Annotated in this window: 102 protein-coding genes, 1 pseudogene and 1 CRISPR repeat array (2 of these 104 cut by a window edge); of the genes and pseudogenes, 47 read left to right on the top strand and 56 right to left on the bottom strand. The window is 67.4% G+C overall.

All coding sequences use genetic code 11. From position 1 onward, the window contains the following. The 4 genes in view from ASC91_RS24090 to ASC91_RS24075 are tightly spaced (at most 11 nt apart) and all read right to left on the bottom strand, a layout consistent with a single transcriptional unit that may run on beyond the window. Positions 1–425, bottom strand: the start of a protein-coding gene (locus ASC91_RS24090; protein ID WP_082532970.1) for a HupE/UreJ family protein. The gene continues 682 nt to the left of window position 1, outside the view; only the first 425 of its 1107 coding nucleotides appear in the window; the start codon lies at positions 423–425; the stop codon falls past the left edge of the window. Then, positions 422–1582 (bottom strand): hypothetical protein, encoded by a 1161-nt coding sequence (locus tag ASC91_RS24085; protein WP_056203188.1) that lies wholly within the window; start codon positions 1580–1582, stop codon positions 422–424. The genes ASC91_RS24090 and ASC91_RS24085 overlap by 4 nt, the downstream gene beginning before the upstream one ends. Continuing rightward, entirely contained in the window at positions 1579–1848 is a 270-nt protein-coding gene (locus ASC91_RS24080; protein ID WP_056203186.1) for a hypothetical protein, read from the bottom strand. Before ASC91_RS24080 ends, ASC91_RS24085 begins: the two co-directional genes overlap by 4 nt. 11 nt (positions 1849–1859) lie before the next feature. Continuing rightward, positions 1860–3392, bottom strand: coding sequence for a DUF4331 domain-containing protein (locus tag ASC91_RS24075; RefSeq protein WP_056203183.1), 1533 nt, complete (start codon positions 3390–3392; stop codon positions 1860–1862). Between the two features lie 139 nt (positions 3393–3531). Between ASC91_RS24075 and ASC91_RS24070 the strand changes: the two genes are divergently transcribed. Further along, complete coding sequence (locus tag ASC91_RS24070; RefSeq protein ID WP_056203180.1) at positions 3532–6870, top strand: S41 family peptidase; 3339 nt, start codon at positions 3532–3534, stop codon at positions 6868–6870. Between the two features lie 45 nt (positions 6871–6915). Here the strand turns inward: ASC91_RS24070 and ASC91_RS24065 are convergent, their stop codons facing one another. Together ASC91_RS24065 and tyrS are read right to left on the bottom strand one after the other, a co-directional pair. After that, the gene (locus ASC91_RS24065; protein ID WP_056203177.1) at positions 6916–7392 is read right to left on the bottom strand and encodes a DUF6622 family protein; all 477 of its coding nucleotides are present in this window, start codon (positions 7390–7392) and stop codon (positions 6916–6918) included. A 135-nt stretch (positions 7393–7527) separates the two neighbouring features. After that, the gene (tyrS, locus tag ASC91_RS24060; protein ID WP_056203175.1) at positions 7528–8754 is read right to left on the bottom strand and encodes a tyrosine--tRNA ligase; all 1227 of its coding nucleotides are present in this window, start codon (positions 8752–8754) and stop codon (positions 7528–7530) included. A 236-nt stretch (positions 8755–8990) separates the two neighbouring features. Here tyrS and ASC91_RS24055 point away from each other — a divergent pair, with 236 nt between their 5' ends. Both ASC91_RS24055 and ASC91_RS24050 read left to right on the top strand, forming a co-directional pair. Beyond that, on the top strand, positions 8991–10376 hold the full coding sequence (locus tag ASC91_RS24055) for a M23 family metallopeptidase (RefSeq protein ID WP_082532991.1): 1386 nt from the start codon (positions 8991–8993) through the stop codon (positions 10374–10376). Then, positions 10354–11469 (top strand): anhydro-N-acetylmuramic acid kinase, encoded by a 1116-nt coding sequence (locus tag ASC91_RS24050; RefSeq protein WP_056203170.1) that lies wholly within the window; start codon positions 10354–10356, stop codon positions 11467–11469. The genes ASC91_RS24055 and ASC91_RS24050 overlap by 23 nt, the downstream gene beginning before the upstream one ends. A 10-nt stretch (positions 11470–11479) precedes the next feature. Here the strand turns inward: ASC91_RS24050 and mdtD are convergent, their stop codons facing one another. From mdtD to rplM, 4 genes are all read right to left on the bottom strand, one after another. Further along, positions 11480–12898 (bottom strand): multidrug transporter subunit MdtD, encoded by a 1419-nt coding sequence (gene mdtD / locus ASC91_RS24045; protein ID WP_082532969.1) that lies wholly within the window; start codon positions 12896–12898, stop codon positions 11480–11482. 85 nt (positions 12899–12983) lie between these two features. Further along, positions 12984–13349: an iron-sulfur cluster insertion protein ErpA gene (erpA, locus tag ASC91_RS24040; RefSeq protein ID WP_056203164.1), complete on the bottom strand. Its 366-nt coding sequence runs from the start codon at positions 13347–13349 to the stop codon at positions 12984–12986. A gap of 99 nt (positions 13350–13448) precedes the next feature. Further along, positions 13449–13841: a 30S ribosomal protein S9 gene (gene rpsI, locus ASC91_RS24035; protein WP_056203161.1), complete on the bottom strand. Its 393-nt coding sequence runs from the start codon at positions 13839–13841 to the stop codon at positions 13449–13451. Between the two features lie 9 nt (positions 13842–13850). Beyond that, positions 13851–14279 (bottom strand): 50S ribosomal protein L13, encoded by a 429-nt coding sequence (gene rplM, locus ASC91_RS24030; protein WP_056203159.1) that lies wholly within the window; start codon positions 14277–14279, stop codon positions 13851–13853. 213 nt (positions 14280–14492) lie between these two features. On the opposite strand from rplM, the gene ASC91_RS24025 reads away from it, so the two are divergent. The 3 genes from ASC91_RS24025 to ASC91_RS24015 all read left to right on the top strand — a co-directional run bounded on the left by ASC91_RS24025 (position 14493) and on the right by ASC91_RS24015 (position 17386). Beyond that, positions 14493–15290: a GNAT family N-acetyltransferase gene (locus ASC91_RS24025; protein WP_082532968.1), complete on the top strand. Its 798-nt coding sequence runs from the start codon at positions 14493–14495 to the stop codon at positions 15288–15290. A gap of 159 nt (positions 15291–15449) precedes the next feature. Next, complete coding sequence (locus ASC91_RS24020) at positions 15450–16316, top strand: DUF2726 domain-containing protein (protein WP_056203154.1); 867 nt, start codon at positions 15450–15452, stop codon at positions 16314–16316. Between the two features lie 23 nt (positions 16317–16339). Next, complete coding sequence (locus ASC91_RS24015) at positions 16340–17386, top strand: serine/threonine protein kinase (protein ID WP_056203151.1); 1047 nt, start codon at positions 16340–16342, stop codon at positions 17384–17386. Between the two features lie 5 nt (positions 17387–17391). Here ASC91_RS24015 and ASC91_RS24010 read toward each other — a convergent pair whose 3' ends face one another. Beyond that, positions 17392–17772, bottom strand: coding sequence for a VOC family protein (locus tag ASC91_RS24010; RefSeq protein WP_056203148.1), 381 nt, complete (start codon positions 17770–17772; stop codon positions 17392–17394). A gap of 176 nt (positions 17773–17948) precedes the next feature. On the opposite strand from ASC91_RS24010, the gene ASC91_RS24005 reads away from it, so the two are divergent. From ASC91_RS24005 to ASC91_RS23935, 16 genes and pseudogenes are all read left to right on the top strand, one after another. Next, positions 17949–18767: a hypothetical protein gene (locus ASC91_RS24005; protein WP_056203145.1), complete on the top strand. Its 819-nt coding sequence runs from the start codon at positions 17949–17951 to the stop codon at positions 18765–18767. Continuing rightward, a complete protein-coding gene (locus ASC91_RS24000) occupies positions 18736–20112 on the top strand; it encodes a DNA polymerase Y family protein (RefSeq protein ID WP_056203143.1) in 1377 nt (458 codons plus the stop codon). The genes ASC91_RS24005 and ASC91_RS24000 overlap by 32 nt, the downstream gene beginning before the upstream one ends. Then, on the top strand, positions 20109–23450 hold the full coding sequence (locus ASC91_RS23995; RefSeq protein ID WP_235532081.1) for an error-prone DNA polymerase: 3342 nt from the start codon (positions 20109–20111) through the stop codon (positions 23448–23450). The genes ASC91_RS24000 and ASC91_RS23995 overlap by 4 nt, the downstream gene beginning before the upstream one ends. A 271-nt stretch (positions 23451–23721) precedes the next feature. After that, positions 23722–25152 (top strand): ATP-binding protein, encoded by a 1431-nt coding sequence (locus tag ASC91_RS23990; RefSeq protein WP_056203135.1) that lies wholly within the window; start codon positions 23722–23724, stop codon positions 25150–25152. Between the two features lie 26 nt (positions 25153–25178). After that, on the top strand, positions 25179–27404 hold the full coding sequence (locus tag ASC91_RS23985; protein ID WP_082532967.1) for a PAS domain-containing protein: 2226 nt from the start codon (positions 25179–25181) through the stop codon (positions 27402–27404). A gap of 299 nt (positions 27405–27703) precedes the next feature. Then, the gene (cas9, locus tag ASC91_RS23980) at positions 27704–30793 is read left to right on the top strand and encodes a type II CRISPR RNA-guided endonuclease Cas9 (protein WP_056203130.1); all 3090 of its coding nucleotides are present in this window, start codon (positions 27704–27706) and stop codon (positions 30791–30793) included. Positions 30794–30798: 5 nt separating this feature from the next. Then, positions 30799–31728 carry a type II CRISPR-associated endonuclease Cas1 gene (cas1, locus tag ASC91_RS23975; protein ID WP_056203125.1) on the top strand — a complete coding sequence of 310 codons (930 nt, stop codon included), beginning with the start codon at positions 30799–30801 and terminating at the stop codon, positions 31726–31728. 10 nt (positions 31729–31738) lie between these two features. After that, positions 31739–32065, top strand: coding sequence for a CRISPR-associated endonuclease Cas2 (gene cas2 / locus ASC91_RS23970; protein ID WP_200955328.1), 327 nt, complete (start codon positions 31739–31741; stop codon positions 32063–32065). Between the two features lie 70 nt (positions 32066–32135). Beyond that, positions 32136–34683: a CRISPR direct-repeat array (repeat unit 36 nt; unit sequence AGTCTAGATCGCTGGGAAATGCGCTCTGGCCGGAAC). 227 nt (positions 34684–34910) lie between these two features. Then, a complete protein-coding gene (msrP, locus tag ASC91_RS23965; RefSeq protein WP_056203118.1) occupies positions 34911–35885 on the top strand; it encodes a protein-methionine-sulfoxide reductase catalytic subunit MsrP in 975 nt (324 codons plus the stop codon). Further along, on the top strand, positions 35885–36511 hold the full coding sequence (locus ASC91_RS23960; RefSeq protein WP_056203115.1) for a sulfite oxidase heme-binding subunit YedZ: 627 nt from the start codon (positions 35885–35887) through the stop codon (positions 36509–36511). The genes msrP and ASC91_RS23960 overlap by 1 nt, the downstream gene beginning before the upstream one ends. A 25-nt stretch (positions 36512–36536) precedes the next feature. Next, positions 36537–37076, top strand: a pseudogene (locus ASC91_RS30495) (FAD-dependent oxidoreductase); the annotation flags it as partial. A gap of 312 nt (positions 37077–37388) precedes the next feature. Continuing rightward, on the top strand, positions 37389–37784 hold the full coding sequence (locus ASC91_RS30490) for a dihydroneopterin aldolase (protein ID WP_056203616.1): 396 nt from the start codon (positions 37389–37391) through the stop codon (positions 37782–37784). Positions 37785–37789: 5 nt separating this feature from the next. Continuing rightward, a complete protein-coding gene (gene ttcA, locus ASC91_RS23950; RefSeq protein WP_082532988.1) occupies positions 37790–38785 on the top strand; it encodes a tRNA 2-thiocytidine(32) synthetase TtcA in 996 nt (331 codons plus the stop codon). A gap of 61 nt (positions 38786–38846) precedes the next feature. Beyond that, a complete protein-coding gene (locus ASC91_RS23945; protein ID WP_056203113.1) occupies positions 38847–39470 on the top strand; it encodes a DUF4136 domain-containing protein in 624 nt (207 codons plus the stop codon). Positions 39471–39545: 75 nt separating this feature from the next. Further along, positions 39546–40925, top strand: coding sequence for a bifunctional UDP-N-acetylglucosamine diphosphorylase/glucosamine-1-phosphate N-acetyltransferase GlmU (gene glmU / locus ASC91_RS23940; RefSeq protein WP_056203109.1), 1380 nt, complete (start codon positions 39546–39548; stop codon positions 40923–40925). Between the two features lie 105 nt (positions 40926–41030). Continuing rightward, positions 41031–41459, top strand: coding sequence for a hypothetical protein (locus ASC91_RS23935; RefSeq protein ID WP_056203107.1), 429 nt, complete (start codon positions 41031–41033; stop codon positions 41457–41459). Between the two features lie 66 nt (positions 41460–41525). Here the strand turns inward: ASC91_RS23935 and ASC91_RS23930 are convergent, their stop codons facing one another. Together ASC91_RS23930 and ASC91_RS23925 are read right to left on the bottom strand one after the other, a co-directional pair. Next, positions 41526–42680 (bottom strand): BON domain-containing protein, encoded by a 1155-nt coding sequence (locus ASC91_RS23930; RefSeq protein WP_082532965.1) that lies wholly within the window; start codon positions 42678–42680, stop codon positions 41526–41528. A gap of 146 nt (positions 42681–42826) precedes the next feature. Further along, the gene (locus tag ASC91_RS23925; protein ID WP_056203102.1) at positions 42827–43681 is read right to left on the bottom strand and encodes a phytanoyl-CoA dioxygenase family protein; all 855 of its coding nucleotides are present in this window, start codon (positions 43679–43681) and stop codon (positions 42827–42829) included. A gap of 86 nt (positions 43682–43767) precedes the next feature. Here ASC91_RS23925 and ASC91_RS23920 point away from each other — a divergent pair, with 86 nt between their 5' ends. After that, the gene (locus tag ASC91_RS23920) at positions 43768–44295 is read left to right on the top strand and encodes an SRPBCC family protein (protein ID WP_056203099.1); all 528 of its coding nucleotides are present in this window, start codon (positions 43768–43770) and stop codon (positions 44293–44295) included. A 184-nt stretch (positions 44296–44479) separates the two neighbouring features. Here the strand turns inward: ASC91_RS23920 and ASC91_RS23915 are convergent, their stop codons facing one another. Beyond that, positions 44480–45406, bottom strand: coding sequence for a DMT family transporter (locus ASC91_RS23915; protein ID WP_082532987.1), 927 nt, complete (start codon positions 45404–45406; stop codon positions 44480–44482). A gap of 126 nt (positions 45407–45532) precedes the next feature. Here ASC91_RS23915 and ASC91_RS23910 point away from each other — a divergent pair, with 126 nt between their 5' ends. Further along, complete coding sequence (locus ASC91_RS23910) at positions 45533–45979, top strand: Lrp/AsnC family transcriptional regulator (RefSeq protein WP_056203092.1); 447 nt, start codon at positions 45533–45535, stop codon at positions 45977–45979. A 31-nt stretch (positions 45980–46010) separates the two neighbouring features. On the opposite strand, the gene ASC91_RS23905 is transcribed toward ASC91_RS23910, so the two are convergent. Beyond that, on the bottom strand, positions 46011–46715 hold the full coding sequence (locus ASC91_RS23905; protein WP_056203089.1) for a hypothetical protein: 705 nt from the start codon (positions 46713–46715) through the stop codon (positions 46011–46013). Positions 46716–46902: 187 nt separating this feature from the next. On the opposite strand from ASC91_RS23905, the gene ASC91_RS23900 reads away from it, so the two are divergent. The 4 genes from ASC91_RS23900 to ASC91_RS23885 are packed head-to-tail and all read left to right on the top strand — an operon-like array spanning position 46903 to position 49053. Then, positions 46903–47418, top strand: coding sequence for a hypothetical protein (locus tag ASC91_RS23900; RefSeq protein WP_056203086.1), 516 nt, complete (start codon positions 46903–46905; stop codon positions 47416–47418). Beyond that, on the top strand, positions 47415–48149 hold the full coding sequence (locus ASC91_RS23895; RefSeq protein WP_157282018.1) for a DUF4386 domain-containing protein: 735 nt from the start codon (positions 47415–47417) through the stop codon (positions 48147–48149). Before ASC91_RS23900 ends, ASC91_RS23895 begins: the two co-directional genes overlap by 4 nt. After that, the gene (locus tag ASC91_RS23890) at positions 48146–48616 is read left to right on the top strand and encodes a group II truncated hemoglobin (protein ID WP_056203082.1); all 471 of its coding nucleotides are present in this window, start codon (positions 48146–48148) and stop codon (positions 48614–48616) included. The genes ASC91_RS23895 and ASC91_RS23890 overlap by 4 nt, the downstream gene beginning before the upstream one ends. A 50-nt stretch (positions 48617–48666) precedes the next feature. Next, the gene (locus ASC91_RS23885) at positions 48667–49053 is read left to right on the top strand and encodes a VOC family protein (protein ID WP_056203078.1); all 387 of its coding nucleotides are present in this window, start codon (positions 48667–48669) and stop codon (positions 49051–49053) included. Between the two features lie 12 nt (positions 49054–49065). Here ASC91_RS23885 and ASC91_RS23880 read toward each other — a convergent pair whose 3' ends face one another. The 4 genes from ASC91_RS23880 to ASC91_RS23865 all read right to left on the bottom strand — a co-directional run bounded on the left by ASC91_RS23880 (position 49066) and on the right by ASC91_RS23865 (position 53576). Next, positions 49066–51303, bottom strand: coding sequence for a penicillin-binding protein 1A (locus tag ASC91_RS23880; protein WP_162247856.1), 2238 nt, complete (start codon positions 51301–51303; stop codon positions 49066–49068). A gap of 51 nt (positions 51304–51354) precedes the next feature. Beyond that, positions 51355–51795: a hypothetical protein gene (locus ASC91_RS23875; protein WP_056203074.1), complete on the bottom strand. Its 441-nt coding sequence runs from the start codon at positions 51793–51795 to the stop codon at positions 51355–51357. Between the two features lie 99 nt (positions 51796–51894). Next, the gene (locus ASC91_RS23870) at positions 51895–52731 is read right to left on the bottom strand and encodes an amidohydrolase family protein (RefSeq protein ID WP_056203073.1); all 837 of its coding nucleotides are present in this window, start codon (positions 52729–52731) and stop codon (positions 51895–51897) included. Beyond that, entirely contained in the window at positions 52731–53576 is an 846-nt protein-coding gene (locus ASC91_RS23865; protein ID WP_056203070.1) for a transposase, read from the bottom strand. The genes ASC91_RS23870 and ASC91_RS23865 overlap by 1 nt, the downstream gene beginning before the upstream one ends. Positions 53577–53651: 75 nt before the next feature. On the opposite strand from ASC91_RS23865, the gene ASC91_RS23860 reads away from it, so the two are divergent. The 3 genes from ASC91_RS23860 to ASC91_RS23850 all read left to right on the top strand — a co-directional run bounded on the left by ASC91_RS23860 (position 53652) and on the right by ASC91_RS23850 (position 54936). Then, the gene (locus ASC91_RS23860) at positions 53652–53891 is read left to right on the top strand and encodes a hypothetical protein (RefSeq protein WP_056203067.1); all 240 of its coding nucleotides are present in this window, start codon (positions 53652–53654) and stop codon (positions 53889–53891) included. A 25-nt stretch (positions 53892–53916) separates the two neighbouring features. Beyond that, on the top strand, positions 53917–54549 hold the full coding sequence (locus ASC91_RS23855) for a UPF0149 family protein (RefSeq protein WP_056203064.1): 633 nt from the start codon (positions 53917–53919) through the stop codon (positions 54547–54549). 63 nt (positions 54550–54612) lie between these two features. Next, positions 54613–54936, top strand: coding sequence for a hypothetical protein (locus ASC91_RS23850; protein ID WP_056203062.1), 324 nt, complete (start codon positions 54613–54615; stop codon positions 54934–54936). Here the strand turns inward: ASC91_RS23850 and ASC91_RS23845 are convergent. Continuing rightward, positions 54933–56735 carry an ABC transporter ATP-binding protein/permease gene (locus ASC91_RS23845; protein ID WP_056203058.1) on the bottom strand — a complete coding sequence of 601 codons (1803 nt, stop codon included), beginning with the start codon at positions 56733–56735 and terminating at the stop codon, positions 54933–54935. The two genes, ASC91_RS23850 and ASC91_RS23845, sit on opposite strands and share 4 nt — an antisense overlap. A gap of 167 nt (positions 56736–56902) precedes the next feature. Between ASC91_RS23845 and ASC91_RS23840 the strand changes: the two genes are divergently transcribed. Beyond that, positions 56903–58549: a PAS domain-containing methyl-accepting chemotaxis protein gene (locus ASC91_RS23840; protein ID WP_056203055.1), complete on the top strand. Its 1647-nt coding sequence runs from the start codon at positions 56903–56905 to the stop codon at positions 58547–58549. A gap of 37 nt (positions 58550–58586) precedes the next feature. Further along, the gene (locus ASC91_RS23835) at positions 58587–58988 is read left to right on the top strand and encodes an acyl-CoA thioesterase (RefSeq protein WP_056203053.1); all 402 of its coding nucleotides are present in this window, start codon (positions 58587–58589) and stop codon (positions 58986–58988) included. Positions 58989–59010: 22 nt separating this feature from the next. On the opposite strand, the gene ASC91_RS23830 is transcribed toward ASC91_RS23835, so the two are convergent. The 10 genes from ASC91_RS23830 to ASC91_RS23785 form a co-directional block, all read right to left on the bottom strand. Then, the gene (locus ASC91_RS23830) at positions 59011–60849 is read right to left on the bottom strand and encodes a rhamnogalacturonan lyase B N-terminal domain-containing protein (protein ID WP_056203050.1); all 1839 of its coding nucleotides are present in this window, start codon (positions 60847–60849) and stop codon (positions 59011–59013) included. Positions 60850–60951: 102 nt separating this feature from the next. Then, positions 60952–61605 (bottom strand): SGNH/GDSL hydrolase family protein, encoded by a 654-nt coding sequence (locus tag ASC91_RS23825; protein WP_056203048.1) that lies wholly within the window; start codon positions 61603–61605, stop codon positions 60952–60954. A gap of 71 nt (positions 61606–61676) precedes the next feature. Continuing rightward, complete coding sequence (locus ASC91_RS23820; RefSeq protein ID WP_056203045.1) at positions 61677–62441, bottom strand: enoyl-CoA hydratase; 765 nt, start codon at positions 62439–62441, stop codon at positions 61677–61679. Positions 62442–62685: 244 nt separating this feature from the next. Continuing rightward, complete coding sequence (locus ASC91_RS23815; protein ID WP_056203042.1) at positions 62686–63219, bottom strand: DUF1569 domain-containing protein; 534 nt, start codon at positions 63217–63219, stop codon at positions 62686–62688. Between the two features lie 3 nt (positions 63220–63222). Further along, the gene (locus ASC91_RS23810) at positions 63223–64437 is read right to left on the bottom strand and encodes an acetyl-CoA C-acyltransferase (protein WP_056203039.1); all 1215 of its coding nucleotides are present in this window, start codon (positions 64435–64437) and stop codon (positions 63223–63225) included. A 14-nt stretch (positions 64438–64451) separates the two neighbouring features. Continuing rightward, on the bottom strand, positions 64452–64943 hold the full coding sequence (locus ASC91_RS23805; RefSeq protein WP_235532080.1) for a DUF4442 domain-containing protein: 492 nt from the start codon (positions 64941–64943) through the stop codon (positions 64452–64454). Between the two features lie 63 nt (positions 64944–65006). Next, positions 65007–67403: a 3-hydroxyacyl-CoA dehydrogenase/enoyl-CoA hydratase family protein gene (locus ASC91_RS23800; RefSeq protein ID WP_056203033.1), complete on the bottom strand. Its 2397-nt coding sequence runs from the start codon at positions 67401–67403 to the stop codon at positions 65007–65009. Positions 67404–67577: 174 nt separating this feature from the next. Beyond that, a complete protein-coding gene (locus tag ASC91_RS23795; protein WP_056203610.1) occupies positions 67578–68003 on the bottom strand; it encodes a DUF2147 domain-containing protein in 426 nt (141 codons plus the stop codon). 29 nt (positions 68004–68032) lie between these two features. Continuing rightward, on the bottom strand, positions 68033–69823 hold the full coding sequence (locus tag ASC91_RS23790; protein ID WP_056203030.1) for an acyl-CoA dehydrogenase C-terminal domain-containing protein: 1791 nt from the start codon (positions 69821–69823) through the stop codon (positions 68033–68035). 40 nt (positions 69824–69863) lie between these two features. Beyond that, on the bottom strand, positions 69864–70577 hold the full coding sequence (locus tag ASC91_RS23785; protein WP_235532094.1) for a TetR/AcrR family transcriptional regulator: 714 nt from the start codon (positions 70575–70577) through the stop codon (positions 69864–69866). Positions 70578–70956: 379 nt separating this feature from the next. Between ASC91_RS23785 and ASC91_RS23780 the strand changes: the two genes are divergently transcribed. From ASC91_RS23780 to ASC91_RS23755, 6 genes are all read left to right on the top strand, one after another. Continuing rightward, positions 70957–71514: an HNH endonuclease gene (locus ASC91_RS23780; RefSeq protein WP_056203026.1), complete on the top strand. Its 558-nt coding sequence runs from the start codon at positions 70957–70959 to the stop codon at positions 71512–71514. A 115-nt stretch (positions 71515–71629) separates the two neighbouring features. Beyond that, a complete protein-coding gene (locus tag ASC91_RS23775; protein WP_235532079.1) occupies positions 71630–72121 on the top strand; it encodes a glycine zipper domain-containing protein in 492 nt (163 codons plus the stop codon). Positions 72122–72164: 43 nt separating this feature from the next. After that, positions 72165–72434 (top strand): hypothetical protein, encoded by a 270-nt coding sequence (locus ASC91_RS23770; RefSeq protein ID WP_056203023.1) that lies wholly within the window; start codon positions 72165–72167, stop codon positions 72432–72434. Continuing rightward, complete coding sequence (locus ASC91_RS23765; protein WP_056203020.1) at positions 72431–72913, top strand: hypothetical protein; 483 nt, start codon at positions 72431–72433, stop codon at positions 72911–72913. Before ASC91_RS23770 ends, ASC91_RS23765 begins: the two co-directional genes overlap by 4 nt. A 73-nt stretch (positions 72914–72986) precedes the next feature. Beyond that, on the top strand, positions 72987–73445 hold the full coding sequence (locus tag ASC91_RS23760) for a DUF1203 domain-containing protein (protein WP_056203017.1): 459 nt from the start codon (positions 72987–72989) through the stop codon (positions 73443–73445). A 96-nt stretch (positions 73446–73541) separates the two neighbouring features. After that, positions 73542–74126: a PEP-CTERM sorting domain-containing protein gene (locus tag ASC91_RS23755; protein WP_082532962.1), complete on the top strand. Its 585-nt coding sequence runs from the start codon at positions 73542–73544 to the stop codon at positions 74124–74126. On the opposite strand, the gene ASC91_RS23750 is transcribed toward ASC91_RS23755, so the two are convergent. Genes ASC91_RS23750 through ASC91_RS23730 form a run of 5 tightly spaced genes read right to left on the bottom strand, consistent with a single transcriptional unit; the run spans position 74123 to position 82456 of the window. Then, a complete protein-coding gene (locus tag ASC91_RS23750) occupies positions 74123–74878 on the bottom strand; it encodes a carbon-nitrogen hydrolase family protein (protein WP_056203011.1) in 756 nt (251 codons plus the stop codon). The two genes, ASC91_RS23755 and ASC91_RS23750, sit on opposite strands and share 4 nt — an antisense overlap. Beyond that, entirely contained in the window at positions 74875–76116 is a 1242-nt protein-coding gene (locus tag ASC91_RS23745) for a trans-acting enoyl reductase family protein (protein WP_056203010.1), read from the bottom strand. Before ASC91_RS23745 ends, ASC91_RS23750 begins: the two co-directional genes overlap by 4 nt. After that, positions 76113–76658 (bottom strand): GNAT family N-acetyltransferase, encoded by a 546-nt coding sequence (locus ASC91_RS23740; RefSeq protein ID WP_056203007.1) that lies wholly within the window; start codon positions 76656–76658, stop codon positions 76113–76115. The genes ASC91_RS23745 and ASC91_RS23740 overlap by 4 nt, the downstream gene beginning before the upstream one ends. A 58-nt stretch (positions 76659–76716) precedes the next feature. Beyond that, on the bottom strand, positions 76717–80403 hold the full coding sequence (locus ASC91_RS23735) for a M48 family metallopeptidase (RefSeq protein ID WP_056203004.1): 3687 nt from the start codon (positions 80401–80403) through the stop codon (positions 76717–76719). 58 nt (positions 80404–80461) lie between these two features. Beyond that, on the bottom strand, positions 80462–82456 hold the full coding sequence (locus ASC91_RS23730; protein WP_056203605.1) for an SDR family oxidoreductase: 1995 nt from the start codon (positions 82454–82456) through the stop codon (positions 80462–80464). A 205-nt stretch (positions 82457–82661) separates the two neighbouring features. On the opposite strand from ASC91_RS23730, the gene ASC91_RS23725 reads away from it, so the two are divergent. Then, positions 82662–83372: a phasin family protein gene (locus ASC91_RS23725; RefSeq protein WP_056203002.1), complete on the top strand. Its 711-nt coding sequence runs from the start codon at positions 82662–82664 to the stop codon at positions 83370–83372. A gap of 20 nt (positions 83373–83392) precedes the next feature. Further along, the gene (locus ASC91_RS23720; RefSeq protein ID WP_056202999.1) at positions 83393–84634 is read left to right on the top strand and encodes a patatin-like phospholipase family protein; all 1242 of its coding nucleotides are present in this window, start codon (positions 83393–83395) and stop codon (positions 84632–84634) included. Here ASC91_RS23720 and ubiM read toward each other — a convergent pair. From ubiM to ASC91_RS23695, 5 genes are all read right to left on the bottom strand, one after another. After that, positions 84631–85788: a 5-demethoxyubiquinol-8 5-hydroxylase UbiM gene (gene ubiM, locus ASC91_RS23715; protein WP_056202996.1), complete on the bottom strand. Its 1158-nt coding sequence runs from the start codon at positions 85786–85788 to the stop codon at positions 84631–84633. The two genes, ASC91_RS23720 and ubiM, sit on opposite strands and share 4 nt — an antisense overlap. Positions 85789–85834: 46 nt before the next feature. Beyond that, the gene (locus ASC91_RS23710) at positions 85835–87661 is read right to left on the bottom strand and encodes an ABC transporter ATP-binding protein (RefSeq protein WP_082532961.1); all 1827 of its coding nucleotides are present in this window, start codon (positions 87659–87661) and stop codon (positions 85835–85837) included. Next, complete coding sequence (locus tag ASC91_RS23705; protein WP_235532078.1) at positions 87609–89345, bottom strand: ABC transporter ATP-binding protein; 1737 nt, start codon at positions 89343–89345, stop codon at positions 87609–87611. The genes ASC91_RS23710 and ASC91_RS23705 overlap by 53 nt, the downstream gene beginning before the upstream one ends. Before the next feature lie 73 nt (positions 89346–89418). Further along, positions 89419–89688, bottom strand: coding sequence for a hypothetical protein (locus ASC91_RS23700; protein ID WP_056202991.1), 270 nt, complete (start codon positions 89686–89688; stop codon positions 89419–89421). After that, the gene (locus ASC91_RS23695) at positions 89688–91088 is read right to left on the bottom strand and encodes a sodium:solute symporter (RefSeq protein ID WP_056202988.1); all 1401 of its coding nucleotides are present in this window, start codon (positions 91086–91088) and stop codon (positions 89688–89690) included. Before ASC91_RS23695 ends, ASC91_RS23700 begins: the two co-directional genes overlap by 1 nt. Positions 91089–91193: 105 nt before the next feature. On the opposite strand from ASC91_RS23695, the gene ASC91_RS23690 reads away from it, so the two are divergent. After that, a complete protein-coding gene (locus ASC91_RS23690; protein WP_056202986.1) occupies positions 91194–94223 on the top strand; it encodes an ExeM/NucH family extracellular endonuclease in 3030 nt (1009 codons plus the stop codon). A gap of 20 nt (positions 94224–94243) precedes the next feature. Beyond that, a complete protein-coding gene (locus tag ASC91_RS30485; RefSeq protein WP_056202983.1) occupies positions 94244–94732 on the top strand; it encodes a PEPxxWA-CTERM sorting domain-containing protein in 489 nt (162 codons plus the stop codon). Between the two features lie 48 nt (positions 94733–94780). On the opposite strand, the gene ruvC is transcribed toward ASC91_RS30485, so the two are convergent. From ruvC to dusB, 12 genes are all read right to left on the bottom strand, one after another. Continuing rightward, entirely contained in the window at positions 94781–95329 is a 549-nt protein-coding gene (gene ruvC / locus ASC91_RS23680) for a crossover junction endodeoxyribonuclease RuvC (protein WP_056202980.1), read from the bottom strand. 139 nt (positions 95330–95468) lie between these two features. After that, on the bottom strand, positions 95469–96449 hold the full coding sequence (locus ASC91_RS23675) for a phosphatidate cytidylyltransferase (RefSeq protein ID WP_056202979.1): 981 nt from the start codon (positions 96447–96449) through the stop codon (positions 95469–95471). Further along, entirely contained in the window at positions 96449–97099 is a 651-nt protein-coding gene (locus tag ASC91_RS23670) for a 1-acyl-sn-glycerol-3-phosphate acyltransferase (protein ID WP_056202975.1), read from the bottom strand. The genes ASC91_RS23675 and ASC91_RS23670 overlap by 1 nt, the downstream gene beginning before the upstream one ends. 45 nt (positions 97100–97144) lie before the next feature. Beyond that, a complete protein-coding gene (locus ASC91_RS30715) occupies positions 97145–98032 on the bottom strand; it encodes a tetratricopeptide repeat protein (RefSeq protein ID WP_056202972.1) in 888 nt (295 codons plus the stop codon). A gap of 108 nt (positions 98033–98140) precedes the next feature. Further along, on the bottom strand, positions 98141–98530 hold the full coding sequence (locus ASC91_RS23660; protein ID WP_056202970.1) for a GFA family protein: 390 nt from the start codon (positions 98528–98530) through the stop codon (positions 98141–98143). A gap of 8 nt (positions 98531–98538) precedes the next feature. Next, a complete protein-coding gene (locus ASC91_RS23655; RefSeq protein WP_056202965.1) occupies positions 98539–99078 on the bottom strand; it encodes a GNAT family N-acetyltransferase in 540 nt (179 codons plus the stop codon). A 30-nt stretch (positions 99079–99108) separates the two neighbouring features. Continuing rightward, a complete protein-coding gene (locus ASC91_RS23650) occupies positions 99109–99396 on the bottom strand; it encodes an antibiotic biosynthesis monooxygenase (RefSeq protein ID WP_056202962.1) in 288 nt (95 codons plus the stop codon). A gap of 2 nt (positions 99397–99398) precedes the next feature. Then, positions 99399–101039: a GMC family oxidoreductase gene (locus tag ASC91_RS23645; protein ID WP_056202959.1), complete on the bottom strand. Its 1641-nt coding sequence runs from the start codon at positions 101037–101039 to the stop codon at positions 99399–99401. Positions 101040–101041: 2 nt separating this feature from the next. Next, entirely contained in the window at positions 101042–102451 is a 1410-nt protein-coding gene (locus tag ASC91_RS23640; RefSeq protein ID WP_056202956.1) for a coniferyl aldehyde dehydrogenase, read from the bottom strand. Between the two features lie 252 nt (positions 102452–102703). After that, positions 102704–104284 carry a bifunctional phosphoribosylaminoimidazolecarboxamide formyltransferase/IMP cyclohydrolase gene (gene purH / locus ASC91_RS23635; protein WP_056202954.1) on the bottom strand — a complete coding sequence of 527 codons (1581 nt, stop codon included), beginning with the start codon at positions 104282–104284 and terminating at the stop codon, positions 102704–102706. Between the two features lie 115 nt (positions 104285–104399). After that, on the bottom strand, positions 104400–104648 hold the full coding sequence (locus ASC91_RS23630; protein ID WP_056202949.1) for a helix-turn-helix domain-containing protein: 249 nt from the start codon (positions 104646–104648) through the stop codon (positions 104400–104402). 19 nt (positions 104649–104667) lie between these two features. Beyond that, on the bottom strand, positions 104668–105732 hold the full coding sequence (dusB, locus tag ASC91_RS23625) for a tRNA dihydrouridine synthase DusB (RefSeq protein WP_056202947.1): 1065 nt from the start codon (positions 105730–105732) through the stop codon (positions 104668–104670). A 63-nt stretch (positions 105733–105795) separates the two neighbouring features. On the opposite strand from dusB, the gene ASC91_RS23620 reads away from it, so the two are divergent. After that, on the top strand, positions 105796–106293 hold the full coding sequence (locus ASC91_RS23620; RefSeq protein ID WP_056203603.1) for a YqaA family protein: 498 nt from the start codon (positions 105796–105798) through the stop codon (positions 106291–106293). Between the two features lie 253 nt (positions 106294–106546). Next, positions 106547–108034 carry a carboxypeptidase M32 gene (locus ASC91_RS23615; protein WP_056202944.1) on the top strand — a complete coding sequence of 496 codons (1488 nt, stop codon included), beginning with the start codon at positions 106547–106549 and terminating at the stop codon, positions 108032–108034. A gap of 285 nt (positions 108035–108319) precedes the next feature. On the opposite strand, the gene ASC91_RS23610 is transcribed toward ASC91_RS23615, so the two are convergent. From ASC91_RS23610 to ASC91_RS23595, 4 genes are all read right to left on the bottom strand, one after another. After that, positions 108320–108505, bottom strand: a complete 186-nt coding sequence (locus tag ASC91_RS23610; protein WP_056202941.1) for a hypothetical protein — start codon at positions 108503–108505, stop codon at positions 108320–108322. Between the two features lie 13 nt (positions 108506–108518). Further along, complete coding sequence (gene lpxC, locus ASC91_RS23605; protein ID WP_056202938.1) at positions 108519–109454, bottom strand: UDP-3-O-acyl-N-acetylglucosamine deacetylase; 936 nt, start codon at positions 109452–109454, stop codon at positions 108519–108521. A gap of 18 nt (positions 109455–109472) precedes the next feature. Continuing rightward, complete coding sequence (locus tag ASC91_RS23600) at positions 109473–111434, bottom strand: sensor histidine kinase (protein WP_056202934.1); 1962 nt, start codon at positions 111432–111434, stop codon at positions 109473–109475. A gap of 102 nt (positions 111435–111536) precedes the next feature. After that, positions 111537–112100 (bottom strand): TetR/AcrR family transcriptional regulator, encoded by a 564-nt coding sequence (locus ASC91_RS23595; protein ID WP_056202931.1) that lies wholly within the window; start codon positions 112098–112100, stop codon positions 111537–111539. A gap of 115 nt (positions 112101–112215) precedes the next feature. Here ASC91_RS23595 and ASC91_RS23590 point away from each other — a divergent pair, with 115 nt between their 5' ends. Both ASC91_RS23590 and ASC91_RS23585 read left to right on the top strand, forming a co-directional pair. Then, the gene (locus ASC91_RS23590) at positions 112216–112911 is read left to right on the top strand and encodes an SDR family oxidoreductase (protein ID WP_056202927.1); all 696 of its coding nucleotides are present in this window, start codon (positions 112216–112218) and stop codon (positions 112909–112911) included. Between the two features lie 23 nt (positions 112912–112934). After that, positions 112935–113456, top strand: the 5' portion of a protein-coding gene (locus tag ASC91_RS23585; protein ID WP_056202924.1) for an alpha/beta fold hydrolase. Its footprint extends 303 nt past the window's final position; only the first 522 of its 825 coding nucleotides appear in the window; the start codon lies at positions 112935–112937; its stop codon lies off the right edge, out of view.

Below are 113456 nucleotides of genomic sequence, written 5' to 3'. Positions count from 1 at the left end.
CGGGCCAGGCCACGGTGGGCGGTGTCGGTGCTGGCAAAGAGGCGGTAGTCGATGTCGAGCTCATGCACGGCGGCGCGGCAGAGCCAGTGGCTGATGAGCACGGCGTGCATGCCGTCGCTGTGCTGGTCGAGCTGGGGTTGGGGACGGTCCTGCGGCGTGCAGGCCGCGCCATCGGCGGTGAAGCGCAGGCCGGCCATGGCCAGCGCTTCGATGTCGGGCCAGCGCTGGCGCACCTCGCCCCAGCTCAAGTTGCCGTCGCCATCGGCGTCCAGCGCCAGGTCGCGGTCCAGGTCGCGCAAGGCGATGTCCAGGCGCTGTTCGACCGCCGCACCTTCGACGCGGTAGACGAGATAGGCCTCGCTGGCCTGGTGGGCCTGGGCCACACCGCACAGCAGCAGCGCCAGCCACAACAAACAACGGATCACGGCGCGAAGCTCCGGTCAAAACGCCGATCAAGAGCGGCAAGGCGTGCATCCTGCCAGCCCTTGCCGCGCAGCACGCGCGCCAGTTCCTCACGCGTCGCATCGCCATCGCGCCCAGCGGCGAGGGCAGCGCGCAGCAGCAGCACCGCATCAACAGGCTCGCGCTGCATCGCCCAGTTCAGCCGGGCCAGGCGCAGGGCCTCGCGTGGCTGCTGCTCGACATCGAGGGCAAAGCGGGCCTGCTCGCGCGCATGCTTGCCCGATTCGCGGCGGTCGGCGGCGGCAAGGCGCTCGCGCATCAGGGCCGTCGGCGCCGACGCATCGCGGCCGAGCTGGCGCAAGGCGATGACCTGGCGCAACAGCAATGCATCGGCCTCTGCATCGGGGCTGCGTTCGACCAGCACGAGGGCCTCGGCCGCGCGCTGGCGGGCCAGCAGCCAGTCGGCCAGCGCGGCGCGCGTGTAGACCTCGTCCTCACCGGCCAGCGCGGCACGGTAGAGGGCAGGCGCGGTGGTCTCGTTGCCGAGGCGCTCGGCCAGCTCGGCACGCATCAGTGCAAGCCAGGGCGCGGTGGACCGGCCCGGGCTGAGCTGGGCCAGCGTTTGTGCCGCCACTTGGCCTTGGCCTGACAGGCTGGCCAGCTCGGCCAGACAGGCAGTTGCCGGCAGTGCGGCCAGGGGTTGAAGCTGTTCGCACAAGGTGCGAGCCTCGGTTAGTTCGGCGCGCAGCTGATGCAACGCGGCCGCGTCGAGCAGGGCCTGGGCGCGATGCTCCGGCGCGAGATCTTCGCGCGCCAACAGGCGGTGCAGCTCGGCCAGGGCAGGCTCGAACTCGTGCCGCGCCTGCAGAACGCGGGCGCGCAGCAGCACGGCATCGGCGGGTGCATCGGCCTGGTGCCACCACGGCGCCAGCGCGGCCTGTGCCGCGCCGAGCTCGCGCGGGTCGCCATGCACGCGGGCGCGCTGCAGCGCCGCGCGGGCGGTGGCTACGGCGAGCTGCAGCTGTGCTGGGTCGCGCGACAAGGCCGCACGGCGCTGGCGCTCGGCCGCGTCGATGCGGTAAGGCAGGCGCTGCACGATCTCGGCGTCGACCTTCGGGACGAAAGGTTCGGCCAAGACCGCCAGCGGGATTGCCAGCAGCAGCACGAGCAGGTGCTTCACAGGCTCACGGGCTCTTCGGTTTCGCTGACCGACACCGCCACCGTCGGCAGCGTCAGCGCCTCCGTGGTCTCGTCGTCGGTCTTCTGCGCCTTCAGGTAGCTCACCAGGGCGGCGGACGAGGCCACGGCGCTGTCGGGCACCGCGGTGGGGGCCGGCGGCGGTGGGGGCGGCGGGCTGATGATTTCAGTGTCGCTGTCACTGCCGCCGCAGGCGGCCAGCACGAGCACGGCGCCGGCGGCGACCGCGGCAGTCTTGCGGGTCAACATGGCGGCCCCTTTCACTTGGTGCCCGGGATGGGCGTGTTGAGGTAGGGGAAGCCGCTCAGCAGGGGCACGACAGCCTGATCGACCGCGTCATGCAGCTTGAAAGTCGTGGCACCCAGGGGCACCACGCTGGGCTTGCAGGCCGCGCCGAAGCCGAGCTTGTCGGTGTCGCCGTTGGCCACGCACAGGCCGCCCATGACGGCCACCAGCGAGATGTCGACGACGTCGTCCTTGGGCCGGCGGCCGTTGGGGTAGCCGGCGTTGTCGTTGCCTGCGGCGAGGATGTTGCCGACGATGCCCAAACGGTTTTGTTGAGCGAAGGGCACGGCCGCTATTGCCGTATTGAGGCGCAGCATCTCGGAGGCCGTGACCGTCTTCTGCTGGTTAACACCCTTGATGCCGGTCAGGAAGGTGGTGACCAGGTCGTTGCGCGGGAAGTTGGTCGGCGCGGTGTTGGGCAGGGCCAGCGCGATCTCCAGCAAGGCCGGCAGCGTCGGGTTGGTCACGTAGTCGGCGAACTGGCCGTCGTCCTTGGGCTTGGAGGAGTTGAACTTGTCCTTGTCCTTGAGGCCGATGACGACTTCATTCACCAGGGGCATGCCCAGGCGCGAGACCTGCACCCAGGCGCCGCCGGCCTTCTCGCTGGCCTGATGGCCCGAGCCCGGCTTGGGATCGAGCAGGCGGCCCTGGCGCAGGCTGGCCGTGGTCCAGCCGCCGATGACATCGTCGGTCGCGGATTTCAGGCAGTCCTTGTGCACCTCCAGCGCCAGCGTGGAGACGTTCTTGTCGTCGAGGGTGTTGGGCGCGGCATTGATCAGCGATGGGTCGGTGATGACGGAGACCGGCGCGTTGACCAGGTCGAAGATGGTGCCGAGGTTGACGGCAAACGGGTCCTGGCGCTGGCCGACGAAGACCTTGGCCGGCGTGCTGCAGCCGGGGATGGTGATGGGGTAGACATGCTTGGCCGCATAGCTCGCATAGTCGGCGATGGTCTTCTTGCCGATGTTGTCGACCGGCTTGTCGAACGTCGTCGCGCCGCTGGTGGCATGCGTGACCGCCTGGGCAGTACCGCTGCGGCGATCGCCGCGCACCACGGTCAGCGTGTAGCTCTCGTTGACCTGCAGGTTTGCGTCCTTGACGCTGGCCACCGCGCCCGACTGGATCAGCGGGATGCCGACCATCTTGCCGCCGACGCTTAAAGACGTGCCGGCACCGCTGTTGGACAGCGTGTTCTTGAAGCGGAACTGGAAGGTCAGGTGTTCCTTGGCATCGCCAACGTTGTCGACGTGGATCTCGTAGAGCGCGTTGGGGTCCATCGAGAAATAGTTCGGGCCGCCATAGCCGTCCTGCAGCGGCTGGTAGTTGGCGATCAGCGTCACGTAGCCGGCACGGCCGGTCTCGTAGCTGTTGAACATGTAGAAGTCCGTCGCGTCGACCTTGGGCACGGTCGTGATGAAGGGCGCTTCGCGGTGGCTGGAAGCCTGGGCGCCAACGGCCAGGCAGAGCAGCGCTGCGCCCACGGCGCTGCGGGTGAGACGAGCTTTCATCGGGGGCATCCTGTATGGCAATGCCGTCTTGGCATCTGAGCGCTGTTACGCGCTCAGAGGCTCTACGGATTCACCCGATGTGACGAATCGCCCTCCATTCCCCTAACAACACAATGGCGACCCTCATCAGGAGAGCCCCATGCCCCGCTTCCGTCTCGCCGCGCTCGCTGCGGTCCTGTGCGCCACGAGCGCCTGGGCCGGCACCAGCGGCTTCTATCGCCAGCCCACACTGGGTGGCGATGCCGTCTATCTCGTCGCCGAGGGCGACCTCTGGCGCGTCGGCACGCAGGGCGGCGAAGCCCAGCGGCTGACCACGCACAGCGGCCAGGAGACCCAGCCCGCCGTGTCGCCCGATGGGCAATGGCTGGCCTTCACGGCGCAGTACGACGGCGGCACCGAGATCTACCTGATGCCGGTGGCCGGCGGCCCGCCGAAGCGCCTGACCTGGGAAGGCGGCGGCATGCGCGTCTGGGGCTTCACGGCCGCCGGCGAAGTCCTCTACACCGGCTTGGACGCCCGTCCCGGCAGTCAGCTTTTCGCCATCGACGTGAAGACTGGCCAGCGCCGCCAACTGCCCGTCGGCGAGGCCAGCGACGCCGCGCTGAGCGCCGATGGCAAGACGCTCTATTTCACGCGCAGCGGCCTGCGCAGCGACAACGCCCGACAGTACCGCGGCGGCGCCATCGCGCGGCTGTGGTCGCTGGACTTGACGGACAAGGCGGAAGCAAAACCGCTGATCGCCGAGGGCAACAACGATCGCCGTCCCCTGCCCTACCGCAACGGTGGCGCGGAGCGCGTCGCCTTCCTGTCGGACCGCGAAGGCACGGTCAACATCTGGTCGGTCAATGCCCAAGGCGGTGACATGCGCCAGCACACCACGCACAAGGGCTGGGACATCCGCCACGCATCCATCGACGGCAGCCGTGTCGTCTATGCAGTGGGCGCGGACCTCTACCTCGTCGACCTCGCGCAGAGCGCGGGCGCGAAGAAGCTCGACATCAGCCTGGGCGGCGACTTCGACCAGCAGCGCGAGCGCTGGATCAAGAAGCCGCAGGACTTCCTGACCGACACATCCTTCGCCCCCAATGGCGAGCGCGTGCTGCTGGCCGCGCGCGGTCACCTCGCGACGCAGGGCGTGCAGCAGCTGCGCCGCGCTGAGCTGCCGCTGCCGGCCGACGGCAGCTGCAAGAAGGGTGAATTCAGCAGCGACAACAAGAGCGTCTTCGCCGTCTGCGACTTCAGCGGCGAGACCGAGATCTGGCGCTTCGCGGCCAATGGCACGGGTCAACCCGAACGCATCACCAGCGGCGCAACGACGCAGCGCCGCGACCTGCTCCCTTCGCCCGACGGCCGCTGGCTGGCGCATACCGACAAGGAAGGCGGCATCTGGCTGACCGACCTGAAGGCCAAGACAACACGCGAGATCGCTCGCAGCGCCCTTGGTGACGCGCCGCAGCTGCAGGGCTGGAGTCCCGATGGCCAGGCCCTGGCCTGGACGCTGTCGCTGCGCCATGCCGACCGCAGCCAGCTGCAGCTCTACAGCACGGCCGATGGCCGCACCCACACGCTGACCAGCGACCGCTACGACAGCGACAGCGCCACCTTCAGCCCGGACGGGCAATGGCTGTACTTCGCGTCCAACCGCAACTTCGCGACGACGGGCAATGGCAGCACATGGGGCGACCGCAACACCGGGCCGTTCTTCGGCTTCCGCGCCAAGCTCTACGCGCTGGCCCTGCAGACGGGCCTGCGCTCGCCGTTCGCGGCCAAGGACGAGCTGGAGTCGGTCACCGAGAAGAAGGCCGACGAGCAGCGCGCCGAGGACAAGAAGGCCACCGACAAGGAGCCGACCGAGCGCAAGCCTGATCCAAAGGACGACAAGAAGCCAGCCGCCGAGAAGAAGGGCAAGCCCGCCATCGTTTTCGAAGGCCTGGCCGAGCGCCTCCACGAGCTGCCCGTGACCGCCGGCAGCTACCGCGCGCTGCGCGCGGATGGCAAGCGCCTGTGGTTCCTGGATCGTGATCTGGACGGAAAGAGCCAGCTCAAGTCGGTTGGCATCGACAACCAGGGCGGCCCGGCCGAGATCCTGGCCAGCGACGTGCGCAACTACGACATCAGTGCCGACGGCAAGAAGCTGATGCTGGTGCGCAACCAGCCCGCGGGTGCGGCGCCGGAAATCCTCGTCGTCGACGCGGCGCCCAAGCTGCCGACTGAACTCGCCAAGCTGCAAGTGCGCTGGAGCGACTGGCAGATCGCCACGCAGCCGCGCGCCGAGTGGAAGCAGATGTTCGCCGACGCCTGGCGCATGCACCGCGACCACTTCTACGACAAGGCCATGCACGGCGTCGACTGGGTGGCCGTGCGCGCCAAGTACGAGCCACTGGTGGACCGTGTGACCGACCGCTTCGAGCTCGCCGAGCTGATGGCGCAGATGGTCAGCGAACTGGGCGCCCTGCACAGCCAGATCGGCGCCGGCGACACGCGGCTCGCGCCCGACGAGCCTGGCCTCGCGGGCCTCGGTGGGCGCTTCTCGCGCGCACCGGAGGGCTGGCGCATCGATGCGATCTATGCGCATGAGCAGGAGTTGCCATCCGAGGCACCGCCGCTGGCCGCGCCCGGTCTCAACCTGCAAGTGGGTGACGTCATCACGACCGTCAATGGCCGCCCCAGCGCCAGCGCGCCGCACATCCTGGAGCTGCTGCGCGGCCAGGCCGGCCGCCAGGTGCTGCTGGAGGTGAAACAGGCCAGCGGCAAGACGGTGCAGCGCATCGTCACGCCGGTGGCGCAGACGCGCGAAAACCAGCTGCGCTACAACGACTGGCGCGTCAGCCGCGCCCGCGCCGTTGAGCAGTCGGCCCAGGGCCGCATCGGCTACGTGCATCTGCGCGCGATGAGCGCGGCCGACATCGCCGATTTCGTGCGCGAGTTCTACGCTGCCAGCGACCGCGACGGCCTCATCATCGACGTGCGCTACAACAATGGCGGCAACATCGACAGCTGGATCCTGGAAAAGCTGCTGCGCCGCGCCTGGGCCTTCTGGCAACCGCGCTCGCCAGGCGGCGCGCCGGTCTACGCCAACATGCAGAACGTCTACCGCGGCCACACGGTGGTGCTGATGAACGAGGACACCTACAGCGACGGCGAGACCTTCGCCGAGGGCTTCAAGCGCCTCAAGCTGGGACCCGTCATTGGCAAGCGCAGCTCGGGGGCGGGCGTGTGGCTGTCGGACCAGAACCGCCTGATCGACAACGGCATCATGCGGGCCGCCGAGACGGGGCAGATCGACGCCGAGGGCCGCTTCCTGATCGAGGGCATCGGCGTGACGCCGGACATCGAGGTCGACAACCCGCCGCGGGCGACGGCGATGGGCCAGGACGCGCAGCTGGATGCGGCGCTGGCCGAGCTGAAGCGCCGGATTGCCGAGCAGCCGGTCCAGGTGGTGAAGCCGGGACCGTATCTGCGGCCGGTCAAGCCGTGAAAGCAAAGGGAGGCCGCGGCCTCCCTTTTTCATGGGCTTGAGAGATCAAGCGGCGCGGACGAAGCGATGCACCGCCGTGGCCCGGGCCGCGAAGGCACCGCTGAACAGGCCCAGGATCGCGCTCACCGCGGCGATGAACCAGAGCTCCTGCAGCACATGGGCGCCCATGCCGTTGGCGAAGCCCAGGCCGAACTTGGTCATGAAGATGCCGAGCATCAGGCCCAGCGGCACCCAGCTGCCGGGCATGCGCACGGCGGCGCCTTCCTTGGCCAGGCCGCGCGGTGCAAACAGCGGGCCACCGATGAAGACGGCAGCTGCAAAGGCCGTCGCCCAGGCCAGCACGGGAACCATGTGTGCGCCGAAGGCCGTCGTGACGCCATACAGCGACAGGGCCAGCATGGCCAGGGCGACCTTGGCGAGCATGCCGGGCTGGACGACACGGTCACGCGACTGGCGGTAGCCCAGCATGACGAGGCCGGCCAGGACGGCGAAGGGCCAGAAGGGGATGGAAGAAGCAGTCATTGGCGGCATCCGGTGGGTGTTGCGATGCCTGGACTGTGCGGATGCCTCGCCCTTGGGGCCAACGGCTTGCGACGAATGGACAGCGCGCGGCGGGAATCGCCAGCGAACGGTGGCGAACGGCCGCCCGCCGGGCGCTCAGCTCAGCACGACCCTCGCGAACTTGCGCTTGCCCACCTGCAGCACATGCTCGCCGGCGTCAAGCTTCAGCCCCTTGTCGGCGATGACTTCGCCGGCCCGGCGCACGCCGCCCTGCTCGACCATGCGCAGGCCTTCGCCTGTCGATGCGACAAGGCCGGCCCCCTTCAACACCTGGGCGATGCCCATGGGCGCGCCGCTCAACTGAACTTCAGGAATCTCGTCAGGAATGCCACCGCGGGCGCGATTGTTGAAGTCGGCTTCGGCCGCGTCCGCCGCCGCCGCGCTGTGGAAGCGCGCCGTGATCTCCTTGGCCAGCATGACCTTGGCGTCCTTCGGGTTGCGGCCACCCTCGACCTCGGCCTTCAGCGCGGCGATCTCGGCCAGGGACTTGAAGGACAGCAGCTCGAACCACTTCCACATCTGTACGTCGCTGATCGACAGGATCTTGGCGAACATCGTGTTCGGCGCCTCCGTGATGCCGATGTAGTTATTCTTTGACTTGGACATCTTCTCGACGCCGTCCAAGCCCTCCAGCAACGGCATGGTCAGGATGCACTGCGGCTCCTGGCCGTATTCCTGCTGCAGGTGGCGGCCCATCAGCAGGTTGAACTTCTGGTCGGTGCCACCCAGCTCCAGGTCGCTCTTCAGCGCCACCGAGTCGTAGCCCTGCATCAGCGGGTAGAGGAACTCGTGCACCGAGATCGGCGTCTGGGCCGCGAAGCGCTTGGTGAAGTCGTCGCGCTCCATCATGCGGGCGACCGTGTACTTGCTCGCCAGCTGGATCATGCCGGCCGCGCCCAGCGGCTCGCTCCACTCGGAGTTGTAGCGAATCTCGGTGCGCGCCGGGTCCAGCACCAGCCTGGCCTGGGCGTAGTAGGTCTCGGCGTTGGCCTGGATCTGTTCCTTGGTCAGCGGCGGGCGGGTGGCGTTGCGGCCGGACGGGTCGCCAATCAGCGAGGTGAAGTCGCCGATCAGGAAGATGACTTGGTGACCCAGGTCCTGCAATTGGCGCATCTTGTTCAAGACAACCGTGTGACCGACGTGGATGTCGGGCGCCGTCGGGTCCAGGCCCAGCTTGATACGCAGCGGCACACCGGTGGCGGCGGAGCGGGCCAGCTTCTTCGTCCACTCGGCCTCCGGCAGCAACTCGTCCACGCCGCGGCGCGTGACGGCCAGGGCTTCGAGGACAGCATCGGTGATGGGGAATTGCGGAGCGTCGGACATGGCGCATCGGCGCCCGGCAGCAAGCCGGGCGAAACGTTAAGTTATTGATCCATCGGGGTTAACCGGCATGCCAGGTAGGACAAAGCCGTTAGAATTCACCCTTCGTTTGGGGGTGTTGTTTCAACACAACCAATCCAGGGATTTTAAGGGCCGCCCACGAGCGGCCTCAGCGCTGAACCGGCTCGGCCGGGATTGCCCCAGCGACAACCCCGGGAATACCGAGAGTGACAGCGAGAGTGACTGTTAAGAACCGCCTGAAGCAAGTCCAAGCCAGCCTGCAGCACGCCGAGGCCTTTGCCGCCCGGCATCCGCGTGCGCTGACGGCCACCGTCGTCGGCCTGCTGAGTTGCTTCGCCGTGACCGCCTTCGGCATCGCGCCGCTGGCCCCTGACGCCGCCGAGCTGCCCAAGCGCACGTTGGTCGAGACCCTGGCCACGCCCGATGTGGAGAGTCAGCTCGAGGAGCTGGCCACGCACGCCGTCGGCCTGACCCGCGCCGAAGCCACTCGCTCCAGCGATACCCCTGACAGCCTGCTCAAGCGTGCCGGCGCCTTCGATCCGGCCGCCGCGGCCTTCCTGCGCACCGACCCGCTGGGCCGGCGCGTGCTGCAGGGCCGCGCCGGCAAGATGGTCCACCTGACAGCCGACGCCTCCGGCCAGGTGCAGAAGATCGTCATGCGCTTCCCGGCCGAAAAGGTCGAGCAGCAAGCAAGTCATTTCACCCGGTTGACGATCGAGCGCGTCGGCGGCCGCTTCACCGCCCGCACCGAAACGGCCCCGCTGCAGGCCCAGGTGGCCTTGGGCAGCGGCACCATCCGCACCTCGCTGTTCGCCGCCACCGACGACGCCAACATCCCCGACGCCATCGCTTCGCAGATGGCCGACATGTTCTCGGGCGACATCGACTTCCACCGCGAGCTGCGCAAGGGCGACCGCTTCAGCATCGTCTACGAGACGCTGACCGCCGACGGCGAGCCGGTCCCGTGGGACGGCGGCGTCGGCCGCCTGCTGGCCGGCGAGTTCACGAACAACGGCCGCACCTATTCGGCCGTCTATTTCAAGGACAACGCCACCGGCAAGAGCAGCTTCTTCGGCTTTGACGGCACGAGCAAGCGTCGCGCCTTCCTGGCCAGCCCGATGGAGTTCTCGCGCATCACCAGCGGCTTCGCGATGCGCTTCCATCCCATCATGCAGACCTGGCGCCAGCACAACGGTGTCGACTACGGTGCGCCGACCGGCACGGCCGTGCGGTCGGTGGGCGATGGCACGGTCGAAATGGCCGGCTGGCAGAACGGCTTTGGCAATGTCGTGCAGGTGCGCCACGCCGGCGACCGCAGCACGGTCTACGCTCACCTGAGCAAGATCGACGTGAAGAAGGGCCAGCGCATCGAACAGGGCATGAAGCTCGGTGCCGTCGGCTCGACCGGCTGGGCCACCGGCCCGCACCTGCACTTCGAGTTCCGCGTCGGTGGCCGCCACATGGACCCACGCACCATCGCTCGCGCCTCCGAGGCGATCACGCTGCCGAACTACGCCAAGTCGCAGTTCCTGCAGACCGTCGCCAGCGTCAAGACCCAACTGGCCGTGGCCGAGACCATGGATGGCGTCTCAGCCGCCGACTGAGCTCCGTCAGCTCTATATCGGGCTGATGTCGGGCACCTCGCTCGACGGCATTGATGGCGTCCTCTTCGACGCCGATGCGCTGGCCGTCACCGGCCATGTGCATGCCCCCTTCTCCCACGCGCTGCGCGACGAGTTGTTGGCACTGAACGCACCTGGCGGTAACGAGCTGCATCGCGCCGCCTTGGCTGCCAATGCGGTAGCCCGTGCCTATGCCGACGTCGTCTCGCAGTTGCTTGAAGCCACGGGCGTTCCACGCAAGCAGATTGCGGCGCTGGGCGCTCATGGCCAGACGGCGCGCCACCGCCCGGACGGCTTCGACGGCTACACGACGCAACTGCTGAACGGCGCCCTGCTGGCCGAGCAGGTCGGCATTGACGTCATCTGCGACCTGCGCAGCCGCGATGTGGCCGCGGGCGGCCAGGGCGCGCCACTGGTGCCGGCCTTCCACCGCGCCGTCTTCGGTGCAGCGCAGGCGGACGTGGCAGTGCTCAATCTCGGCGGCATCAGCAACCTCAGCCTGCTGCATGCCGACGGCCGCACCGGCGGCTTCGACTGCGGCCCGGCCAACTGCCTGATGGATGGCTGGATCGCCCGACATCGCGGCTTGGCCTATGACGCCGACGGCGCCTGGGCCGCGACGGGCAAGGTGCTTCCCGAACTGTTGGCGGCATTGCGGGCCGAACCCTGGTTCGCATTACCGCCGCCCAAGAGCACGGGGCGCGATCTCTTCCATCTGCGCTGGTTGGACGCGAAGCTGGCGCCCAGTCTCGCGCCGGAGGATGTGCAGGCGACGCTGCTGGAGCTCAGCGCTCGCTGCGTGTCCGACGCCCTGCACACCACCATGCCACAGGCCAAGCACTTGATCGCCTGCGGTGGCGGCGCCCTGAACGGCACGATGATGGGCCGCCTGGCGGCGCTGCTGCCCGGCGTGGCCGTGCAGACCAGCGCCGCGCACGGCCTGCCGGTCGACCAGGTCGAAGCGGCGGCCTTCGCCTGGCTGGCCCGGTGCTTTGTCGAGCGCCGGCCGGGCAATCTGCCTGCCGTCACCGGCGCAGCAGGCACGCGCCTGCTGGGGGCACTCTACCCCGCCTGACAGCGCGGGCTCAGCCCGGTTCGGGCGGGTCCTGCTGCTTGATCGCCAGCGCCACGTGGCTGTCGCCCGATTCGAGCTGGCCGAAGATGCCAGCCGAGGCCATCGTGATCAGGGCCATGCAGACAAAGGTGGCGCGAAAGGCCTGCAGCGTCTGCACACCGTCCATGCCGAAGTGCGCTGTGAAGGCCGCCAGCACCGCGCCCGCCGCGGCCACACCCATGCCCATGGCCAGCATCTGCACCATGGACAGCAGGCTGTTGCCACTGCTCGCGTTGTCGGGCTCGAGATCCTTCAGCGTCAGCGTGTTCATCGCGGTGAACTGCATCGAGTTGACGGCGCCAAAGAGTGCCAGTTGCACGACAGTCACCACCAGCGGCTGCCCAGGCGTGGCGAAGCCGAAGCTCGCCATCGTCAGCCCGACCAGCAAGGTGTTGACGACCAGCACACGCCGGTAGCCGTGGCGCCGGATGAGCGGTGTCGTCACGCGCTTCATCGACATGCTGGCCAGGGCCACGGGCAACATCATCATGCCGGCCTGGGCGGGCGAATAGCCCATGGTCACCTGCAGCAGCAGCGGGATCAGGAAGGGCATGCAGGAGCTGCCCAGGCGCGAGAACAGATTGCCGAGCAGGCCGATGCGCAGCGCACCGATGCGAAACAGCCGGGGCGAAAACAGCGGGTCGGGCCGGCGCAGGGCATGCAGCCAGTAGGTCGTCAGGCTGGCCAGCCCGAAGATCATCAACATCAGTACCGAAGCCTGGCGCAAGCCCAGGCCCGACAGGCCGTCCAGCGCCAGCGAGACCGCGGCCATGCCGAAGGCCAGCAGCAGATAGCCCGTCAGATCAAAGCGCCCGACCGCGACCGGCGCAGGTGCTGGCATGTAGCGCAACGTGGCCAAGGCGCCGATGAGGCCGACCGGCAGGTTGATCAGAAAGATCCAGTGCCAGGACGCCGCCTGCACCAGCCAGCCGCCCAGCGTTGGGCCGATCAGCGGGCCGACCAAGCCGGGAATGGCAACGAAGCTCATCGCCTGCAGGAAGCGCTCGCGCGGGAAGGTGCGCAGCACGACCAGGCGTCCGACCGGCAGCAGCAGCGCGCCACCAGCGCCTTGCACGACACGCGCGGCGACCAGGGCGTCCAGGCTGGGCGCCAACGCGCACAGCACCGAGCCGATCACGAAGAGGACGATTGCGCCGACGTAGATGCGGCGCGTGCCGAAGCGGTCCGCCACCCAGCCCGTGGCCGGGATCAGCATGGCCATCGTCAGCGAATAGGCGACGACGACGGACTGCATGCGCAGCGGGCTTTCGCCCAGGCTGCGCGCCATTGCCGGCAGCGCCGTGTTGACGATGGTGGCGTCCAGCGTCTGCATGAAGAAGCCGAGGGCCACCAGCCACAGCAGCATGCGCTGCTTGCGTTCCTGATCCATGTCGGGAGACGGCAAGGGAGGTGCCATGGGTCGGCAATGAAAAAGCCGCCCGGAGGCGGCTTGTCAGCGAGGGTTGAGCGAAGGCTCAGACCGAGAAGGAGGAGCCGCAGCCGCAGGTCGTCGTGGCGTTCGGGTTCTTGATGACGAACTGGGCGCCCTGCAGGTCTTCCTTGTAGTCGATCTCGGCACCCATCAGGTATTGCAGGCTCATCGAGTCGATCAGCAGCGTGACGCCATTCTTCTGCATCTGCGTGTCGTCGTCGTTGACGGCCTCGTCGAAGGTGAAGCCGTACTGGAAGCCGGAGCAACCACCACCCTGCACGAAAACGCGCAGCTTCAGGTCCGGGTTGCCTTCCTCGGCCACCAAGTCGCGCACCTTGTCGGCGGCGCTGTCGGTGAACACCAGGGGCACGGGAATGTCAGTGACGGGGGTATCAAGCACGGCGCTCATGGCGAGGCTCCTGTGAATCTGTCCAGAGACGAATATGGGGATTGTCCGCGCAAAAACAAAAGGCCGCTCGAAGCGGCCTTTTGTGTCGATGCGCAGCAATTAACGCTTGCTGAACTGCTTCCTGCGACGGGCGCCGTGCAGACCGACCTTCTTACGCTCGACTTCACGCGCGTCACGCGTGACGAAGCCGGCGCGGCTCAGTTCGGGCTTCAGGGCTGCGTCGTAGTCGATCAGCGCGCGGGTGATGCCCAGGCGCAGAGCGCCGGCTTGACCCGATTCGCCACCGCCGTGCACGTTCACCTTGATGTCGAAGGCTTCACCATTGTTCGTCAGCAGCAGGGGCTGCTTGGCGATCATGATGGACGTCTGACGACCAAAGTAAGCGTCGATGGCCTTGCCATTGACGATGATCTGGCCCGTGCCCTTCTTCATGAAGACGCGAGCGACCGACGACTTGCGACGGCCCGTACCGTAATTCCAGTTTCCGATCATGGCCGTTCCTTAGATCTCGAGAGCCTTGGGCTGCTGGGCGGTATGCGGGTGCGTCGGGCCTGCGTAGACCTTCAGCTTCTTGACCATGGCGTAACCGAGCGGGCCCTTGGGCAGCATGCCCTTGACGGCCTTTTCCAGCGCGCGGCCGGGGTGCTTGGCTTGCATGTCCTTGAACTTCGTGGCGTAGATGCCGCCGGGGAAGCCGCTGTGACGGTAGTACACCTTGTCGGTGGCCTTGTTGCCCGTGACACGGAGCTTTTCGGCATTGACGATGACGATGAAATCACCGGTATCCACGTGAGGCGTGTAAATGGCCTTGTGCTTGCCGCGCAAACGGAGTGCCACTTCGCTGGCAACACGTCCGAGCACCTTGTCGGTGGCGTCAATCACAAACCACTCGTGCGTCACTTCGGCCGGCTTGGCGCTGAAGGTCTTCATGAGAGTGCTTTCGCTGCGCCGGCTTCAAACTGCTGAAACCGGCAATAGATGGCTGAACTTCGACCGGTCTCGGTGCTTGTGTCTGATGCACAGCCTCTCAACACGGCTCTTTCCCGCAGCCTTTTGACGGAAAAGCCCACGAGTGTAGCAGTGCGGCCGATGGTTTGAAAAGGACCGAGGCGTTAACCTTGCCATACCTTTGCAGTGCCCGCCATGCCCAAGCCCCCGTCCGCCGCCTCTCCTCCCCTCGCCGAAGCCGCGGCGGGCGAGGGCCATGAGCTGTCGGCCTTCGGCCTCGACCCGATTGCGCCGGCAGCCGCCCCGGCCGAACCGGCAGGCCCGCTGGCCAAGGCCCGGGCTGCATTGGAGCTCCTTTCCACCTGGGTGCCAATTCGCTCACTCGCGCGCCGCCACCGCCATCGCATCATTGACCACCTGCTGGCGCTGGAGCCGCAGGACCGTTACTTGCGCTTCGGGTACCCGGCTTCGGACGAGCAGATTCGCAAATACGCCCTCAGCATCGACTTTGCCCGCGACGAGGTGCTGGGCATCTTCAACCGCCGCCTGCACCTGATCGCCCTGGCCCATCTGGCCTATGGGCAACCGATGCCGGATGAGCCCAGCCGCACGATGGCCGAGTTCGGCGTCTCCGTGCTGCCGCAGTCGCGCGGCCGGGGCCTGGGACGGCGGCTTTTCGACGCCGCGGGCTTGCATGCCCGCAACCGGGGTATCGACACCCTGTTCATCCACGCACTGAGCGAAAACCGTCCCATGCTGCGCATTGCGGCAGCGGCTGGCGCCATCGTCGAGCGCGACGGCAGCGAATCCGCGGCCTATCTGCGCCTGCCACCCGAATCATTCAGCTCCCAGGTCGAGCAGGCACTGGAGCGGCATCTGGGCGAGCTGGATTTCCAGTTCAAGCGCCAGGCTCAAGTGCTGAGTGGATTTGTCGACAGCGTTGCCGAGGTCAAAGCCCATTTCGAATCTCCCGGGCGCGCCGCCAAGGAATAAATGACGGGCTAACGGCCGTTTTCCCAGGCATGCTCCCCCTCAGGCCCGGGGGAATCGGGACTAGCGAGTAATTCCTTTTAGGGACGTTGCGCTACATTGCCCGACCATTGCGCCGCGAGAAAACAAGGTCGGCGTCATCCGCCGAAATCCCTTCAGGGTATGCCGTACGCCATTTATTGGATCGCCGCGCTGGCTGTTTGCGTCCTGGGTCTGGCCATCAGCCTGATCTGGGCGCTGCGCCGACCTGCGTACGCCAATAAAGGCTTGCCGGCGGAGTGGTCACTCACGGCGCGGCCTGTATTCACGACCGACGAGCGCCGTGTCTTCCGGCTGCTGCGCGAGGCCCTGCCCCACCACGTCGTGCTGTCCAAGCTGCCGCTGGTGCGGTTTTGCCAGCCGACCGAGGCCAAGGAAGTGCGCTACTGGTTCGACCTGCTCGGCGCCTCGCATGTGACCTTCGCGGTCTGCAGCCCCAATGGTCGCGTGCTGGCCGCCATCGACCTCGAGGGCGAGCGCGGCGTTACGCCGCGCAGCCTGCAGATCAAGCATGCCGTGCTCTCCGCCTGCCGCGTGCGTTATTTGCGCTGCGCGATGGACCAGCTGCCCAGCGTCGCCGAGCTGCAGCTTTTGGTGCCCCAGAGCAGCAATTCACGCGGCCCGCTCCCCGCACCGGCAGCCACATCGACGCCGCCGCGCCGCCGCATGGGCAGCAGCGAGGACGAATTCGGCAGCGACTGGGGGCAGTTCTCCCAGCCTCTGCCGCTGTGGCAGGACGCTGGCGTCTTCAGTGGCGGCAATGACGGCTATGGGGACCGAGAGCGCGACCGCCATCCGCGCATGCCGGCCCAGCCCGCCGCGCCGCATCCACAGCGCCGTCTGTCCTCACGCAACCTCGACCCGGCGCGCTACAACCCGCGCAATCTGCCGGTGCTCGATGACGCCGACGAGGAGGCCATGATGGACGACATCGTCGGCGTCGTCGTCGATGCGCCGCGCTACGCCACCCAGCGTCCCCGTCGGAGTTGATTGCAACCGGCGACACTCGCCGGATGCATGACGCGACCCCTGATCTCAGTTTCGGCGACCTGACGCCGGAGTTCATGCTCGACGCCCTGGACGCCGCCGGCCTGCGTGCCGACGGCCGGCTGCTGCAGCTCAACTCCTTCGAGAACCGCGTGCTGATGCTGCACCTGGAGGACGGCGGCGCGGCTGTCGCCAAGTTCTACCGCCCGGCGCGCTGGAGCGATGCGCAGATCCTGGAAGAACACGATTTCGCCACCGAGCTCGCCGCCGCCGAGGTGCCCGTCGCGGCGCCGTGGACGCTAGAGGGCGGCTCCACCCTTTTCCACTATCAGGGCCAGCGCCTGGCCGTCACGCCGCGCCAGGGTGGGCGCGGGCCGGAGCTGGAAGACCCCGAAGTGCTGCGCTGGATCGGCCGGCTACTGGCTCGCCTGCACGGCGTCGGCCGCCAAAAGCCCTTTGCCGAACGCCTGGCCTGGGCCAGCGCCGCGCCCGCCCAGGCCGCACGCGATTGGCTGATGGGCAACGACGCCATCCCGCCCGAGATCGCACCCGCCTGGGACGAGGCCGCACGCCGCTGCATTGATGCCATCCAGGCCGCCTTTGACAGCCTGCCCGACTTGCAGTTGACACGCCTGCATGGCGACTGCCATCCCGGCAACATCCTCTGGACGCCTGACCGCGGGCCGCACTTCGTCGACCTCGACGACGCCGTCAATGGCCCGGTGGTGCAGGACCTGTGGATGCTGTTGCCCGGCGAGCCCGATGCTGCACGCAGCCTGCTCAACGCCGTGCTCGATGGCTACGAGCAGATCGCCGAATTCGATGATCGCGAACTGCGCCTGATCGAACCGTTGCGAACAATGCGCATGATCCACCACAGCGCCTGGCTGGCTCGCCGCTGGGGCGACCCGGCCTTCCCTCTCGCCTTCCCCTGGTTTGGCACGCCCAACTATTGGCTGGACCAAGTGGCCAAGCTGAGGGAACAGCTGGAAGCGATGCGGCCCAAGGGCAGCACCCCGACGCTGGCCCGTGACGAGGACGAGGTCAACTTCGATGGCGACGGCTTCGCCTGATTCGCTCAGGGCAGTGGGCTCGTCAACACCACGGCATAGCCATCGGGGTCGCGCAGCCAGAACTCCCAGTTGCCGTTCTGGCTCCAGCGCTTCGGCCTGACGACGTCGACATCCAGCGCTGTCGCCCGCTCCACGGCGGCGTCGAAGTCAGCCAGCTCGAACCACAGCAGCACGCCGTTGCCATAGGGGCGCAACTCGACGTCGCCAAGAGGCCCATGATCGTGATCGACCTCCCAGCGGTGCAACTGCAGCAGCAAATGGCCGTCGGGCGCGTTCAGGCGTTCGTATTCGTCGCCGCCGTGGCCGCTGTGGCACTCCAGCAAGCGCTGATACCAGCGGCTGCTGGCGGACACGTCATGGACGCAGATCAGCGGGGCGAGTTGCATGGCGGCTCTCCAGGAACGCCGTGAAATGCTAGCGCCAAGGTGGGGTCGATTGCCAGAAAATACTGGATATCCATACAGTCTTGTGATCTCATTCAAGCTCCGGATTCTTCCCCCGACCTGCCTGTTTCCTGGCCATGTTGTCCGCTTCTCTCGCCTCCTGTGTCCCTTGCGCTGCCTTGCGGCCCCCGCTCGTCCCCCTGCCGCTGGACGACGCCCGGCTGCAGGGGTGGCTGTGGCGCGGCAGCAGCCTGAGCACCGCCGCCGATCCGACGCTGGCCAGCGGTTTTGCGGCGCTGGACGCCGAACTGCCCGGCGGCGGCTGGCCGCTGCGGGCAGTCACCGAGTTGCTGACATCGCAGCCCGGCGTGCTGGAGTGGCGGCTGCTGGCGCCGGCTCTGCGCGGCTGGTGGGCGGCCCAGGCCCTGCCGGCGGCCGCTCCCGGCCGTCGCGGACGCGTGGTCACGTCGGCGCTGCGTTCGCTGCTGCTCATCAACCCGCCCCACACGCCCCATCTGCCGGGCCTGCAGGCCCTGGGCCTGCCACCCTCGGCACTGATCTGGGTGGAGGCCAGCACGCCGGCTCAAGCGCTCTGGGCCGCCGAGCAGGCCATCAAGTCGCGCGTGGCCGTGCTGGCCTGGCTGCCCGAGGCGCGGCCGGAGCAGATCCGGCGCCTGCAGGTCAATGCGCTGAGTTCCGATGCGCCGGCCTTCCTGATGCGGCCGGAGCGCGTGCAGCAGCAGTCCTCGGCCGCGCCGCTGCGCCTGATCGTGCAGCCGGGCGAGGGCTGGGACCTGGCCGTGCACCTGCTCAAGCGCCGCGGGCCCGCGCACGAGGGCTGGCTTGAACTGCCCGCCGTGCCCGGCGCGGTGGAACCGCTGCTGACTGCCGCCAAGCGCAAGCCCCTGCCTGCCCCCATGCCGGAGCCCGCGCCGGCTCCGGCCAGCCCTCCGATGGAGCGCCCTCATGCGCTGGCTCGCCCTGTGCTGCAGGCCTGATGCCCAAGGCAACGCCGGGCCGCCCCAAGTTGCCTTGACCCCCTCGGGGGGCGGGCAGGGCGCAGCCCTGCCCTGGGGGTCAACAGGTCATATTGGCGATGTTGACGCCCTCGGCTGGCTGGCGCTGAGCTTCACGCCGCGCGTTGCGCGGCTGGAGGAAGCGGTGGTGGCCGAGGTGTCGGCCAGCCTGCGGCTGTTCCGCGGCGCACGGGCGTTGCGGCAGCGGCTGCAGACGCAGGCAACACAAGCCGGCTTGGCCCTGGGCGACATGGCCTGGGCGCCGACAGCGCTGGGCGCCTTGGCACTGGCGCGTTGCAGCGACATCAATCCTGGCCGCCTGAGCGAGCGCCTGGACGCGCTGCCGTTATCGGCACTGAGCGCCGCCCAAGCCCATCACGCCATGCTGGCCCGCCTGGGCTGCACGCGCCTGGGCGAGCTGCGCCGGCTGCCTCGCCCGGCACTGGCCAAGCGCTTTGGCCCGGCGCTGCTGACGGCGCTGGACCAGGCCTATGGCGACCTGCCCGAGATACACAGCTGGCTGACCCTGCCCGATCGCTTCGACGCCCGGCTGGAGCTGCCCTACCGCGTCGAGCACGCGCCCGTGCTGCTGCACTTTGCTGAAACCCTGCTGCGCCAGCTCTGCGCCTTCCTCGCCGCCCGCCATGCCGGTGTGCGTGCGCTGCGACTGGCCTGGCAGCACGACGCGATGCGCCCCCGCGACGTGGCCGACAGCGGCGAGCTGACCGTGGCCACGGCGGACACGACGCGCGATCTGAGGCGGCTTACAAGGCTGCTGTCCGAACACCTGGGCCGCATGACACTGGCCGCGCCAGCCGGCGAAATCCGCCTCAGCGCCGATACCGTGCTGCCGCTGGAGGAAGGCAGCAGCAGCCTGTTGCCCGGCCCCGCCGATCCGCAGGAGCGCACGACGACGAATGCGCTGCTGGAGCGGTTGTCGGTGCGCCTGGGCGCCGACCATGTGCGCGAAGGCCGGCTGCGCGAAGACCATCGGCTGGCCGAAATGCAGCGCTGGCAGCCTTGGCCAGCACCGCCTGCCGTAGCTGTGCGCTCTCCACCAGGGCCGCAGCCGACCTGGCTCGTCGAGCCACCACAGCCACTGCGCTGCGATGCGCAGGAACAGCCGCTGTACGCCGGGCCGCTGGCGCGAGTCAGCGGCCCGCACCGCATCGAGGCCGGGTGGTGGGAGGGCCGCGGCGGCCTGCAGACGCGCGACTACTTCGTCTACCGCAGCGCCGCGCGCGGGTTGCTGTGGGTCTATCACGAGCGCCTGCCGGACGCGGCAACGGCCACATCGGGATGGTTCCTGCATGGGGTCTTCGCATGACGCCGCCGATGTCGGACCGCGACGAGCGGCTGGCGATGCTGCGCGAGCAGGGAATCGCCTCGGAAGCCGACCTGCGCCGCGCCGCCGATGGGTGGCAACGGGCCCAGCCCGGCTCGCGCACCGACGTGCCGCGGTATGCCGAGCTGCACTGCCTGTCGGCCTTCAGCTTCCTGCGTGGCGCGTCCGAGCCGGCCGAACTGGTGGAGCGTGCCTGCGACCTGGGCTACGAAGCGCTGGCCATCACCGACGAATGCTCGCTGGCGGGCGTCGTGCGCGCGCACAAGCAATTGCGGGAGATGCGCGAGGCAGCGCACCACGCCCTGAAAGAGGTTGCACGCGAGGCGGGCCAGACCGAAGACGACATTGCGCAACCGCAGCTGATGCAGTTGCTGATCGGCAGCGAGTTCCTTGTGCGCGACGACACCGGCACGCCGCGCTTCAAGCTCGTGCTGCTGGCGCAGAACCTCAACGGCTACGGCAATCTCAGCCAGTTCATCACCCGGCTGCGGCGTGCCAGCCCGGTCAAAGGCGAGTACACGCTGCACTGGCGCCAGATCTCACCCGAGAAACTGTCCGACTGCTTGGCCCTGCTCGTGCTGCCGCGCGAGGCCCCAGATGCCGAGCTGGCGCCGGCGGCGCATTGGGTGCTGCGCCATTTCGCCGGCCGCGCCTGGATCGCCGTCGAGCTGCTGCGCGAGGCCAGCGATGCGCTGTGGCTGCAGCGGCTGCAGGCGCTGTCCGAGGAGACGGCGCTGCCGCTGGTTGCCGCCGGTGACGTGCACTTCCACGTGCGCTCGCGCAAGGCGCTGCAGGACGTGATGACGGCCACGTGCCTGGGCCGCACGGTGGCCGAGTGCGGTTTCGACCTGCAGCCCAACGCCGAGCGCCATCTGCGCAGCCGCTACCGGATCTCGCAGATCTATCCGCAAGCGTTGATGCGAGAGACGACGCAGGTGGCGGCTCGCTGCACGTTCAGCCTCAACGAGATCAGCTACCGCTACCCCAGCGAGGTTGTGCCTGCCGGTCGCACGCCGCGCCAGCACCTGCGCGACCTGACCTATGCCGGTGCCTACAAGCGCTGGCCAGAAGCCAAGGGCGGTGTGCCCGACAAATTCAAGCGCCGCATCGAGGACGAACTGGAACTGATCGAGGAGCTGGCGTACGAACACTACTTCCTGACCGTTGCCGATGTGGTCGACTTCGCGCGCAGCATCGGCATCCTCTGCCAGGGTCGCGGCTCAGCCGCCAACAGCGTCGTCTGCTACTGCCTGCACGTCACATCGGTGGACCCCGACCGCAGCACGCTGCTGTTCGAGCGCTTCATCAGCCGCGAGCGCAACGAACCGCCCGACATCGACGTCGACTTCGAGCATGAGCGCCGCGAGGAGGTCATCCAGCACCTCTACAAGAAATACGGCCGCGACCGTGCCGCGCTGACGGCCGTCGTCATCTGCTACCGGCCCAAGAGCGCGATCCGGGATGTCGGCAAGGCGCTGGGCTTCAGCGAGGCGCAGCTCGAAGTGATGAGCAATGACCACAGCGGCTGGTCCACCCAGGTGCTGCCCGAAGAACATCGGATCGAGCTGCTGCAGCAGCTTGGCTTGCCGGACGACGATCCGCGGCTTCAGCAACTCATCACCCTGGGCCGCCAGCTCAACGGGCTGCCCCGCCACCTCTCCCAGCACGTGGGCGGCTTCGTGCTGACGCAAGGCTCGCTCGAGCGCCTCGTGCCCATCGAGAACGCGACGATGAAGGACCGCAGCGTCATCGAGTGGGACAAGGACGACATCGACGAGCTGAAGATGATGAAGGTCGACGTGCTGGCCTTGGGCATGCTCAGCGCCATCCGGCGTTGCTTCGATCTCGTCAACCCGATGCGCGGCACGGCCATCGACCTGACCATCCCCGACAACGACACCGCCACCTACGACATGATCTGCAAGGCCGACACCATCGGTGTGTTCCAGATCGAATCGCGAGCCCAGATGTCGATGCTGCCGCGGCTGAAGCCGCGCGACTACTACGACCTGGTCGTGGAAGTCGCCATCGTCCGCCCCGGGCCGATCGAGGGCGGCATGGTGCACCCCTATCTGAAGAACCGCGCATTGCCGGCAGACCAGGTGGAGTACCCCAGCGAGGCGCTGAAGGAAGCCCTGTGGCGCACCCGGGGCGTGCCCATCTTCCAGGAGCAGGTCATGCAGGTGGCCATGATCGCCGCGGGCTTCAGCGCCGGGGAGGCTGACCAGCTGCGCCGTGCCATGGCCGCGTGGAAGCGCCCCGGCGTGCTGGAGAAGTACTACGACAAGGTCGTCAAGGGCATGCGAGAACGAGGTTATGAGGACGCGTTTGCCGAGCGCATCTTCAGCCAGATCAAGGGCTTCTCCTCCTACGGCTTCCCCGAGTCCCATGCCGCCAGCTTCGCGCTGCTGACCTATGTCAGCTCCTGGCTCAAATGCCACGAGCCCGCGGCCTTCCTGTGCGCGCTGCTGAACTCGCAACCGCTGGGCTTCTACACGCCCAGCCAGCTCATTCAGGACGCGCGCCGGCACGAGGTCGAGGTGCGCGCCATCGACGTGAACCACAGCAACAAGGACAGCACGCTGGAGCCCCGACCGGGCGAGCACCAACCCGCCGTGCGGCTGGGCCTGCGCCTCGTCGGCGGCCTGGGCGACGAGGCGGCCGAGCGCATCGAGCAGGCTCGCGCTCGCGACGGCGAATTCGCCCACCCGCAGGACCTGGCCTTCCGAGCCCGCCTGACGCAGCAAGACATGCAACAGCTCGCCGCCGCCGATGCACTGACGTCGCTGGCCGGCCATCGCCGCCAGCAGGTCTGGCAGGCCTCGGCCCTGCATGCCATGCCGGAGCTGCTGCAGGGCAGCCTGCTGCCCGAGGATGATCTCGAACTACCCGCCGCCGCCGAGGGCGAGGAGGTGCTGTGGGACTACGCCGCCACGGGCCTGACGCTACGCCGCCACCCGCTGGCCCTGCTGCGCCCACGCCTGTCCAAGCAAGGGCTGCTCAGCGCCCAGCAGCTCGACGCCGTCAAGAGCGGCCGCCGCGCCAAGGCCTGCGGCATCGTCACCGGGCGGCAGAAGCCGCAGACGGCCAAGGGCACCCTGTTCGTCACGCTGGAGGACGAGACCGGCAACGTGCAGGTCATCGTCTGGCCCAAGGTCTATGAAGAGCACCGCAACACCATCCTCGGCGCACGGCTGCTGGCCGTGGAAGGCGTCTGGCAGCGCGGCGACGGCGATGTGCGCCACCTGCTGGCGCAGGGCTTCACCAACCTCAACCCGCTGCTGGGCCGGTTGCCGACGGAGAGTCGGGACTTCAAGTGAGCTAAACCCGGCAAGTCCCGCTTCCGAACACCGGGCCGCACATGGGCCCACCATGACCGCCACTTCGGGCCGCTGCCAAGTGCGCACTGGATGCAGCAGCCAGTAATGAGCGGAGGAGCGAAGCCCTGCGCCCCAATGACTCCAATCGGTCAGAAATTTCAATCCACTCCCATAAGACGGGTGCACAGCCAGTATCTCATTCGCGACATACCCTTACGGAAATCTGCTCTAATTATTCTGAAAAATCAGTCCCCAATCCGGAGGGCCAGCGATGAAGACCCCGCAAAACCGTCGCATCCTGTTGGTGGATGACATGCCTGCAATCCACGAGGATTTTCGAAAGATCCTCATGCCGCAAGCGCCGGAACACGCGCAACTCAGCGCCGTGGAAGCAGCTTTGTTTGGCGAAGAGGACAGCGCGCTCCCCCAAATCGCCTTTGAACTCGATTCTGCCTATCAGGGGCAGGAGGGGCTTTCAAGATTAGAGGCCGCCCTCCACGAAAACAGGCCCTATGCCATGGCCTTCGTGGATATGCGCATGCCGCCCGGCTGGGATGGTGTGCAAACCATTGAACATCTATGGCAGCGCGACCCACGTTTGCAGGTCGTTATTTGCACGGCATATGCCGACGGTTCGTGGGCCGATATCTTGGCGCGCCTGGACGTGTCCGACCGTCTGCTGATCCTCAAAAAACCCTTTGATTCCATCGAGGTCTTCCAACTGGCCACGGCGCTCACCACCAAATGGCAAATGATGCAGGATGCGGCGGCGCACCGCACCCTTTTGGAAGACGCGGTACGGGAACGCACCAGTGAACTGCTCACCGTCAACGAAGTTTTACAGAACGAGATAAGGGAGCGCAAGCATCTGGAAGGGCAATTGATCCAATCAGAAAAGCTGGCCTCCATCGGTCAGCTTGCGGCAGGTGTCGCGCATGAGATAAACAATCCGATCGGCTATATCTTCTCCAACCATGGCACCTTGGATGGATATATCGGAAAACTATTCGAGCTGATTGCCGCCTATGAACACGCAGAAACCAGCATCACGGCACCCGAGGTGATTGCAAATCTGCGCGCACTGCGTGAACGTGTGGAGCTGGATTTCTTGAAAGAAGACATTCCAGTGCTCATACGAGAATCCAAGCAAGGCATTGTGCGGGTGCGCCAGATCGTCCAGGATCTGAAGGACTTTTCCCGCATTGATTCGTCGCAAGACTGGGAATCAGCCGATCTGCACCAGGGCATCGATTCGACGCTGAATATCGTCGCCAGCGAAATCAAGTACAAGGCCGATCTGGTCAAGGAATATGGCGCCATTCCCAATATTGAATGCCTGCCTTCACAGATCAATCAGGTGGTGATGAACCTTGTGGTCAATGCGACTCACGCCATTGGTGAAAAACGTGGCCGCATCGCCATTCGAACGGGAGCCGAAGGGGCGCACGTGTGGATGGAGGTGGCCGACACGGGCACTGGCATACCACCCGACACGCTCAAGCATATTTTCGAGCCCTTCTTCACCACCAAGCCCGTTGGCAAAGGCACGGGGCTCGGGCTATCGGTGTCCTACGGCATCGTGCAGAAACACCACGGCCGCATCGACGTGGAAAGTGTCGTGGGTCAAGGCACCACGTTTCGCGTCACGCTGCCCGTGCGACAGACAAAAACGCAAGCCGAAGTGCCAGTGTCCGATATCTGAAGCCACTTCATGCAAGGCAACCCATCATGAAAACATGGCCTGCCCCAAACAAGGGCCGTATTCTCGTCGTGGACAGCAATCCCGACACTCACGGCGCCTTTCGCAACATGTTGGTCGAAGATGCCCATGCGCAAGGGAAATTCGAACTGGACTGCGCCCGCGACACCCCCGACAGCCTTGCCCTTATGCAGCAGTCCCTGCTGGCCTCACAACCTTATACCTTGGTATTCATAGGCGCCTCTCAAACGAAGGCATGGACAGCGGTCGAAATAGCCCCCCAAATTTGGGCAATTGATCCCAGAGTTCAGATCGTGCTTTGCGCGGAGCGGCTCGCTTCTTCCTCTGACTCGTTATTCGAAGCCATGGGAGCAACGAATAGCAGGTGGCTGACGCTTCAAATGCCTCTTGACCGCGTCGAAGTCATCCAGCTGTCACATTCCCTGACAGAGAAGTGGCATTTGCAACAGTTTGCCGAGGCGCATCAAGGCGTGAACTCGTCGGCAGAGACGACAGCGGCAGAGAGCCCAGTGGATGCGTCCCAGATCAATGAGCAAGATTTGCTGCGCACACTCCTGGACAACTCACCCGATCATATTTATTTCAAAGATATGCAGTCCCGTTTTCTCAAATGCAGCAAAGCCCAGGCGTTGCAATTCGGGGCCGCGTCGCCGGCGGCATTGGTAGGCAAGACAGATTTCGATTTTTTTTCCGAAGAGCATGCGCGCCCCGCCTATGAGGATGAACAGGAAATACTGCGCACAGGCCAACCGATGATTGGCAAAGCGGAGAAGGAAACCTGGAAGGATGGCCGCGCCGAGTCCTGGACGCTGAGTACCAAAATGCCGCTGCGCAACAGTGCAGGAGTCATCATCGGCACCTTCGGCATCTCCAAGGACATTACTGCGCTGAAGCAGTCGGAAGCAGCGCTGGCATATCACCACGATTTGCTGAGCACGCTGATGGAGAATTCGCCTGATTCCATCTTCTTCAAGGATTTGAAATCACGCTTCGTCAAAATAAGCCGTTCAGAGCTGCATAACCTGCTGCGACTATCGATCAGCCGCTACCGCGCAGTACATCCCGGCACGGATGAAGACGCACTCCCGCCGCATTTGGCCAACGTGGATGAGTTTGAAAAATATGTGATCGGCAAAACCGATGCAGACCTTTACGGCCAGGACAGGGCGAGTGAATTCAGCCATGATGAAGAAGAAATCCTCCGGACCGGAAAACCCATCGTCGAAAAGAGCGAGAAAACCGTCCATCCCGATGGGCGCGTTGTTTGGTATCTCACCACCAAAAGCCCCTGGAGAGACCGGCATGGTCAACTGATCGGGACCTTCGGAACGTCAAAAAACATATCCGAACTGAAGGAAGCCGAGCGAAAAATTGAAGAGGTGCAGGCCCAACTGCTGACTGCGGCACGCCTCGCCGGCATGGCAGAGATCGCAACCAACGTTTTGCACAACGTGGGCAACGTTCTCAACAGCGTCAACGTATCGGCCGACTTGATTGGCGCCCAGTTGCGGGCATCCAAGCTCAAGGGACTCGCCCGCTCCGTGGCTTTGATGGATGCGCATACCGAGGATTTGGGGCAGTTCCTGACGCAGGACAGCAAAGGCAAGCTGCTGCCCACCTATTTGCGTGAACTGGCTCGAACACTCGAGGGTGAGCACGAAGCCATAACGACTGAACTGGGCGCGCTGTGCGGCAGCGTGGAACATATCAAACAGGTCATCGCAACCCAGCAGTCATATGCAGGCACGCCGCGTGTTGTCGAATCCGCCAAGGTGGACGAACTGCTGGACGACGCGCTGCGCATGCACACGGTTGCGCTGACGCGTCACAAAGTGGATGTTGTAAAAAACTACCCGACCTTGCCCGCTCTCTTACTGGATCGGCATCGCGTGTTGCAGGTACTGGTGAACTTGATCAGCAACGCCAAACAAGCGTTGAGCGCGACCGCGGACAAACGCGCCTTCATTACGCTCGGTGCTGTTTTGATGGAAGGGCCTGTGCTGCGCATCACGGTGACGGACAACGGCGAAGGCATCGCGCCGGAGAATCTGACCCGCGTTTTCTCTCATGGTTTCACCACGCGCAAGAACGGGCATGGCTTTGGTTTGCACAGCTGCGTTCTGGCCGCACAGGAGATGGGCGGCAGCTTGAGCGTCCATAGCGATGGCCCTGGGCAAGGTGCGTCGTTCATCCTGGAGGTTCCCGTGAACGTGCCGGCGGGATCCGCGCGCTGAATGTTTGAGGCGGCGGGGTATCCACCACGCCGTCGAGCCTCGGGGGCGCTGTCGCAGCGCCGCGACCACAGTTGCTCCGCACAAGGACGAAGGCCGCGCGTCTTGCGACTTCGCGGCCTTCCATTTGGTGCATCTTTCAGCTTGTTAGCGTCCAGAGCGCATTTCCCAGCGATCTAACGTGTGCATGCTAACGCCGTGGCTACCGCCCTCCCTGCGGAGCAACCCTGATACGACCGGAGACGCGATCAACGTCCAATCCACCGGCGGCATCAATACAAGAACTCCAGGGAGGAGTGCCCATGAAATATCGGCTGGCTTTGGACCTCGGCTCGACTTCACTCGGCTGGGCCATCGTGCAACTCAACGCCAAGGATGAGCCTTGCGCCATCGTGCGCGCCGGCGTACGCATCTTCCCGGACGGGCGCAATCCGAAAGACGGCTCCTCGCTGGCGGTCACGCGCCGCAACGCTCGCGCCATGCGCCGACGCCGCGACAGGTTGCTCAAGCGCAAGGCGCGCATGCAGCGGCTTCTGATCGAGCACGACTTATTCCCTGCTGACGAGGCGGCCCGCAAGGCGCTGGAGACGCTCAATCCCTACGAGCTGCGCGCCAAGGGTTTGGACGCGGCACTGACGCCGGCCGAGTTCGCCCGCGCGCTCTTCCATCTCAACCAGCGCCGCGGCTTCAAGAGCAACCGCCGCACAGACAGGAAGGACAACGACAGCGGTGCTCTGAAGGCAGCCATCGGCGGCTTGCGCGCACAGCTTGATACGGCAGGCGCCGATGGCAGGGCGCGGACGGTGGGCGAATTGCTATGGCGGCGCATGAGCGATCCGAACGTCCTCACCGTGCGTGCCCGCTATCGCGAGCAGCGCATCACCAAGGACGATGGCAAGACGCGCGTCGACAAGAGCTACGACCTGTATGTAGACCGCGCGATGGTGGAGGCAGAGTTCGACGCGCTGTGGGCCAAACAAGCGGAACTCAGTCCCACCCAGTTCGGCGAAGCCGCCCGCGCCACGCTGAAGGACTGCCTGCTGCACCAGCGCAACTTGCGTCCCGTCCGCCCCGGCCGCTGCACGCTGGAGCCCGACGAGCCGCGCGCACCGCTGGCCCTGCCCAGCCAGCAGCGCTTCCGCATCCTGCAGGAGGTCAACCACCTGCGTCTGCTCGGCGGCCGGTTGCTGGAAGAGTCACTGAGCGTTGAGCAACGCGACAAGCTGGTGGCGGCGTTGGAGGACGGCAGCAAGTCCTTCAAGACGGCCATCCCCAAGCTGCTGGGCCTACCGGGCACGGTGCAGTTCAACCTGGCCGACGCCAAGCGAACCGAGCTGAAGGGCAATGCCACCAGCATGCTGCTCGGCAAGAAGGATTTCTTCGGCCCGGCCTGGCACGGCTTCAGCGAGGCGCGCCAGGACGAGATCGTCATGCGCATCCAGGAGGAGGAAAGCGAAGCACGGCTGGTGGACTGGCTGGCCACATCCACAGGCGTAGACGAGGCTCACGCGCTGAAGATCGCCAATGCCGCGCTGCCCGAGGGCTACGGCTCGCTGAGCGCCAAGGCGCTGGCCAAGATCCTGCCGGCCATGCGCGCCGAGGTCATCACCTACGACAAGGCCGTGCTGGCCGCCGGCTACGACCATCACAGCCACATCAGCCACGCGGCCTCGACCGGCGAGATCTTGCCCGAGCTGCCCTACTACGGCGAGTACCTGCAGCGGCATGTGGGATTCGGCACTGGCGAACTGAATGACACGCCGGAAAAGCGCTTCGGCCGAATCGCCAACCCGACGGTGCACATCGGGCTGAACCAGGTGCGCGTCGTCGTCAATGCGCTGATCAAGCGCTACGGCCACCCCACCGAGGTGATCGTGGAAGTGGCACGCGACCTCAAACAGAGCCAGGACCAGCGCCGCGAAACGCAGGAGCAGCAAGCGAAGAACCAGAAGCGCAATGAGCGGCTGCGCAAGGACGCGGCGGCCATCCTGGGCATTGCCGATGAGCGCGTGCGCCTTGCGGACATCCAGAAGCTGATCCTCTGGGAGGAATTGAGCTTCGACATCGCGGACCGGCGCTGCCCCTATAGCGGCGTGCAGTTGAGCGCGGCCATGGTGTTGAGCGAACAGGTGGAGATCGAGCACATCCTGCCGTTCTCGATGACGCTGGATGACAGCCTCAACAACAAGACCGTGGCGATGCGCCTGGTCAACCGCCTCAAAGGCAACCGCACGCCCTGGGACGCGCGCGAAGCCTTTGCCGGACAAGGCTGGGACTACGACGGCATCCTGATGCGCGCCGAGCGCATGCCCCGCGCCAAGCGCCAGCGCTTTGCGCCGGACGGCTTAGAGAAGTGGCTGAAGGAGGATAAGGACTTCCTGGCCCGGGCGCTGAACGACACACGCCACCTGAGCCGAGTGGCGCGCGAGTATTTGAGCCTTGTCTGCCCTGCCAGCACACGCGTGATTCCGGGGCAGATGACGGCGATGCTGCGCGCCAAGTTCGGCCTTAACGACATCCTCGGATTGAACGGCGAGAAGAACCGCAACGACCACCGGCATCACGCGGTGGATGCCTGCGTCGTGGCAGTGACCGACCAGGGCCTGCTGCAGCGCTTTGCCCAGGCCAGCGCCGACGCGCGCGGCAAAGGACTGGACCGGCTGGTCGAGACCATGCCCGACCCGTGGGACAGCTATCGCGAGCATGTGCAGCGCGCAGTGAATTCGATCTGGGTCAGCCATAAGCCGGATCATGGCTTCGAGGGCGCGATGCACGAGGACACAACCTATCGCCCGCCGCATCTCGACCCCAAGAACATGTGGCGCACGCGCGGCATCGGCGGCGGCAAGCCGAATGAAAAGGAAGCCGACTCCAAGGCGATGGTCGGCTTCACCGGGCCGGAGCATTTGCAACGCCACCACCGCGACAAGGCCGGTCAGCAGTTGCCCTACAAGGGCTACGTGGCCAGCCCCAAGTTTTGCATGGACATCGTGCGCAACGACAAGGGTCGATGGGAGGGCGAGGTCGTGTCAACCTTCGAGGCATATCGCCTGGTCAGCGAGTTCGGCAGAGATGCCGCCTTGGCGCACATCCAGTCGAAGAGCCGCAGCATTTCAGGCAAGCCGTTGGTGATGCGCCTGCAAGGCGGTGACATGGTTCGCTTCGACGACGACGAGGGCCGGCCTGTGGTGCTGCGCGTCGTCAACATGACGGGTAACGGCCAGATCTTCTTTGCGCCGCATAACGAAGCCAACGGAGATGCGCGCAATAGAGACAAACAAGACCAGTTTGTCTATCTGTCCAAATATGCCGGATCACTTCAAAAAGCCCGTGGCCGCCGGGTCACGGTCTCGCCGGCGGGCGAGCTGCGCGACCCCGGCTTCAAGGAGTAGCTCGCATGATCGGCCGCATCGTCGAAGTGGCCGATGACCGCCGGCACCTGTCCATGAATCGCGGCTTCATGGTGGTCAAGGACACGGAGTCGGGCAAGGAACTCGGCCAGGTGCCGCTAGACGACATCGCCGCCGTGATCGCCAATGCCCAGGGCCTGAGCTACACGAACAACCTGCTCGTGGCGCTGGCCGAGCGCGGCGCGCCGTTCGTGCTGTGCGCGGCCAACCACAACGCGGTGGGCATGCTGCTGCCCATCGAGGGAAATTTCGAGCAGTCCAAGCGCATCGAGGCGCAGATCGCTGCCAGCCTGCCCACGCACAAGCGCCTGTGGGCTGCTGTTGTGCGATCCAAGCTGGAACAACAGGCCGCCGCGCTGGAGGCCGCCGGGGCACCCACTGCGCCACTGACCGCGCTGGCCGCCAAGGTGCGCAGCGGCGACCCCGACAACCTGGAGGCCCAGGGCGCACGGCGCTACTGGGGCCTGCTGTTCGGCGACGGCTTCCGGCGAGATCAGCAGGGCGGTGGTGTCAATGGCCTGCTGAACTATGGCTACACGGTGATGCGCGCTGCGATGGCCCGCGCCATCATCGCAGCGGGTCTGCACCCCGGCATCGGCCTGCATCACAGCCACGACAACAACGCGATGCGGCTGGTCGATGACCTGATGGAACCCTTCCGGCCCGTCATCGATCTGAAGGTCTGGCAGCTGCGCCGCAATGGCGAAGAGATAGTCACGCCCGAGTCCAAGCGCGCCCTGGTGCGCACGCTCTACGACGACATGCAGACAGCTGCGGGGGCAACCCCTGTCATGGTCTGCACGCAGCGGTTGGCGGTTTCGCTGGCGCAGGTGTACCTGGGCGAGCGGGACAAGTTGGACCTGCCCCTGCCCGGCCTGCCGCTGTCGCTGGCGTCAGCGCTGCAGGCCGACGAATGAGCCGCGCCCCATGCTTACGGGATACCGGCTGATGTGGATGGTGGTGATGTTCGATCTGCCGGTGGTCGAGAAGGCCGAGCGTCGCGCAGCCACCGAGTTTCGCAACGCATTGCTGGATATGGGCTTCGAGATGAGCCAGTTCAGCGTCTACATGCGCTTTTGCACCAGCGGCACCCAGGTAGAGACCTACTGCAAACGGGTCGAAGGGGCATTGCCGGCCGGCGGCAAGGTCAATATCCTGCAGTTCACCGACAAGCAGTACGAACGCATCATCAGCTACCAGGGCAAGGCCAAGCAGCCGGCCAAAAAAACGCCCGACCAATTCGACCTGTTCTAGCCATGCGCACGTTTTCGGCCCGTCCAGAAGGCAAAAACCCCTTGACGAATCAAGGGGTTGTTGCCGGCCGAGTCTAGATCGCTGGGAAATGCGCTCTGGCCGGAACGATCGCCTTGCCCCTTAGCTCCTTGTTGGTAGTCTAGATCGCTGGGAAATGCGCTCTGGCCGGAACGAGGCGAAGCCGCCAACGCCGATCCAGCCGAGTCTAGATCGCTGGGAAATGCGCTCTGGCCGGAACACGGCCGAGCCGTACTGTTCCTGCCAAAGGAGTCTAGATCGCTGGGAAATGCGCTCTGGCCGGAACGGTGTGAGGTTGAGGCCGCGCTGCGCGAGCGAGTCTAGATCGCTGGGAAATGCGCTCTGGCCGGAACGCCATTCTGGCTCACTGCCGACGAACCCGTAGTCTAGATCGCTGGGAAATGCGCTCTGGCCGGAACCCTACAAGGTGCTGACCGCGGGGTCCAAGGAGTCTAGATCGCTGGGAAATGCGCTCTGGCCGGAACTCGGCGGCGTGACCGCTACCGGCCACTGGAAGTCTAGATCGCTGGGAAATGCGCTCTGGCCGGAACGTGCACGCAGTCGGGCTCGTCGCTGTAGCCGAGTCTAGATCGCTGGGAAATGCGCTCTGGCCGGAACAGGCCCAGGTGATGCGCGCGCAGCTCCAGGAGTCTAGATCGCTGGGAAATGCGCTCTGGCCGGAACTCACGATCTTCGATGCAACCAGCAATTCGGAGTCTAGATCGCTGGGAAATGCGCTCTGGCCGGAACAGATACGCGCCGTACTGGCCTGGCTCGCAGAGTCTAGATCGCTGGGAAATGCGCTCTGGCCGGAACTTGACCAACAGGCTCGAGCGACACGGCGAGAGTCTAGATCGCTGGGAAATGCGCTCTGGCCGGAACTAGCAATCCTTGCTGACGCAGGTATCGGCCAGTCTAGATCGCTGGGAAATGCGCTCTGGCCGGAACAATGGCGTTCTGCTGCCGACTGGCAATGCGAGTCTAGATCGCTGGGAAATGCGCTCTGGCCGGAACCGCGTTCCGTCGGCGGCTACACGGTCTGGGAGTCTAGATCGCTGGGAAATGCGCTCTGGCCGGAACCTGGATCACCAGGTGCAGTTGGCCGGCTGGAAGTCTAGATCGCTGGGAAATGCGCTCTGGCCGGAACTCGGCGGCGTATCGGCCACAGGCCACTGGAAGTCTAGATCGCTGGGAAATGCGCTCTGGCCGGAACTGGTTCTGCGCGCTGGCGTTCTGGGCGGTCAGTCTAGATCGCTGGGAAATGCGCTCTGGCCGGAACTCATTGATCAAGTGGGTGTCCTGCAGATCCAGTCTAGATCGCTGGGAAATGCGCTCTGGCCGGAACAGTATCAGCAGCACCGCGGCACGCACCACCAGTCTAGATCGCTGGGAAATGCGCTCTGGCCGGAACGGCGACAGAGACATGATGGCCGAGGCCGCGAGTCTAGATCGCTGGGAAATGCGCTCTGGCCGGAACTGGTCATGCCCAACATGAACACGTCGATGCAGTCTAGATCGCTGGGAAATGCGCTCTGGCCGGAACTCAACATCCAATGGAACGCGCTCGGCGACGAGTCTAGATCGCTGGGAAATGCGCTCTGGCCGGAACTCGAAGTCGCCGGCATCGGCAAGTTCATTCAAGTCTAGATCGCTGGGAAATGCGCTCTGGCCGGAACGACATGAGCCAGGGGGCGTAGGTGGTGAAGAGTCTAGATCGCTGGGAAATGCGCTCTGGCCGGAACGCGACCACGCACATGGCCTCGTAGCCGTTCAGTCTAGATCGCTGGGAAATGCGCTCTGGCCGGAACGAGCGCGGCTACAACCCGCAGACCATCAAGAGTCTAGATCGCTGGGAAATGCGCTCTGGCCGGAACAGCACATCAACGTCGATGCCAAGACCGTGAAGTCTAGATCGCTGGGAAATGCGCTCTGGCCGGAACCCGCCTGGCGCTTCGACGCGGGCGACTGCCAGTCTAGATCGCTGGGAAATGCGCTCTGGCCGGAACTGGATCACGCCGCGCGACATCACCAGGCTGAGTCTAGATCGCTGGGAAATGCGCTCTGGCCGGAACTCGCTGCCGGTGAGGTCCTCGCGGCCGTCGAGTCTAGATCGCTGGGAAATGCGCTCTGGCCGGAACCAGCGCAGTTCATGCGAGTGGCAGACGTGGAGTCTAGATCGCTGGGAAATGCGCTCTGGCCGGAACCCGGTGGCGGTCTGGTTGCTGATCCCGGTTAGTCTAGATCGCTGGGAAATGCGCTCTGGCCGGAACCGAATTACCGCGCCATCGTCATCGACAGGGAGTCTAGATCGCTGGGAAATGCGCTCTGGCCGGAACGAGGCCAGGGCGTTGGTGTTGGTGTCCAGCAGTCTAGATCGCTGGGAAATGCGCTCTGGCCGGAACACGAGACCCCGCGCGCCGCCGGTGCCCGCGAGTCTAGATCGCTGGGAAATGCGCTCTGGCCGGAACCGCGCGCTGGCGCGGTGCAACTTCGTCCCCAGTCTAGATCGCTGGGAAATGCGCTCTGGCCGGAACCCCGCCGTCATGTAGGAAGACGTTGATGCGAGTCTAGATCGCTGGGAAATGCGCTCTGGCCGGAACCGCAGAACCAAACGCGCCAAGGCGCACGCTCCTGACGCCGATAAAGCAACATGAACAGGCCGACTTATCAGCGACCGTCGAGAACACAAAGCCCAGGACACGCCTTTTGCCGGCGCCGGTGGAGGGCGCGGGATTTGCCATGACGTAGGGCAGCCTTTCATCCGACGGTGTAAGTTGCGCCCGTCCTGGCCCGACCCAGCCTCAGCCCACAGACCCGAGAGCCCCTCATGCTGATTCGAACGACCGCCCTTCACGAGCCCCTGTCCAGCGAGATCACGCCCCGCCGGGTCTACCTGAACCGCCGCACTGCCCTGGCCGGCCTTGGCCTGGCAACCGCGTCACCGCTGGCCCTGGCCCAGGCCCAGGCCGCGCCAGGTGGCGGCAAGCTGCCCAAGCTGCCGGGCGCCCGCTCGGCCGTGGCCAGTGCGATGGTGATGGAGAAAGTCACCAGCTACGCCGATGCAACCTCGTACAACAACTTCTACGAATTCGGCACCGACAAGGCCGACCCCGCCGAGCGCGCCCACACGCTCAAGCCCCGGCCATGGACGGTCAGCGTCGAAGGCGAATGCGCCAAGCCCGGCCGCTACGACCTCGACGCGCTGCTCAAGCTCAGCGCCATGGAAGAGCGCATCTACCGGCTGCGCTGCGTCGAAGGCTGGAGCATGGTGATCCCGTGGGTGGGCTACTCGCTGTCAGAGCTCATCAAGAAAGCAGAGCCCACCGGCAAGGCGAAGTTCGTCGAATTCACGACGCTGGCCGATCGCGCGCAGATGCCCGGGCTGCGCTCGTCGGTGCTGGACTGGCCCTACCTCGAAGGCCTGCGCATGGATGAAGCCATGCACCCGCTGGCGCTGCTGACCTTCGGCATGTATGGCGAGGTGCTGCCCAACCAGAATGGCGCGCCGGTGCGCATCGTGCTGCCCTGGAAGTACGGCTTCAAATCGGCCAAGAGCATCGTCAAGATCCGCTTCGTCGAGAAGCAGCCGCGCAGCAGCTGGGAAGAGAGCGCACCCCAGGAATACGGCTTCTATTCCAACGTGAATCCCACCGTGGCCCATCCGCGCTGGAGCCAGCTCAGCGAGCGCCGCATTGGCGAAGACGGCCTGTTCGCCAAGAAGCGGCCGTCCTTGATGTTCAACGGCTATGAAGCGCAAGTGGGCCAGCTCTATGCGGGCATGGATCTGAAGCGCAATTTCTGATGCGGCGTGCGTTGACGGCGGCGCTGCTCAGCCGCGGCGCCAAACCGGCGCTTTTCCTGCTGTGCCTTACGCCGCTGGCGTGGCTGGTCTTCGGCGCCGTAGCCAACCGGCTCGGTGCCAACCCGGCCGAAGCCATCATCCGCGGCCTGGGCGACTGGACGTTGCGCGGCCTGTGGCTGACGCTGGCCATCACGCCGCTGCGCGAGCTGACGGGCCTGGCCGCACTGGCGCGCTTTCGGCGCACGCTGGGCGTGTTCACCTTCAGCTATGCCTCACTGCACCTGCTGGCCTATGGCTGGCTGGACATGGGGCTGGATTTCTCCGACATCGCCCGCGACATCGCCAAGCGGCCCTTCATCCTGATGGGCTTCACCGCCTGGCTGCTGATGGCGCCGCTGGCGGCAACGAGCTTCAACAAGGCCATCAAGGCCCTCGGCGCCAAGCGCTGGCAGGCGCTGCACAAGACGATCTACGCCGTCTCCGTCATCGCGCTGCTGCACTTCATCTGGATGCGCGCCGGCAAGCACAACTTCGCCGAGCCGGCCGTCTACGGCGTGATCCTTGCCGCGCTGCTGGGGTGGCGCCTCTTCAAACGCCTGAACACGAAAAAGGCGCGACTGGGATAATTCGTGGTTCTGCCCGAACCACCCCATGCCCAACCCCACCTCCATCGACGTCGCCATCCTCGGCGGCGGCCCCGCCGGCTGCAGCGCCGCGTCCTGGCTGGGCCAGATGGGCATGACAGCCCTGCTCGTCGAGCGCGAATCCCGCCTGTGCGCCGCGCTGGCCGGCCTGAACTTCGCCCAGGACTGGGTGCTGGGCGAGCCCGCCGCCCGCCTGGCTGCTTTGGGCGAGCACTACGCCGCCCAGGCCCAGGCCACGCCGGGCATGACGCTGCGCCTGGGCACGCGGGCCGAGTCCGCCCGCCACACGCCCGCAGGCTGGACCCTGCAACTGGCCACCGGCGAGCATGTGCAGGCCCGCGCCCTGCTCGTCGCCACCGGCCTGCGCCTGTTGCGCCCGGCGCGCTACTTCGCCGTGCCGCATGAGCGCGTGCTGGACGCCTCCCAGTTGACCGCCCGCCGCGAGGCCCTGTCGCCAGGGCGCGTGCTGCTGCTGGGCGCCGGCGACAACGCCGCAGAGAACGCCCTTTTCCTGGCCGAGCGCGGCCATGAGGTGACTGTCTGGTCGCGCGGCAGCTGGCGCGCCCAGATCCACCTGGCCGAGCGGGCGACAGCCCACCCCCGCATCACGGTGCAACTGGCCACGCCACTGCCCGAGGCCCTGCTGCCGGACGACCGCGGCGTCACTGTCGGCGCCGAACGTTTCGACTTTGTCGCCGCACTGCTGGGCTTCGAGCCCGAGCCTTCCGCCTTTGCGCTGCTGGACGAAGCCTCGCGCCAACGCGCCTTCGTCGCCGGTGACGCCAGCCGTCGCTGGCATCCATGCGTGCAGACGGCGCTGGCCGATGGCGTGCAGGCGGCCAAGCAGATCGAACTGGCGCTGCGCCCGCAGGTCGCCGCCGCGCCGCAGCGCTACAACAACCGCCAGGTCATCCATCTGCAGGGCCTGCGTTTTCGCGCCAACCTCGGCGTGCTCGACTTCGAGCGCACCGGGCCCCAGCCCATCCAGGTCGATGCCGAGGTCAACCTCGGTGCCATGCCTGTCGTCGCGCGCGACGCCGACATCGGCCATGTGCTGGACTACCGCCGCGTGCGCACGGCCATCATCGACGAATGCACCGCCGAGCACACCGACCTCGTCGAGGCCCTGCTCGGCAAGCTCTGCAACCGCCTGATGAGCCTGCCCGGCGTCGTCGGCGTGCGCCTGAAGCTGACCAAGCTCGAAATCTTTCCCGACTGCGAAGTCGCAATCAGCACCGAACTGGGTGCATGGTGAACAACATGTCTGAACTTGATTTGCCCCCACGCTCGCACGGCGAGCTGCCCCCCGAGGGGGCTGTCAGCGGTTTCGGGCGGCCGGGCACCGCTGACGTCCTCGATTTCGCCGAACAAGCCGCTGCCGACAAGAAGGCCGCGTTTGAGATCAACAAGCTGTCCAAGCGCCTGCACCGCCAGGTCGGCCAGGCCGTCACCGACTTCAACATGATCGAAGACGGCGACAAGGTCATGGTCTGCCTGTCGGGCGGCAAGGACAGCTACGCGATGCTGGACATCCTGCTGAACCTGCAGCAGCGCGCGCCGATCAAGTTCAGCCTCGTCGCCGTCAACCTCGACCAGAAGCAGCCCGGCTTCCCCGAGGAGGTGCTGCCCAACTACCTGCGTTCGCGCGGCGTGGACTTCCACATCGAGAACCAGGACACCTATTCCATCGTCAAGAAGCTCATCCCCGAGGGCAAGACGACGTGCAGCCTGTGCTCACGCCTGCGCCGCGGCATCCTGTACCGCGTGGCCGGCGAACTGGGCGCCACCAAGATCGCGCTGGGCCATCACCGCGACGACATGGTCACGACGCTGTTCCTGAACATGTTCTTCGGCAGCCGCATGAAGGGCATGCCGGCCAAGCTGGTCAGCGACGACGGCAAGAACGTCGTCATCCGCCCGCTGGCCTATGTGAAGGAGCCCGACCTCGTGCGCTGGGCCGAACACCGCGAGTTCCCCATCATTCCGTGCAACCTGTGCGGCAGCCAGGACAACCTGCAGCGCGTGCAGGTCAAGGCCATGATCAACGAGTGGGAAAAGCGCTACCCCGGCCGTATCGACAACATCTTCACGGCCATGGGCAACGTCGTGCCCTCGCACATGATGGACAAGAAGCTCTTCCCGTTCGAGACCATGAAGGCCACGGGCCGGGCCGAGCCCGACGGCGACATCGCCTTCGACGACGATGAAAGCTGCGCGACACCCGCGCAGGCTTCAGTCATCACGCTGCAACGCTGATTTACACGCGGGCAATCTGAGCGGGTCAGAATGACGGCATCTCGTTGATGGAGGTGCCGTCATGAACCGCCGCCTGATTCTCGCCACCCTAGCCGCTGCCTCGGTCGCTGCCTTCACCGGCTGCGCCGGCCCGTACACGGTCTCCGCTGACGTCTCCAGTTATGGCAATTGGCCGGCCGACCGCAAGCCCGGCAGCTATGCCTTCGACCGCCTGCCCTCGCAGCAGCAGAGTGAGGAAGCCGCCAAGCGCCAGGCCACGCTGGAAGACGCCGCCAAGGCCGCGTTGGAAAAGGCCGGCTTCAGGCCTGCCGCCGATGCGAAGAGCGCTGACGTGCTCGTCACGCTGGGCGCCCGCGTCACCGCCTACGACCCCGTGCCCTGGGATGACCCGCTGTGGTGGCGCTGGCGCGGCCGCCTCATTTCGCCGCGCTATGGCTATGTGCCAGGCTGGAGCGGCTTTGGCTGGCGTCACGATCCGTTCTTCGATCGCCGCTACGACCGCGCCGTGGCCCTGCTGATGCGTGACCGCGCCAGCGGCGAAGCCCTGTTCGAGACCCATGCCAGCAACGAGGGCGTGACCATGGGCAGCGACGCCCTGCTGACGCCGTTGTTCGACGCGGCCATGGCCGAGTTCCCCAAGGTCAACCCGAAATCGCATCGCGTCTCCGTGCAAGCCGTCCGCTAGCGGCGAGGACAGCAGGGAACAGCGCCCCGCCTGCCCATAATCGCGGCTTCGTTCAAACGTAGTCGCAAGGCAGGCATGGCGCTCAACATCGTGATCATGGCGGCGGGCAAGGGCACCCGCATGAAGTCCGCAACGCCCAAGGTGTTGCACAAGCTCGCCGGCCGCTCATTGCTGGCTCATGTGCTGAAGAGCTGCGAGCCCCTGGCCGCCAGCGCGCGCATCGTCATCACCGGGCATGGCGCCGACCAGGTCGAGGCGGCCGTCTCGGCTGACGGCATCTCCTTCGTGCGCCAGATGCCCCAGCTCGGCACCGGCCACGCCATCCAGCAGGTCGTGCCGGCGCTGTTGGGTGAAGGCACCACGCTGATCCTGAACGGCGACGTGCCCCTGATCGAAACCACCACGGCCAAGGCTCTCATCGACGCCTGCGCCGGCCACGCCCTGGTGCTGCTGACGGTCGACCTCGCCGATCCCACCGGCTACGGCCGCATCATCCGCGACCCCGATGACGGCGGCGTGCTCGCCATCGTCGAGCACAAGGACGCCACGCCCGAGCAGCGCCTCATCCACGAGGGCTACAGCGGCATGATGGCCGCGCCCACTGCAGCGCTCAAGCGCTGGGTCGGCCAGCTGACCAACAACAATGCCCAGGGCGAGTACTACCTGACCGACATCGTCGCGATGGCCGTCGCCGAGGGCCTGCCCGTGCTGGGCATCAAGGCCCACAGCGAGATCGAGGTGCTGGGCGTCAACGACCCCGTGCAGCTCTCCCAGCTCGAACGCGCCTTCCAGGTCCGCCAGGCGGAAGGCCTGATGCGCGCCGGCGTGCGCCTGGCCGACCCGGCCCGCTTCGACCTGCGCGGCACGCTGACGCACGGCCAGGACGTCGAGATCGACGTGAACTGCGTCTTCGAGGGCGATGTGAGCCTGGGCGATGGCGTGCGCATTGGCGCCAACTGCGTGATCCGCAACGTGACCATCGCCGCCGGCGCACGCATCCACGAGTTCACCCACATCGACGGTGAAGCAGCGGGCGCCAGCGTTGGTGAGGGTGCACTGATCGGCCCCTTCGCCCGCCTGCGGCCCGGCGCACAACTGGGCGCCGAGGTGCACATCGGCAACTTCGTCGAGGTCAAGAACTCGACGCTGGCCAAGGGTGCCAAGGCCAACCACCTGGCCTATCTGGGCGACGCCACCGTGGGCGAGCGTGTCAACTATGGCGCGGGTTCGATCACGGCCAACTACGACGGCGCCAACAAGCACCGCACAACGATCGGCGATGACGTTCATGTCGGCTCCAACTGCGTGCTGGTGGCGCCCATCAAGATCGGCAATGGCGCCACCATTGGCGGTGGTTCCACCATCACCAAGGACGTTACTCCCGGTGACCTCGCTGTCGCCCGCGGCAAACAAGTTGCATTGACTGGCTGGACCCGTCCCACGAAGAAGCGTTGAATAGTGACTTAGTTCCGGGGATTGCTTCACGCCGCTCGAGGTGAGGGGGCACTTGCCGGGCCGGCCCGCCGTTAGGATGGCCCTGTCACGAACACCGCAGTACCCATGGCCCACGAACTCGACTTTGCCGCGCTCTCGCTTGACGATGCCGTCCCGGCGGATCTGGGTGCCTATGAGATCGCCCAGGCCTATCGTGAACGCGATGAGGCTGAAGCTCGGAATCGCGCCCTTGAACTCAAGGCCCAGGCCTGCGACAACGCGGCCGAAGCCTGCTGGTATCTGGCCCGCAGCCTGGGTGCCGCGCGCGACCTGCCGCAGGACGGTGAAGCCAGCCTGGAACTGCTGTTCCAGCTCATCGGCGCCCTGGCTGACCTGCCCACCGAGATTGCCGCGGCGCCGCTGCCGGCAGTCACTGGCGGCCGGGACGACGGCATCAGCGAACTCTGCCAGCAGCTCGAGGCCGCCCGCGAGGTGACCGAGGAAGCGCTGATTGACGCCGAACTGGCGCCCGCCCGCAGCCAGCGCTGCCACTGAACGCAGCCCTGCAACGCAAACGCAAAAGGCGCCCCGAAGGGCGCCTTTGTCATTGGCGCGGATCGCTTATTGCTGGCTTGTCGGCGCCTGGCTCACCACCGCAGCCGGCGGCACAGTCAGGCGGTTATCGACGGCCTTCACGCCACCCGTTGAGGACGCGACGACAGTGGCCCGCTCACGGGTCTGGGTGTCGGGTGCCTGGCCTTCCAGCTTCACGACGCCATGGTCGGTGCTGACAGCGATGGGCACTGCGGCCAGCGTTGAATCGGCGGCGAGGGCCATGCGCACCTTGGCCGTGATGCCGCTGTCTTCGGCCGTCGGCAGGATCTGCTGCGGCGGTTGCGGCTGGGCTTGAGCCTGGGCTTGAGGCGACGTGCCAGGCGCCGTCGAGCCGGCAACCGTGTCAGGCACAGCAGGCGTTGCCGAGGCCAGTGGCGGCGTCGCGGGCGGCATGGTTTGGGTCGCCGTGGCCGGGCCGGCCGCGGTGGGCGGCATCACGATGGGCGCCGAGCCAGGCGGTACGCTGAGCGGCTGGGCGTTCGCTGGCGCGGCGGCCACGGTCGTCGGTGGCGGCAGGGTTGCAGCCGGGCTGGTCGGCGCGCCGCGCAACACCATGTCGGGTCGCGCTGCGGGCGCCGGCGCCTGAGCCACCACAGCGGGGGCGTCAGCGGCCGGCCGGGTCGTCGTCACCGGCGGGCCCAGACGAGTGGTCGCTGCAGGCTCAGCAGGCGCTGGCGCAGCAGCGACGGTGGTCGTCGTGCTGTCCTCTGCCTGTGACGCGGCCGGTGTCTCCGGCGCCGGGGTGGCGGCGGCAACTTCGGTCTGTGGCTCGGCGCTGCCAACCACGATGGCGGGCGGCGTGACAGGTGCCTCGCTCGGCCGGTTCATGGCCCAGATGGCCACAGCGGCGATGAGGGCGGCGCCGGCACCGGCGGGGATCATCCAGTTCATCTGCCGGTCACGCTGCAGCGATGCGGTGGCGGGCTGGGGTCGGGCGTGAACCGGCTCGACACGCGGCGTTTCGGCATGAAGCGGCGTCGTCGCCGACACCTTGGCCCCAACGCCGGTCGGCTTGAATCGCGCCGCGCCGACGGGGGGGACCTTGGCGGCGTGCAGGGGCGCGGAGCCACCGGCCTTCAGCGCATCGGGCAGATGCTCGGGCTTGGTCTCCTCCAGGTGGTTGGCCCAGCCCTCGGCGTGCATCGATTTCGGAAATTTCATGTCGGCCTCCGGTCGTCGTTGTCGACGTTTGCGATGGAGCCGACTGTGAGGTGACCCCGCGGCGCGCCATGCCGGTGCAAGCTCCTTCGCCTTGTAGGACAAAGGGCTTGGGGTGTATGTACTTGTGACCGCTGTGAGGGCGCGGCTTAGAAACCCCCCACCGGCAACGTGCCGTCACGCTGCAGCCAGTTGCGCGGTGAATAGCGGCTGGCCGCGTCCGTCACATGCAGCGTGTAGGCATGGCGCGATTTGTCGGAGCGGTTCGCCGCCGAGTAATGCGGCAGCAGGCCGTGGAAGACGACCAGGGAACCCGCCTCGACCTCCAGTGGAATGGCCTGGCGGGAATCCGCCGCGGGCCAAGGCGTCGCGTCGATCTGCTCCATCCAGGCCTTGCGGCCCTCGCGCACAAAGCGCTCGCGCAGCACGCCGCGCTCGCCCTTGTGGCCGCCGGGCTCGGTCCACAGGCAGCCGTTGTGCAGCGTCGCATCCTCCAGCGCGAACCAGAAGGTAGTCACCGTGATGGGGTCGCTCTCGAAGAAGCTCGCGTCCTGGTGCCAGCGCACCTCACCGCCGATGCCGGGCTGCTTGAAGATGAACATGCTCTGCCAGACCTGCGGCTGCTTCAGCCCGAGCTCGGCCGCCACGCCGCGCAGCGCCTGGCCTTTGGAAAAGGCGCTGAAGACCGGGTCGAGGTCGTGCATCGCATGGCCGATCTTGTTGATGGCCAGGGCCTTGTCGACGCGCAGCCGGCCCTCGGCATCGAAGGCCTCCTCCTCGAAGAAGCAGCGCATCTGGTCGCCGCTGTCGAGAAAGTAATCGTCGACATGGCGCTGCTGCTCTTCGGTAGTGAAGACGGGGCGCTGCTCGCCGGGATCGAAGGCATCGACGATGTCGAGGGCGCGCTGGCGCAGCGCGGCGACGTCGGCGGCCGTCTTGAAGCCGGGGATGACGAGATAGCCCTGTTCGGCGTATACGGAGGCAAGGTCGGCGGAGTTCGTCATGAGCTTGTAGGAAGGAGTTGTGCGGATTGTGTGACCAGTGCGGGGCGCCCACAGTGCGGCCACGTCAACACCCCGGGAGACTCCCGATGAAAGTGCTCAAGGTCCTGCTGATCGCCATCGTCGCGCTGCCGGTGTTGTGCGTGGGCGGCGGGCTGATGCTGTCGCCGAAGTACACGCTCTCGCGTACGGTGAAGATCAACGCCGCGCCGGACAAGATCTACGCCCTCGTCGCCGATCCGCGCAGCTGGAAAGCCTGGAGCGCCTGGAACCAGCGCGATCCGGCCATGGCCATCGAATACAGCGGCCCCGCCTCGGGCGCCGGCGCCGTCTGGGCCTGGAAGAGCAAGAGCCAGGGCGATGGCCGCATGACCTTCACGACGGCCGAGGCGCCCAAGCGCCTGGGCTATGAGCTCTATTTCCCCGACTTCGGCACCACCTCGACCGGCGATTTCCGCCTCGAGACCAACGGTGGTGCCACCCAGGTGACGTGGTCGATGGACGGCGACATGGGCAGCAACCCGGTCTACCGCTGGATGGGCCTGTTCATGGACAAGATGGTCGGGCCGGATTTCGACGCGGGGCTGGCGAACCTGAAGGCGCTGGCCGAGAAGTAGGGCCTGTTAGCCCTGCGGCGATGGGCCGCGAAGGCCCGCCGCAAGGGGCCAATCTAGACGCAGCGTGCAGCCCGCACTCATGTGCGGGCAAGGGCTGCAACAACGAGTGGCCACTTGCGGCGGGCCTTCCCGAAGGGTTGTGGCCAGAAGGGCCGCATGCTGTGTTGCAAATCCTCGCTGGGTATCAACCCAGCTTGCGGTTTGCTGTCGTGCCTGCGGCCCTTCTGGCCACAACGCGACCCATCTCCGCAGGGCTAACAGGCCCAACGAACAATCCCGCGGCCCCCAGCAGGATGGCCGCCGCGCCCAGCCATTGCAGCGGCGCCAGTTCGTGCCCCAGGGCCAGCCAGTCCACGAGGATGGCGACCACCGGGTAGAGGAAGGACAGGCCGCCCTGCAGCGCCGTCGGCAGGCGCTGCACGCCGGCATACATCAGCGCGTACATCAGCCCGGTGTGCACGACGCCCAGCACCACCAGCGGCATCCAGCCCAGTGCCGTCTGCGGCAGGTGGCCGAGGTCGGCAAAGGGCGCCAGCATCAGCAGGCCCACGGCGACCTGGATCATGGCGATCAGCGGGGCGGGCATGCCGCTCAGGCGCTTGGCGACGACGGCCGCCACCGCCCACAGCGCCGCGGCACCCAGGGCCATCGCCACGCCCAGCCCGAAGTTGCCGCCGACATAGCCGGCGCTCGGCCGTGCCTGCACGATGAGCACCATGCCCGCGAAGGCCAGGGCTACCCAGGCCAGCCGCGCCACGCTCAGCCGCTCGCCGAAGAACACCACGCCCAGGCCCATCAGCAGAAAGGGCTGCAGGTTGTAGACCGCCGTGGCCACGGCCACCGAGGCCCGGCCGTAGGCGCCGAACAGCAGCACCCAGTTCAGCACGATGGCCACACCCCCCAGCACGGCCAGCCCGAGCTCCCGCGCGCTCGGCCGGCGCCACAGGCCCAGCACCGTGCAGATCAGCGCCAGCGTCAGCAACCCGAAGCCGCAGCGCCAGAACACGACGTCCAGCGGCGCCAGGCCGGACAGCAACACGAAATAGCCGATCGAGCCCAGCAGGCTCATCGCGCTGCCCATCTCGAGGGCGCCACGGGTAGTGGGGGACACGGTGCTTCCTTGCAATGACGAGGAATGCCATTGTTTCAAGGTCAGCCCGGCCGATATATGCATTAAAGACGGCAATCTGATGCTTCGGCAGAATCAACGACGGCACTTATCCATTCGAACCTAATCATGATCGACGACATCGACCGCCTGCTGCTGGCCGCCCTGGCCGCCGACGCCCGTGCGCCGCTGAAGGACCTGGCCGAGGCGATTGGGCTGTCGCCGCCCGCCACCTCGGAGCGGCTGGCGCGCCTGCGCGAACGCGGCGTGATCCGCGCCTTCACCATCGACATCGACCCACTGGCCCTGGGCTTCACGCTGCAGGCCATCGTGCGCGTGCGACCCATGCCCGGTGCGCTGGCCCAGGTGCAGCAGCGCATCGAGGACATGCCCGAGGCGCTGGAGTGCGACAAGGTCACCGGCGACGACTGCTTCGTGCTGCGCCTGGCGCTGCGCGACATCGGACACCTCGACCAGGCCCTGGACAGGCTGGCCGATTGCGCCCAGACCAGCTCCAGCATCGTCAAGGCCCAGCCACTGCGCCGGCGCGTACCGCCGTTGAAGCTGGAGACCTGACGCTCCTGGCGTCAGTTCAGTTCAGTTCAGCTCAACTCGGCTCCCAGGCGAGCGCAAGGGCCAGAGCCGCTTCCGTGACGGCCCGCCCCAACGGTGTGGCCGGGTCGGGGCGGCGCAGCCGCGGCTGGCTGCCGCTCAGGTCCAGGCTGCCGACGACGGTGCCCTGGTGCAGCATCTCGTAGCCCGTGGCCACTGTTTGCGGCTGCGCGCTGCCTTCGTGGAGATGCACTGAACGCAGCCCCACCGTCAGCTCGCCGCGGCGGTAGGCGCCTTCGCGGCTGAGCTTGCCGCGGCGCATCTGGCCTTCGCCGATCTGCAGCATGGCGGCTGGCGCATTGCCCCAGCGGCAGCTCAGCACCCAGGGCTTGCTGTCAGTCAGCCGGCCATTGGCGCTGGACTCCGATGTCCAGGCCTCGCAGACGGTCGAGCTTTCGCCCCCCGACCCCTGCCAGCTGAAGTTAAGGGGCGTGCGCAGATTGGCGGGCAAAGGCTCGAACAAGGCCAGCCGCTCGGCGCCGCGCTCGTAGCGCACGCGCTGGCCGCTCAGCGAGAACTCGCCCTTGCGTCCCCAGGCCGGCTTGCCGAAGCTCTCCTCCGCCACGCCCGCCACCGACGGCGCCTGAGCCATGTGCGCGTCACGCCCGCGTGCCTCACGCCCGTCGCGCACCGCGGCACAGCCCGCGAGCAGCAAGGCCAGCAGAGTCAGAACGGAAACGCTCAAAAGGCGATGGCGCATGGGCTGGGACTTCGGTCGTGGCAAGGCCTCGACTCTAGAGCCGGGTGAGCCCGACAGCTGTTACCCGGCGTTGCTTCCGTTAATCACCCTGCCGACTGTCGGCTGGCATTGCAGCTGACCGCCCCGCCCCTGCCGCCGGTCGCAGCCCGTGCCGCCGCCACGCATCTCCTCGGCCACACTCCGGCGGATGCGTTACATCACCCCACCGCGCCTGGCGCTCGCCGCCCTCGCCGGCCTCGCCGAAATCCTGCATCTTGGCTGGGAGGCCCTTCATGGCGGCATCGTCAGTCACCATCTGCTGCAGCGCCCCGATCTGCCGGGCCTGTCCAACGCCTGGGGCTTGCTGCTGTTGCCGGCCCTGGCCGCCTGGGCGGCTGGTCGATTGCCGCGCCGCCCGGCAACGATGCAGGAGGGGGCGCCAATCGCGCTGGGTTTCGCGCTGCCCCTGCTGACCGGCGCAGCACTGTCGCTGGCCTTCAGCCTCCAGCTCCAGGCGCTGACCGAGGCGATCTTCTTCGGCATGCTGCTGCTTGCGGTGCTGCTGCCGGCCCATCGGCCGGAAAGCCTGTTCGGCTTCGCGCTCGGCATGAGCTGGACGTTTGGCGCTGTGCTGCCAACGCTGGTCGGCGGCATCATCGCCGGCCTGTCTTGGCTGGTGCGCGGCACGGCCCGCTGGGCCTGGCATGCCGTGAGGCCGGCATGACCAGCGTGAGCTCGCGCGAACTGCGCATCTCCGGACTTTGCTACCTCGCCATCATTGCGCTCGGGCTGTGGAGCGAAGCCTTCGTGCGCGGCAGCCTCGTCGTTGCCGGCGATGCCGCCGCGACGGCCGAGCGCATCGCCGCCCACCCGCAGCTGTGGCGCCTGGGCCTGGGCGCAGACCTGTTGATGCAGGTGCTGGACCTACCGATCATCGTCATGATGTGGCGGCTGCTGCGGCCCGTGAACGAGCCACTGGCACTGACTGCGGCTGGCCTGAACCTCGTGCAGACGGCCATGCTCGTCGCCAACCGCGTGCAGTTGCTCGCGGCGCTGGACCTGCTGACCGGCCCCGCCATGGGCACCGCCTTCCCGCCAGCCCAGCGCGAGGCGCTGGCGATGCTGGCGGTTCAGTTGCACGGCCAGGGCTTTGCCATCGGCTTGGTGTTCTTCGGCTTCTCCTGCGTCATCTGCGGTGCGCTGATCGCTCACAGCGGCGTGCTGCCACGCGTGCTGGGCTGGCTGCTCGCACTCGCGGGCCTGGCCTATCTGCTCAACAGCTTCGCGCTGCTGCTGGCGCCGGCCTTCGCCAGGCTGCTGTTCCCGGCCGTCATGCTGCCGGTCCTGGTGGGCGAGCTGGCGTTTGCGCTGTGGCTGACCGCGGGCAAACACCGACTTGTGAAGGTCACGGCCAACCCCACGTCCAGCGCATCCACACTGCCCTCACCCCCATGAGCGATCCCGCGATCCCCACCCTTTACGACTGGCTGGGCGGGCTGCCCGCGCTGCAACGGCTGACCGAGCGCTTCTACCAGCGCGTGAAGGACGATGCATTGCTCGCGCCCGTCTTTGCCCACATGAACGGCGAGCATCCGGCTCATGTGGCCGCCTTCCTCGCCGAGGTGCTGGGCGGGCCGGCCACCTATTCCGCCGAGCATGGCGGCCATCCGCACATGGTGCGCCAGCATCTCGACCGCCATCTGAGCCAGGAACAGCGCCGCGCCTGGGTCGCACTGCTGCTGGACACGGCCGATCAGCTTGGCATGCCCGATGACCCCGAGTTCCGCTCCGCGCTGGTGGGCTACCTTGAATGGGGCTCGCGTCTGGCCGTTCTCAATTCGCAACCTGGCGTGACGGTGGACGCCGACGCGACCATGCCCAAATGGGGTTGGGGCGAGGTCAAGGGGCCGTATCAGGGCTGATGCGCAAGCACCCCATCGCGTGCTGAAATCGTGCCACTTCAGGAGCTCGCATGAAACGCGTGATCGGCATCGGCGGCATCTTCTTCAAATCGCCCGACCCCAAGGCCCTGGCCGAGTGGTACGGCAAGCACCTCGGCCTGCCCGTCGAGGCCTGGGGCGGCGTCACCTTCCCCTGGACGACGCCCGACAACCCGGGCGGCGCGGGTGGCACCAACTGGTGCCCCTTCAAGGCCGACACCGGCTACTTCGCGCCGAGCACCGCGGCTTTCATGATCAATTTCCGCGTCGCCGACCTGCACGGCCTGCTGGCGGCCCTGCGCGTGGAAGGCTGCAACGTCGTCGGCGAACCGCAGGACTCGGAGTACGGCAAGTTCGGCTGGGTGATGGACCCCGATGGCAACAAGGTCGAGCTCTGGGAGCCGCCGGCAGGGCAATGAGGCCGCTGGTCGCTACTGGTTGATCGGCGGCGCCGACGGCGCGGGCTCGGACGCAGCCTCATCGACGCGCGGCGGGGCCGGTGGCAGGCCGATGCGCGCGATCGCCATGTCGCCGGCGAATTCCGAGTAGAACCAGTTGCCGTCTTGCTGCACCAGACCCTCGTCCGGCGGTGCCAGCTGGGTGTTGGGTTGGCCCTTCAAGGCCACGGCCATGGTCGCGACCCAGACCGGCAGGGCCAGTCCACCACCGGTTTCGCGCTCACCCAGGGACTTGGGCTGGGGATAGCCGATCCAGACGGCACCGGCCCGCGTGGCCTGGAAACCGCAGAACCAGGCGTCGACGGCGTCATTGGTCGTGCCGGTCTTGCCATAGAGGTCCCAGCGGCCGAGCAGGCTGCTGGCCCGCGCACCCGTGCCTTCGCGCGCGACGGCGGCGAGCAGTTGCGAGGTCATGAAGGCATTGCGCGGGCTGACAGCCGTCTTGAAGCGCGGCGCCTCGGCCTTCCACAACACCGCGCCTTGCGCGTCCTGCACGCGGTCGATGAGCCAGGCCGTCGGCAGCTGGCCGGCGTTGGCGAAGGCGGCGTAACCCTGGGCCATCTGCAGCGGCGTCACGGAGCCGGTGCCCAGGGCGATGGTCAGGTTCAGCGGCTGCTTGTCCTCGTCCAGGCCGAAGCGCGCAGCCCAGGCGCGGGCGCGCTGCGGACCCAGGGCCTGCACCAGGTGGATGGTGACCATGTTCTTGGAGCGGGCCAGGCCCTGGCGCAGCGTCAGCGCCTCCTCGTACTGGCCGTCGTAATTGCGCGGTGACCAGTCGCCGACCTCGACGGGCTGGTCGCTGACCAGGGTACCGGCCCAGGCCCCCTGGTCGATGATGGCCGAGTAGATGAAAGGCTTGAAGGCCGAGCCCGGCTGGCGCCAGGCCTGGGTGGCGGAGTTGAACTGGTTGCGGGCGAAGTCGAAGCCGCCCACCAGGGCGCGGATGGCGCCGGTGGCCGGGTCCAGCGTGACGACGGCGCCTTCGGCCTGCGGTGTCTGGCTGAGCTGCCACTGCTTGCCGGACTCCATCACCCGCAGCACGGCACCGCGCTTGAGGCTCTGCAGCGGGCGTAGCGCCTGGCCCTTCAAGCTGATCTTCTCGCCGTCGGCCATCACCAGCTCGGCCGCGCTCTTGTCGACCTTGAGCAGCACGGCGGTGCGCAGCTCGCCGAGGTCGGGGTGGGCGTCGAAGGCGGTCTCCAGGGCCTCGTCGAAGTCTTCGCCTTCAGGCAGCTCGACGGTCGCCTCGGGGCCGCGGAACGGCTGGCGGCGCTCCAGCTCGAACAGCGCATGGCGCAGCGCCTCCTGCGCAGCCGCCTGCTCGGCATAGCGCAGTGTCGTGTAGACGGTGAGGCCACGCGTGTAGGCCTCCTCGCCAAAGCGCGTCACCATCTCGGCACGCACCTGCTCGGCGGCGTGGTCGGCGACGCCGGAGAGGCGCTTGGGCCGGCGCACGTCCAGCGGCTTCTCGCGAGCGGCGTCGGCCTGGGCCTGCGTGATCTGGCCCACCGCCACGAGGCGTCCCAGCACGACAGCCTGGCGACGCTTGGTGCGCTCAGGGTAGAGAACCGGGTTGAGGCGGTTGGGGTCCTTGGGCAGGCCAACGAGGACGGCAATCTCGCCGGTGTTGAGCTTGTCCAGCGGCTTGCCGAAATAGCGCTCGGCCGCGGCGCCAAAGCCATAGGCCTTGTTGCCCAGCGAGATCTGGTTCATGTAGATCTCGAGGATCTGATCCTTGCTCAGGTTTCTCTCGATCTTGATGGCCAGCAGTCCCTCCTGGGCCTTGCGCGCAAAGGTCTGCCGGTTGCTCAGGAAGATGTTGCGGGCCAGCTGCTGCGTGATGGTGGACGCGCCCTGCAGCCGCGTCGGGTGCAGGATGTTGTGCAGCATGGCGCGGCCGATGCCGCTGTAGTCGATGCCGGAGTGCACGTAGAAGTCGCTGTCTTCGACGGCCAGCAACGCGTCCTGCAGGGCTTTTGGGATGTCCTTCAGCGGCACGAAGCGCCGCCGCTCGGCGCCGAATTCGCCGAGCAGCTGGCCGTCCTCGCTGAGCACGCGCAGCGGCTGGTGGGGCTGGTAGTCGGTCAGCGCATCAAGGGCCGGCAGCTGCGCCCAGATCAGCGCCGCCACGATGGCACCCAGCAGCAGGATCGCCAACGGCACGCCCACGAGGGCGGCGAGCCAGGGGCGTTGGAGAAGGAACTTCAGCATGGCGCGCATCCTAGGGGGTGGACGCCTGGCTCCGGCGCGGGCTGCAAGCTGTTACTTGGCCGCCGCGATGGCACGCTGCAGGTGCTCGCGCTGCTCGCAACCGGCCGGGCAGAGCTTCTCCAGCACGGCCAGGCGCTCACGTGCCTTGGGCAGCTCGCCCTTCATCACATAGAGCTCGCCCAGGTATTCGTTGGCGCCACGGTGGTTGGGGTCGATGCGCAGTGCCTGCAGGTACTGGGCCTCGGCCTCGGTGAACTGCGGCGTGGCTTGCTTGCGCAGCGTATAGCCCATCAGGTTGTGCCAGTCGGCATTGCCGGCCTGGGGCTCGGTGCGCAACGCGGCCAGGGCGCCTGCCCAGTCCTTGGCCGCGATGAGGCGGCGTGGCGTGGCCAGTGGATCGGCCGCGGCAGGCTTGATCTCCGGCGGTGGGCTCATGTCGGCGGCCCAGGTGGAGCTGGCCAGCAGCAAGGCGGTCAGGACGAAGCGGCGCATGGGCGTCTCCCGAAGTGATGCCGATTGGCAGGGCCGCCAGCTTAGCGCCCTCCGCTGCCACGACGGGGGCTGTCAGAAGTCATGGCGGCCTTGCGCCGTTCAAGCAGCTTGGAGGGCGAACAACTCGGCCGCGTTGCGCCAGGCGATGCGCTGAGCCACCTCAGACGGCAACTGCCCGAGCCAGCCGCGGTACTCGGCGAACAGGCCCTCGTAGTGCTGCAGACGCTGGGGGACCCAGGTGTCGGAGCCGATCAGGAAGCGCCCCGGGTGCTGTGTCATCAGTGCGCGCCAGTCGTCGCCAAGCTTGCCGTCAAACGTGATGCCCGCCCGGTAGGACAGCTCGCCGCGCAGGCCCTGGTGCTTGGCCAGCAGCTCGCGAACGCGCGGCAGCGGCTCGCCGGAAATGCCGGTGTGGGCCCAGATCAGCGACGTGCCGGGCGCGTGGCCAAGCAGCTTGTCGACCGCCACATCGTCCACGTGAGCCAGCACGGTCAGGCCGCGCTCGCGCGCCAGCCTCATCAGTGCGATGGCGGTCGGCCCATCGGCATTGGCGCTGTCGTAGAGATGGAACTCACCCAGGCCGCGGAAGGGCCCGGCCGGGCTGCCGCGCTTCAGCAGTTCCAGCACCATCAGCCGAATGCTGTCGTCGGCGAACCAGCCGGTGTAGTCGGCCCGGTCGCGGTACAGGCGGATGAAGGGCACCCATTGCGGCCCCGGCTCAGAGACGAGACGCAGCGTGCCGTCGTTGGGCCGGCTGTTGACCAACGCACCGCGCACGCCCGCGCGGGCCATGCGGCCCAGTACATCGGCCGGTGGATGCAGCGCCTGGGCGTCGTCGTTGTAGTGCAGATGAGCATCGAACAGCGGGCCGGCATAGGCCTGCGCCCATGCGTGAACCGGCAGGCCGGCCAGTAGCAGCGCCCGGCGTCTGAGCATCAGACGGCGCGCTCGGCGGCAGCGATGAGGCGACTGATGCGCGATACGGACAGGCCGAGCTGGCCCGCCAGATCCGTCATCGCGACGCCGCCCTCGGCATGGGCCAGCCACAGCGCCTGCTCGCGGATGCCGCCGGCGCGCTTCAGCCACTCGCCAAAGCCCGTGCGGGCCACGCGACGGGGCGCAACGGCGGCGGCCCGCATGCGCGCGGCGAAGTCGGCGTCGCCGAGGAAGATCTGTTCACGCAGACGCCCGGGCCACAGCTGCAAGCCGGGCTCGGAGGCGACCAGGCGGGCATAGCGTTCGCCGGCCAGGCGATGCTGGGCCGGCGCCGTCGCCGGGCGCCCCAGCAGATGGCTGTGCAGGCCATCGACGTCCAGCCATTCGGGCGCGGCTTCCATGGCGGCCAGGGCGCGGAAGCTCGAGCCGGCCCAATCCGCCGCGCCACGCGCCAGGCGCAGGCGCACCGGGTTGAGGTCGACATAGCGGCAGGCATCCAGCAGATGGCGCTCGCGGTCGACCAGCACGGCATGGAAACGCCCCTGGAACAGCGAGCCGCTGAAGCCGTGGCGGCGCTGGTGATGCTGGGTGTAGACGCCGTTCACATGCCGCATCAGCTGCGACAGATTGGCGCGGCGCGTGAACAACAGCAGGTGGTAGTGGTCGGGCAGCAGGGCGTAGGCCAGGGCCTGGGCGTCGAAACGGTGCAGGGCCTGGGCCAGCAAGGCACGCATTTCGGCACGATCGGCTTCGTCGACAAAAGCCTGCTGCCCGCTCTCGAACGGGCAGTGGGCGCCGATCAGATAGACGGCGCCAGCGATCTCGAGTCGAGCAGGCCTTGCCATGCGCCACCTTAAGTCTCGCCGCCCGGAATGGCAAGATGGCGGCCTGCCGGCCTCCTCATTCGTCCGGCACGCCCCATGAAGACCCATCAAATCGAAATCCAGAAGTTCAAGGCCGCGTCCGCCAACCAGCACGGCCAGATCATGTTCAAGGTGGACGCCATGGTCACGCCCAAGACGCCCATCGACGGCATCGAGCCCAGCAGCGTCATCGTCATGACGGAGCAGAACGCCCGCGTGCTGATGGCCTTGCTGAAGGCACAGATCGCCGAAATCGACAACAAGAAGCCCAAGAGCCGCCACGGCCGCCACGGCTGAACTCGCGAGGCAAAGGACGACTCCCATGCAGTACCCCCAATACAACCCTGCCTCCGACAACCGGCCGCTGTCCGACGAGGAGCTCGACGACCTGGACGAGCTGCTCTCGGTGCTGCCCACCGATAGCGCGATGAACATCGAGGCGCTGGACGGCTATCTGACTGGCCTGCTGCTGTCGCCGCAAAAGCTGGCCGACCTGCCTGGAGACGCCTGGCTGCCGGTGGTCTGGGGCGGCGACCAGGAGCCCGACCCCAAGCCCTTCGCCAGCGGCAAGCAGCGCAAAAAGGTCGTCATGGCGATGCTGCGGCATGTGCAGTCCATCGCCATGGCCTGGACGCATGCGCCCAAGGCCTGGGAGCCCATCTTCAGCTTTGCCTCACTGGAGGGGGACAGCGAAGATGAAGACACCGAGTACGCCGACGCCGAAGACTGGGCTGCCGGCTTCCTGATGGCCGTGGACCTGGCGCCCGAGGCCTGGGGGCCGTTGTTCGACGGTGCCGGGACGGCCGAGCTGCTCGCGCCCATCGCCGCCCTGGGCGGTGAGGATGGCGCGCTGGCCGAAGGTTCGGCTGCCGAGCGCGACGAAGCCAGCCGCAAGATTCCTGACGCCATGCTGGCGTTGTGGGCTCTGCGCCAAGACGCCGACCAGAAAGCGTAACCATCCCCCCAACGCGGGTGGTTGCAGGTGGCCGCAAGCGTCGGTTTAGGTTAACTTCAGGCCATGCTCCAGACCCTGCTCGCCGCCACCGGCCTTGCCGTCTGCATCGCGATGGCGGTCCACATGGCCCTGCCCTACCGGCTGCAGGCGCGGGTGGATGCCGGCGTGGCCGCCCTGGCATCGTGGGTGGAGTTGCAGATCGCCCGCCTGACCGGTTGGCGCCGCCGCCAGCGCCAGACCCGAGCCGCCGCGCTGGAGGCCGAGCGCGTCATTCGCCGCGCCCGCGAGTCGGCCCTGCACGATGCGCGCGACAGTCGCACGGACGGCGAGTGGGACGGCAACGTCTATCGGCCCAAGAGCTTCGAGAAGCCCAAGAAGCCGCACTAGTCAGCTGACTGCTGCAGGCGCCACATTTCGGCGTAGCGGCCGTTCCTGGCCAGCAAGGTGTCGTGCCGGCCGCGCTCGATGATGCGGCCCTGCTCCAGCACGAGGATCTCGTGCGCGTCGACGACGGTGGACAGGCGGTGGGCGATGACCAGCACGGTCTTGTTCTGGCCCACGGACTCCAGTTCGGCCTGGATGGCTCGCTCGTTGGTCGAATCCAGTGCCGACGTGGCTTCATCAAAGATGAGGATGGGCGGGTTCTTCAGCAGCGTGCGCGCAATGGCCACGCGCTGCTTCTCGCCACCCGACAGCTTCAGGCCACGTTCGCCCACCATGGTGTCGTAGCCGAGCGGTGTCGCCGCGATGAAGGCATGGATATGCGCCGCACGCGCCGCGCCTTCCACCTCCGCCTGGCCAGCGCCGGGCCGCCCATAGGCGATGTTGTAGGCCACGGTGTCGTTGAAGAGCACGGTGTCCTGCGGCACGATGCCGATGGCGCGGCGCAGGCTGGACTGCGTCACCGTACGGATGTCCTGGCCGTCGATGCGGATGCCACCCGAGTCGATGTCGTAGAAGCGGTAGAGCAGCCGCGCCAGCGTGCTCTTGCCTGAGCCGCTGGGGCCGACGACGGCGACCTTCCTGCCCGCCGGGATCTCGAAGCTGACGCCGTGCAGGATGGGCCGCACGGGGTCGTAGGCGAAGCGGACGTTGTCGAAGACGACACTGCCGCCACCCACGGCCAGCTCGGCGGCATCCGGCGCATCGGCGATCTCGCGCTCGCGGTCCAGCAGCACGAAGAGCTTCTCGATATCCGTCAGCGCCTGCTTGATCTCGCGGTAGATCACGCCGAGGAAGTTCAGCGGGATATAGAGCTGGATCATGAAGGCGTTGACCATGACCAGGTCGCCCAGGCTCATGTGGCCCGCCACGACGCCCTGGGTGGCTCGCCACAGCATCAGCACCAGCGCCGACGCGATGATGAGCTGCTGGCCGGTGTTCAGCATGGACAACGTGCGCTGGCTTTTCAGCTGCGCGCGGCGCAGCTTCTCCAGGCTCTCGTCATAGCGCGTGGCCTCGAAGGCCTCGTTGTTGAAGTACTTGACCGTCTCGTAGTTCAGCAGCGAGTCGATGGCCTTGCTGTGGGCCACCGAGTCCAGCTCGTTGAGCGTCTTGCGGAATTTGGTGCGCCACTCGGTGACGACGACGGTAAAGCCGATATAGATCACCAACGCCGCCACCGTGATGCCGGCGAACCAGACGTCGAACTTGACGCCCAGCAGCGTCAGCACCAGCACGACCTCGATCAGCGTCGGCACGATGCTGTAGAGCGAATAGCTGATCAGCGAGTGCACAGCGCGCGTGCCGCGCTCGATGTCGCGCGTCATGCCGCCGGTCTGGCGTTCGAGGTGAAAGCGCAGCGACAGGTCGTGCAGATGCCGGAACACCTGCAGCGAGATGCTGCGCGACGTGCCCTCGGTGGCCTTGGCGAAGATCAGCTCACGCGCCTCGGCGAACAGCGACGTCGACAGCCGCAACGCGCCATAGGCCAGCAGCAGACCCAGCGGCACCACCATCAGGGCCTCGGGCTGGCCAGGCTTGAGGTTCAGGCTGTCGATCAGCTGCTTGAGCAGCAGGGGCACGCCGACATTGCAGAGCTTGGCGCCCACCATGAAGGTCAGCGCCAGTGCAACGCGCCAGCGGTAGCGCCACAGATAGGGCAGCAGGCGGCCGACGGTGCCCCAGTCGCCACGGGGAGCGCTGGCTGAGGCGGGTTCAGGGAGGCGGGCGGCAAGAGAACGCATGCCGGCATTGTCCGGTCGCGCGCCGGAAGGCGTGTTCCGCATGGGAACTGCCGGCGAACCCCTTGCGCCTTTGACGCAGCGCAATCGCGGTGCACCTTTCTACGCCTACGCTGGGCCCCTGGCGCCGAAAACCAGGGCTGGTTATCCGTCCCACCTGAGAGGCCAATATGCGCAACAACCAACCGGTGACCCCGAACGGGTACGCCCTGGCCTCCGACCAGACCCTCATTTCCATCACGGACCTGAAGGGGCGCATCACCTACTGCAACCCCAGCTTCGTGGCCGTCAGCGGCTACGCGCAGGCGGAGTTGCTGGGCCAGCCGCACAACATCGTGCGCCACCCGGACATGCCGGAGGAGGCCTTCCGCGACCTCTGGGCCACCATCGAGGGCGGACAACCCTGGACCGCACTCGTCAAGAACCGGCGCAAGAACGGCGACTACTACTGGGTGCGAGCCAACGCGACGCCGGTGCGAAACGGCGACCGCACGGTGGGGTATCTGTCGGTGCGCACCAAGCCCAGCGACGTCGAGGTACGCCGCTTCGAGCAGCTCTACGCCACCATGCGCGCTGAGGCGTCCGCAGGCCGCCGGACTCATGTGCTGCGGCGCGGCGTGGTCAAGCGCAACGACACAGTGGGCCGCCTGACAGACTGGCTGCGGCCCGAGTTGCGCGGCCAGATGGTTTTGCTGGCCGTGCTGGCCGCGGCCGGACCGCTGCTCGCAGCCTGGGCCGGCGCGCCAGGCTGGGGCCTGGTACTGGCTGCCCTGGCCAGCACCGCCGCCGCCAGCTACGGCCTGCTCGCGAGCGGGATCGCCCCGCTGCGCCAGGTGATTGCCACCGCCAACCTGCTGGCAGGCGGCGATCTGACGCGGCACGTCGAGGTCAGCGGCCGGGGCGAGATCGGCGAGCTGCAACTGGCGCTGGCCCAACTGACCGTGTCCGTGCGCACCGTCGTGCGCGACGTGCGCGAGGAGGTCATCCACCTGGAGGACGGCGCCCGCGAGATCGCCGCCGGCAACCAGGACCTGTCTTCCCGCACCGAGTCCCAAGCCAGCAGCCTGGAGCAGACCGCCGCCGCGATGGACGAGATCAGCGGCACCGTGCGGCAGACCTCGGAGCTGGCCGGCGACGGTGCCCGCTTTGCGCGCGAGACCGCCGGTGTGGCCCAGCGCAGCCAGCAAGCCGTCCACGGCGTGACGGACACCATGCAGGAGATCACCGACTCGTCGCAGCGCATCGGCGACATCATCCAAGTCATCGAAGGCGTGGCCTTCCAGACCAACATCCTGGCCCTGAATGCCGCCGTCGAGGCGGCTCGCGCCGGCGAGCAGGGCCGCGGTTTCGCGGTGGTGGCCGCCGAGGTGCGCGCCCTCGCTCAGCGCACCGGCACGGCAGCCAAGGAGATCCGCGCCCTTATCGAGGAATCGCGCGGGCGCGTCGAGACCGGCAGCCACCGGGCCGGTGACGCACAGCTGCGCATGGACGAGGTGGCCTCCGCCGTGTCGCACGTCAGCGAAGTGCTGGTGCAGATCGACACCGCCGCGAGCGAGCAGGCCACCGGCGTCGCCCAGGTCGGCGAGGCCGTGCAGCAGATGGATGCCATCACGCAGCAGAACGCCGCGATGGTGGAGGAGCTGGCCGCTTCGGCCACAGCGCTGAACGGCCAGGTCAGCCGGGTGCGGGACTCCATCCGTGTCTTCCGCCTGAGCGACCAGGACAGGAGCCTGGCCGAGGCCGAGGCGGCCGACTTGCGCAAGGCGCAGCGGGGTGACACGGCGCCCCGCGCCACGCCGGGCGCCGACAACCGGTAGCGCTTCTGAACGGCAGCTTGTACGGGACAATCCCGCCATGACTGAAAACGCCCCATCGACACCGCACGGCGGTGACCGCCAGCTCGTCCTGCGCGTCATGCCCATGCCGGCCGACGCCAACGCCAACGGCGACATCTTCGGCGGCTGGATCATGGCCCAGGTCGACATCGCCGGCTCGGTGCTGCCGGCCCGCATCTCGCGTGGCCGCGTCGCCACCGTCGCCGTCAACGAGTTCGTTTTCAAGCAGCCGGTGTCCATCGGCGACCTGCTGAGTTTTTACGCCACAGTCACCCGGGTGGGCCGCACCTCCGTCACCGTGCACGTGGAGGTGATGGCCGAGCGCGACCCGGAGAACCTGCACGTGGTCAAGGTGACCGAGGCCAACCTGACCTACGTGGCCATCGACCGCGAAGGCAAGTCGAGGCTGGTGGCACCCTGATCGGCCCGCGCCGATCCAGGGGTCACGGCGTCACGATCAGGTCGACCGCGTCGTAAGACAGTGCCGGGCTCAGGTAGGCCGTGCCCGAGGTACCGCTGACGACATTGACGGTCACCGTGTTGGTGCCGGCCACCAGCGCGGTCGACGGAATGTCGAAGCTGTAGAGCCGGTTCACGCCGCGGTAGGTGCCCACCGTCAGGTTGCGCGAGCCCTTGGGCGGCGCGGTCGGGATGGCGGAGGTCCAGCTGCCGTTGTTGACGCTGATCTGCGGCCGGGCGCCGTTGAAGTCTTCCGTCGTTCCAATGCGCAGCGTCAGGTTCTGCACCTGGGCGCTGGTCAGCGTGAACTGGATGACGCGCGCGTTGTTGACGTCCTTCCATTGGCAGGCCGGGAAACCGCTGGCCGCGCTCGACGTGCCCACCACGAAGGTGGCCGGCACCCAACTGCTCATGCGCGCATCCGTCGGGTGCATGGTCGTGAGCCTGCCGCCGTTCAGGAACTCGGCTGGCGTGCCGTCCCAGTTGCCGATGCGCCACAGCGCCGCCTTGGCTGAAGGGTCGGCGTTGATCGCCAGCGTGTTCAAGGTCGTCGTGCCGCCGGCCGTGACGGTCACGCTGCCGGTGTAGACCGCCAGCTCGTTCTTGTAGACCGTGAGCGTGTAGGTGCCCGGCCGCATGCCGGTGCTTTTGAAGAAGCCGTTGTTGGCGAGGTTGGCGCTGGCCCAGTACTGCGCCGTGCTGCTGGAGAAGCCCACCGTGTAGCTGTAGTTCGAATCGGTGCCCGACAGACCGACGCCGGCCACCGTGCCGCGGCCGGACGCAGCCACATAACCGTCCAGCGCCATCACCGAGAACCAGCTCGTATCCGGCGCCGACGGCGCACCGCCAGCGGTGAACATCAGCGTGTAGCTGTTCAACACCCCCATGCGGAAGGCCTCGGTCTGGCCCTCGCCGTAGTTGACGATATAGGTCAGCTCGTTGTTGGTGGACGTGATCTGGTTGAGCAGGCTGCGGTAGAAGGGCCCGCCGGAATTGCCTTCGTTGTTGTCCCGATAGAACCACAGCCCCACGCTGCCGGCGCTGTTGAGCCCGCCGAAGTACTGCCAGTCCTTCAGCCGCATGTTGGAGTAGTGCTTGGAGCGCGTTTGCCCCGCGCTGGAGGTGCTGCTGGAGAAACCGAACACGTCGCTCGCTTCGACAGTTGTGTCCGTGCCGCGCAGGTCCTGCGGCCAACTGCCGTTGCTGGCCAGGCCGCCGGGCAGGCCGGCCGGCCCTCCCTTGGAGAGCGCCGCGATGGGCACGCGCAGGATGAAGCGCACCAGATTCAGCGTGTCGGGCTCCTCGGTGAAATAGGTGCCCATGTAGATGCGCGGCTCGCCGCTCTTGGCCATGTAGTAGTGCTTGAGCACGCCGCCGTTGGCGCTGAAGACGGTCACCGTGATCTTGACGTAGGTGCCGCCGCTGACCACGCCGCCGTTGGCGGTGGAGGCCGACGTGGCCGCACCGCTGCTGCTGATCATCTGGGCCTGCACGTCGACAGCCGAGACGTTGCTGTAGAGGTAATCAAAGCCGGAGTTCAGCTGCGAGCCACGGCTGGCGTCCGCGTACTGCACGCCGTTGTAGAGCAGGCTGGAAAGGTCGCCCTTGGACTGGGTGCTGACGCCGTTGTCGTAGGCCATCACCTTGAACACCAGGCCGCCGCCGGTGTCCACCTGGTATTGCAGCTTGGCAGAACTGCCGCTGTCGTAGAGCGTGGTGAGGCTCAAGGCCGCCAATGCTGGCGTGGCCGTGGCCGTCGCCAAAAGCAGGCACGCTGCCGCGCCCAGCCGGCGCAGGCACCGACGGAGGAAATCGATCCGCATGTTTTGTCTCCTATTGAGCCCGCCGTCTGCAGGTTCGCGCGGCCGGTGCTGCCGCGTTGCTGCGGCCGGGGCAGTCTAGGAACGGCCGGGCGGCCGCAACGCTCAACTTGGTGAGTGGATCGATAGCTGAGGTAACGACGCCACCACCCGATCGGCCAGCGCCTCGGCCCAGAGCGCATAGCCGCGCGGGCCGGGGTGGAAGCCGTCTTCGGCCATCAACTCGGCGGCATTGCGTTGCATGGCCTCGGGCAGATGCAGCACATGGCGTGATGCCTGGCCTTCGACCGCCGAACTCAGGGCCACGTTGAAGCGCGCTGCCTGGCGGCCGAAGAACCAGCGCAGAGGCTGGGGCAGCAGCGGGAATCGCTGCATGGGCGGCGCCGCGCAGTGCACGCTCAGGCGCACACCGGCGCGCTCGGTCGCAAGGGCGTGGATGCGGTCCAACGCCACCAACGCCTGCGCAGGCGCGATCTGGTCAACAACGTCGTTGACGCCCAGGGAGGTGATCAGCACATCGGCCTGCACCACGTCCGCCGCCTCGAACGCCGCGAGCGCCTGCTCGCTGCGATGGCCGCTGGTGGCGATGAGCTGCCAGCCCACCGGCTGTCCGAGGCGCGTTGCCAGAGCCTGAGCGAGCCGCCCAGCCAGCGCTTCGTCCTGATGCGCGGCACCGACTCCAGCGGCGGATGAGTCGCCGACGATCAGCAGCCGCAACGTCGAGCCTTCGGCCCAACGCGGGCCGGCGGCCTCGGGCAAACGCAGCGCCGTCGCACGGACTCGGCGCCCCTGCCAAATCAGCAGTGGGCCGAGTGCGATCTTTGAAAGCTTCAGGAGAATTTGGAAAAGTCCGGCACGCGTTTCTGGAAGAAGGCCTGGAAAGCCTCCATCGCCTCGGGGCTGCGCAGGCGGGCACCGAAGATCTCGGCTTCACGCGTGATGGCGGCCTTGACGGCGTCGCGTTGCGCATCGCGGATCAGCTTCTTGCTGTCGCGCACCGCTCCCGGCGCGAGGTTGTTGAACCGTTCGGCGATGCGGCGTGCGTGGTTCAGCACTTCGGAACCCGGCAGCACGCGGTTGGCGATGCCGCATTCGACGGCCTGCTCACCGGTGAAGGGGTCGCCCAGCAGCAGCTTCTCGGCCGCGCGACGGTTGCCGATCAGCTGGGGCAGCACGACGCTGGACGCAAACTCGGGCACCAGGCCCAAGGCGACGAAGGGCATGGCCAGTCGGGCGTCATCGGCGACGAAGACGAAGTCGCAGTGCAGCAGCATGGTGGTACCGATGCCGATGGCCGCACCGGTCACGGCAGCGATCACGGGCTTGGTGCTGTCCACCAGCGCATGCATGAACTGGAAGGTCGGTGCGTCTTCACCCCGCGTCGGGCCGGCCATGAAGTCTTCCAGGTCATTGCCCGACGTGAAGATGCCCGGCTGGCCGGTGATCAGCACCGCGCGCACGGCCGGATCGGCATCGGCCGCACGCAGCGCGTCGGCCATGGCCTGGTACATGGCCTGGGTGATCGCGTTCTTCTTCTCGGGGCGGGCGATCTCGATGGTCGCGACGCCGTTGATGGTGTAGCTCTTGATGGTCATTTCAGTCTCCTGTCGGGGCTGCTTGTATTGTCGGCGGGTCGAGCGCCGGGCCGCTCCCTAGCCGGCCCGCTCTGGCGATGTGCTTGCCGGTCGAGCCGGCAAGCATCGCCGTCCCCTCGGGGGCTGAGGCCGGACACAGGGCGTCCAGTGGACGGCCTGTGCTTGCCGAAGCGTTGCGGCACTGCCGCAACGCGGTCCCGACCGGGCTGGCCCGCGTTCAGCGGAGCGAGACTGGGCGAGGGGCTCACGCGACAGCCGTCCTGGCGTGGAACTGCGTCCAGTGATTGGCCAAGTGCATCAAATGGGCTCGCTCGTACTGCGGCTTGGTCAGCTCACCGTAGGCGAAATGAGGCCGCAGTGTGCCGTTGAATTGCGCAAACGCATCCATGGCGTCCAGCAGGCGCTGCACCGAGGTCTTCAGCGCCTGTGAGGCGTCCAGCGCCGGCGCGCCGGGGATGGGCTCGTCCAGGCTGTGGCTCATCGCGCCGCGTGCGTTGAACACCGCGAAAGCTGCCGAACCGATGGAGGAGCGGAACCAGGCGCCCTTGAGCGCCGGAAAGCCCTGCATCGAGAACTCGATGCTCTGGGCCAGATGCTGCATGACCTGGCTGAGGTTCCAGGGGTTGTCCTGCACGACCTTGGGCGCGAACAGCAGATCGAGCACGGCCTGCTGACCGTCCTTCCACGTCGCAAAGGTCTTCAACTTGCCCGTACAGGCCGCCAGCGGGGTCGCCGCGAGCAACACCGTGGTGGTCTTGAGCGCGCGGCGACGATCCATGGTTTACAGCCTTTCGAAGATGCCTGCTGCGCCTTGGCCGGCGCCGACGCACATTGTCACCATGCCGTACTTGCCACCGGTGCGGCGCAGGTTGTGGATGACCGAGGCCGCACGGATGGCGCCGGTGGCGCCCAACGGGTGGCCCAGCGCAATCGCGCCGCCGTTGGGGTTGACCTTGCTGCGGTCCAGCACGATGCCCTTGCTGTCGAGGTCGTTCAGCACGGCCAGCGACTGCGCGGCGAAGGCTTCGTTCAGCTCGATCCAGTCCAGGTCGGCAGCGGTGATGCCGGCGGCCTTCAGCGCGACCGGGATGGCGGCGATGGGGCCGATGCCCATGATTTCGGGCGGCACGCCGCGCACGGCGAAGGACACGAAGCGGGCCAGCGGCGTCAGGTTGTAGCGCTTCAGGGCCGCTTCGCTGACGATCAGCAGGCCGCCCGAGCCGTCGGAGGTCTGCGAGCTGTTGCCGGCGGTGACGCTGCCCTTGGCGGCGAACACGGGCTTGAGCTTGGCCAGGCCTTCCAGCGAGGTGTCGGGGCGGGCGCCTTCGTCGAGCTTGACGGTGCGGGTCTTGGTGTTGACCGTGCCGTCAGCCAGGTTGGGCGTGCGCTCGATGACGTCGAAGGGCGTCATCTCGGCGTCGAAGTGGCCGGCGGCCATGGCGGCCACGGCGCGGCGGTGCGATTCCACCGAGAACTCGTCCTGGGCTTCGCGGCTGATCTTCCACTGCGCGGCGACCTTCTCGGCCGTCAGGCCCATGCCGTAGGCGATGCCGATGTTCTCGTCGCGCTCGAAGATCAGCGGCGACAGGCTGGGCTTGTTGCCGCCCATCGGGATCATGGACATGGACTCGACGCCGCCGGCAAACATCACATCGGCCTCGCCGACGCGGATGCGGTCCGCGGCCATCTGCACGGCGGTGATGCCGGAGGCGCAGTAGCGGTTGATCGTCACGCCGCCAATGGTCGGGCCCAGGCCCGCCAGCACCGAAGCGACGCGGGCGATGTTCATGCCCTGCTCGCCTTCGGGGAAGGAGCAGCCGACGATGGCGTCTTCAATGGCCGCCGGGTCCAGGCCCGGGGCCTGCGCCAGCACGGCCTGCATCACCTTGACGAGCATCTCGTCGGGGCGCGTGTTCTTGTAGAAGCCGCGGCCGCTCTTGCCGATGGGCAGACGGGTGGCGGAGACGATGTAGGCGTCTTGGACTTGCTTGCTCATGGTCTTTCCTTTACTTAAGCCTGGGGCTTTTCTTTGGGCACCCAGGCCCAGACAAATTCACACTCGATCGGCTCGATGCCGGCTTCGTCGGTCACGGTCACGGCGACCCGCACTTCACCCTTGGTCTCGTTCGCCATCGTGAAGCGCTGAGCGGCGGTCAGGTGCGCCTTGGCGACCAGACCGCCGGTGGCGCGCTTCCTGAAGTTCACCTGCAGCGACTTGCACAGCGGCAGGCAGTCGTCACGCACATTCATGCCCACCACCATGCCAGTGGCGGTCTCGGCGAGCAGCGACATCGCGGCCGCATGCACGCCCTTGATGTGGTTCTGCACCGGGCGCTTGTTGGCGACGCGGATCTCGCTGCTCTCGGGCGTGAGGGCAATGAAATCGAGCGATGCCGTGCCCGTGAAGGGCACTGCGCGGCGCAACGCGAAGTTGCGCGCGGCGCCCCGCAGCGGGCCAGGCAGGCCGTCCAGCTTGGCGAGGGTGCGTTGAAGCCGGTTCACTTTGTTCCTAGTCAGTCGAGGACAGAGCTCGCGCTGCGCGCTTCGGTCTGTCCCGCGATGTCATTAGTTTCGGACGGGCTTGCCGGTTTGCAACATGCCCATGATTCGCTCTTGAGTCTTCGGGTTGTCGAGCAAGCTGCAGAAGTGCTTGCGCTCGAGCGCCATCAAGTATTCCTCGGTGACGAGAGAACCGGCCTCGACTTCACCGCCGCAGACCACGTCGGCAATCGCCGCGGCCAGGTGGTAGTCGTGGGCGCTGACGAAGCCGCCGTCGCGCATGTTGGCGACCTGGCCCTTGATCGTCGCGATGCCGCTGCGGCCGGCGACCGGGAACAGCGCCTTGTGCGGCGGGCGGTAGCCGGCTTCGGACATGCCGATGGCAGTGGCCGTCGCCACGTGCAGCAATTCGTCCTTGTGCGGCACGATGATGTCGGACTCCAGCAGGAAGCCGTTCTTTTTGGCTTCATGGGCCGAGGTTGCGACCTTGGCGGTGGCCGCGGTCAGGAAGCCGTCCTTCAGGAAGGCCAGGATGTCGGCGCCGGCATTGCCAGCGGCGGCCATCTCGGCGGCGCGACGGGCGATATAGGTCAGTCCGCCGCCGCCGGGCACCAGGCCCACGCCGACTTCGACCAGGCCCACATAGCTCTCGACGTGGGCGACACGGCGTGCGCAGTGCACGGCCAGCTCGGCGCCACCGCCCAGGGCCAGGCCGCGCATGGCGGCGATGACCGGCACGGACGCGTAGCGCAGGCGCAGCATCATGTCCTGCAGCTTCTTCTCTTCCGGCGCGATGCCCTTGCTGCCCATCTTCATGAAGACAGGCATCAGGCTCTCGAGATTGGCGCCGGCCGAGAACACGTCGTCCGGCGACCAGATCACCAGGCCCTTGTAGTCGGCTTCGGCGATCTCGACGGCGCGCAAAAGACCTTCGGTGACGGCCGGGCTGATCAGGTGCAGCTTGGCGGTGATGGAGGCGATGACGACGTTGCCGTCCAGCGTCCAGACGCGCACTTCCTCGTTCTTGAACAACTCGGTGCCGCTCTTCAGCGGGTCGGCGGCGCCGGAGCCCAGCAGCGACTCGGGGAAGGCCTGGCGCTTGTAAACCGGCAGCTCGCTGCGCGGCTTGAACTTGCCCTCAGCGGCGCTCCACGAGCCCGCCGGCGTGTGCACGCCACCGGCTTCGGCCACGGGGCCCTCGGTGACCCAGGCCGGCAGCGGAGCGCTGGACAGCGTCTTGCCGTCGGCGATGTCGGCCGAGATCCATTCAGCGACCTGCTTCCAGCCGGCGGCTTGCCACAGCTCGAAGGGGCCTTGCGTGGTGCCGAAGCCCCAGCGCATCGCAAAGTCGATCTCGCGGGCCGTGTCGGCCACCGTGTTCAGGTGCACGGCCGCGTAGTGGAAGCTGTCGCGCAGGATGGCCCACAGGAACTGGGCTTGCGGGTTGGTGCTCTCGCGCAGCAGCTTGAGGCGGTCGGCCGGCGCCTTCTTCAGGATGCGGGCGACGATCTCGTCAGCCTTCTTGCCGCCGGCGACGTATTCACCGGTCGCGAAGTCCAGGCGCTGGATGTCCTTGCCGACCTTCTTGTAGAAACCGGCGCCGGTCTTCTGGCCCAGGGCGCCCTTCTCGATCAGGCCGGCCAGCACCTTGGGCGTGGCGTAGGTGCTGTAGAACGGGTCGTCCTTCAGGTTGTCCTGCATCGTCTTGACGACGTGGGCCATGGTGTCCAGGCCGACGACGTCCGCGGTGCGGAAGGTGCCGCTCGATGCGCGGCCCAGCTTCTTGCCGGTCAGGTCGTCGACGACGTCCACCGTCAGGCCGAACTTCTCAGCCTCGATCATCGTGGCCATCATGCCGGCGATGCCGACGCGGTTGGCGACGAAGTTGGGCGTGTCGTGGGCGCGCACGACGCTCTTGCCCAGCGACGTGGTCACGAAGGCTTCGAGCTGGTCGAGGATCTCCGGCTGCGTGGTCGGCGTGTTGATCAGCTCGACCAGGGCCATGTAGCGCGGCGGATTGAAGAAGTGGATGCCGCAGAAGCGCGGCTTGATTTCTTCGGGCAGCACTTCGGAGAGCTTGGTGATGCTCAATCCAGATGTGTTCGAAGCCACGATCGCATGCGGTGCGACGAAGGGCGCGATCTTGGTGTACAGGTCGAGCTTCCAGTCCATGCGCTCGGCAATGGCCTCGATGATGAGGTCGCAGCCGCGCAGGACTTCCAGGTGCTCTTCGTAATTGGCCTGCTGGATCAGCGCGGCTTCCGATGCATCACCCAGCGGGGCCGGCTTGAGCTTCTTCAGGCCGTCGACGGCCTTGGTGACGATGCCATTCTTGGCGCCTTCTTTCGCAGGCAGGTCGAACAGCACGACCGGCACCTTGCAGTTGACGAGGTGGGCCGCAATCTGCGCGCCCATCACGCCGGCGCCGAGCACGGCGACCTTGCGGACTTGGAATCGACTCATTTCTTTCTCCATGTTTGCCAGTTGTTCATTGCCCTTCGGGCCGAGCGCCGGGCCGCCCCAAGCCGGCCCGGCTGGCGATGTGCTTGCGGCTCAACGCCGCAAGCATCGCCGTCCCCTCGGGGGACCGACCAGGCTGGCCCGCGTGCGGCGCGGCAGCCTGGGCGAGGGGCCACTTCATTCCACGCGAATCCACGTCTGCGTGCGGTAGAAGGGGCCGATGTAGCCGCGCATCTCCAGTTTCTTGCCACCGTCCACCGGCTTCAAGCGGGTGCGGTAGGTCTTGCCGTTATTGGGGTCGAGGATCTCGCCGCCGCCCCAGATGCCGTCGCCTTCGGTCTTCACGCCGCGGATGATCTGCAGGCCGACGACGGGCTGGTCCCTGCGGTCATCCTTGCACTTGTCGCATTTCGCGTTGGGCTCCGCGCTCGGGTCCAGCAGCTTGTCGATGCTGCCGACGAGGGTGCCCCCCTGTTCGCTGATGCGGACCAGCGACTTCGCGGTTTTGCCGTCGTCGTCGATGGTCTTCCACAGGCCCACGGGTGAAGTCTGCGCGAACGCAAACGCGGGCAACAGCAGGGCAGCAGCGAACAGGAATTTCATCGGGGCATCCTTGTCGTTCATCAAGCGGTTCAGAACAGAGCTTCTTCCATTTCCATCAGCGGCGCCAGGCCCGCACGGCAGGTGCGGATCAGCGTCGCCGTCTCGGGCAGCAGCTTCGCGAAATAGAAGCGCGCCGTGGCCAGCTTGGCCGTGTAGAACGGGTCACCACTGTCCTTCTTGGCCAGAGCGATCTTGGCGGCCTGCGCGAAGAAGAAGGCGAAGGTCATGTGGCCCACCACGCGCAGATAGTCCACCGCCGCGGCGCCGACCTCATCCGGGTTGCCAAAGGCCTTCATGCCCAGCTCTTGCGTCAGCTTGTTGACCTTGTCGCCGAGGTCGGCGAGCGGGTTGACGAACTCCTGCATGGCCTCATTGGTGCCTTCTTCCTCGATGAAGGCGGCGATCTTCTTGCCGAACTTCTTCAGCGTGGCGCCGTTGTTGCCCAGCACCTTGCGGCCCAGCAGGTCCAGCGACTGGATGGTGTTGGTACCCTCGTAGATCATGTTGATGCGCGCGTCGCGCACGTACTGCTCCATGCCCCACTCGTGAATGAAGCCGTGGCCGCCGAACACCTGCATGCAATGCGAGGTGGCCAGCCAGCCGTTGTCGGTGATGAAGGCCTTGATGATGGGCGTCAGCAGCGCGACTTCGGCTTCGGCGTCCTTGCGCTCGTCCTCGTCGCCGCTCTTGAGCGCCTTGTCGAGTTGCAGCACGGTATAGCCCTGCAGCATGCGGCCGCCTTCGGCAAAGGCGCGGGCCGTCAGCAGCATCTTGCGCACGTCGGGGTGCACGATGATGGGATCGGCCGGCTTGTCCGGGGCCTTGGGGCCGGAAAGCGCCCGCATCTGGATGCGGTCCTTGGCATAGGCGACGGCGTTCTGATAGGCCACTTCGGTCAGGCCCAGGGACTGGTTGCCGACACCCAGGCGGGCCGCGTTCATCATGACGAACATCGCGGCCAGGCCCTTGTTGGGCTGGCCCACCAGCGTGCCGTTCGCGCCTTCCAGCACGATCTGCGCGGTGGCGTTGCCGTGGATGCCCATCTTGTGCTCCAGGCCGGCGCAGAAGACGCCGTTTCGGCTGCCCAGTGAGCCGTCGGCGTTGACGTTGAACTTGGGCACGATGAAGAGCGAAATGCCCTTGGAGCCCACGGGCGCGTCCGGCAGGCGGGCCAGCACCAGGTGGACGATGTTCTCGGCCATGTCGTGTTCGCCGGCCGAGATGAAGATCTTCTGGCCGGTGATCTTGTAAGTGCCATCGGCCTGCGGTTCGGCCTTGCTGCGCAGCATGCCGAGGTCGGTGCCGCAATGCGGCTCGGTCAGGCACATGGTGCCGGTCCATTCGCCGCTGGTCAGCTTGGGCAGGTAGGTGGCCTGCTGCTCGGGCGTGCCATGGGCATGCAGGGCTTCATAGGCGCCATGCGAGAGGCCCGGGTACATCGTCCAGGCCTGGTTGGCCGAGTTCAGCATCTCGTAGAAGAACTGGTTCACCAGATGCGGCAGGCCCTGGCCGCCGAACTGCGGGTCGCAGGAGAGTGCCGGCCAGCCGCCTTCGACGTACTGCTTGTAGGCTTCCTTGAAGCCCTTGGGCGGCTTGACCTCGTGCGTGGTCTTGTCGAGCGTGCAGCCCTCGGCGTCGCCGCTGAGGTTGATGGGCGCAAGCACCTCGGCGGCGAACTTGCCACCCTCCTCAAGCACCGCGTTGATCGTGTCGGCGTCGATGTCTGCATGCGCGGGCAGCATCTTCAGTTCGTCGACGACGTTCAACAGCTCGTGCATGACGAACTGCATGTCACGCATGGGCGGGGTGTACTGGGGCATCGGGGTACTCCTGGAACGGTCAGTGGGTCAAGAAAGGGGTTCAGCGCTTGGCGGCGCCGGTCTTTGGAAGCTTGCGGCTGCCGTCGATGTCGAGGCCAAGCGGCGTGGCGTAGAACTGGATGGCTCGGTCGAAGCCGATGCCGGCGCGTGCCAGCGCACCGGGGATGCGCATGAAGCGCGCGTCGTGGTGCAGGGACAGGATCAGGCCGTGCAGCTCGAAGCAGATCTGCTCGACATCGGCATCGGCTTTCAGATGGCCCTCGCTGATGGCGAGCTGGATGGCCTTTTGCAGCGCCGCATGCCAGGCCTTGACCATGGCCACGAGAGCATCGCGCACCGGGCCGGGCCGGTCGTCGAACTCGACGGCGCCACTGATGTAGATGCAGCCGGAGTCGACCTCGACGGATACGCGGCGCACCCAGCGCTCGAACATCGCGCGCAGGCGCGGCAGGCCGCGCGGCTCGCGGATGGCGGTGAAGAAGACTTCTTCCTCGAACTTGGCGTGATACTCAGTGACGACCGCGATCTGCAGTTCCTCACGCGAGCCGAAGTGGGCGAAGACGCCCGACTTGCTCATGGCTGTCACATCGGCCAGTGCGCCGATGGACAAGCCCTCCAGGCCCATGTGCGAGGCCAGGCCCAGAGCAGCCTCGAGGATGGCGGCACGGGTCTGCTGGCCTTTTTGCAGCGAACGCGCAACGCGCGCCGGCTTCGCAACGCGCAGCGGGGCGGTTTTCTTGGCGGGAGTGGGCAGCGTGGACACGGGCAGAAGGGGCGGAAGCCAGCCTGGAATAAAACGAACGATCGTTCTATTTTGCAGGTCGCTCCCGTGACAGCGCCAGCTTGTCCTACCGATTTCCTAGGGTGATGTGCCTAATACTGCCAACAACCTAGTGCAAACCCCAGCCCCTCGTCCGGTCTCGCGCCGCTGAACGCGGGCGTGCCCGGCCGATCCCCCGGGGGGATGGCGATGCATGCGGCATCGAGCCGCATGCACATCGCCCGACGGGCCGGCTAGGGGCGGCCCGGCGCTCGGCCCAAATACCGGATGCGCAGAACCGCCACGCTGTCATGCACACACGCTTGAGTGCCGGGTCGCTTCTGAAGTAGTCTCCGGGAGGAGGTTGACTTCTGTGGATGTGCTCCAACTCGATGTCTCCGGCCGACCCCAGGCCTGGATCACGACCCGTGAAGCGGCCGTGATCTACGCCTGCGACGGCGTGGCCTGGACGCTGGGCGACCCCTGCCAGGTGCTGCGCGGGGGCTGGCAGCGCATCTCCGGGCGCCAGTCGCGCATCGAGGTCCACCCCATCATTGCCGTGCGTGGCGCCGTTCCCAGCCGGGCCTGGCGCCAGGCGCCGGCGCTGACCAACAGCAAGCTGTTCGTGCGCGACCGCTTCGTCTGTGCCTACTGCGGCCACCACTGTCTGCCCGAAGACCTGACACGCGAGCACATCCACCCAACATCGCGCGGCGGCTACGACACCTGGATGAACTGCATCACCGCTTGCCGGCCCTGCAATGGCCGCAAGGGCAACCGCATGCCGGAGGAGGCGCACATGAGCCTGCTCTACCTGCCCTATGTGCCCAGCCTGCACGAGGACATGATCCTGCGCGGCCGCCGCATCCTGGCCGACCAGATGGAGTTCCTGCTCGCCAGCGTGCCGCGCAGCTCGCGCCTGCATGGGTGATGCGGGTCATTCCCGTTGACCGCCAACGGTAAAGAGTTGTAGTCGGGGGCATCGAGCCGTCAACGGCGAGACAATTGGCGACGTTGGGCTGCCGGTTTGCCCAAGGAGTATTCGAATGTCCAAGCTCATGACCTCCCTCACCCTGGCTGCGGCCCTGGTGCTTTCGGCCTGCTCGACGACCAGCCCCGACGTCGTCCAGCGTGGTGACGCGCAACGCATGTCCCAGATCCAGGACGCCACCGTGCTGTCCTCCCGCCCCGTCACCGTCGACGGCTCGCAGAGCGGCGTCGGCGGCGTGGCCGGTGGCGTGACCGGCGCGATTGCCGGCAGCTCGGTCGGCGGCCGCCGTGAAGGCGCGGTCGTTGGCGTCATCGGTGCCGTCGCCGGCGCCGTTATCGGCAACGCCATCGAGCGCTCGGCGACCAAGGAAGATGCTCTCGAAATCATCGTCCAGCTGCGCAACGGCGAGCGCCGCGCGATCGTCCAGGCCAAGGGCGCCGAAGCCTTCAACAGCGGTGACCCCGTCGTCCTCGTGACGACCGGCGGCAAGACCCGCGTGCAGCGCGCCCCGGCCGTTGTGCCGGCCGCTCCGGCCACCAACGGCTGACGCTCACAGGCCGGCTTGTCTCCAAGGGGGGACAATCCGGCCCATGAGCATGAAGAAAACCGATCTTGAACGGCTCGCCGGCCTGAAGCTGGACAGCGCGATGCGCGGCAAGGCGGCCCCCGGCCGCTTCGGCCATGCCGCCCTGCCTGACCGCAAGGCCCAGCGCAAGCTGGACGCCGCCGCCGGCCTCGTTCCCTTTGCCTGCAAGTTGCCTGCTGAACTGACCGAGCAGTTGCGCGAACGCGCCACCGGCCGTGAAGGCGGCATCAATGCGCTCGTCGCCGAGCTGCTGGCCAAGGGATTGAAGGCATGACTGATCTGGACGAACCCGTCTTCGAGGCGCGCCTATGGCGCGACAACGGCTGGACGGCCCAGGTCATCAAGAACGAAGACGACGAAGGCTGGGCTGTCGCGATGTTCAAGGCCGGCGAAAGCGAGCCGGCCCTGGTCGGCCCCTGGACCATGGGGCGCGACAAGAAGAATCCCAAGCCACTGGACGTCAACGCCTTCAACACGCTGGTTAAGACGGCCTCCGAGGTCCTCCGCCGCCATGAGCAGCAACTGCACGCCCAGTTGAACAAGGCGCTCTATGTGGCGCGCGATGGCAATTGGCTGAAGATCACGCTTGAAATCGTGCCCGCCGAGGACGATCCCTATGCCTGGCTCAGCGCGCATGACGCCGCTGGCGAGCGCCTGGCCCAGGTCAAGGTCGCGGCTGGCTTCAAGCTCAGCCAGGCATCCGCCGAAGCCTGGGTGGACAACGGCTATGAGCGTCCCGCAGGCCGAGATTGAAGGTCCGATTGCGGCCAGACGCGGCCCGCTCACCCCTGAAGAATGACGTGCATCCCCTTCCACGGAGCACGTCATGTCCTTTCGCATCACCGGGCTGTCCGCCCAACCCTTCCAGCACCTCTTCGGCCTGAGCGACGCAGCGCTGGCCGACCACGGTGCGCTGCGCCATCGCGGCGCGGGCCTGCCCGACCGCGTCGAACTGCGCGACACCACTGAGGATGAGTCCGTGCTGCTCATCAACCACGAGCACCAGCCTGCCGACACGCCCTACCGCTCCCGCCACGCCATCTACGTGCGCGAAAAGGCCGGAGAAGCTTTCGACGCCATCGACACCGTGCCCGACGCATTGCGCAGCCGCCTGCTGTCACTGCGCGCCTTCGATGCAGCGGGCCTGATGATCGATGCGGACATCGTCGACGGCGCAGCCATCGAAGGCCTCATCGAGCGCCTGCTGGCCCGGCCTGAGGTGGACTACATCCACGCCCATTACGCACGACGCGGCTGCTATGCGGCGCTGATCCGGCGCGGCTGAACCTGCCCCCCCGAGTCGGGGGACACCCCCAAGTTCGAAGCCCACGGCGCGGATCGGCGGCGGATAGATTGCGCCGAACCCCACCGGAGACGCGCGATGACTTCGATGCCCCGCCTGCCGCTGCTCGCTGCCGCCTTGCTGACGGTCGCGCCCGCCTGGGCCGCCACGCTGTACACCTTGCCCGCGCCGACGGCCACGTTGGACACCACGGTCTCGGTGACCGCCAATTTCGCCGCTGGCGCCGGCACCGGCCTGATCGACTTCACACTGGCCGGCTACGCCACGCTGGACGGCGACAACGGCTATATCGACATCCTGCGCGTGACGTTGAATGGCAGCGAAGTGTTCAGCGGCACCTGGAATCTCGGCGGCGGTGGCGCCGACCGCGTGCTGTTCAACCCGAACGGCGCCACGGTCGGTGCGGTGGTCAACCAGCAGCTGACGATCAGCCTCCCCGTCACGTTGGCCGCGGGCAGCAACCAACTGGTCTTCAGCATCGACAGCCCGACGAGCTTTGAAGGTTCAGACCGTGCCGGCTTCCAGGGCCTGGGCGACGAGGGCTGGGGGTTGAATGCCGCAACGGTGACCGGCGCGACTGCCCCGGTGCCCGAACCCACCAGTGGCGCGCTGCTGCTGGCCGGCCTGGGCGTATTCGGCTGGCTGGCCAAGCGCCGGCGCTAAGCCAGATCCACAACGATCAAGGCGGCTTCATCCCGCGGCAGCGTCAGCACGCAGTGGCCATCCGGCGCAATGACGACGCTGGCCCCGAAACCGCGCTGCTCGGGTGCGTTCAGCGATTCGGGCCAGTTGCTCTGCAGCACCCAGGCACCCAGCTCGCGCGCCAGTGCCTCGGCACCACTGCGATAGGCCTTGCACAGCGCCGCCTGCTCGGCGTCGGATTCGCTGATGTAGCTGGGCCAGAAGATCACGCGTGGCCCCGAGCCAATGGCCGCGGCGCGCAGCTCCGGTAGCAGCGCTGCGCCGTCCAGCGTCTCGCGGCACAGCACCGACGTCGCCAGCACGCCACCGATCGCCGTCCAGCCGCGTTCATCACCCCGCGCGAAGAAAGTCGCCTCGCTGTCGGTCAGCCCGCGCTTGTGCACGCGGCCCAGCTCGCGGCCCGCGGCGTCGATGTAGAGATGGCTGTTGAACACCGCGCCGTCCACGCCCAGTGTCGGCACGCCCACGGCCGCCGCGATCCCGAGCCGCGCGCAGGCCGCACGCAGTTGCGCCTCGGCATCGGTCAGCGCCCGTTCATCGAGCAGTTCAGGCACACGGCGGTGAAAGCCCGTCAACGCCAGCTCGGTGCCGACGCAGCCCTTGGCACCGGCCGCTGCGGCCGCCTCCAATGTGGCCAGCGTCTCGGCCAGGCTGGCCTGCAGCGTCCAGTGCATGCGCGGCTGGCTGACCGCCCAGCGCGGGACGCCCGTCAAGCCGCGATCTCGAAGGTCAGCCCGGCGCGTTCATGCAGGCGGCGCACCAGGGCCAGCCCCATGGCACTGCCCGGCGTCCAGATGCCGCCCGGCGTCGCGTCGCGTCCCACGTCCTGCACGAGGCACAGGGCGGCCTCGCTGATGAGCTTGCAGGTCGAGCCATAGCCGGGGTCGCGGTCGCCCTTGACGACGGCGCGCAGCAGCTCGCCGCCGGCCGACCTGCCGGTGAACCAGAGCTCATAGTGCCCGGCCTCGCGCGCCGCCTTGTCCGGCCCGTCGCCGGGCTGGGTCAGCACGAAGCGGCGCAGCAGGGCCCGTGTCGGCGTGAAGCCCAGGGCCAGGTTCTGCAGCTTGGTGAAGCGGGCCAGCGCGATGGCCTTCTTGCGCCCCTTGTCGGCCTGGCCGGGCTTGCCGGTCAACAGCTTCTCGCTGTAGATGAAATCGGCGCCCCAGGGGTGGCCGCGCAGCGCGTTGCTGCGGTGCACGTTTTTCGTGTTGATGGTGGCCATGAAGAAGGGGCCGCTCCAGCGGTCGGCCCAGCCGTCGAAGTCCGCGGCCTGCCCGCCGGGCTGGCGCGGGCCCTTGAAACCCGGTGTCAGCGCGAAGGGGTTGGCCATCACCTTGATGAGCCCGGGTTCGCGGCGCACGGCCTCGATGGTCTCCATCATGCTGGCCAGCGTGCCGCCCGACGCCGTACCCTTCACTCGTGCGACGCGGCCGCGCACTTCCGGCAGCGGCGCGCCGAAGCGCTTCTGCGCCTCAGCCTGTAGGTAGACGACGCCGAGATCGAAGGGGATGGAGTCGAAGCCGCAGGAGAAGACGATGCGCGCGCCGCTCTTCTGCGCCAGTGGCGTGAGCTTGTCGATCATCTTCGCCATCCACAGCGGCTCGCCGCAGAGATCGACGTAATCCGTGCCGCCCTCGGCGCAGGCCGTCGCCAGCGGTTCGCCATGCAATTGGTAAGGCCCGACCGTCGTGATGACGCAGCGCGTGCGCGCCACCAGTGCCTTCAGCGCTGCAGCGTCGTTCGCATCGGCCTTGAGCAGCGCGACGGACGGCGGCAGGTGCAACTCGTCGCGCACCTTGCCCAGCTTGTCCAGGCTGCGCCCGGCAATTGCCCAGCGCGCGCCACCGGCCCCGCTCAAGTGCAGGTATTCCGCGACAAGACGGCCCGTGAAGCCGGTCGCACCGAAGACGATCAGATCGAATTCACGGTTGTTGTGGCCAGCGGAGCTCACTTGTCCTTGCCTTTCATCGCCATCCACTCGCTGCGCAGCAGCGACAGCGAATGGCAGTCCACATACTCACCGCCGACAAACACGACGCCGCGCTGGATGCCCTCGTGCGTGAAGCCGCACTTCTCCGCCACACGCCGGGACGCATGGTTGTGCACCGACATGCCGCAGGACAGCCGGTTCACCGGCCAGTTCTCGAACAGATAGTCCACCAACAGCGCGGCAGCCTCCGAAGCCAATCCGCGGCCGCGCATCGCGACGTCGGCCAGCGTCCAGCCGATCTCGCGCGCCGTCGTGTAGCGGGCCGCGGCGAAGTGCACCACGTCACCGATGACGCTGCCGTCGTGCAGGTGACAGATCAGCAGGCGCTCGGCGTCCTCGTTGGCGAAGCCGTTGTCCTTCCAGCGCTGGTCCACAGCATGCGGCGTCATCATGCGCGAGCCGAGGTAGGGGCCGCGCACCTGCGGGTCGCCCACGGCGCGCTTGAGCCAGGGCAGATCGTCTTCCGTCACATAACGCAAGCCGACGTGTTGGCCTCTCAACATGAGCTCGGTTCCTTGAATGAGAAAGCCCGGCCGAGGCCGGGCTCCGGGGCATTGTGATTCAGTTGAAGTAGGGGCGCTCGTGGCTCTGGAGCAAGCGCTTGGCGGCTTCCCGCCAAGCTGGCGGCGCGCGGCCACCCAGGCGCACTGTGGCCATGCTGTAGGCCTGGCCGCGCAGCTCGGGCAACAAACCTTGCAGATGCTTTTCAGCGCTGGCCAATGCGGCAGTGCTGCCCAGCGCGTTGCGAAAGGCTTCGAGCTTGCGGATCTGGTCGGGCTCGATGCCGGCACTGGCCATGGCCGCGGCGGGCAGCGCAGGCGCGGGCCGTCCCTCGCGGTCGGCCAGGGCCAGCGCCGTCCAGTAAGTCAGCTCGTCCAGGCCGTCGTCGGGAGGCAGGGTCGCGACACGCCGGCGCAGGTCGGCCGAGGCGCCGTCGGACGCCGCAGCCAGACGCAGTAGATGCGAAGAAGGCGCGGCGTCGACGCTGGCCGCCTTGTCCGGTTCTCCGGCCGCGAGCCTGGCGAAGGCCTCGGGCTCGGAGACCAGCGCGCGTGCCCGCACCTGGTAGCCGAGTGCGCCCAGCAATCGACTCGGCGGGCCGATGCGCTCGGCCTCGACACCCAGCTCCTTTTCGCCAAGCAAGCGACGCAGCCGGTTGGCCTCGATGCTGGCAAACGGCGCCAGTGCGGGCTCCACACGCGCCAGCTCATAGTCACGCAGCGCCACGCGCCAGTTGGCATTGCCGGCTTCGGCCTTGGCCGCGCCATAGGCCAGCCAGGCGTGCTGGGGGAAGCGCGCCAGGCCTGCCAGCAGCGCGGCGTCACGCAGTGGACCTTCGGGCAAGCACCGTGCGGCCAGATAGACCGAATGGCCGTCGGCTACCGGCGCGGCCGCGCGGCCGTCGAGTTCGTCACACAAGCTCCTCTTCTCGTCGGCGGGCAAGGTGTCCATGCGTTCGCGCAGCAGCTCGATGCCTGCCGGCTCGCGTGACAGAGCCGCGGCCAGCACCTTGTCGTGGGCCGGCTGGCCGCGCAGCAGTCGCAACCAGGCGTAACGCACGGGCGAATCACGGCGGTCCCAAAGCAGATGCTGCTCGCTCAAGCGCTCGACCGCCGCTGCGTCGTCGCGCAGCAGGCTGAGCTGCATGGCCGGGGCCACATCCGCTGCGCTGTAGAGCACGTGGCGGATTTCGGTCTGCCCCTGCTTGACCGAGACGCTGTGGGGTGGGTCACCAAAGAAGACATCGGCCTGGCTGCTCGACCAGCGCGGTGCGCCAAGCACCCTGGGCGGTACTTGCCCCGCGTCGCGGCCATAGGTGTAGGTCAATTCCACCAGCGGCGCGGCGCCGGCGACGTTGTAGATCGGCTGGCCCGGGCCGTGCTCCAGGGCGACCTCGAAACGCTCGATGAGCTCGCCCTGCTCCGTCTCGGCACTGATCGGGAGATGCGCGTCCGGCGCTTGGCCGACGGTGGCCGAGCCGAAAGCCGGCAGCGTGATGGCGCTCGCACCGCCGACGCGCACGCGCACCGGGCGGTCGAAGCCGTTGAGCACCTGCACACTGATGTCGCCATAGCCACCGCCAAAGCCGAGCACGCCGACGACGATGCCGCCCGCCACGGCGATACGCGCCGCAGCCGCGCCGCGGCCTTGTGCGGCCAGGAAGCGCGCCCACGGGCTGGGGCGCAGGTCGCGCGGGCGCTCGGCGCCTTCGAGCAGGGTGGCGTAGCCGCGCGGCGTGGACGGCACCGTCGCCTCGCCGGCGGGCTCCTTGGCAGCCGTGCGGCTTTCCGCGGCCAGCAGTTCCGCCAGCGCGGCACCACGCAGCCCGTTGAGGGCGCGTTCGGCCAGGTCCATCCAGCTGTCGATGACGCCGAGCCAATCGCCCAGATGGCTGATGTCGGGCGGGCCGAGCTTCAACTCACCCAGCGCGGCGACCCAGCTGTCGACCTGCAGCCGCTTGCAGGTGACTTCATCCAGCACCACGTCAGGGGCTTCGGCATAGAACTGCTGCAGCGCGTGATGCAGCCGGCCGCCGGCATCTCGCACGCGCATGCGACCGGCATCGCTGATCCGGCCCGTGGTCTCGACGCGAACCGTGTGCGCCAGCATGCCGCGCAGGTCGCGCAGATTGGCGGCGGTGTGCTCGGCGTAGTGCAGCTGAGCGAGCAAGCCGCGCAGCCGCGCCTCGCTGCCGTCGCCCAGTGCCCGCGCCAATGCGAGATGGGTCTCGCGGGCAATCTGGTCGTGGCGGCGCAACTCGGCCAGCAGCTCGGCATGCTCGGCCGGCTCCTTGTCGGCGTCGATGCGGCGCCAGCGCCGCACGGCCTCACCCAGGCTGGCCGGATAGAGGGCGGCAAGGCGCTGGATACCCTCCGCCTCCTCGGGCAGGTCGCCAACCAACTGGCCGGGCTCGGCCGCATGGCGGGTCAGTGCGCGGCCCAGATAGGCGCCGCGGTAGCGCGGCTGCAGCAGCTCGCCGCCGAAGCGCTCATCCAGCGCTTCTTGCAGAGCCGCCTCATCCATGGCCTTGGCGGCCTCGGGCGCCTCGATCAGCCGGCGCGTGACTTGCTCGCGCAGCGTGGCGGCGTTCTCGAACAAGGTCCAGGCACTGCGCTCATCAACCTCGCTGGCCTTGTAGTTTGTCTTGGCACGCGCCTCGCGCTCATGGTTGAGCGGATGGGTGCGCCACATCTGCGGCACGGCGCTGTCGGCGGTGTCGAACAGGCGGCTGGGGCCGCCCTGTGCGACCGGCACCCGGCCATAGTCGGCGTCATCCAGCATGCGACCGGTGCGCTCGGCGATAGCTCCCTGCAGCGCGAACAGGTCGCCCACCCATTGCTCCTTGACCCGCAGCTCGCCCGCCACGCCGGCGGCACGGTCCCAGTCGATGTCGGCCGTCTGCAGCTTGTAGAGGGCGTGCACCAGCGCATCGCTGCCGGTCAGCGCGACGGCCACCGCGTCGGCGCCGTACTCCATCTCGCGGCCCAGGCTGCGCTGCAGCAGCTGCACACCGGTGAAGACGCTGTCCACCAGGCTGCGGATGGCCCAGACGATGACGCTGAGCACCCAGCCGACCCAGGCGATGCGGAAGTCGAAGCGGGACAGGGCCTGCAGGAAGTTGTCCAGCATGTCGCGCTGCGCCACCAGCCGCGCGGCGATCTGCTGGGCCACGTAGACCCAGCGGCCCACGGCCATGGCACGCTGCGCGAAGTGGCCGAATTCGTGCGCCAGCACCGCGCGCAGTTCGCTGCGGTTCAGCACATTGACCAGGCCCAGGCCGATCTCGAGGTTCTTCTTCGTCGGCCACAGCAGGTTCAGCGGCGACAGGTCGTAGAACACCGCCGCGTTGACGCGCGCCGACACCAGCACACGGTGCGGGCGCGGTGCGCCGACAGCATCGGCAATGGCGTTCAGCTCGACGAACAGCGCGGGCTGGTCGGTGCTTTGGATCTCCAGGCTATGGTCTTCAGCGCGTCGCTGGCGAAAGAACAGCGCCTTCAGCATGAAGACGGCCAGCAGCGCCGCGCACAGCGCCACCAGAAAGGCCCAGAAGCCGTCGCTGCGGCCGGCGAAGGCGCTCTGGCCCAGCCGCCACGCCGTCCAGGCGAACCAGCCGGCCAGGCCGAAATAGATGCCGAGGAAGGCGACCAGCGAGGCCACGGCGCCCCAGGCCCGCAGTTGGTAGCTGCGCGGCGTAGGCGCCGGCTTGACGGACGGCAGCGGCCCGACAGGGTGTGAGTGTTGCAAGAGATCCTCCCTTCAGACGCCTGGGCTCGATAGGCCCTTGGGCGCTTTCTTCACATCCTCAGAAGTGGATGCCTCGCATCATCTGCTGCATTGCGATGGCTTCCGGCGACAGGCCAGACTTGCCCGACTTGTCACCCTTGGCGGCGGAGCTGTCGGGGAACATGCGGAAGGTCGTGTTCATGACGATCTGCGCGATGCGCGGTGCGGCGGCATGCAGCATCTCGCCCGAGATGCCCAGGCGCGTGGCGATGCGCACCGGCTTGTTGATGCAGGCCTGCGCAATCATGTCGCCGGCCTCCTCGGGCGCCAGCGTCGGCACGTTCTTGTAGATCGCGGTCGGCGCAATCATCGGCGTGCGCACCAGCGGCATGTTGATGGTCGTGAAGGTCACGCCGGTGTCGGCGAACTCGCTGGAGGCGCAGCGCGTCCATGCGTCCAGCGCGGCCTTGCTGGCCACGTAGGCGCTGAAGCGCGGCGCATTGGTCAGCACGCCGATCGAGCTGATGTTGACGACATGGCCCTTCTTCTTGGCCACCATGCCGGGCAGCAGGCCCATGGTCACGCGCAGGCAGCCGAAGTAGTTCAGGTCCATCGTGCGCTGGAAGTCGTGGAAGCGGTCGTAGCTGCTCTCGATGGCGCGGCGGATGGAGCGGCCGGCGTTGTTGATGAGGAAGTCGACTCCGCCGAACTCTTCGGTGCACCACTGGATCAGCCCGGCGCAGCCGGCCTCGTCGGCGATGTCGCAGGCATAGCTGTGGATCTGCGCGTCCTTGCCCGCCGCAGCCTTGATCTCCTTGACCGCTTCGGCCAGCTTGACCTCGTCACGCGCGCAGATCAGCGTGATGGCGCCGGCCTCGGCGAACTTGATGGCGGCGGCCAGGCCGATGCCCGAGGAACCGCCGGTCACCAGCACCACCTTGCCGCCGGTCGCGCCGCGCAGCGAACGGTCGATGAACAGCGCCGGGTCGAGATGACGCTCCCAGTAGTCCCACAGCCGCCAGGCGTAGTCGTTCAGGTCGGGGCAGGCGATGCCCGAGCCCTTGAGCGCGGCCTCGGTGTCGCGGCAGTCGAAGCGGGTCGGATAGTTGACGAAGGTCAGCATGTCCTCGGGGATGCCGAGATCCTTCATGACCGCGTTCTTGATGCGGCGCACCGGCGCCAGCGCCATCAGGCCCTTCTTGACGCTCTTGGGAATGAAGCCCATCAACGCGGCGTTGATGAACAGGTTCATCTTGGGCGCGTGCGCGGCCTTGCTGAAGATGTCCAGCACGTCGCCGACGCGGTAGCCCTTGGGGTCGACGAGGTGGTAGCAGCCGTGGGCCTTGGTGACCTTGTGCGAGATGTGGTCGAGCGCGTCGACGACGAAGTCCACCGGCACGATGTTGATGCGTCCCCCCTCCAGGCCGACGCTGGGCAGCCACGGCGGCAGGATCTGGCGCATGCGCTGGATCAGCTTGAAGAAGTAGTAAGGGCCGTCGATCTTGTCCATCTCGCCGGTCGTCGAATCGCCGACGACGAGGGCCGGGCGGTAGACCGTCCAGGGGCGCTTGCACTCCTTGCGCACGATCTTCTCGCTCTCGTGCTTGGTCATGAAGTAGGGGTGATCGAGGTTCTCGGCCTCCTCGAACATGTCCTCACGGAACACGCCTTCGTACAGGCCTGCCGCCGCAATCGAGCTGACGTGATGCACATGGCCGGCGTCGATGGCCTGCGCGAACTCGACCATGCTGCGGGTGCCCTCGATGTTCACCGCGACCTGCGACTCCTCGTCGGCGCCGAGGTCGTAGACCGCGGCCAGGTGGTAAAGGTGATCGATCTTGCCCTTCAGGCTCTTGACGGCGTCGCTGGCCACGCCGAGCTTCTTGCTCGTCAGGTCGCCGTAGACGGGGATCGCGCGGGTCTTGCTGACGCCCCAGTAGGCGAGCAGGTCGGGCAGCTTGGCCGCACTCTCCTCGCGCATCAGGAAATGGACCGTGCTGCCGCGGCGAGCCAGCAGCTTCTTGACGAGCCGCTTGCCGATGAAGCCTGTGGCGCCGGTGACGAAATACTGCATGCGGGTCTCCTGCTTGTGGATTTGGACGTTGTCGCGCTGATTCTTGACCAGGGTTTGCGGCCGCCCGCTGGGCACTTTCCCCAGGAAACGGCCTTCGCCATCGTAGAGCGCACTCACTAGGAATGGCCGTGCTGAAGGGGGATCGCGCCGCTACAGTCCCGGCGGCTGATCCCAACAAACCGCGCTAACTCGCAAGGACACCCAAATGGTCAAGAAGCTTCAAAAGATGGCAGACAAGAAGAAGGCCTCGGCCGCCACCGGCTTCCCGGCTGGCCTGCTCGATGGCGACATGGCCAAGAATGTCAAGGACAGCGCCCAGCAGATCTGGGCCGCCGGTCTGGCCTCTTTCGCCAAGGCCCAGGGCGAAGGCGGCAAGGTTTTCGAGGCCCTCGTTTCGGAAGGACTCAAATTGCAAAAGAAGACCCAATCCGCCGCTGAGGAAAAGCTCAGCGCCGTGGCCACCAAAGTCAGCGGCATGGCTGGTGATGTCGGCGCCAAGGCCGGTCAGCACTGGGACAAGCTGGAAAGCATCTTCGAGCAACGCGTCGCCAAGGCGCTGAAGACCCTGAACGTGCCGTCCGCCAGCGACGTGCAGAGCCTGATCAAGCGCATCGACGACCTGGCCGTGTCGGCCGGCCTGAAGAAGGCTTCGCCCGCTGCCAAGGCCAAGAAGGCCGTCGTCAAGAAGGCTGCTGCCGTGAAGAAGGCCGTCGTGGCCAAGGCTGCGCCCGCCAAGAAGGCTGTTGCCAAGAAGGCCGCTCCGGTGAAGGCCGCCGTCAAGGCTGTGGCCAAGAAGGTTGCCGCTCCCGCCAAGAAGGCTGCCGCCCCGGCGAAGAAGGCTGCTCCGGCCAAGCGCGCCCCGGCTGCCAAGAAGGCTGCCGCCGCTCCGGCCGCCGAGCAAGCCGCTCAAGCCTGAGCAAGTAACTCTCTCTGACCATGAGCCAACCGAAGATCGGTTTGGCCCTGGCAGGCGGAGGCCCACTGGGCGCCATCTATGAAGTTGGCGCCCTTTGTGCTTTGGAGGAGGCTGTTCAAGGCCTCGACTTCACCGCTTGCGACGGCTACATCGGCGTCAGTGCGGGCGGCTTCATCGCCGCCGGCCTGGCCAACGGCATGACGCCGCGCCAGCTCTGCGCCGCCTTCATCGAGAACACCGCCGAGGCCCCCGACCGCTTCGACCCCGCCGAGCTGCTGCAGCCCGCCTGGACCGAGTTCGGCGAACGCCTGCGCCTGCTGCCCGGCCTGCTGGCCGACGCCGCCCGCGAGGTGCTGCTGGAAGGCCGCTCCCTGCTCGGCGCCATCGAGCGCCTGGGCCGCGTGCTGCCCACCGGCCTGCTGTCCAGCGAACGGTTCGGCGAGGCGCTGACCCAGGTTTTTGCCGAGCCCGGCCGCAGCAACGACTTCCGCGACCTGCGCCATCGCCTCGTGCTGGTGGCCACCGACCTGGACACCGGCGAAGCCATCCCCTTCGGCGCCGAGGGCTGGGACCATGTGCCCATCTCGCAGGCCGTGCAGGCCAGCGCGGCGCTGCCGGGGCTGTTCCCGCCGGTCGAGATCGACGGCCGGCATTACGTGGACGGCGCGTTGAAGAAGACGCTGCACGCTTCCGTGCTGCTGGACCGCGGCCTGGACCTGCTGATCTGCCTGAACCCGCTCGTGCCCTACGAGAGCAACCGCCTGTCGCCACGCGATGCGCGCTCGCGCCGTGCAAAGAAGCTCGCCAGCAAGCTCGGCCGCCCGGCCCTGCGCGCGCTGCAGCCGCGCATCCACCGCCTGGTGGACGGCGGCCTGCCGCTGGTGCTGTCGCAGACCTTCCGCTCGCTGATCCATTCGCGCCTGGCGCTGGGCCTCAAGGGCTATGAGCTGACGCACCCGCAGACCGACATCCTGCTGTTCGAGCCCGACCCGCGCGATGCCGAGCTCTTCATGGCCAACACCTTCAGCTACAGCCAACGCCGCCACCTCGCCGAGCATGCCTACCAAGCCACGCGCGAACTGCTGCGTGAGCGCGCGGCGCTGCTGAAGCCGCAGTTCGCGCGCGCCGGCCTGACGCTGCGCGAGGATGTGCTGGCCAGCCGCGAGGCCCGCCTGCTGCCTGCGCCGGGCGAAACGCCGATGGAACAGGCGCTGCGCTCGCTGCGCGGATCCCTGAGCGTGCTGGAAGCGCAGGGCCGCTAGGCGTCCACCAGCCGGCGCGTGATTGCCGCGCGCAGCGGCGGCAGATGGCGGGCGATGTCGATGACGGCGCGGCGCAGCGCCAACACCGGCGCGCGGTCGTCCGTGAAGAAGCGCACCAGCGCATTCGTGCCGGCATACAGCGGCCCCGCCGCACGGCGGTGCTCCGCCTCATAGGCCAGCAGCGCGCTCATCTCGCCCGGATCGCGGGCCGCATCCAGCCGCTGCGCCAACGCTTCGATGCCGTAGAGCCCCAGGTTGTAGCCATGCGCGGTGACCGGGTGCATGCCCACCGCCGCGTCGCCGATGAGCGCCAGGCGCGGCGCGACGAAACGCTCGGCCCACACAGCCACCAACGGATAGACATGGCGGGCACCGTCGACGCGCATCGGCCCCAGCCGGCCCTCGGCGGCGGCTTCAATGGCGGCGGCCAGCTCCGTCTCGTCCATCGCCGCCAGGCGCGGCAGCTCGGTATTCGCCACCGTCCACACCGCCGAGCATCGCCGCCCCGTCTTGGGCAGCAGCGCCAGCGTGTGGCCTCGCAGAAAACATTCCTGAGCCACGCCTTCATGGTCGCGCTCGTGCGCGAGCGGTACGAGCAGCGCGCTGCGGCCGAAATCGTGATGGCGAGCGCCGATGCCGGCCAGGCGGCGCAGCGGCGAAAAGCGGCTGTCGGCCGCGACGACCAGCGGTGCCAGGTGGCGCTCACCGCAGCGCGTGTCCACGGTGGCCATTTCGCCGTCCCGGCAAAAGCCGACGACCGTGCGGCCGCAGAGCACCTCGATGCCGCGCTGCTGTGCGCCGGCCCAGGCCGCGGCGCGGATGCGGTGGTTGGCCACCAGCCAGCCGAGATCCTGCCCACTTGACTCGAAAGGCAGCGCCGTGCGTGAGCCGCTGGAGCGCACACTGGCGCGGCGCAGCGGCGCGATGTCGCTCAGGTGCGCCCACAAACCCAGGTTTTCCAGCGCGCGGCGCGAGCGGTGGGTGAGTGCGATCTCGCGGCCATCGTCACAGGGACTCGCCAGCACGGCCGCATCGGCCTGCTCCAGCACGCGCACGGCCAGGCCGCGGTCGTGCAGCGCGCAGGCCAGCGCCAGGCCGGCCGGGCCGGCGCCGCAGATCAGGACTTGCGGCGAAGTGCGGACGAGTTCATTCATGGTCGCGCAGCCTAGGCCGCGGAGCGCAACGGCGCCTTGACGCAGGTCAGACAGGCTCGGCTTCGGCGTCGGGCTCTTCCAGCGTCTGCAGTTCGACCAGGCGGCGGTACAAGCCGCCTTCGATCGCCATCAGCGCCTCGTGCGAACCACGCTCCTGCAGGTGTCCGTGGTTGAGCACGAGGATCTGGTCGGCGGCGCGGATGGTCGACAGCCGGTGCGCGATGGCCACCACCGTCACGCGCCCGCGCAGCGCCGTCAGCGCCTCACCCACGCGCTGCTCGGTGGCGCTGTCGATATTGCTGGTCGCCTCATCCAGGAACAGGATGCGCGGTGAGCCTGCCAATGCCCGCGCCATCGCCAGCAACTGCTTCTGCCCGGTCGATACGCGCGCCCCGCCCTCGCCCAGCCGGGTGTCATAGCCCTGCGGCAGCGCCGTGATGAAGTCGTGCGCGCGGGCCGCCGTGGCCGCGTCCTGGATGTCGTCCTCGCTGATGCCCGGCCGGCCCATCGCAATGTTGTCGCGCACGCTGGCCGACATCAGATAGGGCTCCTGCGGCACCAGGCCCACGGCGTCGCGAAAGGCAGCGTCCGGCACGCTGGCCAGCGACTGGCCGTCCACCGTGATGCGGCCGGCCTGCGCCGTGTAGAAGCGCAGCAGCAGCGACAGCAGCGTGCTCTTGCCGCTGCCGGTGTGGCCGACGATACCGACGAAGCTGCCGGCCGGGATGTCCACATCGATACCATGCAGCACCGGCCGCGCCGGGTCGTAGCCAAACGTCAGCCCCTCGATGCGGATGCTGCCCTGGGCAATCCCGCGGCCGTCCTGGGCTGGGCCGCGGTGCTCATCCTCCTCCAGCAGCGTGCGCACGCGCGACGCCGCCACCATGGCCTGCTGCAGCTGGCCGAACTGCATGGTGATCTGGATCAGCGGCTCCACCACCCGGGCGATGTAGCTCAGGAAGGCGTAAAGCAGCCCGACCTCCAGCCCCGACATCTCTCGCCGCCCGAAGCTGTAGATGACGGTGACGAGCAGCAGCACGTTCATCAGGTCCAGCGCCGGGCGCAGCAGCCAGGCGTTGGCGCGCAGCTCGGCGATGCGCGACAGGCGGTGCTCGGCATTCGTCGTCTCGAAGCGCGCGCCAAAGCGCCCGGCCGCACCGCTGGCCTGCAGCACCGCCATGCCGGCCATGCTCTCGGCCATCTGCGCGTTGATGTCGCTGCGCAGCTGGCGCGTGCGCGCCACCGCCGGCGCCGACAGCTTCTGGTAGCCCAGGATGATGACCACCATGGCCGGCACCAGGGTCGCGACGATGAGCATCAACCGCCAGTCGAGAAAGGCCATCGCCACCAGCGAGCCGAAGACGACGATGGTCGAGTCCAGCATCACGTACAGCACCTGGCGGTAGAGCTGGTTCACCGCCTCGGTGTCGTTGGTGACGCGGCTGACGAGCTGGCCGGTGATGGCCTTGTCGAAGAAGGCCATGGGTAGCGCCAGCACATGCGCGTAGACCCGCTCTCGCAGCCGCAGCACCGAGCGGCGCGCGACACCGGCCATGCGCGACAGCTGGGCGTAGCGGATCCAGCTCGCGGCCCAGCCGGTCAGCAGCATCAGCGCCAGCAGCGTGGCCATCTCGGTGATGTCGAACTGGCGCGGCAGCAGGTGGTGGTCGATGTAGCGCTTGCCGAGGATGGGGCCGAGCACCTCCAGGCCGGCGGCAAGGACGAGCCAGATGCCGCCCTGGATCAGGTGCGGCTTTTCAGGCTTGGCGGCGTCAAGCAGCAGGCCGACGCTCTTCCACGGTTTTTCCGTCGGCTTGGTTTCAGGCGGCTTCAAGGCTGGCCTCGATTTGTTGATAGCGCCACTGGGCGGCATACCAGCCGCCCAACTCCAGCAGTTGTTGATGCGTGCCGCGCTCGATGACGTGGCCCTGCTTGAGGACGATGACTTCGTCGGCGTCCATCACCGCGGAAAGCCGGTGCGCGATGACGATGACGCTGCGGTCCGACCGTGTGCTTCGGAGTTCGCGCAGGTGGTCGAGGATGTCGGTCTCGGTGCCGGTGTCGACTGCGGACAGCGCGTCGTCCAGCACCAGCAGCGGCGCGTCACTCAACAGAGCCCGTGCGATGGCAACGCGCTGGCGCTGGCCACCCGACAGCGTCACGCCGCGCTCACCGACCTCGGTCGCATAGCCTTCGGGGAGCCGCGCGACGTCGTCGTGCACCGAAGCCAGGCGTGCTGCAGCCTCGATCTCTTCGCGCGTTGCGCCGGGCTTGGCCAGCGCGATGTTGTCAGCCACCGAGGCCGAGAACAAAAACGGCTCCTGCGGCACCCAGGCGATGTGGGCGCGCAGCGTAGCGAGCGGCAGTTCTGGCAATGCGACACCACCCAGCGTCAGCCGGCCCGCGTCCGGCTCGGACTGGCGCAGCAGCAAGCGCACGAAAGTGGATTTGCCCGCACCGGTCGCGCCGACGACGCCCAGCGTCTTGCCCGGTGCGAGTGCCAGGTCCACGCCTTCCAACGCCGGCCGTTTGGCGCCGGGGAAGCTGAAGGTCAGCCCGTCGGCGCGCAGTTCGGCGTGGGCCGGCAGCGCCGCCCTGCCCTCATCGGTCAGTGTCAGCGGCGCGTCCAGCACCGGCGCCAGCCGCGTCCAGGCCGCGCGGCCGCGCTCCAGCAATGCCAGTACCCAACCCGCCGCGAACATTGGCCAGATCAACTGGCCGAGGTACATCGTGAAGGCCGTCAGCTGACCGATGCTGATCTCGCCGCGCGCCACCAGCCAGCCGCCCACGGCCAGCGCGATGGCGAACGCGGCGGACAGCGTCATGCCGACGGCGGGCTCGTAGGCAGCCTCCCAGCGCTGCGAGCGAAAGCTCGCCTCGGCCGCCTTCTCGGCCAGCTCGGTGAACTGCGCCTCACTGCGCGCGACGAGGCCCAGGGCGCGCACTGTGCGCACGCCGGACAGGCTTTCCTGCACCTGGTGGTTCAGGCCACTGAAGGCGCCCAGTGAGTCCTGCGCGGCCTGGTGCAGATGGTTGGAGATCCACCAGAAAGCCAGCGCCATCAACGGAAAGGGCACGAGGGCCGCGAGGCCCAGGCGCCAGTCGATGCCGATCGTCATCATCGCGAGCACCAGCACCAGCGTCTGCGTGCCATCAAAGCCCGCCAGCATCGCCTCGCCGGCGGCCTGCTCGACGGTGTCGATGTCATTGGTCGCCAGCGCCATCAGGTCGCCGGTGCGTTGAGACTGGAAGTAGGCGGGGCCTTGCAGCGCAAGGCGCGCGTAGAGCCGCGTGCGCAGTCGTGCACCAAGCTGGAAGGACGCTTTGAAGAGGGTCAGCCGCCAGCCGGCGCGCAGCAGGTAGATGACGAGCCCGGCCAGCACGAGCAGGCCGAGTTGTTTCAGCAGCGAATCACCCTTCAGGCCGCCGGCGACGAGGTCGTCGACGACATGGCCGACCTGGCGGGGGATCCAGACGGTCAATGCGGCGATGCAGGTGAGCATGGCACCCGCGGCGGCGTAGGCGCGCCAGTGCTCGCGCACAAAGGCGGCAAGCATGCGGGAGAGGCTGGCGAAAACAGGGACTGTCGACAACATGCAAGGGGCGAGTGTCGCCCGGTGATGAGAAAAATCAGGCGCGGAGCCGACGAACCAGCGCCATGACCGCAGTGGCCGACAGCGCAAATGCAATGCTCGGATCGAGCAAAAGCGGAAGCCACCAAAAAGCGCGAACCTCGACGTCGGGATGCATCGCGATCAGCAGCGTAGCCAGCAAGCCGGAAAGAAAGGGCGGCGCAAACGAAAGACTGCGTTTCCTGAACGCGGCATAGATCAGGGAGCCCCAGTTCGCAACGATGAGCAACGCACAGACACCCAGTCCGAAGTTGAACACCCAGATCATTATTGGCGCCCGCGCCCGGCGACCCACAACCCGACCCACGTCAGCACCCCATTGAGCAGCAGCAACTCCAACCCGATCTGATACCCGCCCCACGGCTGCCCGAAGTCCAGCACCGCGCACAGTAGCGGTGCCGCCACGCAAACGCCGACCAGCGCCCGCCCCGACACCGCCCTCGGCGTGAACATCGCAAACGCGAACAGTCCCAGCAGCGGCCCATACGTGTAGCCCGCGAGCTTCAGGATCAGAAAGATCATGCTGGTGCTGTCCAGGGCCTTGAAGCCGAGCACGAGTGCCAGGAACAGCACCGCAAAGCCGAGGTGCACGCGCCGCCGCGTGCGCACGTCCTCGCGTGGCAAGCGCAGCAGGTCCAGGCAGGTGCTGGCCGTCAGCGCCGTCAGCGCGCCGTCGGCGCTGGGCAATAGCGCCGACACCAGAGCCAGCACGAAGACGACCTGCACCCAGGCCGGCAGGTATTGCATGACGACAGTGGGGAACAGTGCGTCGCCCTTGACCCCGATGCCGTGCGCTTGAGCGAACAGCGTCAGCAGCCCGCCCAGCAGCAGGAAGGCCGCAACAACGACGAGCATCAGCACGGCCAGCACGAGCACGTTCTTCTGCGCGTCGCGCAGCTTTGCGACCGACAGGCTCTTCTGCATCATTTCCTGGTCCAGCCCCGTCATCGCGATGGCAATGAACATGCCGGCCAGCAGCGCCTTGGCGGAGAAATCGCGGGAGAGCGGATCGCCGACCCAGACGCGGCTCAGGCCAGCGGCATCGATCTGCGCCAACGCACCGGTCTGCCACAGCAGCGCCAAGCAGACGACCAAGCCGGTCAGCATGCCCGCGGTCTGCAGCGTGTCCGTCCACACCAGCGCCTTCACGCCGCCCTCCACGGTGTAGAGCAGGATCATCACCAGCACGACCGCCGCGCCCACCCCAAACGGCACGCCCAGCGGCTGCAGGATCAGCGTGTGCAATACCGCCACGACGAGGTAGAGCCGTGCCGTCGCACCCAGCGTGCGGCTCAGCACGAAGAAGGCCGAACCCAGGCGCTGCGCTGCGGGGCCGAGCCGGTCACCGAGCAGGCCGTAGATGGAGGCGAGCTTGAGGCGGTGATAGGCCGGCAGCAGCACCAGGGCGATGACCGCATAGCCGACCACTTGGCCGAGCGCGATCTGCAGATAGGTGAAGCCGCTGATCGCGACCGAGCCCGGCACGCTGATGAAAGTGACGCCGGACAGCGACGTCCCGATCATTCCGAAGGCAACGACCGGCCAGGGACTTTCCCTGCCCCCCACATAGAAACCCTCAGCTCCGGAACCGTGCGAGACGCACCGCGCCAGTACCAATAGCAGCGCGAAATAGGTGAGAACCCCGAGCAAAAGCAGTGCTGGCGACATGGGCCGGGATCATGCCCGATGGCACCCCCCTGAATGCGGCGGGTCAAACCGTCACAGGTGGTCGTTAGCATCCGCGCCCATTGCGGCAATTTTTACTAAATAGTCATGCGAATCAAACCACTGGTCTCCCTCCTCGCCGCGGCCTTCGCCGCGCCCGCCGTGCTGGCCTCGGCCAGCGGGGTTGTGATCAGCCAGGTTTATGGCGGGGGCGGCAACGCCAACGCCACCTACAGCCGCGACTTCATTGAGCTCTTCAACGCCGGCACGACGCCGGTGACGATTGGCGGCTGGTCGGTGCAGTACGCCTCGGCCGCCGGCACCAGTTGGACCAACAAGACCGTCATCCCGGCCGGCGTCGTGCTGCAGCCGGGCCGCTACTACCTGATCGCCGAAGCTTCCGGCGGCGCCGCGGGCGTGGCACTCCCCACACCCGACATCGACGTCACGTCGGGCGCAATCAACATGAGTGGCGCCTCGGGCAAGGTCGCCCTCGTCACCAATGGCACGACGCTGCCTGCCGTGGCTGCGCCGACCGGCGTGGAAGACATCCTGTCCTACGGCAGCTCGACGCCCGTTGAAGGCAGCCCCACGCCCGCGCTGGCCGCCACCACGGCTGCGCTGCGCAACGCTGCCGGCTGCACCGACACCAACGCCAACAGCGCCGATTTCACGGTTGGGCCCGTCAGCCCGCGCAATGGCGCCACGCCCGCCAACCTCTGCGGCGGCGGCAACGTCAACCAGCCCATCATCCCGAGCTGCCCCGACCAGGCCGCCGTGTCCGGCGCAGCCTCCAGCTTCGTCGTCAGCGCCACCGACAGCGACAGCCGCGTCAATGCGGCCAGCGTGGTCGGCGCCCTGCCCGCCGGTGTGACTCTGGGCAGCTTCGTCGGCGCAAGCGCCGACGGCGTGGCCGCGACCCAGCAGATCAACGTCGACAACACACTCGCGGCCGGCAACTACAACCTCGGCCTGAAGTGGGACAACGACGAAGCCCAGACGGCGAGCTGCACATTCAAGCTGTCGGTCAGCGGCGTCGTCAAGATCCCCGCCATCCAGGGTTCGGGTGCCAAGAGCGGCATGGACGGCACGACCGTCACGACCGGTGGCGTCGTCACCAAGCTGATCAACAACGGCTTCTACCTGCAGGACCCGGACGGCGACGGTGACCCGGCGACCTCCGACGGCATCTTCGTCTTCACGAGCACGGCGCCCACCGTGGCCGTCGGCGACAAGGTCAACGTGTCGGCCAAGGTGCAGGAATATTCGGTCTCGAGCAGCGCCGCCAGCCAGGCCAACCCGCTGACCGAACTGAGCAGCGTCACCAACGTCACCGTCGTCAGCACCGGCAACCCGCTGCCCCTGCCGGTCGAGGTCAGCCTGGCATCCCTGGCCAGCCAGTCGGACATGGAGCGCTATGAGGGCATGCTGGTCCACATCACCGACCCGCTGACCGTCAACCAGACCAACTTCGTCGGCAGCTGGGGCCAGCTGACCGTGTCGGCCGGCGGCCGCACGCTCAACCCCACCAACGTACTGCGCCCCGGCCCGGCGGCACTGGCGATGCAGGCCGCCAACCTGGCCCGCAGCGTCGTGCTGGATGACAGCAGCGCCACCAAGTTCCCCAACCCCACGCCCTACCTGTGGCAGGACGGCACGGTGCGCGCTGGTGACACGGTCGATGGCGTGACCGGTGTCGTCGACTTCGGCCCCTCGACCGACTCGGCCACCGGCCCGCTGGCCTACAAGATCCACCCGACCGCCGCGCCGGTGTTCGCCCGCCCGATCGCGCGCCCGCTGGCGCCGCCGGCCGTGGGCGGCAATGTCCGCGTGGCCAGCTCCAATGTGCTGAACTTCTTCACGACCTTCACCAACGGCAGCGCCGTGCCGGGCGGCGGCGCCTGCCCGAGCGCCGGCTGCCGCGGTGCGGACAACCAGGCGGAATTCGATCGCCAGCGCACCAAGATCCTGGCCGCCCTGTCGGGCCTGAACGCCGACGTCGTCGGCCTGATGGAGATCCAGAACAGCGGCAACTTCGCCGTGCAGAACCTCGTCGACGGCCTCAACGCCATGATGGGCGTCAACACCTATGCCGCCGTGCCGCTGCCGCCGTCCACGGGCACCGACGCCATCCGCGTGGCCATGATCTACAAGCCGGCCAAGCTCGGCCTGATGGGTGCGTCGATGTCCGACGACAACGCCATCAACAACCGGCCGACCTACGCGCAGGGCTTCGTGGCCCCCAACGGCGAGAAGTTCGCCGTCGTCGTCAACCACCTGAAGTCCAAGGGCAGCTGCGGCACCGGCGCCAACGGCGACACCGGCGACCTGCAGGGCTGCTGGAACCTGCAGCGCAAGCAGCAGGCCCAGCGCCTGCTGGACTGGCTGCCCACCGTCACGGCCACGGCCGGCACCGACCGCGTCATCATGCTCGGCGACTTCAATTCCTACGCCAAGGAAGACCCGATCGACCTGCTGACCAGCGCCGGCATCGTCGACCTCGTCAGCATGTTCGACCCGGCCGACTACAGCTATGTCTTCGACGCCAGCGCCGGCCGCCTCGACCACGGCCTGGGCACCGCCGCCATCGCCGCCAAGGTGACGGGCGCGACCAGCTGGCACATCAACGCCGACGAGCCGGAATGGATCGACTACAACACCGAGGACAAGGCCGCCGGCAATGACTGGTACCAGCCCAACCAGTTCCGCGCCTCCGACCATGACCCGATGTTGATTGGGCTGAACCTGGTCAAGACCGTCTACGGCACGAATGGCAACGACACCCTCGTGGGTACCGACGGTGACGACGTCTTCGAAGGCGGCCTGGGCCGTGACACGATGACCGGCAAGGGCGGCAAGAACCAGTTCGTGTACCGCACTGGCAGTGACGGCCTGGACACCGTCACCGATTTCAAGCCCGGCCAGGACACCCTCGTGTTCACCGAACTCTTGAAGAGCGTGCACATCACCAGCGCCGATCCACTGGCCACCGGCCATGTCACCTGCACCAACCAGGCTGACGGCGCCTTGATCGGCTACGACCCTGATGGCTCGGCCGGCGCCGCCACGTCGCGCCCGATGGTCAAGCTCAAGGCCGTGCTCTGCAGCGCAGTCAACGCCGCTTCGTTCAAATTCTGATTCCCGCAAGGACAACCATCATGCAATTCCGCCCCCTGCTCATCGCTGCCGCCGCGCTGCTCGCCACGTCGGCACAAGCCGTCAGCTACAACTTCAACGGCGCCATCGATGCCGGCTCGCCCTCGGTGCTCGGCCTGACCTTCTCCGGCAGCTATACGGTCGACACCACCGCACTGACCGGGAGTGGCTTCGAGGCCGTTCCGCTGTCGGCTTTCTCGATGACCTTCATGTCTGTGAACTACACGCTGGAGACCGGCTCCAGCGCTGACTACCAGGACGGCGTGTTCCTCGGCCTGTCTTACGCCTCTGGCGGTCCTGGCTGGCTCATCACCTTGAACTCGGGCAGCGTGGATGCAAGCGATGCATTTCTGCACTACACCCATGCCATTGGCGCCGAGGGCAGTGGCGGCTACAGCATCTCCGCCGTCGTGCCAGAACCGGAGAGCTATGCGCTGATGCTGGGCGGCCTGGGCCTCGTTGGCTTCATGGCTCGGCGCCGCAAGTCCTGAACGATCGCGCTCAGCACGAACGGCTCGCCTCGGCGGGCCGTTTTGCCTTCAGTACGTCCGCCCGCCCTTGAACTGCGCGTGCTGGCGCCGCTCCAGCGTCGTGCTGCGGCTCATCGCTTCGAAACTGACGCGCGCATGCGCATGCATGATGGCAATGCCCAGCGCATCGGCGGCGTCCTTGCCCGGCAGGCCCGGCAGGCTGAGCAGGCGCTGCACCATGGCCTGGATCTGCTCCTTCTTCGCATGCCCGTGGCCGACGATGGCCTTTTTCATCTGCAGGGCCGTGTATTCGCTGACGAGCAGGTCGGCCGACACCAGCGCGGTGATGGCAGCGCCCCGCGCCTGGCCGAGCAGCAGCGTGGACTGCGGGTTCACGTTGACGAAGACGATCTCCACCGCCGCGCACTGCGGCTGGTAGCGCGCCGTGACCTCGCGGATGCCGTCGAACAGGATCTTCAACCGCGCCGGCAGGTCGCCGGTGGCGACGGCGTTGGTCTTGATGGTGCCACTGGCCACATAGGCGAGCCGGGGGCCATCAGCCTCAATCACGCCAAAACCGGTCGTCTGCAAGCCAGGGTCGATGCCGAGAATTCTCATGACGGCACAACACCCGTGGTGGCGACGGTAGCGAGGTTTCTGTGCAGGCTCATGAGCGCGCAGCGGTCGTGAAGTCGCGCCAGCGACGGGCCGGAACTAAAACCGGTGGTCTGCAAGCCGGGGTCGATGCCGAGGATCCTCATCGGTAGTACCAGTTCGCCGAATGGAACAGCACTGGCGCGGCAAAGCACAGCACCGCGATGCGGTCGAGCAGGCCGACGGCGCCGGTGATGGAGCTGCGGTTGCCCCAGTACAGCACGCCGGCGTCCTTCTTCAAGGCCTTCATGACCAGGCCGCCGAAGCCCGCGGCGCCGGCGGTCAGGAAGGCCATGGCCAGCGCCTGGCCGGCCTTGAACGGCGTGATCCAGTACAGCAGCAGGCCCGCCAGGGCGCCGGTGCAGGTGCCGATCCACCACGCCCGCATCGAGAAGCTGCGGCTGATCTGCCGGGCCACCGGGCGGCGGCGCAGCGCGCGGGTGGCGATCTCCTGCGCGATCTGCGAGGCCGCCACGACCATGACCAGGAAGAACAGCAGGAAGGCGCCGCGGCCGGTGTTGCCCGGAATATCCAGCAGCAGCAGCGCCGGCGCGTGCGACAGGCCGTAGACGCAGACCATGACGCCCCACTGGATCTTGGCGTTGCGCTCCAGGAAGCGCCGCGGGTCGCCCGCCAACGCGCTGACTATGGGCAGCACGAGGAAGCCGTAGACGGGCAGGAAGACGGTGAACAGGTCGAAGAAGCGCGTGCCGCAGATCATGTACTGGATGGGCAGCAGCACGAAGAAGGCGACGATGAGGGTGCGGTGATCGCTGCGCTCGGTGTGCACGAGGGTGATGAACTCGCGCAGCGCCAGGAAGGAGAACAGCGCGAACAGCAGCGTCGCGCCGAGCGGCCCGGAAATCCACGCCACCCAGAACATGCAGCCGCCGATCCAGGCGGCGCGCAGGTCGCGGCGCACGCGCTCCCAGGCGAGCTGGGACTTCAGGCGTTCGTCCTCGTTCTCGCGTTCGCGCAGCGAGTTCAGGAACAGCCCCACCGTCAGCAGCATCAGGAAGCCGAACAGCACGACGAAGAGCAGCGCCACCTGCTCGCTGGGCGTCAAGGCCTTGAGCCAGCGCATCAGTGGCCCTCCTCTTCGCGGCCGACCCAGTAGGGGTCGGGCCGCTGCTCCATGACGGCCTCGCGGGCACGGCACAGGAAGTCGGCCTTGCTCTCACCGGCCTGCAGCTGGATGGGGGCACCGAAGGTCACCGTGCACAGGATGGGCACAGGCACGACCTCGCCCTTGGGCATGACGCGCTGCACGTTGTCGATCCAGGTCGGGATCAGTTGCACATGCGGGAATTGCTCGGCGAGGTGGTAGATGCCGGACTTGAAGGGCTGCGGGTTGCCCTTGTTGGAACGCGTGCCCTCGGGAAAGATGACCAGCGAGTCGCCATTGGCCAACGCCTCGACGAGGGGCTCCAGCGGGTCCTCGTCGGGCTTGCTGCGCGTGCGGCTGACGTAGATGGCGTTGAAGACCGAGGTGGTCAGCCAGCGCTTGAGGGCACTGGTCGTCCAGTAGTCGCGGGCGGCGATGGCGCGCGTGGTGGCGCGCAGGTCGTGTGGGAAGGCAGCCCAGATCAGGACGAGATCGAAGTGACTCTGGTGGTTGGCGATGTAGATGCGCTGCTCCGCCGTCGGCGGGCAGCCCTTCCAGTGGCCCTGAGCCCCCGTGATGAGGCGGGCAATGAAGGAGAGCAACTGGCCGGTGAAAGCGGCTGGCGTCATGGGGCGGGATTATCGGGGCCCGCCCCCGCGCCAGCCCGTGAGGACTTACCAGTCGTCGCCGCCGCCGCCACCGCCACCCAAATCGCCGCCGCCGGCGTCGCCACCGCCCCAGCCGTCACCGCTGCCGAAGTCGACGTCACGGCGGCTCAGTTCGTCGGCGGCGCTGCTGGAGCCACCGGAATCAAAGCTGCCGGGGATCAGGCCGCCGCTGGTATCGGTGTCGCGCGCAACGCTGCGTTCGTCATGGCCACCATGGAGCAGCTTCTCGGCCAGCATGCCGGCGGCAACGCCACCCGCTACGCCAAGACCAACGCCGAGCATGCCGGGGCCGCCCGAGCCAGGCGCCTGCATGCCGCCAGGCCCATAACCAGCACCAGCGCCATAGCCGCCCGCGCCATAACCACCCGCCATGGCCGGCTGCTGGCTCTGCGCGGCGGTGCGGTTGCGCATCCAGCGCATGGCCAGCCAGATGAAGATGACGGCACCGCCGATCAGCAGCCAGAGGGACACACCACCGCCGCTCTCGCTGCGCTCGACCGGCGCGGCGCGCATCGGCGGTGCCGCATTGACGGCAGTCGGCGCGACGGACTTCGCCGCCCCGGCCTGCTCACGCTGCAGCAACTGCTCGAAGGCATTGAACTTGGCGGCGTCGGCGAACTTGATGGCAGGGTCCAACGCGCGAGCGCGGCGCGTGTGCTCGGCGGCTTCAGAGAACTGGCGCTGGTGGGCCAGGATCTCGGCCAGCACGTAATGGGCGCGCGGGCTGTCGGGCTTGGCCGCAACAACCTCGCGCATCATCTTCTCCGCGCCGGCGTAGTCGCCACGCTGAGCAGCGGCCTGCACCTCGTCGACGTTAGGCAGCGCCTGGGCGCTGCCCAGCCAGAGCGTGCCTAGCAGGGCCATGCACAGCAGCAGGAATCGGGGGAATTTCATCGCAACACTCCTCAAACCATCACCCACCCGCCACGCGCGTGGGAAGACGGCAGTTTGCGCCCCTGATCTGGCGACGAGCCGTGCGGTTTCAAGGCTTTACCTGTAGGACTAGAACCAATAGTCCGCCACGCAGCGCCCGTCGCGCGGCAGGTCGTCGAAAGTATCGAGGCCGTCGAAGTGATCGATCGGGATGGCCGCTACCGCATCGGGCTCGGCCAGGCGCAGGTTGACGGCAATGCGGCGGCGCCCGTCGGCTTCCAACCTCAGCCCGCGCCAATGCGTCACGCAGCCGCAGGTCGGGCAGAAATGAAATTCCAGCGCCTTGCCGCGCACATAGGCCTGCGTCGGGCCCGTGACATGGATGCCTTCATCCACGTAGTCGTAGGCCCACAGCGTGCCGTAGCGGCGGCAGGCCGTGCAGTTGCAGGCGGTCGCGCCGTCGGGCTGGCCATCGAAGCGCCAGCGTACGCTGCCGCACAGGCAGGAACCTTCGATCATGAGCAGGCCTAATCGGGTGCAGCCGGGTGCACCGCTGCCGCGTAAACCGGGTCGATGTAGATCTGGCCGCCGAACAGGAATTCCTGGCCGCCAACCTGGGCGAAACCGAAGCGCTCGTAGAAGGCCACGGCTCGCACATTGCGATCGTAGACACCCAGCCACAGGGTCTGCGCCCCGCGCCGGCGCGCCACGGCATGCACCTCATGCATCAGCGCCGCGCCCAGGCCGCGGCCGATGAAGCCCTCGCCGAGATAGATGCGCCAAAGATGGATGGGGTCGGGGCCCGCCACGCAATCGGGCGCGGGCTCGACCTTGACGATGGCGTAGCCGGCGAGCTGCTCGTCCACCCAGGCCAGCAGCACCGTGCAGGTGGTGTCCAGGATGACGCCAGCCATGACCTCGGGCTGGAAGTGCTCGGCGACATAGTCGGCGATCTCCTGCGCGTCGCTGAGGTCACGGTAGGTGTCGGCGAAGGCCTGGGCGCCGAAGGCCGCGAGCGCGGCAGCGTCCTCAGGCGTGGCGTGGCGGATTTGTGGCGGGCTGTACATGCGTGGACCGCATGTTCGCATCCCGAGGCTTCAAATCTGCTCGTAGTGCAGCACCGTCGGGAACGGGTCATAGAAGTGGTGCAGCAACCGGCGCCATTCCTGGTAGCCCTCGGACTTGCGAAAGCCTACCTCGTGGTGCTCGACGCTCTCCCAGCGCACCAGCAGCATGTAGTGATCGGCGCGCTCCAGGCAGCGCTGCAGCTCATGGCCCAGGTAGCCGGGCATGGACGAGATGATTCCCTGCGCGACGGCAAAGGCCCTCTCGAACTCAGCGCCCTGATCAGGCCGCACCTGAAGCTGCGCGATCTCCAGGATCATGCTCAGGCCGCCTGCGCAACGATCTCGGGCTGGCGGGCTGCAACCTGCATCATCTGCGCTGCCTTCTCGCCGATCATCATGGCCGGCGCGTTGGTGTTGCCGCTGATCAGCGTGGGCATGATGGACGCATCCACCACGCGCAGGCTTTGCAGGCCGTGCACACGCAGCTCGGCGTCCACCACGGCCATCGCGTCCGTGCCCATCTTGCAGCTGCCCACGGGATGGTAGATGGTGTCGGCGCGCTGGCGCAGCAAGGCTTCGATGTCGGCATCGGAGTGCGTCTCGGTGCTCCACATCTCGGTGCGCCAGTGCGCGCGCAGCGCCGGCTGGTGCAGAAGCTCGCGCGTGAGCTTGAAGCCGGCCACCATCTGCGCCATGTCGTCGGCATGCTGGAAGAAGCCTGGGTCGATCAGCGGCGCGGTGCCGGCGTCGCGACCGGCCAGCCTGACGGTGCCGCGGCTTTGCGGGCGCAGCAGGCACACGTGGCAGGACATGCCGTGCCCCATGCGCATCTTGCGCGCGTGGTCTTCCACGGCGGCGACGACGAAGTGCAGCTGGATGTTCGGCCGCGCCTGCGCGGCGCTGGTGCGCAGGAAGCCACCGCCTTCGGCGAAATTGCTGGTCAGCATGCCGCGGCGCTCGGCGCGGTAGCGCTGGACGGCGCGCCAGAAAGCGAACCCGCCGCGCAGCGACAGGCCGAAGGTGTCGAGGCTGCTGCTGCGCAGGCCGAACACGAAGTCCGGGTGGTCCTGCAGGTTGGCACCCACGCCGGGCAGGTGGTGCAGCACGGCGATGCCCTGCGCCTGCAGTTGCGCCGCATCGCCCACGCCGGACAGCATCAGCAGCTGCGGCGACTGGATGGCGCCCGCCGCCAGCACGACCTCACGCCTGGCCTGCAGCCGACGCAACACGCCGCCCACCTTCACCTCCACGCCCACCGCGCGGCGGCCGTCGAACAGGATGCGCTGAACTTGCGCCTGCACGGTCACGCGCAGGTTGGGCCGGCCGAGGTGCGGGCGCAGGTAGGCGCGGGCCGCACTGCAACGCTCGCCGCGGTCCTGCGTGACCTGGTAGATGCCAACGCCTTCCTGCGTTTCGCCATTGAAGTCGGCGTTGATGACGTGGCCCGCCTCACGCCCCGCGGCCACCCAGGCCGCCTGCAGCGGGTTGTCAGTGCGCAGCTGGCTGACCTTCAACGGCCCATCGCGGCCATGCAGCGGGGCGCCGAAGGTGTCGTTGCCCTCGCTCCTGATGAAGTGAGGCAGTACATCGCTCCAGCCCCAGCCGGGGTTGCCGAGCGCGGCCCAGTGGTCGTAGTCCTCGCGCTGGCCGCGGATGTAGACCATCGCGTTGATGCCCGACGAGCCACCGAGCATCTTGCCGCGCGGCACATAGCCGCGGCGGCCATTCAGGCCCGGCTGCGGCACCGTCTCGAAGGCGTAGTTGTGCAGCTTGCTGGGCACCATCAGCACGGCACCCGTGGGCACCGTCCCCAGCCAGTTGCTGACGTCGGCACCGGCTTCCAGCACCAACACCTGGGTGCCGGGGTCTTCGCTCAGCCGGCCGGCGAGCGCCGAGCCGGATGAGCCACCGCCGATGACGATGACGTCGTGGGTCTCGTCGAAAGCTTGAGGGTCGTTCATGGTCAGGCGATGCGTCGCAGCAGCGAAAGGAGTTTCTCGAAGGTGGCACCGTAAGGCGGCTGGAACAGCTTGGTGCCGGCAAAGCGCGACTGGATGAACAGCGGCTTTTCCTTGCTGAAGGTGCGGAAGCCCCACTCACCGTGGTAGGACCCCATGCCGCTGGCGCCGACGCCGCCGAAGGGTTGCTCTTCCTGGCCCAGATGCCACAGGCAGTCGTTGATGGTCACACCGCCGGCATGGGTCTCGCGCATCACGTGGTCGCGCGCAGCGCTGTCGGTGCCGAACCAGTACAGCGCCAGCGGGCGATCACCGCGGTTGATGTGGGCGAGGGCCTCGTCGACCTTGTCGTAGCCGACGATGGGCAGCAGCGGGCCGAAGATTTCCTCCTGCATGACGGTGGCCTCGGGCGGCACGTCCAGCAGCAGAGCCGGCACGAGCCGCCTGTCGTCGGGCTGCTCGTCATGGCTGCGCAGCACGCGGGCGCCGCGCTCGGCCGCGTCGGCGATCAGGCCTTGCAGCCGGGCATGGTGGCGCGGCGTGGCGATGCTGGTGTAGTCGGCATTGCCGGCGATGCGCGGGTACATGCGGCGCATCTCGGCCAGGATCTGTTGGCTCAGCGGCTCGACCATCTCCTTGGGCACCAGCAGGTAGTCGGGCGCGACGCAGGTCTGGCCGGCGTTGAAGAGCTTGCCGAAGGCCAGGCGCGACGCGGTCAGGTCGAGGTTGCAGCTGCGGTCGACGACGGCCGGCGACTTGCCACCGAGCTCCAGCGTCACCGGCGTCAGGTTCTTGGCCGCGGCCTGGGCCACGTGGCGGCCGACGGCGGTGGAGCCGGTGAAGAAGAGGTGGTCGAAGGGCAGCGTCGTGAAAGCCTTGCCCACTTCGGCGTCACCGGTGATGACCTGCATCTCTTCGGGCTTGAAGTATTCGGCGACGAGGCGGGCCATCAACTCGGAAGTGGCCGGCGTCAGCTCGGACGGCTTGATCAGCACGCGGTTGCCGGCGGCCAGCGCCGCGACGGCCGGCTCCATCGCCAGGTAGTAGGGGTAGTTCCAGGGCGACACGATGCCCACGACACCCAGCGGTTGGCGCATCAGCACATTGCGGCCGGGCAGGAAGTGCAGCGGCGTGGCGACGCGCCGGGTCTTCATCCAGCGGCGCAGATGCTTGATAGCGTGGCGGGCGCCGGACTCGACGGTGAAGATGTCGGCCAGCAGCGATTCCTGGCGGGCGCGATGGCCGAAGTCCTGGGCCATGGCGCTAGCGATCGCCTCGCCGTGCTGGCGCGTCATCTTGAGCAGCCGTTGCAGGCGGTCACGGCGCACCTCGTACGAGGGCATGCGCTCGGCCTCGTAGGCGCGGCGTTGCGCCGTCAGCGCCAAGTGCAGGCGCTCCTGCAGGGCGGTGTCCATGGGCATGTCTCCGGTTCTCGATCTAGTGCGTCGAGGCTAACCGCAAGACGGGCCCCCACCATCGGTGGAGGCCCTGGACTAGAGGCGCGCGTCTAGTCCCCGAGGTGACACGGGCATTTCATGGGATTTGCGGGCCGAGCGCTGGGCCGCTCCCGAGCCGGCCCGCCTTGGCGATGTGCTTGCCGGTCAATCCGGCAAGCATCGCCGTCCCCTCGGGGGACCGGCCAAGGTACTCCTTGGACGAGGGGCTCTTTAATGGCGGAAATGGCGTACGCCTGTGACCACCATCGCGATGCCGCGCTCATTGGCTGCGGCGATGACTTCGTCGTCGCGCATGGAGCCACCCGGCTGGATGACGCAGCTCGCGCCCGCGTCGGCCAGCACGTCCAGGCCGTCGCGGAAGGGGAAGAAAGCATCGCTGGCCACGGCCGAGCCCTGCAGGCTCAAGGACGCATGCTGGGCCTTGATGGAGGCGATGCGGGCCGAGTCGAGGCGGCTCATCTGGCCGGCGCCGACACCCAGCGTCATGCCGCCGCCGCAGAAGACGATGGCATTGCTCTTCACGTACTGGGCGACGGTCCAGGCGAACATCAGGTCGTCGAGCTGCTGGGCCGTGGGCTGCAGCGTCGTGACGACCTTGAGGTCTTCGCGCTTCAGGAAATGGTTGTCAGAGGTCTGCATCAGCAGGCCCGAGCCGACGCGCTTGCTGTCGCCCGCGTTGCGGCCCTGGTCCCAGGGGCGTGGGCCGCCCGGCGGCAGCGCGATCTGCATGAGGCGCACATTGGCCTTGGCCTTGAAGATCTCCAGCGCCTCGGCGCTGAAGCTGGGAGCCATCAGCACTTCGACGAACTGCTTGGCGACGAGCTGGGCCGCCGCGCCGTCCACTTCGCGGTTGAAGGCGATGATGCCGCCAAAGGCGCTGGTGGGGTCGGTCTTGAAGGCCTTGCTGTAGGCCTCGGCCGCGGTGCCGGCCACGGCCACGCCGCAGGGGTTGGCGTGCTTGACGATGACGCAGGCCGGCGTGTCAAAGCTCTTCACGCATTCCCAGGCCGCATCGGCATCGGCGATGTTGTTGTACGAGAGTTCCTTGCCCTGCAGCTGCTTGCCGGTGACCAGCGACCCAGGTGCAGGGAACAGGTCGCGATAGAGGGCCGCACTCTGGTGCGAGTTCTCGCCGTAGCGCAGGTCCTGCACCTTCACGAACGTCGAATTCATCTGCGCCGGGTACTCGGTCTTGCTGCCGTCTTCCTGCAACGCGGACAAGTAGTTGCTGATGGCCGCGTCGTACTGGGCGATGCGGTTGAAGGCGGCCACCGAGCAGGCAAAGCGTGTCTTGTCGCTGGTCTTGCCGTGGGCCTTGAGTTCAGCGAGCACGCCGGCGTACTGGGCCGCGTCGGTCAGCACCGTCACGTCCTTCCAGTTCTTGGCCGCGCTGCGCACCATGGCCGGGCCGCCGATGTCGATGTTCTCGATGGCGTCTTCCAGCGTGCAGCCGGGCTTGGCCACGGTCGCCTCGAAGGGGTAGAGGTTGACAGCCAGGATGTCGATGCGCGTGATGCCGTGCTTCTCCATCGCCGCGACATGCTCGGGCGTGTCACCACGGGCCAGCAGGCCGCCGTGGATCTTGGGATGCAGCGTCTTCACGCGGCCGTCCATCATTTCCGGGAAGCCGGTGTGCTCGGCCACCTCGGTGACGGGTAGGCCGGCTTCGGCCAGCAGCTTGGCGGTGCCGCCGGTGGACAGCAGCTTGGCGCCCAGGGCGTGCAGCGCTGAAGCGAATTCGAGGATGCCGGTCTTGTCGGAGACCGAGAGCAATGCAGTGAGTTGGGTCATATTCTTGATCAGTTGGGGTCGGAGCTTGTCGCTGCGCTCGAAGGTCCAACCCGCAAAGCATGTTCAGTTGAGGTCGGAGCTTTTCGCTTTGCTCAAAGGTCCAACCCGCAAAGTCTTATAGATTGTGATCGGTCAGCTTGCGGCGCAGCGTGTTGCGGTTGATGCCCAGCCATTGCGCGGCCTTGCTCTGGTTGCCGCCGGCTTCGCGCATGACGATCTCGAACAGCGGTTTCTCGACCAGCTTGACCAGCATCTCGTGCATCGAATGCGGCTCCTGGCCGTCGAGGTCACGGAAAAAGGCTTCGAGGTTGTCGCGCACGCAGGCGTCGATGGGGTTGGGCGTGGTGTTCTTCTGGGCACTCATGACAGGGCGCGAATGGGTTTCAGGCGGCACAGGCTTCGTCGGCCTGTGCGTCTTCGTCGTTGGCGGCCGCGACGGTGGGCGGCAGCCGGTCGTGGGTCTGGCCGAGTTCATCGAACCAGTCACGCAGAGCCTGCAACTGCAGGTCGCAGCTCTCGAGCGTATTCATGTGCTGGCGGAAGGCTTCGCCGCCGGGCAGGCCGCGCACGGCCCAACCGATGTGCTTGCGGGCGCTGCGCATGCCGCTGAGCGCACCGTACAGGCCGTAGTGGTCGTGCAGATGCTCGGTCAGCCAGTCGCGTGCTTCAAGCACGGTGGGCGCGGCTAGGTGTTCGCCTGTCGCCAGAAAGTGGGCCACCTCGCGAAAGATCCAGGGCCGCCCCTGGGCGGCACGGCCGATCATCAAGGCGTTGGCGCCCGTGTAGGCGAGCACGTCGCGCGCCTTCTCGGGCGAGTCGATGTCGCCGTTGGCGACGACGGGAATAGTCAGCGCTGTCTTCACGGCGGCAATGGTGTCGTACTCGGCCAGGCCCTTGTAGCCCTGCTCGCGCGTGCGGCCGTGGATGGTCAGCATCGCGATGCCGGCCGACTCGAACAAGCGGGCCAGGCGCAGCGCATTGCGCTCATCGGCGCTCCAGCCGGTGCGCATCTTCAGCGTGACGGGCACGCCGCCAGTGACGCCACTTTTGGCACACACCGCGACGACGGCCTCGACGATCTCCAGCGCGAGCGCTTCGTTGCGCATCAGTGCCGAGCCCGCCCATTTGTTGCAGACCTTCTTGGCCGGGCAGCCCATGTTGATGTCGATGATCTGGGCGCCGCGGTCGATGTTGTAGGCCGCGGCTTCGGCCATCATGGCCGCGTCGGTGCCGGCGATCTGCACGGCAATGGGCCCCGGCTCACCGCTGTGGTCGGCGCGGCGTGAGGTCTTGAGGCTGCCCCACAGCTCCTTGCGCGACGTGACCATCTCGCTGACCGCATAGCCCGCACCCAGGCGGCGGCAGAGCTGGCGGAAGGGCCGGTCCGTCACCCCTGCCATCGGCGCCACGAAGAGCCGATTGGGGAGAAGGTGGGGGCCGATTTGCACGAGAGGGTCTGCTTAAAAAAGAGGCGAGATTGTAGCCATCCGGCCGCACCGACAATGACCGCCATGGAAGCCTGGCTCGGTCAATTCATCAGCGAGCTGCTCGCCGCCCTGGCTCTGCCCCAGGTCGGGCTGGTGGCCGTCTTCGTCATCACTTTCGTCTCGGCCACCCTGCTGCCGCTAGGCTCGGAGCCAGCCGTCTACCTCGTTATCAAGGCGGACCCGAGCATGTTCTGGGCCGTGATCGCGGTGGCCACGGTCGGCAACACGCTGGGCGGCATGACGAGTTGGTGGATAGGCTACGGCGCCGAGAAGGCGGTCGAGGCGGTGAAGCATCACGAGCCCTCGCACTCACGTGCGATGCGCTGGCTGCAGCGCTTCGGCCCCAAGGCCTGCCTGATGAGCTGGCTGCCCATCGTCGGCGACCCGCTCTGCGCCGTGGCCGGCTGGCTCAAGCTGCCGTTCTGGCCCTGCGTGGGCTGGATGGCACTGGGCAAGTTCCTGCGTTTTTTGCTCTACACCGTGGCTTTGATTTGGCTGATTCCGGAGACCTGGTTGTCATGACGCTGCCCCTCGCCCAATCTCGCCCGGCTGAACGCGGACGAGCCCGGTCGGTCTTGCAGACCGCGCAGCCGACGGAGCGGCTGCCCTTCGGTAGGCACCACAAGTCCACAGGACTTGCCGTGTCCGGCCTCAGCCCCCGCGGGGACGGCGATGCTGGCGGCATCGAGCCGCCAGCACGTCGCCAGCGCGGGCCGGCTCGGGAGCGGCCCAGCGCTCGGCCCGCAAGTTCCAATACCCCACTACGTGGATTGACATGACCTCTGCCTACCAAGATTTGGCCACGCGCCAGCAGCGCCTGCACCACCTCGGCCATCTGCAGGCCATCGCGCAATGGGACCAGGCCGCCAACATGCCGGCCAAGGGCAACGAGGCGCGCAGCCTGGCCCTGGCCGAGATGGACGGCTTGCTGCACCAACTGGCCACCGACCCGGCCCTGCCCGGCCTGCTGGAGGCTGCCGACGCCGAGCCACTGGATGAGGGCCAGCGCGCCAACCTGCGCGAGATCCGCCGCGTCTGGCGCGCCGCGAACGCGCTGCCGCAGGCGCTGGTGGAAGCCAAGAGCCTGGCCAACAACCGCTGCGAACACGCCTGGCGCAGCCAGCGTCCGGCCAACGACTGGGCCGGCTTCGCGCCGAACCTGCGCGAGGTGCTGAAGATTGCGCGTCAGGAAGCTGAAGCGCTGTCGCAGAGCGCGGGCCTGTCGAAGTACGACGCGCTGCTCGACAACTACGAGCCGGGCATGCGCAGTGCCGACGTCGAAGCGGCCTTTGCGCCGCTGCGCGGCTGGCTACCGGGCTTGATCCGCGACGTGACGGCCAAGCAGGCCGGTGAGACCGTTATCCAGCCCGTCGGCCCCTTCCCCACGGCGGCTCAGAAGGCCCTCGGCCTGGACGCGATGAAGCTGATGGGCTTCGACTTCGCGGCCGGCCGCCTGGACGAAAGTACCCACCCCTTCTGCGGCGGCGTGCCCGAGGACGTGCGCATGACGACGCGCTATCGCGAGGATGACTTCCTGCCCAGCCTGATGGGCACCATCCACGAGACGGGCCATGGCCGCTACGAGCAGAACCTGCCGCGCGACCTGCTCGGCCAGCCAGTGGGCCGGGCGCGCTCCATGGGCATCCACGAGAGCCAGAGCCTGTCCTTCGAGATGCAGCTCGGCAGCCACCCGGCCTTCGCCGGCCTGCTGTCACCGCTGCTGGTGAAGCATTTCGGCGACCAACCCGCCTTCGAGCCCAGCAATCTGAACAAGCTGCTGACGCGCGTGAAGCCCGGGTTCATCCGTGTCGATGCCGACGAGGTGACCTACCCCGCGCACATCCTGCTGCGCTTCGACATCGAGCGCGCCCTCATTGAAGGCCAGGCCGAAGTGGACGACATCCCGGCGCTGTGGGACGCCAAGATGGCGGAACTGCTCGGGCTGGACACCCGCGGCAACTTCAAGGACGGCCCCATGCAGGACGTGCACTGGCCCGCCGGCCTGTTTGGCTACTTCCCCTGCTACACGCTCGGCGCCATGTACGCGGCGCAGTGGTTTGCGGCGATGCGGTCCCAGCGCCCCGACCTGGATGCGCAGATCGCCCGCGGTGAACTGGGCACGGTGTTCGACTGGTTGTCCACCCATGTCTGGCAGACGGCCAGCCGCTATGAGACGCCCGAACTGGTTCGGCGCGCCAGCGGCGAGGCCTTGAACCCGGCGCATTTCGAGGCCCATCTGCGCGACCGCTATCTCGGCAGCTGAATTCGAGCAAAGACGGACAGCTTGTCGACAGCTTGCGCTGGGGTGCGGGAACAAAAAAAGGGCCGCTCCTGCGGGAGCGGCCCAATCAGTTTCAACAACGATCTCTCTCTTCAATCCACTGCGCTTCCCCGGCCCCCCGGCCTTCTCCGCGCGTGGCGCCCGGTTTGTGGAGTCCCGGACTGGGCCGCTGCAACGCGAACAGCGACCGTGATTGCATTCTGAGCACATGCCGCCGGCCTCGCATCCCCGCAAGCCAAGGGGGCGCGCGATGCGGCGTGACGAGCGTCACAGCAACAGCGCCAATCGCTCCAGGATGAGCACGCCGAAGAAGGCCAAACCGGCCACCAGCGTCCATTTCATGATCATCAGCCCAAGCCGCCGCCAGCGCGCTTGGCCGGTGGCGATGGAAAAGGCGAAGCACAAGACAGCCGAGAACAGCAGCAGGCCGACGACGAGGCGGGCAATCAGCATGTAAACGCTCTCATCACCATGCTGGTGCAAGCTCGGCGAAGCCCTTGGGCGCTGCGCGCTCGTCGTCGAAACTGACGATCTCGTAGGCGGCCTCGTCGGCCAGCAGCGCGCGCAGCAGCTTATTGTTCAGCGCATGGCCACCCTTGAAGGAGGTGTACGCCGCCAGCAGCGGCATGCCGGCGACCTGCATGTCACCGATGGCATCCAGGATCTTGTGCTTGACGAACTCGTCGTCATAGCGAAGGCCGTCGGCGTTCAGCACCTTGTAGTCGTCGACGACGATGGCGTTGTCCATGGAGCCGCCCAGCGTCAGGCCGCGCGAGCGCATCAGGTCGATGTCGGCCGTCATGCCGAAGGTGCGTGCGCGGGCGATCTCCTTCTTGTAGGTACCCGAACCCATGTCGAAGACAAAGCTGCTGCCGGTGGCGGCCACGGCCGGGTTGTCGAACTCGATCTCGAAGCTCAGTGTGTAGCCGTGATGCGGCTCCAGCCGGGCCCACATCAGCTTCTTGCCCTCGCCGTGGCGCACTTCGATGGGCTTCTTCACGCGCAGGAAGCGCTTAGGCGCGTCCTGCATGACGATGCCGGCCGACTGCAGCAGGAAGACGAAGCTCGCCGCGGAGCCATCCAACACCGGCACCTCGTCGGCGTTGATGTCGATGATGAGGTTGTCCAGGCCCAGGCCCGCGCAGGCGGACAGCAGATGCTCGATGGTCTGCACCTTGGGCGCGCCCGGGTCGCCGCCAGGGCTGATGGTGGTGGCCATGCGCGTGTCGCTGACCGACGTCACACCGACCGGGATGTCGACCGGTGGGCAGAGGTCGACGCGGCGGAAGACGATACCGGTGTCAGCCGGCGCTGGGCGCAATGTCAGCTCGACCTTCTGGCCGCTGTGGATGCCGACGCCGACGGCGCGTGTGATCGACTTCAGGGTGCGTTGCTTGACCATGGGGTCAATTGTCCAAGATCAGACCTCGCCTTTGCGCTCCACGGGCAATCTGAGCGACAGGCGCGTGCCCATGCCGGGCTGGGAGTCGATGCGCAGCTTGCCGCCCAGGCGCTGGGCGCGCTTGATCTGGCTCTTCAGGCCGCGGCCGTGCTGAATGCTCTGCAGGTCGAAGCCGGCGCCATCGTCCTCGACGCGGATCTCAACATAGCTGCCGTGGTGGCGCGTCACCATGCGCACGCGGCTGGCCTGGGCATGCTTGAGCACGTTGTTCAGTGCCTCCTGCATCAGGCGCAGCACATGCAGCGCGTCGGGCGGCTCCAGCCAGGCCAGGGGCGGCAGGTCCTGCACGTCCCAGTCAAGCTTGAGGCCGCCGATCTGCAGCCTTTTTCCCAGGCGGTAGCGCATCGTCGCCAGCAGCGAGACGAGGTCGTGGCCGACCGGCTCCAGCGAGTCGATGACCAGGCGCAGGTCGTCCACGCATTCGCGCAGCACCTCCACGCACTGCTCGTGCGACATGCTGCCCTGCTCCATCGCCACCAGCGCCGACAGCAGCGAGGAGCCGAGGCCGTCATGCATGTCGGCCATGATGCGCTGACGCTCCAGCAGCAGGGCCTGCTGGCGCTCGGCCTCGCGCAGCTGCGCGTTCTGCGCATGCAGCACCGAGACCTGCTCGTCCAGGTCCTCCTGCAGCTGGCTGTTCTCGGCCTGGACCTGCTCGACGGCACCGACATAGCGGCGCTGCACCGCATGCAGGAAGCTGAGCATGACGGCCAGCGTCGCGAACGGCATCAGGAAGAAGTGTTCGGGCCAGGCCCAGCCGGCCAGCACGGCGAGGTCGTGGCCGCCGATGACGACGCCGATGACCAGCGCCACGGCCATGATGCGCAGCTCGGTGCGGCGCTCCCGCCAGGCCAGGAAAGCCACCCAGGCCGTGCCGATGGTGGCGACGCCGGCCGTGACGGCGTACTGCATGACGACCATGTCGAGCTGGCGCAGCCACAGCGGCATGCTGAGCAGGCTCACCAACGTCACGCTGGCGGTCAACGCCCACTCCAGCCACAGGATGCGCCGGCTCGCAAAGCGCAGCGCGAACAACAGCGCCGTCAGCATGACCCAGCCCATGGATGCGTGTGTGGCCCACCAGAACCAGTCCTGCCCCGCCGGCGAAGCCGGCAGGCTGACGTAATAGTGCAGGTTGCGCACCATCCATGCGGCGGCACCGAGGGCAAACAGCCCATAGATGGCCTCGGGGCGGCGCAACCACAGCGTCAGCGCGAACAGCCCTAGCACCGCCAGCGTCAGGCTGACGGCCTGGGGCAGGCCGTTTTGGGCGCGCACCCGCCACAGCCAGCGTCTTTCCAGCTGATCGCGCGGGGCGATCCAGATGCGTGACACCGCGTGATAGCTGCCCGCCGGCACCGGCAGAGCGACGACCACGTCCAGCCCCTGGGCACCGATGCCGGGCAGAGGCAGCCACAGGGGCTGCACCCATTGCTCGCGCTCGGCATGCTGGTTGTCCAGCAGGGCCTGCCAGCCTTTGTCGGTGCGGGCCAGCACCGCGGCCGACAACGTGACCAGACGCGGCAGATACAAGGCCATGGCTTCGTCCCGCCCGCCCGGTACGTGAAGTCGGTACCAGCGCATCTCGTAGCCCCGCGCATCGCTGACCATGGCCGCGCCGGGGCGTGAGCGCACGTCAGGCATCGCCACGGGCTTCCAGGCCGCTTCGTCCTCGGGAGGCAGCAGTTCAGGCGGCAGCTCGAGATGGTCGCCGCCGGCCACCGTGTGGTGGCGCAGTGCAGTCCACCAGACGTCGAGCTGGTCGCGCGTCCAGGCGGTGGTGGCAAGCTCAGCGGGGGCCGCGTCATCGCTCCCGGCCCGTGCGCTGGGTTGGGGCAATCGCTGTGCCTGTAACGGCAGACAGGCCAGCAAGGCCAGCAGCAGCAGGCCGCGGCGCCATAGCAGGCCCAACTCAAGCATCCCTATGATTTCTTCTAGGCGTTGACATGGGGCGCGAGCATGCCACAGGGGCTGGCCGCGCCCCAACCGCCGCAGCACCGCTGGGCGGCGGGTGGCGACCGTTCAGCCGCCGGCAGGCAGACTCTTGCGGGCGGCCTCGCGGAGTTCGCTGGACAGCGCGGTGTCGCCGCCGACAGCGCGTGACAGCAACAGCGCCCCCACCAGCGTGGACAGCATGGCCAGCGCCTGCTCGCGTTGCTCGGGCGCCGAGTCGGCCGGCATCTGTTCCTGCAGCGTTGCCACGAGGTTGGCGACGCCCTCCGCAAACACCTCCCGCACGGCCGGCCCGCCACGCGCAGCATCACCCGCCAGCGCGACCAGGCCGCAGCCGGCACCGATATGGTCACGGTGAGCGTCGGACAGATAGGCCTTGACCCAGGCCTGCAGGCTGCGGTCGGACTGCGTCTTCCACTGCTCGCGGTTGGCCTGCAGCGCGCGCCGCGTCGCCTGGGCGGCCAAGTCGTCCTTGGACTCGAAGTGGCCATAGAAGCCGCCACGCGTCAGGCCAGCGGCCTGCATCAGGTCGTTCAGGCCGATGCCATCGAAGCCGCGCTCGCGAAACAGCTGGGCGGCGTTGTCGAGGATGCGTTCGCGGTTCTCTTCGGCCTGGGCGCGGCTGACCTTCATCGCGGTCTCCTGGGGTCTTTGTGTGGGCGGGCTTGACGCATTTTATATGTTGACCGACATTTATATCAATCATGTCGGTCGACATGAATAAGCAAATCGAGAAGGAATTGCCACCATGAGGCTCAAGAACGCCGTCGTCTTCATCACCGGTGCCAACCGCGGCCTGGGCCGCGCCTTTGCCCAGGCCGCGCTGGCCGCGGGCGCCGCCAAGGTCTATGCCGCCGCGCGTGACCCGGCCTCCATCGACCTGCCCGGCGTCGTGCCCGTCGCGCTGGACGTGACCGACCCCACCCAGGTGGCCGCGGCGGCTGCGCAATGTACGGATGTGACGCTGCTGATCAACAACGCGGGCATCTCGCAGCAGGCCGGCGTGCTCGACGCGGATGCCATCGCGACGGCGCGCCGCCATCTGGACACCAACTTCTTCGGCGTCTGGGCGCTGACCCAGGCCTTCGCGCCGGTGCTGCAGGCCAACGGCGGCGGCGCGGTGCTGAATGTACTGTCCGTGCTGAGCTGGGTGACGGTACCGGGCCTGACGCCCTACAGCGCCAGCAAGGCCGCCGCCTGGGCGCTGACCAATGGGCTGCGCAGCGAGCTGAAGGCCCAGGGCACGCAGCTGACCAGCCTGCATGTCGGCTACATGGACACCGACATGACGCGCGGCATGGACGCCCCCAAGTCTGCGCCGGCCGATGTCGCTCGCCTGGCCCTGGCCGGGCTGGAGGCCGGCGCCTTCGAGGTGCTGGCTGACGACATCAGCCGCCAGGTCAAGCAGAGCCTGTCCACGGCCGCGCCAGCTTACGCGGGCTGAGCCCCGAAACTCAGGAGAACGCCATGCTCGCCTCCCCTGCCCTTGCAGCGCCTTTCACGGCCCATGACGACGGCCACCTCGCAGCGGCCCGCCATGCCTTCTCGGCGCCCGAGCGCGTGCCGCTGACGGCCGAGGAGCGCGCTGCGCTGGCTGGCCACGCCGAACCGCCGCTGCGCCACGAAGGCCTGAAGCTCGCGCGCTGGACGCTGGGCGTCGGCCCACGCGTTGTCCTCGTCCACGGCTGGAACAGCCGCGGCGCCCATCTGCTCGGCTTCGCCCGGCCCCTGGTCGAGGCCGGCTTCTCGGTCACCCTTTTCGATCTACCCGCCCATGGCGACTCGACCGGTCATGCGGCCAGCGTCGTGCATGCCGGCCGCGCACTGCGCGCCGTGGTGGCCGACATCGGCAAGGAGGTGCACGGCGTCATCGGCCATTCGATGGGCTCGGCCGCCGCGCTGCTCGCGTTTGCCCACGGCTGGCGAGTCGGGCGCAGCGTGCACCTGGCCGGCCCCTCCTCGCTGTCGCCCATGGTCAAGGGCCTGGCC

Origin of the sequence: Pelomonas sp. Root1237 (assembly GCF_001425055.1) — a bacterium.
Lineage (GTDB): Bacteria > Pseudomonadota > Gammaproteobacteria > Burkholderiales > Burkholderiaceae_C > Pelomonas.
This window is presented reverse-complemented; position numbering and strand designations above follow the sequence as displayed.

What these genes read in the sequence shown, in the direction of transcription:
- ASC91_RS23840 (WP_056203055.1), top strand. Translation starts at nt 56,903, where the DNA reads ATGCGCAACAACCAACCGGTGACCCCGAACGGGTACGCCCTGGCCTCC.
- ASC91_RS23595 (WP_056202931.1), bottom strand. Translation starts at nt 112,100, where the DNA reads ATGAAGGTCAGCCGCGCCCAGGCCGAAGAGAACCGCGAACGCATCCTC.
- ASC91_RS23895 (WP_157282018.1), top strand. Translation starts at nt 47,415, where the DNA reads ATGACCAGCGTGAGCTCGCGCGAACTGCGCATCTCCGGACTTTGCTAC.
- ASC91_RS23760 (WP_056203017.1), top strand. Translation starts at nt 72,987, where the DNA reads ATGTCCTTTCGCATCACCGGGCTGTCCGCCCAACCCTTCCAGCACCTC.
- ASC91_RS23765 (WP_056203020.1), top strand. Translation starts at nt 72,431, where the DNA reads ATGACTGATCTGGACGAACCCGTCTTCGAGGCGCGCCTATGGCGCGAC.
- ubiM (WP_056202996.1), bottom strand. Translation starts at nt 85,788, where the DNA reads ATGAATGAACTCGTCCGCACTTCGCCGCAAGTCCTGATCTGCGGCGCC.
- ASC91_RS23910 (WP_056203092.1), top strand. Translation starts at nt 45,533, where the DNA reads ATGATCGACGACATCGACCGCCTGCTGCTGGCCGCCCTGGCCGCCGAC.
- ASC91_RS23880 (WP_162247856.1), bottom strand. Translation starts at nt 51,303, where the DNA reads ATGCTGAAGTTCCTTCTCCAACGCCCCTGGCTCGCCGCCCTCGTGGGC.
- ASC91_RS23590 (WP_056202927.1), top strand. Translation starts at nt 112,216, where the DNA reads ATGAGGCTCAAGAACGCCGTCGTCTTCATCACCGGTGCCAACCGCGGC.
- ASC91_RS24065 (WP_056203177.1), bottom strand. Translation starts at nt 7,392, where the DNA reads ATGACTGCTTCTTCCATCCCCTTCTGGCCCTTCGCCGTCCTGGCCGGC.
- ASC91_RS23850 (WP_056203062.1), top strand. Translation starts at nt 54,613, where the DNA reads ATGCTCCAGACCCTGCTCGCCGCCACCGGCCTTGCCGTCTGCATCGCG.
- ASC91_RS23995 (WP_235532081.1), top strand. Translation starts at nt 20,109, where the DNA reads ATGACGCCGCCGATGTCGGACCGCGACGAGCGGCTGGCGATGCTGCGC.
- ASC91_RS23960 (WP_056203115.1), top strand. Translation starts at nt 35,885, where the DNA reads ATGCGGCGTGCGTTGACGGCGGCGCTGCTCAGCCGCGGCGCCAAACCG.
- ASC91_RS23815 (WP_056203042.1), bottom strand. Translation starts at nt 63,219, where the DNA reads ATGGATCGTCGCCGCGCGCTCAAGACCACCACGGTGTTGCTCGCGGCG.
- ASC91_RS23810 (WP_056203039.1), bottom strand. Translation starts at nt 64,437, where the DNA reads ATGAGCAAGCAAGTCCAAGACGCCTACATCGTCTCCGCCACCCGTCTG.
- ASC91_RS23775 (WP_235532079.1), top strand. Translation starts at nt 71,630, where the DNA reads ATGTCCAAGCTCATGACCTCCCTCACCCTGGCTGCGGCCCTGGTGCTT.
- ASC91_RS23925 (WP_056203102.1), bottom strand. Translation starts at nt 43,681, where the DNA reads ATGACGAACTCCGCCGACCTTGCCTCCGTATACGCCGAACAGGGCTAT.
- ASC91_RS23875 (WP_056203074.1), bottom strand. Translation starts at nt 51,795, where the DNA reads ATGCGCCGCTTCGTCCTGACCGCCTTGCTGCTGGCCAGCTCCACCTGG.
- ASC91_RS23935 (WP_056203107.1), top strand. Translation starts at nt 41,031, where the DNA reads ATGGCCCACGAACTCGACTTTGCCGCGCTCTCGCTTGACGATGCCGTC.
- ASC91_RS23620 (WP_056203603.1), top strand. Translation starts at nt 105,796, where the DNA reads ATGGAAGCCTGGCTCGGTCAATTCATCAGCGAGCTGCTCGCCGCCCTG.
- ASC91_RS23670 (WP_056202975.1), bottom strand. Translation starts at nt 97,099, where the DNA reads ATGACGCCAGCCGCTTTCACCGGCCAGTTGCTCTCCTTCATTGCCCGC.
- ASC91_RS23700 (WP_056202991.1), bottom strand. Translation starts at nt 89,688, where the DNA reads ATGATCTGGGTGTTCAACTTCGGACTGGGTGTCTGTGCGTTGCTCATC.
- ASC91_RS24000 (WP_056203143.1), top strand. Translation starts at nt 18,736, where the DNA reads ATGCGCTGGCTCGCCCTGTGCTGCAGGCCTGATGCCCAAGGCAACGCC.
- ASC91_RS23675 (WP_056202979.1), bottom strand. Translation starts at nt 96,449, where the DNA reads ATGCGCTGGCTCAAGGCCTTGACGCCCAGCGAGCAGGTGGCGCTGCTC.
- ASC91_RS23770 (WP_056203023.1), top strand. Translation starts at nt 72,165, where the DNA reads ATGAGCATGAAGAAAACCGATCTTGAACGGCTCGCCGGCCTGAAGCTG.
- rpsI (WP_056203161.1), bottom strand. Translation starts at nt 13,841, where the DNA reads ATGATCGGAAACTGGAATTACGGTACGGGCCGTCGCAAGTCGTCGGTC.
- ASC91_RS23610 (WP_056202941.1), bottom strand. Translation starts at nt 108,505, where the DNA reads ATGCTGATTGCCCGCCTCGTCGTCGGCCTGCTGCTGTTCTCGGCTGTC.
- ASC91_RS23655 (WP_056202965.1), bottom strand. Translation starts at nt 99,078, where the DNA reads ATGTACAGCCCGCCACAAATCCGCCACGCCACGCCTGAGGACGCTGCC.
- ASC91_RS23990 (WP_056203135.1), top strand. Translation starts at nt 23,722, where the DNA reads ATGAAGACCCCGCAAAACCGTCGCATCCTGTTGGTGGATGACATGCCT.
- ASC91_RS23860 (WP_056203067.1), top strand. Translation starts at nt 53,652, where the DNA reads ATGAAGACCCATCAAATCGAAATCCAGAAGTTCAAGGCCGCGTCCGCC.
- tyrS (WP_056203175.1), bottom strand. Translation starts at nt 8,754, where the DNA reads ATGTCCGACGCTCCGCAATTCCCCATCACCGATGCTGTCCTCGAAGCC.
- cas9 (WP_056203130.1), top strand. Translation starts at nt 27,704, where the DNA reads ATGAAATATCGGCTGGCTTTGGACCTCGGCTCGACTTCACTCGGCTGG.
- purH (WP_056202954.1), bottom strand. Translation starts at nt 104,284, where the DNA reads ATGACCCAACTCACTGCATTGCTCTCGGTCTCCGACAAGACCGGCATC.
- ASC91_RS23920 (WP_056203099.1), top strand. Translation starts at nt 43,768, where the DNA reads ATGAAAGTGCTCAAGGTCCTGCTGATCGCCATCGTCGCGCTGCCGGTG.
- ASC91_RS23720 (WP_056202999.1), top strand. Translation starts at nt 83,393, where the DNA reads ATGAGCCAACCGAAGATCGGTTTGGCCCTGGCAGGCGGAGGCCCACTG.
- ASC91_RS23710 (WP_082532961.1), bottom strand. Translation starts at nt 87,661, where the DNA reads ATGCCGCCCAGTGGCGCTATCAACAAATCGAGGCCAGCCTTGAAGCCG.
- ASC91_RS24010 (WP_056203148.1), bottom strand. Translation starts at nt 17,772, where the DNA reads ATGCAACTCGCCCCGCTGATCTGCGTCCATGACGTGTCCGCCAGCAGC.
- ASC91_RS23600 (WP_056202934.1), bottom strand. Translation starts at nt 111,434, where the DNA reads ATGCTTGAGTTGGGCCTGCTATGGCGCCGCGGCCTGCTGCTGCTGGCC.
- ASC91_RS23945 (WP_056203113.1), top strand. Translation starts at nt 38,847, where the DNA reads ATGAACCGCCGCCTGATTCTCGCCACCCTAGCCGCTGCCTCGGTCGCT.
- ASC91_RS23630 (WP_056202949.1), bottom strand. Translation starts at nt 104,648, where the DNA reads ATGAGTGCCCAGAAGAACACCACGCCCAACCCCATCGACGCCTGCGTG.
- ASC91_RS23695 (WP_056202988.1), bottom strand. Translation starts at nt 91,088, where the DNA reads ATGTCGCCAGCACTGCTTTTGCTCGGGGTTCTCACCTATTTCGCGCTG.
- ASC91_RS24080 (WP_056203186.1), bottom strand. Translation starts at nt 1,848, where the DNA reads ATGTTGACCCGCAAGACTGCCGCGGTCGCCGCCGGCGCCGTGCTCGTG.
- ASC91_RS23660 (WP_056202970.1), bottom strand. Translation starts at nt 98,530, where the DNA reads ATGATCGAAGGTTCCTGCCTGTGCGGCAGCGTACGCTGGCGCTTCGAT.
- rplM (WP_056203159.1), bottom strand. Translation starts at nt 14,279, where the DNA reads ATGAAGACCTTCAGCGCCAAGCCGGCCGAAGTGACGCACGAGTGGTTT.
- ASC91_RS23930 (WP_082532965.1), bottom strand. Translation starts at nt 42,680, where the DNA reads ATGAAATTTCCGAAATCGATGCACGCCGAGGGCTGGGCCAACCACCTG.
- msrP (WP_056203118.1), top strand. Translation starts at nt 34,911, where the DNA reads ATGCTGATTCGAACGACCGCCCTTCACGAGCCCCTGTCCAGCGAGATC.
- ASC91_RS23870 (WP_056203073.1), bottom strand. Translation starts at nt 52,731, where the DNA reads ATGCTCAGACGCCGGGCGCTGCTACTGGCCGGCCTGCCGGTTCACGCA.
- ASC91_RS23705 (WP_235532078.1), bottom strand. Translation starts at nt 89,345, where the DNA reads ATGCTTGCCGCCTTTGTGCGCGAGCACTGGCGCGCCTACGCCGCCGCG.
- ASC91_RS24015 (WP_056203151.1), top strand. Translation starts at nt 16,340, where the DNA reads ATGCATGACGCGACCCCTGATCTCAGTTTCGGCGACCTGACGCCGGAG.
- ASC91_RS23730 (WP_056203605.1), bottom strand. Translation starts at nt 82,456, where the DNA reads ATGCAGTATTTCGTCACCGGCGCCACAGGCTTCATCGGCAAGCGGCTC.
- ASC91_RS30715 (WP_056202972.1), bottom strand. Translation starts at nt 98,032, where the DNA reads ATGAAATTCCCCCGATTCCTGCTGCTGTGCATGGCCCTGCTAGGCACG.
- ASC91_RS23690 (WP_056202986.1), top strand. Translation starts at nt 91,194, where the DNA reads ATGCGAATCAAACCACTGGTCTCCCTCCTCGCCGCGGCCTTCGCCGCG.
- ASC91_RS24020 (WP_056203154.1), top strand. Translation starts at nt 15,450, where the DNA reads ATGCCGTACGCCATTTATTGGATCGCCGCGCTGGCTGTTTGCGTCCTG.
- ASC91_RS23830 (WP_056203050.1), bottom strand. Translation starts at nt 60,849, where the DNA reads ATGCGGATCGATTTCCTCCGTCGGTGCCTGCGCCGGCTGGGCGCGGCA.
- ASC91_RS23725 (WP_056203002.1), top strand. Translation starts at nt 82,662, where the DNA reads ATGGTCAAGAAGCTTCAAAAGATGGCAGACAAGAAGAAGGCCTCGGCC.
- ASC91_RS23755 (WP_082532962.1), top strand. Translation starts at nt 73,542, where the DNA reads ATGACTTCGATGCCCCGCCTGCCGCTGCTCGCTGCCGCCTTGCTGACG.
- ASC91_RS23865 (WP_056203070.1), bottom strand. Translation starts at nt 53,576, where the DNA reads ATGGCAAGGCCTGCTCGACTCGAGATCGCTGGCGCCGTCTATCTGATC.
- ASC91_RS24050 (WP_056203170.1), top strand. Translation starts at nt 10,354, where the DNA reads ATGGCGTCTCAGCCGCCGACTGAGCTCCGTCAGCTCTATATCGGGCTG.
- ASC91_RS24075 (WP_056203183.1), bottom strand. Translation starts at nt 3,392, where the DNA reads ATGAAAGCTCGTCTCACCCGCAGCGCCGTGGGCGCAGCGCTGCTCTGC.
- ASC91_RS23740 (WP_056203007.1), bottom strand. Translation starts at nt 76,658, where the DNA reads ATGTTGAGAGGCCAACACGTCGGCTTGCGTTATGTGACGGAAGACGAT.
- ASC91_RS23900 (WP_056203086.1), top strand. Translation starts at nt 46,903, where the DNA reads ATGCGTTACATCACCCCACCGCGCCTGGCGCTCGCCGCCCTCGCCGGC.
- ASC91_RS30485 (WP_056202983.1), top strand. Translation starts at nt 94,244, where the DNA reads ATGCAATTCCGCCCCCTGCTCATCGCTGCCGCCGCGCTGCTCGCCACG.
- ASC91_RS23985 (WP_082532967.1), top strand. Translation starts at nt 25,179, where the DNA reads ATGAAAACATGGCCTGCCCCAAACAAGGGCCGTATTCTCGTCGTGGAC.
- glmU (WP_056203109.1), top strand. Translation starts at nt 39,546, where the DNA reads ATGGCGCTCAACATCGTGATCATGGCGGCGGGCAAGGGCACCCGCATG.
- ttcA (WP_082532988.1), top strand. Translation starts at nt 37,790, where the DNA reads ATGTCTGAACTTGATTTGCCCCCACGCTCGCACGGCGAGCTGCCCCCC.
- ASC91_RS23790 (WP_056203030.1), bottom strand. Translation starts at nt 69,823, where the DNA reads ATGCCCCAGTACACCCCGCCCATGCGTGACATGCAGTTCGTCATGCAC.
- ASC91_RS23905 (WP_056203089.1), bottom strand. Translation starts at nt 46,715, where the DNA reads ATGCGCCATCGCCTTTTGAGCGTTTCCGTTCTGACTCTGCTGGCCTTG.
- ASC91_RS23615 (WP_056202944.1), top strand. Translation starts at nt 106,547, where the DNA reads ATGACCTCTGCCTACCAAGATTTGGCCACGCGCCAGCAGCGCCTGCAC.
- cas2 (WP_200955328.1), top strand. Translation starts at nt 31,739, where the DNA reads ATGCTTACGGGATACCGGCTGATGTGGATGGTGGTGATGTTCGATCTG.
- ASC91_RS23650 (WP_056202962.1), bottom strand. Translation starts at nt 99,396, where the DNA reads ATGATCCTGGAGATCGCGCAGCTTCAGGTGCGGCCTGATCAGGGCGCT.
- erpA (WP_056203164.1), bottom strand. Translation starts at nt 13,349, where the DNA reads ATGAGCGCCGTGCTTGATACCCCCGTCACTGACATTCCCGTGCCCCTG.
- ASC91_RS23640 (WP_056202956.1), bottom strand. Translation starts at nt 102,451, where the DNA reads ATGGACACCGCCCTGCAGGAGCGCCTGCACTTGGCGCTGACGGCGCAA.
- ASC91_RS24070 (WP_056203180.1), top strand. Translation starts at nt 3,532, where the DNA reads ATGCCCCGCTTCCGTCTCGCCGCGCTCGCTGCGGTCCTGTGCGCCACG.
- cas1 (WP_056203125.1), top strand. Translation starts at nt 30,799, where the DNA reads ATGATCGGCCGCATCGTCGAAGTGGCCGATGACCGCCGGCACCTGTCC.
- ASC91_RS23890 (WP_056203082.1), top strand. Translation starts at nt 48,146, where the DNA reads ATGAGCGATCCCGCGATCCCCACCCTTTACGACTGGCTGGGCGGGCTG.
- lpxC (WP_056202938.1), bottom strand. Translation starts at nt 109,454, where the DNA reads ATGGTCAAGCAACGCACCCTGAAGTCGATCACACGCGCCGTCGGCGTC.
- ASC91_RS23885 (WP_056203078.1), top strand. Translation starts at nt 48,667, where the DNA reads ATGAAACGCGTGATCGGCATCGGCGGCATCTTCTTCAAATCGCCCGAC.
- ASC91_RS23645 (WP_056202959.1), bottom strand. Translation starts at nt 101,039, where the DNA reads ATGAACGACCCTCAAGCTTTCGACGAGACCCACGACGTCATCGTCATC.
- mdtD (WP_082532969.1), bottom strand. Translation starts at nt 12,898, where the DNA reads ATGGATCAGGAACGCAAGCAGCGCATGCTGCTGTGGCTGGTGGCCCTC.
- ASC91_RS23835 (WP_056203053.1), top strand. Translation starts at nt 58,587, where the DNA reads ATGACTGAAAACGCCCCATCGACACCGCACGGCGGTGACCGCCAGCTC.
- ASC91_RS23845 (WP_056203058.1), bottom strand. Translation starts at nt 56,735, where the DNA reads ATGCGTTCTCTTGCCGCCCGCCTCCCTGAACCCGCCTCAGCCAGCGCT.
- ASC91_RS24025 (WP_082532968.1), top strand. Translation starts at nt 14,493, where the DNA reads ATGCCCAAGCCCCCGTCCGCCGCCTCTCCTCCCCTCGCCGAAGCCGCG.
- ASC91_RS23800 (WP_056203033.1), bottom strand. Translation starts at nt 67,403, where the DNA reads ATGAGTCGATTCCAAGTCCGCAAGGTCGCCGTGCTCGGCGCCGGCGTG.
- ruvC (WP_056202980.1), bottom strand. Translation starts at nt 95,329, where the DNA reads ATGAGAATTCTCGGCATCGACCCTGGCTTGCAGACGACCGGTTTTGGC.
- ASC91_RS23795 (WP_056203610.1), bottom strand. Translation starts at nt 68,003, where the DNA reads ATGAAATTCCTGTTCGCTGCTGCCCTGCTGTTGCCCGCGTTTGCGTTC.
- ASC91_RS23855 (WP_056203064.1), top strand. Translation starts at nt 53,917, where the DNA reads ATGCAGTACCCCCAATACAACCCTGCCTCCGACAACCGGCCGCTGTCC.
- ASC91_RS23820 (WP_056203045.1), bottom strand. Translation starts at nt 62,441, where the DNA reads ATGACCATCAAGAGCTACACCATCAACGGCGTCGCGACCATCGAGATC.